This window comes from Simplicispira sp. 125 (genome assembly GCF_003096555.1).
Taxonomy (GTDB): domain Bacteria; phylum Pseudomonadota; class Gammaproteobacteria; order Burkholderiales; family Burkholderiaceae_C; genus Simplicispira.
In genome coordinates this window covers 2721676-2833893 of record NZ_QEKM01000001.1, presented here as the reverse complement: position 1 = coordinate 2833893, position 112218 = coordinate 2721676, and the positions used below count along the sequence as shown (strand labels likewise).

Here is a 112218-nt window from a genome sequence, read left to right as displayed (position 1 = left end):
ATGCCATGGTAGTCGGGTGAAATCACTTTCCTGAGAGAGCCCTCATGAAGATTCACGAATACCAAGGCAAGGAAATCTTGCGCAATTTTGGTGTGCCCGTTCCGCGCGGCATTCCCGCATTCACGGTGCAAGAAGCCGTCGAAGCAGCCCAGAAACTGGGCGGCCCCGTGTGGGTCGTCAAGGCCCAGATCCACGCCGGTGGCCGTGGCAAGGGCGGTGGCGTCAAGGTTGCCAAGACCATTGACGACGTCAAGCGCATCGCGGGCGAAATTTTGGGCATGCAGCTCAAGACGCACCAGACCGGCCCTGAAGGCCAGAAGGTCCGCCGCCTGTACATCGAAGACGGCGCCGACATCAAGAACGAGCTGTATGTGTCCCTGGTGACCGACCGCGCCACGCAGAAGGTGGCCCTGATCGCCTCGTCTGAGGGCGGCATGGACATTGAGGAAGTGGCCCACTCCACGCCCGAGAAGATCATCACCGAGATGATCGACCCGCTGACTGGCATCACCGCCGAGCAGAGCAAGAAGGTGGCGGCAGCCATCGGGTTGACCGGCGCTTCCATCGACCAGGCGGTAGACATCTTCGCCAAGATCTACAAGTGCTACATGGAGACCGACGCATCGCTGGTGGAAATCAACCCACTGAACTGCGACTCCAAGGGCAACCTGATGGCGCTGGACGCCAAGTTCAACTTTGACCCCAACGCGCTGTTCCGCCACCCAGAAATCGTGGCCTTCCGCGATCTGGACGAAGAAGATCCCGCCGAAGTCGAAGCCTCCAAGTTCGACCTGGCCTACATCAGTCTGGACGGCAACATCGGCTGCCTGGTGAACGGCGCAGGCCTGGCCATGGCGACCATGGACACCATCAAGCTCTTCGGCGGCGAGCCAGCCAACTTCCTGGATGTCGGCGGTGGCGCCACGGCCGAGAAGGTGACCGAGGCCTTCAAGATCATGCTGGCGAACAAGAACGTCAAGGGCATCCTGGTCAACATCTTCGGCGGCATCATGAAGTGCGACACCATCGCCACCGGCGTGATCACCGCCTGCAAGGCCGTGAACCTGTCCGTGCCGCTGGTCGTGCGCATGAAGGGCACCAACGAAGAGCTGGGCAAGAAGCTGCTGGCCGAGTCCGGCTTGCCCATCATCGCGGCCGACACCATGGCCGAAGCCGCGACGAAGATCGTCGCTGCCGTCAAGTAATGACCCGACCAGAACGCTAGGACACGCACATGTCGATTTACATCAACAAAGACACCAAGGTCATCACCCAGGGCATCACGGGCAAGACGGGCCAGTTCCATACCGAAAAGTGCCAGGAATACGCGAACGGCAAGAACTGCTTCGTGGCGGGCGTGAACCCCAAGAAGGCCGGTGAGTCAATCTTCAACATCCCGATCTACGCCTCCGTCAAGGAAGCCGCGAAGCAGACCGGCGCCACCGTGTCGGTGATCTATGTGCCGCCAGCAGGCGCCGCCGCCGCCATCTGGGAGGCTGTCGAAGCCGATCTGGATATGGCGATTTGCATCACCGAAGGCATTCCAGTGCGCGACATGCTCGAAGTGCGCAACAAGATGAAGGCCAAGGAAGCCGCCGGTGGCAAGAAGACGCTGCTGCTGGGCCCCAACTGCCCCGGCATCATCACGCCCGACGAAATCAAGATCGGCATCATGCCCGGCCACATCCACCGCAAGGGCCGCATCGGCGTGGTCTCGCGTTCGGGCACGCTGACGTACGAAGCCGTGGCCATGCTGACCGAAGTGGGTCTGGGCCAGTCCACCGCCGTGGGCATTGGTGGTGACCCCATCAATGGCCTCAAGCACATCGACGTGATGCGCGCCTTCAACGACGATCCTGATACCGACGCTGTCATCATGATTGGCGAAATCGGCGGCCCCGACGAAGCCGAGGCCGCCCTCTGGTGCAAGGCCAACATGAAGAAGCCTATCGTTGGCTTCATCGCTGGTGTGACCGCCCCTCCCGGCAAGCGCATGGGCCATGCCGGTGCACTGATCTCCGGCGGCGCCGACACCGCCGATGCCAAGCTCGCCATCATGGAAGAGTCGGGCTTCATCATCACGCGCAACCCGTCTGAACTGGGCAAGCTGCTCAAGGCACAACTCAAGTGAGCCTGGGCGCAATGCGCCTCACCCGTTAAAAACGCCAGTGGTTTCGGCCACTGGCGTTTTTTGTCTTGAGTGACAAAAATGGCATTTTGTGTCTTGATGGGAGCGCAATAACCCGCGCAGCGATGCAAATGGGTTCCAGCGGCCAACCAGGGGCCCGGCGCAATTCTTGCTTGCAATGGATTCATCTATCAACAGAGGCACAGGCACAAGTGGGGCGTTTCACGAAGGGTCAGGACGGAGCAGGGTGGCATGGGGTGTTAGCCCTGGTGCTGGCACTGGCCATGGTGGCCCTGTATTTCGGTACCGACGCAGTGCAAAGCCTGGATCGCCGCCTCTACGATGCCGCCACATCCCGCGCGGCACAGGTGCCGCTTGATGAGATCGTGGTGGTTGCCATCGACGAGCCCAGCCTGGAGCGTATTGGTGCGTGGCCGTGGTCGCGTGCGGTGTACGCGCAATTGATCGATCGCTTGGCAGCCGCGGGTGCGAAAACCATCGTGCTGGCAATGCCGTTGGATACTGCGCAACCCGATCTTGCACTGCCGTATTTGCACAAAATTCGCAGCACGCTGCAATCTGCACCGCCAGAGGCGACCGCTTTGAAAGAGCAGTTGAGCCGCACGGTGGCGGAAGCCGAAGCCGCGTTGGACGCCGATGCACGTCTGGCGGCCAGTATGGGTCGTGCAGGCAATGTCTTGCTGCCGACCGACCTGGTGGCGGCGCCCGACGCGCAAGCGGCGGGTGGAACCTTGCCGCCCTACGTGCACCGCAGTGCCCTGCCTGATCCAGGGCGCCGAATGGCCCCGCCAGCCCGTGCAGGCGCCCAACCGCTAGCGATGTTCGGGCAGGCGGCAGCGGGTATCGGGTTCATGGCCATAGCAGCCCAGAGTGCGGATCACGTGGTCCGCGAGGCGCCCTTGTTGTGGGGCCTTGATGGTGCGGCAGTGCCTTCGCTGGCTTTGCTGACCGCCATGCACAGTCTGCATCTCGGGGCTGCGCAGATCGAAGTGCAGGAAGGCCATGCCCTGCGCATGGGTGGCTTGGGGGTGTCCCTCAGCGGCGCAGCCCTCATGCGCCCGCACATCTATCCTGGCACGCAAGACAAGCCGCCGTTTCCTGTGCTGTCGGTGCACACCGTGTTGAATGCGCCGCTGCCACCGGCCCAGTGGCAGGGCAAGATTGTTCTGGTCGGTCCTACAGCGCCTCGCATCCAACCCTTGCTGACCGTCCCGGGTGGAGCCCAGCTTACGCCCGTGGAGTTGCTGGCGCACCAGGTGTCCAGCATTCGGCAGGGGCATGTTTACACCGAGCCCACCTGGGGCGCCGCGCTCTTGTGGACGAGTGTGGTTGCGGCATTGCTTTGGGTGGCGCTGGGTTTGCCGCGCTGGGGCTTGCTGCAGGGTGTTGCGGTTTCGCTGGCCCTGGCGGCAGCCTTGCTGGCGCTGGAATGGGTATGGTTGCAGCAGCGGGGGCAATGGCTGCATCTGGTGTTGCCTGCCTTGGCGTTGCTGGTTGGGCTGGCGGCGCACATGGCGCGTAGCCGGTTGCCAGTGCGGGCTGCGTCAGGGGATACGCACCAGGATGGCCAGGAGCCGAACCGCATGATGGGCCTGGCCTTGCAGGGCCAGGGGCAACTGGACATGGCGTTTGAACGCCTGCGGCGCGTACCGCCGGGTCCTGAGCTGCAGGCCAATCTGGTGAACCTTGCACAGGACTTCGAGCAAAAGCACCAATACGTCAAGGCGCGTGCGGTGTACGAGCACATCCTGCGGCAGGACCGTAACCATGCGCAAGCCCGCAAGGGCCGCAAACGCGCCCGCCACTTGGCCGAGATAGCGGCCAATGCCGAAACCGCCAATGCCATGGAAGCGCCCGCAGGCGCCCTGCCCTCATTGCTGGGTCGCTACCAGGTCGAGAAAGAACTGGGGCGCGGTGCCATGGGCGTGGTCTACCAAGGGCGCGACCCCAAAATTGGCCGTGTGGTGGCCATCAAAACCCTTGCGCTGGACCAGGAGTTCGACGGCACTGCGCTGGTGGATGCGCGTGCACGCTTTTTCCGTGAAGCCGAGTCTGCCGGGCGGCTGCAGCACCAGAATATTGTCACCATCTACGATGCGGGAGACGAGCAGGGCCTGGCCTGGATCGCCATGGAACTGCTCAAAGGCCAGGATCTGGTCGGCGCCACGAAGCCGGGGCAACTTTTGCCTGTGCCGCAAGTGGTTTCCATCGTGGCGCGCGTGGCCGAGGCGCTGGACTATGCGCACCAGCAAAACGTAGTGCACCGTGACATCAAGCCCGCCAACATCATGTTTGATGCGGCTGCCAACGCGGTCAAGGTTTCAGACTTCGGCATTGCCCGCATCACCGACAGCAGCAAAACCCGCACGGGCCTTGTGCTCGGAACCCCCAGTTTCATGGCGCCTGAGCAATTGGCGGGAAACAAGGTTGATGGCCGCTGCGACTTGTATGCCTTGGGGGTGACCCTGTTTCAGTTGCTGACAGGCAGTCTGCCGCTGCGGGGCGATTCGATGAGTGCGCTGATGCACAACATTGCCCACCAGCCAGCGCCCGATATGCGCACGCTGCGCCCGGATTTGCCGACCGATCTGGCCAACGTCGTGGCATTGGCCTTGCGCAAAGACCCCCGGGAGCGCTACCAGACGGGGCGTCAATTTGCCGTTGATCTGCGCAATGTGGAAAACGCGCTTTTGCAAGCCGCCAACACTGCACCGGCGCAGCAGCCGCTCGTCTATGATGCGCGCAGCAATCAACAAGAGCACAACATGGCGGCTTTTCAAGAAACTGTATTGGATATTCCTGCTGCGCGGGCCCCTGTTTCTGCTTCCGAGCCAGGTGTGCAATGACGTCGGCCACGATGGGGTACGAGTTTTTCGCACGGACAGACCCTGGCCGGGTGCGCGCCAACAATGAAGACGCTGTTGCGATCGATCCACAGGCCCAACTGGCCTTGCTGGCCGATGGCATGGGGGGCTACAACGCGGGCGAAGTAGCCAGCGGCATGGCGACGACCTTCATCCGTACCGAACTGGCGCGCTGGTTGGGCGAGGCGGGCGCGCATCTCAAGGCATTTGACCTGCGCCGTGCCATAGAGATCTGCGTAGGCAATGCCAACCAGGCCATTCTGGGTGCGGCCGAGGCCAATCCGCAATATGCGGGTATGGGCACCACACTGGTGGTGGGTGTTTTCCAGGGCCGCCGCCTGGTGTTGGGGCATATCGGCGATTCGCGTTGCTACCGCCTGCGTGCAGGTCTGCTGGAGCAGATCACGCGGGACCATTCCTGGCTGCAGGAGCAGGTTGACGCTGGGCTGATCACGGCGCAGCAGGCTGCGCTGTCGTCCAGCCGCAATCTGGTGACACGGGCGCTGGGGGTCGAAGACGATGTGCTCATCGAAGTCAACGAATTCAAGGTAGAGCCGCAGGACCTGTATCTGATGTGTTCCGATGGCCTGAGCGAAATGGTGTCTCACGAGGAGCTAACCACGCTGGCGTCCGCTGCCCTGCCGCTGGAGGACAAGGCACGTCGCCTCATCGACGCGGCCAATGCCAATGGTGGCCGCGACAACATCAGCGTGGTGCTGGTGCAGGCGGGGGCCCCCGAAAGCAAGCGGAGCTTCATGTCACGGCTCATGCGTACCGCCTAGTGCCCATCCATTTATTTCAAATGCAAAACAAAAGCAGGAGTTGGTCATGCCCAAAATGATCGTTTCGATCGACGGTGTTGTCATCAAAGAGGTGGAGCTCAGCAAGGAGCGCACCATGCTCGGGCGCCGCCCCTACAACGACATCGTGATCGACAACCTCGCGGTCAGCGGTGAGCATGTTGCCTTCCACATGAACGAGCAAGGGGTCGAGGCCGAGGACCTGGGCAGCACCAATGGCACCTACGTGAATGGCAAGGCGGTCAAGCGCCAGGCCCTGCGCAACGGTGACACCGTGGAAGTGGGCAAGTACAAAATCCGCTTCCTCCATGAAGACGAAAGCAACGGCTTCGAAAAAACCATGCTTTTCAAACCAGGCATGGTGCCGCCCCCGATTCCACCCCGTCCCGCACCGGCCCCTGCGGCTGCAGCCGCGCCTGTGACGGCCGTCATCCGTGTGCTCTCGGGCGCTGCAGCCGGACGTGAGGTGGCCTTGACCAAAGTCGTCACCACCATTGGCAAGCCGGGTGTGGCGGTGGCATCCATTACGCGGCGCCACCAGGGCTTCGTGCTGGCCCATGTGGAGGGGCCGGACAATCCCATGCTCAACGGTGCGCGCATCGGCAATACCCCTGTGCCTTTGCACGCTGGCGACCGGCTGGAGTTGGCCGGTACGGAAATGCAGTTCATGCAAGACTGACGGCGCAGGGCCGTAGCGCCAGGCACCGCCATGCGCAGCCCAGGTTTGGCAGGCAGGCTCGTCGCCGTTTTGCGCAGGCGTTGGCTGCGCATGGCCGTGGTGGCTTTGCCGTTGGTGCTGGCCTTGCTGCACGCCACCGGGGTATTGCGAGTACCAATGTTCGAGCGCCTGGATCACCTGATCTACGATGCCCGGCTGCGCGCTACCATGCCGCGCACCATGGACGATCGCATCGTCATCGTGGATATTGACGAAACCAGCCTGGCCCGGGTAGGGCAATGGCCCTGGGGGCGGGACAAGCTGGCGCGCTTTTCCCAAGAACTTCTGGGCCGTCAGCAGGCCGCCGTAGTCGGCTTTGATGTCGTGTTCGCCGAGCCGGACGGTAGTTCGGGCCTGGCCAGCCTGCAGCGTCTGGCCGCGGGGCCGCTGCGCAAGCAGCAGGACTTTGTCGTGGCACTGGCGCAATTGGCACCTGCGCTGGATTTTGACGCCCGGTTTGCTGCCACCCTGCAGGGTCAGAACGTTGTTCTGGGCTATTACTTCACCAGTGACCGGGATGGCCGATCGCATGGCGCACTGCCAGCGCCCGCGCTGACCGCCGCGCAGCTCCAAGGCAAGCGCCTGCAGTCCACGGCGTGGACAGGATATGGCAGCAACATTGCGCCACTGGCGCAAGCGGCACCAACAGCCGGTTTTTTTAACGCCATGACCGACGATGACGGCGTGGTCCGGGCTCTTCCCCTGCTGGCCCAATACCAGGGGCAATATTACGAATCCCTGGCGCTGGCGGTGTTCCGCATGTTGCTGGGCATGCCCACCATCCGTCCAGGCTATGCGCCGGGCTATGAAGATGCCGCCGTGCCCTTTGTGCAGGGCATTGAACTGCACCAGGACGGACGATCCCTGCTGCTGCCAACGGATCGGCAGCTTGCTGCACTGGTGCCCTACCGGGGGCCGGGTGGCCCCCGTGGTGGATCGTTCCGCTATGTCGCTGCGGCCGATATTCTGGAAGGCCTCCTCCCCGCCGCCAGCCTGCAGGGGCAGATCGTTCTGGTGGGTACCACCGCCCCGGGCTTGCAGGATCTGCGCGCCACGCCCGTGGGCGGCGCCTACCCGGGGGTGGAAACCCACGCCAACATGATTGCGGGTTTCCTCGATGGGCGAAACCCGGTGCAGCCCGATTACGCCATCGGGTTTGATGTGCTGCAGATCGCCTGTGCCGGGATGCTGCTTGCCGTGGCCCTGCCCCTGTTGGGTGCGGGTGCGACGGTCGGGGTGAGCCTGGGGTTGTTTGCGGGGCTGACGGGGCTCAATCTTTGGCTGTACCAGGTGCACAGCCTGACCATGCCTTTGGCGGCCGTGCTGGCCCTGGTGCTGCTGGCATTTGCGCTGAACATGAGCTACGGGTATTTTGTGGAAGGCCGCGCCAAGCGCGGGCTGGCGCACCTGTTTGGCACCTATGTTCCGCCCGAGCTGGTGGACGAGATGGTGCTGGAGCCCGCGCGCTACAGCATGCAGGCCGCCAACCGCGAACTCACGGTCATGTTTTGCGACATGCGCGGTTTTACCGCCATGTCCGAGCGCATGGAGCCCGTGCAGCTGCAAGCCTTGCTCAATGAGATATTTTCACGCCTGACCCAGGTCATCCGCCAGCAGCGCGGCACCATCGACAAATACATGGGTGATTGTGTGATGGCTTTCTGGGGGGCTCCCGTGGCAACGCCGGAGCACGCCACATTGGCCGTGCGCGCAGCATTGGGCATGGCGCAGGCCGTGCATGCCCTCAATGTTGAGCACCGTGCGCGCGGCCTGCCCGAAATCGGCATCGGTATCGGGCTCAACACCGGGCCTATGTGCGTGGGCGACATGGGCTCAGACATCCGCCGCAGCTACACCGTGATCGGTGATGCCGTCAACCTGGGCTCCCGCCTGGAAGGCCTGTGCAAAGTGTATGGCGTGGAAATCGTCGCCAGCGAAAGCACCCGTGCGCAGGTACAAGGTTTTGCATGGCAGGAGCTGGACCGCGTGCGCGTCAAAGGCAAGGAGCAGGCCGTGGCCATCTACCGCCCGGTGGCTGAAGCGGGCACGCTGGACGCCGACCCGCAAAATGCCCTGGACCGCTGGCACGAGTGGCTGGCCGCCTTTCGTGCACAAGACTGGCCCCGGTGCGACAGCCTTTGGCCTGGACTGGTGGCTGCCCACGCACAAAGAGCTTTGCTGGAGTTTTACAGCCAGCGCCTGCAGGCCCTGCGGGTGTTACCCTACAACCCCGCGTGGGACGGATCGACCCATTTCGACACCAAGTAATTCCATTTTTAAACCATCCGTGTCGTTGTTGCTTCGCCTTGCCGTGCTACAGCACTGTCTGCGGCTTCGCGCCTAGACATGAATGATTTGGAAACAGAATAAAGGCCGCAGCAACCATGAAAGTCCGCGTGCTGGGCTGCTCCGGGGCGATTGCCCGGGACTGCCGCACCACCTCATTTCTGATCGATGGACGCATCCTCATCGATGCAGGGACAGGCGTGGGCGACCTCACCCTGGACGAAATGCAGGCCATCGACCATGTTTTTCTCACACACTCGCACCTGGACCATATCGCCGCACTGCCGCTGATGCTGGACGCCATATCGTCCCGCCGCAGTAGCCCCGTGCAGGTGCACGCCTTGCAGGAGACCATCGCCGCACTGCAGGCCCATGTGTTCAACAACGTGATCTGGCCGGACTTCAGCCGTATTCCCAGTGATGCCGCTCCTTTTCTGCAATACCAGGCACTGGCCGCAGGGCAAACGCTGGAAGTGGCAGGCACCCGGCTAGAGGTGCTGCCCGCCTGCCATGCCGTCCCCGCCGTAGGCTACGCGGTACAAGGGCCTCACGACTGGTGGGTGTTTAGCGGCGACACGGGCCGCAACCCCGCCTTCTGGCAGCGCATCAACCAGCTGCCCGTGGCCATGTTGGTCATCGAAACTGCCTTCAGCAACCGCGAGAGCGCCCTGGCAGAGCGCGCCCAGCACCTTGCCCCCCAAACCCTGGCGCTGGAACTGGCCCAACTCGACCCGGCCCGGTCGTTCCCCATCTACATCACCCATACCAAACCGTCAGAGACCGCGCTCATCATGGAGGAGATTCGCCGCTTTGATGCGCGCACCCCGCATGGGTTTGCTGCGCCGCATGACATTCGGTGGCTGCAAGCGGGGGATGTGCTGGATGTGTAAGAAAAGATGCGGTTGGTGACAGATGTGAGAGACAAAAATGTCAGTCGAAGTATGGGGGCGTGTGATTTGTTGCGAAACGGGCCGTTGCGCAATGAAAGCCGCACTCATGGGTGCAAGAATGTAACGACAGGTTGTTTGGCACAGAACATGCTTGTATAGCACCGAACCTGAAGAATACGTCTGCAGGTTTTCATTTGCACTTGACTCCGAGGAGAAATATATGAAACGTAATCTGCAACAAGGTTTTACCCTGATTGAATTGATGATCGTTGTGGCGATTATCGGTATCTTGGCTGCTGTGGCACTGCCTGCGTACCAGGACTACACCATTCGCGCCAAGGTTTCTGAAATCATTTTGGCCGGCTCTGCCTGCCGTACCAGCATCACGGAAACCGTGCAATCCACCGTGGGTACGACACTGCCTCTCGCCAACACATGGGGTTGCGAAATCAGTTCTGGTAGCGGTACCAAATATGTTGATAAGATGGAAACTGATTCCGCCGGCAAGGTGTTGATCACGGCTTCTGCCGCGAGTGACTTGAAAGATGCTGCTGGCAAGGTTGTTTCGCTGGTGCCTATGAAGACACAGGCCTTGGCTTTGGCAAATGGTGACGTGAACACCACCATCTGGGGCTGGCGTTGTGGTCTGGCTGGTGACGGCACCACCATGACCCTCAAGTACCTGCCTGGCTCGTGCCGCGGTCAGATCTAATTGCCTAGAGCAATCTAAAAAGACCCTTCGGGGTCTTTTTTTATGGAAGAAAGGAAGCGAAGTTGACACGGGAATTAAAAAGCATCATGGCATTGATGGGGTTGATCGCGATGTCATTGTCATGGTTGATTCCCAACAAAGCGTACCCCTGGCTGCCTGCTTGGAATGAAGGGTTGGCATTTGCGGCTATTTTAATGCTCTGGGTCGCTGCAGCAGCCCGTACATGGAAATATCCATCACTGCATTCTGGCATTGCGTGGCCTCTTATTGTATTTGTGGTGCTTGCCGTCAGTGTGGCATGGATACAGTATGGAACCGGCTTGCTGGTCTTTTCCGGTGATGCCTTCATGGTATCTCTCTATCTATCGATCTACCTTATTGCCATTCATGTCGGCTCATTCATGGCAAGGCAGGAAGAAAAAGAAGAGTGGATGACCGCACTTCTGTTTACGTTGGTTATGTCCGCGATTGCATCCATTGGTATAGCCCTTGTTCAGTGGACCCAGACATGGAGTTTGGCGGTTTTCTTTATGGAAAGTGATATGGGCGATCGCCCTGGTGCAAACCTGGGCCAGATAAATAACTTTAGTACTCTGTGTTTTATTGCTTTGTGTGCCTCATTGTGCTTGTATTCCAGAAGTAGATTGAATATTTATGTGATGCTACTGGCAGGATGTTTTCTGGCTTTTGGTATGGCAATCACGCAGTCGCGGACAGGCTGGTTGCAAATGGCATTTATTTTCGCTGTGCTGATTTTTCAGAAAAATGACAAAAATAGAAATGTATTTTTATTTGTGTTTGCCATATTTGTAACTTGGTACTTTGTAGTTCCTTTAATGGGAAGTAAAGCCTTTATTACAGCAGATCAGAATTTTCGCGACCTACCCATGCATGACGTGCGGATTACCATGTGGTCAGCACTGTTGGAGGCTGTTTCAATGTGGCCATGGTTTGGATATGGATGGTTGCAAACGGGGTGGGCACAGCAAGCTACTGCCGAAAGTGTGCCTATTCTTCGAACTTATATGAGTTACTCGCATAACTTCATACTGGATCTCATTGTCTGGAACGGATGGCCTCTTGCGATCATATTCGCCGGGTTGATCTGTCTCTGGTTTTTTAGGCACCTTGTCTACCGAGGTGGCAGCAGTGAGGTGTTTTTGTATTGTCTAGTAGCTGGGGTGTTTATTCATGGGCTCCTTGAATATCCACTATCTTACGCATATTTTTTAATGCCTGCTGGGTTGGTGATGGGCTATCTGGATGGCAAGCGCTCGATTTTTAAAGAGTATGGTTCAAAGTTGAAACTTCAGGTGCCATGGGTTATGGCGTCTGCTATTTTATACTTTGCGGTCTGTATAGACTATGTGAAATCCGTGTCTGTGGACGTGGCAGTGAGAATGCAGTCTGCACAAATTGGAAGGGATATCGGTCTTCCGGATGTTCGGCCCGAATTTCTTATACTAAGCCAGCTGAAGGCTATGTATGATGTTCGAGTTATGCATGACTATGAATACGAGAGTGATAAAAATATCTTATTAATGGCCAGGGTGGCTCGGCGTTATCCTTACTCACCAGCCTTGTACCAGTATGCTTTAGCAAGAGCAATGCGAGGTGAGTACGCGGCAGCTGAAAAGCAGTTGAGAGTCTTGTGTGGTATCTATTCCGAAGCGCACTGTAATACCATAGAAAAGCGTTGGGAAAATATGCAAAAAAAATATCCTGAATCTGTTGGATTGGTTGATTTTCCGAGTGGATTGTCTAAGGGGTTTGAGGAGGGTTTTGATGAAATCAAAAAATGATTCTCATATTGTGTAGTGATGATTTTTGATGTTATCGTTAGTGTTTTGTAAATGTACATCTGCAATAGATTATGACTGCAATACGATATTGGAAACAGCGACTTCGTGCCAGTGCTATTCATTTGGGCATCAGTTTGTGTGCTGCCACTATGGCGGCGGTGCTGGTTTTTTGGCTATGGTATCCCTATCCCTATAGGGAGATTTCCGGGGGCAGGTCGTTGTTTATACTTGTCGTAGCAGTGGATATCATTGTGGGGCCGCTGGTTACGTTGATTATTTTTAATAAGAATAAGCCTCGCCGTGAATTGGTATCGGACTTCATGATCATCGGAGCGTTGCAGGTACTCGCTCTCGGATATGGTTTGTGGACTGTCTTCGTGGCGCGGCCGGTCTATCTGGTTTATGAATATGATCGGTTGAGCGTAGTTCACGCTGTAGATATTAATGATGGAATTTTGTCGAAGGCGCCACCCTCTTTGCAAAAACTGCCTGTCACAGGCCCATCCTTGATTGCGCTCAGAAAATTCAAAAACGCCTCGGAGCAATTTGATGCCACGATGCAGGCGTTGGCTGGTATTCCATTGTCCGCACGCAGTGACCTGTGGCAGCCCTATGCAAGCCGCACTGGGGATGTTCTCAAAAGCGCTAGGCCCGTCAAGAATCTAAGGGAGCGTTTTGCCAGTCAAGCGGCATTGATTGATCAGGCTATTTCTGAAACAGGACGTTCCGTGGACAGTCTGCGATATCTGCCGATGGTGGATCGTGAAAAAGTTTGGACTGTTTTAATTGATGCCGAAAATGCGGAGCCGTTAGGTTATTTTCCTTTGGATTCATTTTGAGAAATTGGGTCGGACGGAAATCTCTAAAACCCCCGTCTCCCGACCGAGACCACCCCATCCAACGGGTTTTGTTGGAATAAAATTGGGGTCAGATTCCAATTAACTGGCTGTTGGTGGCACATTTGACCCGGTGCAGCCAAAAGCCTCCCATGACTTAAAAGTGCCCATCGCGCTTGGCACCGTAAGCTGACTATTCGCGTTCGTAGGCTGCTGAGATGGTCTGCTGGGCCAAGTTCGGTAGCTGCTGAGAATGGCCTTTCGCGATGAATTGTTTGACGCGGTTGTGCGAGAGTTGTTCGCCATTCTGAACGGCGAAGCGCACCAACAGCGCAAGGTCGTTTTCATTCATGTCGATCGCGTCGTTTACCGCCTTGTAGACGCGGTCGAACCGGGCCAGAAATTCGCTCTACCGCGCAGGTCTTTGTCGAGGGCTTCCTGTGCCATTTGCAGGCCAAATTCCGCGCAGGGCGTTGCGTCTCAATAGCGGATCTTCTGCAGCGCGAGCACCGCTGCCTGCGTCTCCAGGCCCTCGTGCTTGAGAGCGAACAGCAGATGCTCCAGTGGACTGCTGGTTACCGGCGCAACATGGCCAGGCACTTGCAAATAGTTCGTCATTGCGGTCACTTTGGTCGCGGGGAAGATGGCCGCAGGCCGAGCAAGAGGGAAGGCGCCGGTGGCAAGGCGTTCCCTCAGAATTCGTATCCAACGAGTGTTCCGGTCATTTTTCTACTTGGCAGAAGAAAATTTCAATTTCAAGGGTTTTCGACCAGAAATTTATACACCGACAACCTTGTGTTTGGTGGATTTCTCGGGATCAGAGGGTGACCAAATGCTCCGCGTGCGCGCCGGGCACGGCGCGCAGGTTCAACCGGGCATCAAAGCTGACGAAGCGGCACTGGTGGCGCACGGCCAGGCCCAGCAGATAGCTGACGGTAATTTGCCGATGACCCAGCAGGTGGGGCCAGTGCAGTTGATTGGCGTCGAGCAGGCTGTAGTCGTCGGCAAGAAAGGCGTGCGCAGGGTGTGCGGTAGCCTGTGCCAGGCGGCTGACGATTGCCGCCAACGGCAGGGCCTGGGGGTAGGCGGGCTGGGCCATGATGCGCAAGCAGCCGTTCTGCGTGAGTGGGCAGGAGGCCCAGCCGTGAGCAATCTCCTGCTGCAGCCACTGCGTGGCGCGGGCGTGGTACATGTGCGCCGCATCCAGCAGGGCGATCAGGACATTGACGTCGAGCAGGGCACGCATGGTCTAAATGCCGTCGGCATCGCGCAAGCGATTGATCAGTTCGTTGCTGACAACGACCCCGCGCGACCCGAAGGGCACGAACCCTGTGGCCGTGGCGGGCAGGTTGTTGATGGTTTGGGGTGCTGCACCTCCGGTCAGCGCCTGGCGCAACAAGCGCGAGATTACTTTGCCCAGACTCGTGTTTTCGGCGCGGGCGATTTCCTTGGCGGCAATCAAGATATCGTATTCAAGATCAATGGTGGTGCGCATGACATGCCTCCTGCATTCTCGTGGGAGTGATGTCATGATTCCAAATCATCATGATGCAATCGCATCATTGAAAACAAGGGTATCGTGGGTATCATCCGCCCACCTTGCGCCGTCCTCTCGTGTACCTTGCTTGCCTCACTGCCCCGCTGATGGCGCTGGCGGTTGCCTTCCCGTTTCTGTTTTCCTATACCCAGCCACCCTCTACCAACTTCTGGCCCTTGATGGCTGCCGGGCTGTGCGGTTGGGTGGTGGCGGTGGTGTGGAATGCACGCTCAGCAGGCCGCGTTAACACTGTGCGGGGCGGCTGGATGGATCGCTCCGAGATGGCCACCTGGCTTGGCGCGGGCCTGTTGCTGGCCGCCGTGCTGGCCAGTGCCATCGGCCTGCTGCAATATTTTGGCGCGGCCCCTGGGCTTGATCCCTGGGTGCATGCCTCCAAGCCCGGCCAGGCCATGGGCAATTTGCGGCAGCGCAACCAGCAGGCCACGCTGCTCAGCATGGGGCTGTGGGCTTTGCTGTGGGTGGTGGCGCAGACCGAGGCGCATTTGCGTGCGTCATCGGCGGGAGGGGGCTCGGCGCAGGCCGGGGAAGACTTGCATGGGGGCGGTCGGCCCTGGCCTCTGTGGCTGGTCGGGATTCTGACGGCCTGGGCGCTGGCCCTGCTGGCAGTGGGCAGTGCGGCCACGGCGTCGCGCACGGGGCTGGCGCAGTGGTGCGTGGTGGGGGCGCTTTTGGTGCTGTGGCGGGTGTCACTGGGGCGCCTGGCGGTGGGGCTGGCGCTGGTGGGTTTGGTTATTTATGGCGTGGCGGCCTGGTTGCTGCCCGAACTGCTGCTGCAATGGACCGGATTCCGGGCCGAAGGCTTGTTCGCACGCTTTGGTGATGCGCCGGGCTGCACCAGCCGCCGGGTTTTGTGGTCCAACGTGCTCTATTTGATCGCCCAGAAGCCCTGGCTGGGCTGGGGCTGGGGTGAGCTGGACTTTGCGCACTACAGTACCTTGTTCCCGGGTGAGCGCTTTTGTGTGTTGCTCGACAACGCGCACAACCTGCCACTGCATCTGGCGGTGGAGCTGGGCGTGCCTGCGGCGGTGCTGGCGTGCTCTGCCGTGCTGGCCTGGATATGGCGCGCGCGCCCCTGGCGTGAGACGGACCCGGCGCGGCAACTGGCCTGGGGCATTCTGGCGCTGGTGGGGCTGCACAGCATGCTGGAGTTTCCGCTGTGGTACGGGCCGTTCCAGCTGGTGACGGTGTTGGCCGTGCTGGTGTTGTGGCGCAGCCCGGCGCAGGGTCTGCCAACACAGAGGATGCTGAATTTTTGGAAAAATTGGCCTATAGCGTCCTATTTGAAAGCGCTGGCAGCTATTATTTTTATAGTGACGATGGTCTGGATGGGGTGGAGCTACCACCGCGTTAGCCAAGTTTTCAAACCGGTCGAGCAGCGCACGCCTTCGCTGCGCGAGGGCACGCTGGACAAGGTGTCCGGCACATGGCTGTTTTCGGATGCGGTGGATTTTGCGCGGCTGACGACCATGCCGGTGAACCGCGAAACAGCGGAAAGGGTGCACGCTTTGGCCACTTCGCTGCTGCACTATTCACCCGAGCCGCGCGTGATCGAGCCGCTGATCGAAAGCGCTGCCCTGCTGGGGCGCGATGACGAGGTGGCCTACCACCTGCAGCGTTTCCGCGCAGCCTACCCCAAGGACTACGCTCGCTGGACAAAACTGAACCGGGCTTTGGGCCCTTCCCATTCAGGGGGCAGCAGTCCTCCATGAAGTTTGCGGTGGTGGAGTTGTGGCAGGCTTGTCGAACGGGCCGCGCCGGGCTCTACCGGGCGTCACGGCGCCACAAAGCTCCCCGATTTGCCCCCGTGCTTTTCCAGCACCTGCACACCGTGGATGGACATGCCCCGGTCCACGGCCTTGCACATGTCGTAGATGGTGAGCAGGGCCACCTGCACGGCGGTGAGGGCCTCCATCTCCACGCCCGTTGGCCCCACGGTTTCTACGGTGGCGGTGCAGTAGATGCCTGTGGCACCCACCTGGTGGGCGCTGGCGGTATCAAAGTCCAGGGCGACGCGGGTGAGTGCCAGCGGGTGGCACAGCGGAATGAGGTCGCTGGTTTTCTTGGCCGCCTGGATGCCCGCAATGCGGGCGATGCCCAGCACGTCGCCCTTTTTGGCGGTGCCGGCCTCGATCAAGGCCAGGGTGGCGGGTAGCATTTCAATGCGCCCGCCTGCTATGGCGATGCGGTGTGTGGCGGCCTTGGCGGCGACGTCCACCATGTGGGCCTGGCCCTGGGCGTCGAAGTGGGTGAGTACGGTCATGGTGCTTACAGCAAGAAGGGTGCGGAAACTTTGGCGTGTCAGGGCATCATACGTTCATGGCAGACCCCGGCAGGCTTTGAACAAAGCGCCCTATTCCTTGGCGAAGATATATGAAAAATAGGCCTCTAGCGCTGACTGGTCGTGCGCTGATAGCTTCATTATTGGTAGCAACAGGGTCGCTGGCCGTGGCACCGGCTACGGCCCAGTCCAGCCTGCCCACGCTGGGCGACGGTGGTGACATCACGACCAGTGCCGAGCGGCGGTTGGGCGATGGCATCATCCGCCAGCTGTACCGCGACCCGGACTACATCGACGACCCGGTGCTCATGGAATATGTGCAGACGCTCTGGCAGGCGCTGCTGGCGGCGGCGCGTGAGCGGGGTGAGCTGTCGCCTGAACTGGACGAGCGTTTTGCCTGGGAGGTGTTGTTGGGGCGCGACCGCACGGTCAATGCCTTTGCGCTGCCCGGGGGCTATCTGGGCGTGCACCTGGGGCTTTTGGGTGTGGTGGGCAGTCGTGACGAACTGGCTTCTGTGCTGGCGCATGAACTGAGCCACGTCACCCAGCGCCACATTGCACGGCTGATCGCGCAGCAAAACCGCCAGACGCCGCTGATGATCGGCGCCATGATTCTGGGGGCCCTGGCCGCCAGCAAAAGCCCCAACGCGGCGCAGGCGCTGTCGATAGGTGGGCAGGCGCTGGTGGTGCAGAACCAGCTCAATTTTTCGCGGGACATGGAGCGCGAGGCCGACCGCGTAGGCTTTGGCCTGATGGCCCCCGCAGGCTTTGCGCCGCAGGGCTTTGTCGGCATGTTCGAGAAGCTCCAGCAGGCCAACCGCATCAATGACAACGGCTCCTGGCCCTACCTGCGCAGCCACCCGCTGACCACGCAGCGCGTGGCCGACATGCAGTCGCGCCTGCCCGCGGGCGGTGCCGCGCCGCCCGCCCCCACACTGGAGCATGGCATGCTGGCAGCCCGTGCCCGCGTGCTCTCGAATCCCGGTGTGGACGTGCTGCGCCAGTGGCAGGCCGAACCGCAGGGTGTGGGTTTCTCTGCGTTGCCTGCGGCGCGCCAAGCCGCCGTGCTGTATGCCGCCGTGCTCGCTGCCAGCCAGTTGCGTGAGCCTGCAGCCGCGCGGGCTCTGATGCCGCGCCTGCAGCAGTCCGTGCAGGGCAATGCCCCGGCCACACGCCAGGCGCGCCTGCTGGCGGCTGAGGTGGAACTGGCCGCAGGCGATGCGGTCCGCGCACTGGCCCTGGTGCCGATGGGGCCTGGCCGGCCCGAGTTGATGCTGCGCACGCAGGCCCTGCTGCGCAGCCCGATGGCAGCGCAGGGCGCGTCCGAACTGGCGGGGCAGCTACAGACTTGGGTGGCACTGCACCCGCGGGATGCGGGCGCATGGCAGTTGCTGGCCGGTGTGTTGCAGGCGCAGGGGCAGGTACTGCGCGCGGTGCGCGCCGAGGCCGAAGCCCATGCCGCCCGCTACGACTATGCGGCGGCAGTCGATCGCCTGCGGGCTGGGCAGGACCTGGCGCGCCAAAGCCGCACCGCAGCCGACCATGTCGAGGTGTCGATCATCGACACGCGGCTGCGTGCCGTCGAGTCACTTCTTCGCGAACAGACCGCCGAGCGCTGATTCGATCACGATGCCCAGCACCGAGTACAGCAGCGAGCCCAGCAGCGCCGCACCAAAGCCGCTGACGTGGAAACCATCGAGCACTCCGGCGGCGGCCCAGAACATCAGCGCGTTGATGACGAACAGGAACAGCCCGACGGTGACGATGGTGACCGGCAGTGTCAGCAGCACCAGTACCGGCCGCAGTACCGCGTTGAACAGGCCGATGACGAAAGCGGCAATCAGGGCCGAGGTAAAGCTCTGCACCTGCACACCGCTGTAGAGATAAGCCACCAACAGCAGCGCGCTGGCGCTGAGCAGCCATTTGGCAAGGAGTTTCATGCTGCCAGCATAGCGCAAGCCCCCGGGCGCACGCAAAAACGGGGGCCGAAGCCCCCGTGCATGGATGGAACCGGCGGTCAGTGGGCCGCAGGCTCGGGTTTGGCCTCTGCCGCATGGCGCGCGGCAATCCATTTGCCAAGGGCCAGCACCAGCAGTGCACCTGCAATGCCGGCGCTGTACTTGATCCAGTCGTTGGCCTGGTCGATCTTGAGCATCCAGGGCAGGGTGTCGGCGTTGGCCACGGCCGGGTCGGAGACGAGCATGGTGCCGGCAATCCAGCCCAGCAGCATGCCACCGACGGTGATGATGGCGGGGAAGCGGTCCATCAGCTTGATGACCAGCTGGCTGCCCCAGACGATGATCGGAATGCTGATCACCAGGCCAAAAATGACCAGAGGCATTTCGTGGTGGTCGGCTGCGCCCTGGGCGGCACCTGCAATCGCAATCACGTTGTCGATGCTCATCACCAGGTCGGCAATGATGATGGTCTTGATGGCGGCCAGCAGCTTGTCGCTGGCGTTGATGTTGCTGTGGTCGTCGTCGGGGTCCGGCGCCAGCAGTTTCACGCCAATCCACACCAGCAGCGCGGCGCCGACGAGTTTGAGGAAGGGAATGGCCAGCAGCGTGAGGGCAAAGTAGATCAGCACCACGCGCAGGATGATGGCGCCTGCGGTGCCCCACAGGATGCCCTTGGTGCGCTGGTGCGCCGGCAGCTTGCGACAGGCCAGCGCGATGACGACGGCATTGTCGCCACCGAGCAGGATGTCGATCATGATGATCTGACCGACGGCGACCCAGAATTCGGGGGTCATGAACTGTTCCATGGATTCTTTCGAGAGGCAGAGGTAGGCAGAACCCAGCGCGCAGCGCAATGCGGCGGCGGGTGAAGGTCTTGCCCGGCCGTGCTTCTTTGGGCACGACCCCGACAGGCCGGGTGCGTTGCACCGTGTTGACGACCTGCCGATTCCCGCTCTGCCATGCTGTGCGGGTTCAAGCTACTCCCCTTCGGCCGGAATTAGAGCACAAGCCTGATCAGCACGCAGCGCAGGGCCATAGCCCCTGGCGCGGCGCGCATGTGGGCGGCGCCACTATGATTCTTCCACCATGGCCGCCATCCACATCACCGACATCGAAGCCGCGATCAACCACTGGCGAGCGCAATCGCCCAGCCCCGATGGCGTAGTGCTGGCCCCGGCCGTGCAGGCCCTGGCCGAGGTGTATGCCGACCTGGCGTACCGCCACAGCACCGCCATCGACGAAGCACAGATGAGCGCCGCCGCCCTGGCTGCGTGGCTGGACTGGTATGCCACCACGCCCGATACCCCCTGCATCGCCATTTGCTCCACCAGCCAAGGCGATGATTGGTGCAAGGGCTGCGGGCGCAGCTTTGAAGAAGTGCAGCATTGGCCAGCGATGGGCCCGGTGCAAAAACGCGCCACCTGGCAGCGCATTCAGCACGAGGGCACGGCCTGGCGCTTCAACCGCTATGCTGAGCGTGCCCAGGAGAATTTGAATGAAAAAAGGCTCTGACGCTTTATGGATAAGCGGTAATAGCTATCAAATAAAGAGCAAGCAATGCGCCGTCTAATCCAGGCACCGAACATGGCCCTGGCCACCTTGTGGGCCGACCTGCTGTGCGAGGACGGTATGCCTGCCACGGTGCAGCGCCAGTATCTGGGCGCCGCCGCCGGGCACTTGCCGCCCGATGAATGCCTGCCCGAGATCTGGCTGCGCTACGACGAACACCTGGAGCGCGCCCAGACGCTGCTGGACGACCTGCGCAACCTGCCGCAGCGCCGCTGGGACTGCGGCTGTGGCGAAGTCGTGGAAGGCGGCTTTGAGCAGTGCTGGCGCTGCGGTGCGCCCATGCCGCGGTGAAAGGCGCCGACCCTTCCCTGTTGTTATTCCTTTTCCAAATCATTCGTGTCTAGGCGCGAAGCCTACGATCAGTGCTGTGGCACGACAAGGCGAAGCAACAACGACACGGGTGATTTAGAAATGGAATTACTTCCAGCGCACCGGCTCCACATGCACGCTGCCCTGCGTGCTGCTCAGCGTGATGGCGCCTTCCTGCACCGTGGCCTGCAGCTGCATGCTGCGCTCGGCCAGGCGGGCCAGCTCCTGCGAGGCTTCGGTGGGAATGCGCCAGACCTGCAGCTTGTCCAGGCGCGAGAGCTTGGTTTCAATGCCCTTCCACCAGATCTCGGACGCGTGGTTGAAGCAGTACACGATGACCGAGTCGGCCTTGCTGCAGGCTTTGGTGAGCGGCTTGTCCTCGGGCTGGCCCACCTCGATCCACACCCGCTTGCGCCCCGTGAAGTCGGTCAGCGAGGCGTCCGGGTCGTCCGGGTCGGACAGGCCCGCGCCAAACGCCAGCGTGCCATCGCCGTTGCACAGGTCATTGAGCTGGTGCGCCTGGATAGCAAGCGCGGCCAGCCGCACCATCATGCGCTCGTCGGTCTCGCTGGGGTGGCGGGCCAGCGTGAGCGCATGGTCGGCGTAGTAGCCGTGGTCGATGTCGGCGATCTGCAGATTCGCCTTGAAGATGGTGGATTTGATGGCCATGGGCTGTCAGTATAAAAATGATAGCTGCCAGCGCTTATTTGATAAGCGCTGGAGGCCAAAAAGGCTTGAAGAAACGGTCAGACCCGGCGCGCCAGCTCGGCGGCCTTGCCGACGTAGCTGGCGGGCGTCATCGCCAGCAGGCGGGCCTTTTCGGGCTCGGGGATGTCGAGCGAGCGGATCAGGCCGTGCAGCGCCTCGGCGGTCACCGTCTTGCCGCGTGTGACTTCCTTGAGCTTTTCGTAGGCGCCCTGCACACCGTAGCGGCGCATGACGGTCTGGATGGGCTCGGCCAGCACTTCCCACGAGGCGTCCAGGTCAGCGGCCAGGGCTTCCTCGTTGAGTTCGAGCTTGTTCAGGCCGGTCAGCAGCGAGGTGTAGGCCAGCGTGGCGTAGCCCAGGGCCACGCCGATGTTGCGCAGCACCGTGCTGTCGGTCAGGTCGCGCTGCCAGCGGCTCACCGGGAGCTTTTCCGACAGGTGGCGCAACAGCGCGTTGGCCAGGCCCAGGTTGCCTTCGGCGTTCTCGAAGTCGATCGGGTTGACCTTGTGCGGCATGGTGCTCGAACCAATTTCGCCAGCCTTCAGGCGCTGCTTGAAGTAGCCCAGGCTCACATAGCCCCAGATGTCGCGCGAGAGGTCGATCAGGATGGTGTTGGCGCGCGCCACGGCGTCGAACAGCTCGGCCATGTAGTCGTGCGGCTCGATCTGGATGCTGTAGGGCTGGAAGGTCAGGCCCAGGCCTTCGGGTTCGTGCGTCTCGATCACGCGGCGCGAGAAGGCCTCCCAGTCGAACTCGGGCCAGGCCGAGAGGTGGGCGTTGTAGTTGCCCACGGCGCCGTTCATCTTGCCCATGATCTTCACGGCGGCAATGCGATCGATGGCGCCGTGCAGGCGCATGAGCACGTTGGCCATTTCCTTGCCCACGGTGGTGGGGCTGGCCGTCTGGCCGTGCGTGCGGCTGAGCATGGGCACGTCGGCATGCAGATGGGCCATTTCGCGCAGCTTGAGCACGATGCGGTCCAGGCTGGGCAGCACCACCTGGTCGCGGCCGGCGCGCAGCTGCAGCGCGTGGCTGGTGTTGTTGATGTCTTCGCTGGTGCAGGCGAAGTGCACGAACTCGGCGGCTTTCTCCAGTTCGGGGCGTGCCTCGAACTTCGCTTTGATCCAGTACTCCACGGCCTTCACGTCGTGGTTGGTGGTTTTCTCGATGTCCTTGATGGCCTGGGTGTCGGCCTCCGAGAAGTTCTTCGCCAGGCCCTGCAGGTAGGCGCGGGCGCCGGGGGACAGGGGCTTGAATTCAGCAAAACCGGCGTCCGAGAGCGCGATGAACCAGGTCACCTCCACCTGCACACGGCGGTGCATGTAGCCGTGCTCGCTCATGATGGGGCGCAGCAGGGCCAGTTTGGGGGCGTAACGGCCGTCGAGCGGCGAAAGGGCGGTAATGGTGGACAGGCTCATGGCGCGGTATTGTAGGTCTCACACCTGTCAGGCAGGCGTGGGCGGGTGTCGATAGAATCAGCAGCCCGGCGCACCCACGGCGCCTGAGCCACGGAAGCACAAGCATGAAACTGATCGGATCCACCACCAGCCCCTACGTGCGCAAGGTGCGCGTTGTCATGGCGGAAAAGAAACTCGACTACCAGTTTCTGCAGGAAAACGTCTGGGCCGCAGACACCACCATTGCCGCCTCCAACCCGCTGGGCAAGGTGCCCTGCCTGGTGATGGAGGGCGCCGAGGCGGTGTTCGACTCGCGTGTGATCGTGGAATACCTTGACACCCTCTCGCCCGTGGGCAGGCTCATTCCCTCCACAGGCCGTGAGCGCGCCGAGGTCAAGACCTGGGAGGCGCTGGCCGACGGTATGCTGGACGCGGCCATCCTGGTGCGCCTGGAAAATACGTTTGAAGGGCGCTCGGAAAGCCAGCGCAGCCCCGCCTGGATCGAGCGCCAGATGGGCAAGGTGGACGCCAGCCTGAAGGCCATGGCCCAGGGCCTGGGCGACAAGCCGTTTTGCAGCGGCATCCATCTGAGCCTGTCCGACATCGCCGTGGGCTGCGCGCTGGGCTGGCTGTCGTTCCGCTTCCCCGAGATTGACTGGCGGGCCGAGCACCCGAACCTGGCCCGGCTGATGGACAAGCTGGCGCTGCGTCCGAGTTTTTCCGAGTCCCAGCCTGGTTAAACGCCGCTCGTTCGGCCTGCGTTATTCCATTTCTAAATCATCCGTGTCGTTGTTGCTTCGCCTTGCCGTGCTACAGCACTGTCTGCGGCTTCGCGCCTAGACACGAATGATTTGGAAACAGAATTAGCTGCGCGCGCGCCGCTTGAGCCAGCGCATCAGCGCGCCCAGCATGGGCAGTTTCTCGTACAGCTCTTCAGCGGCGTCCCAATAGTCGCGGTGCAGGGTGACCAGGCCCTGGTCGTCCAGCACCAGGTGCGTGGCGCCGCGCACCTTTTGTTCCACGCCCTGGTGGATATTGCGCATCGCAAAGCAAAAATCCCAGGTCAGAAAACACTGTGCGCCCTGCACCACCCGGCCTGTGACCACAAAGCGCGGCTGCTCCAGCGCCCCAAACATGTGCTGGAAGATGGCTTCGATGGCGGGCACGCCCTGCACTTCGTTGAACGGGTCCTTGAAGCGCGCGTCGGGGGCATACAGGCGGCCCAGTTCGGCCACGGTGGCGGGCTGCAGGTTTTCAAAGCATTCCACCAGCCGCGTGATGGCTTCTTCCGGGGGCAGGCAGGCAAGGGTCATCACAGTCCAGTAAAGCGGCGCACGGCCGCAAAGTACCACCGGTAGGGCAGCAGGCGCAGCAACTGCATGCCCCCGGTGAAGCGCCGGGGGAAGTGGATATTGAATGCACCGCGCTCCCAGCCGCGCAGCAGCGCGGCGGCGGCGGTGGCGGGCGTGATCAGGGCCGGCATGCGGAAATGGTTGCTTGCCGTGAGGGGCGTGTCCACAAAGCCGGGGTGCACCACGCTCACGCCCAGGCCCAGGTCGTGCAGGTCCAGGTACAGCGTTTCCGCCAGGTGCGTGAGCGCTGCCTTGGTGGGCCCATACGCCAGCCCCTTGGGCAGGCCGCGAAAACCCGCCACGCTGCTGACCAGGCTGATATGGCCGGGGCGCCCGGATGTGGCCGATGCCAGCAGGGCGGGCAGCACGGCATCGAGCAAGTGCAGCGCACCGGTGTAGTTCACGGCGGTGTGTTGCAGCATGGTGCCCAGGTCAAAACCGGTGGCGCGCATGTCCTGGTAGGTGCCGGCGCAATAGCACACCAGGTCCAGCGGGCCCTGCGCCAGCACCTGCGCGGCCGCAGCCTGCACCTGGGCCAACGCGGTCACATCGAGCGGCAACGCCTGGCTGCCGGGGTGCGCCACCACAAATGCGGCCAGCGTGCCGGGACTGCGCGCCGAGACGATGACCTGCGCGCCGCGTGCGTGCAGGGCCGCTGCCGTGGCCCGGCCAATGCCGCTGGATGCGCCGATCAGCCAGACCCTGCGGCCCTGCCAGTGGGTGATACGGGGGTTCAGGCTCATGGGCCGCGCCGGGTAAATGAGAGTGTGATCTCGCCCAGGTAGACGCCCCATTTGCTCATGCGGGCGCGGTTGAGCATGACGCGCTCGTCGATGAGGTACATCCAGTCGTCCAGCTCCACATGGAACACCCGGCCATCGACGGGCAGCGCCAGGGTGTAGCCCCAGCGAAAGGCGTTGCCCTGCGTCTGCCCGGTGGCCTGGCCCACCACATCGTCGGCGGTGCCGGTGTAGCGGCCATCGGCATGGCGCGTCAGGCGCCACACGCGGCGCTGTGTGCTGCCGTCCGAATAAGTAAAGGCCTCGTCCAGCACGCCCTGGTGGCCCTCCCAGTGGCATTGCATGAGCACGGTGAAGCGTTTGACGATCTGCCCGCTGCGGTCCTGAAAGATGCCGTGGGCGTCTATGGTGCCGTTGAAATAGCGGGCCAGGTCGAGCACGGGCTTTTCGGCTGCGTACCCGGCCAGGTTTTGGCTGGCACAGCCCGACAGCAGGGCGGGCGCCAGCACGGCGGCGGACAGGAGGGAGCGGCGTTGCAGGGTCATGGGGTTCTCCGGATCTGCGGGGCGGCAGGCGGGGCCGCCGGGGTGGATGGGCGCAGGATGAGCAAGTACAGGCCTGCCGCTGCCAGCAGCTTGAGCGTGCAGGGCAGCAGGGCGTAGGCCAGGCCCAGGGTGTGCAGCGCGGTGGGGTCGCGGGTGCCGGGCGTGTAGCCCAGCGCGTCCAGCAGCGGGAGCGCAAGGCCCGCCGCCAGGGCCAGGTTGAGCTTGGAGGCCAGGTTCCACCAACCAAAGTACACGCCTTCGTGGCGGTCGCGGTCGCCCTGCCGGGCCACCACGCCAGCCAGCAGGGCGCCGGGCAGGGCCAGGTCGGTGCCCAGCGCCACGCCGGAGAGCGCGCACACCGCCAGAAAAGGCAGGCCATCGCCCGCACCCAGGGCGGCGGCCCACAGAAACACCGCCACCGCCAGCAGCATGCCCGCCAGCCAGGTGCGCGCCAGCCCCCAGCGTGCCACGGCGCGCAACCACAGCGGAATGGACAGGGCGGCACAGACAAAGTAGCTGCCCAGGAACCAGGGCTCCTGCGCGGGCGGTGCCTGCAAGCGGTCCTGCACGAAGAACAGCACCAGTGTGGCGGGGATGGCGCTGGCAATGCCATTGATTAGGAAGACCGCCATCAGGCGGCGAAACGGCGCTTGCCGCCAGGGATGCCACAGCGCGGCGCGGGGCACGGGGGCCTGCAGTGCGGCGCTGGACGGCCGAGGTGCGCGGGTCCAGGCCCACCAGCCCAGCAGCAGGGCCGCGGCAAACACGCCGAGCATCACCGGCAGGCCCAGCAGAGCGGGCACCAACGAGGCCAGCACCACCCCCACCAGCGCAGCGCCTTCGCGCCAGGCCACGATGCGGCTGCGCTGCACTTCGTCGCCGCCCAGCCGCGCGCCCCAGGCCTGGTGTGCGATGCCCATCTGGCTGTACGCCAGGCTGGTGAGCACCAGCAGGCACAGCGCCCAGGCGGTCAGCGCAGGCACGCCCTGCACGGACGGGAAAAAAAGCCCCGCCAACCCCAGCCACAGCACCACCGCCGACACCGCCCCAGCGGCCAGCACAGCGCGGGCCGATCGCTGAAACAGGTGGTCGCTCCAGCGGCCGAGCAGGGGGTCGGTGGCGGCGTCCAGCAGCCGTGCGGCCAGCAGCACGGCGCCCACGGTGGCCAGCGGCATGCCGTATTCCCGCGCATAGTGGTTGGGCAGCAGCACATACAGCGGTAGCGCGGCAAAGGCCAGCGGCAGCCCCAGCAGGCCGTAGGCCAGGCCCTGGCGGGTGGTCAGGCGAGGGGTGGGCGTGCTCATGGGGCGGTGGCGGGCAGCGCCAGCAGGGCTTGGCGCAGTGCGGGCTCGGAGGTCTGGGGCGAGAGCCAGATGCCGAAGAACAGGCGGGCAAAGGCGGCATCGGGCACGGCACCGACCGCCTGCCCGTTTTTCTGGAACACCACGCCCTGGTCGGGCTGGTACAGGCCAGTGAGCCGGTCACCAGCCTGCACGTCGGGCAGCGCAGCCTGCAGCGCCTGCTGCCAGCGCTCGCCCTGGGCAGGGGGGAAGGGGCCCACGCGGCGCATTTCCTGGAGGGAACGCTGGGCGATGTCTTGCGCGCTGAAGCTGCGCAGGTAGGTCAGTTCCAGGGCCAGCGGGTGGGCCGCGTACTGCGCAGGCTGAAATGCAGGGTGCAGCCACAACCGGGCACGGTAGATCTCCAGGCCCCAAAAGCGCAGCAGGCCCTGGCCCGCGAGCCGGGTGCCGGGCAGCGGGCTGGCGGCATCCGCAGATTGAGCGGTTGCAGAATTTATAGAAAAAATGGCTGTAGCGCCCGTCAATAGGGCGTAAGCAGCTATTTTTTTGATAGTCATGGTTTGACCAGGGTGTATTGCACGACATCAATGTCACCCATGGTGAACGCCGCCTCGCAGTACGCCAGGTAAAACTCCCAGATGTGCATGAAGCGTTCGTCAAAGCCCTGCTGCAGGATCTGCGCGCGCTGCGCCAGAAAGCGCTCGCGCCAACGGCGCAGGGTTTCGGCGTAGTCCGCGCCAAAGGTAAATTCTTCTTGCACACGCAGGCCTGCGGCTTGCGCCTCGCGGCGGAATTCGCGCGGGCAGGGCAGGCAGCCGCCGGGAAAGATGTACTGCTGGATGAAGTCGGTCGAGCCGATGTAGCGCTCGAACAGGCGGTCGTCGATGACGATGCTCTGGATACAGGCGCGCCCGCCCGGCTTGAGCAGCCGGTGCACCGACTGGAAGTAGGTGGGCCAGTAGGCGCGGCCCACGGCTTCGACCATCTCGATGGAGCACACGGCGTCGTAGGGCCCATCGTTGATATCGCGGTAGTCCTGCAGGCGCAGGTCGGCCTGCGCGCTGGTGCCCAGGCGTTCCATGCGTGCACGGGCAAACGCCAGTTGCTCGGTCGAGAGCGTGACGCCCGTGATCGATGCGCCCATTTCAGCCGTTGCCATCTCGGCCAGTGCGCCCCAGCCGCAGCCGATCTCCAGCACCCGGTCGCCCGCCTGCACGCCGGCCTGCTCCAGCGCGCGGCGTACTTTGGCGTGCTGGGCGGTGCGCAGGTCGCCCGTGGGATCGCCCTGGAACCAGGCGGACGAGTAGTTCATCGTGTCGTCCAGCCAGAGCCGGTAGAACGCATTGCCCAGGTCGTAGTGCGCATGGATGTTTTTCTGGCTGCCCGCACGGGTGTTGCGGTGCAGCAGGTGGCGCACGCGGTACAGCAGGCGACCGGCCCAGCTGCCGTAGACCATGCTGTCGACCTGGTGGCGGTTGGCGATGAAGAGCGTGAGCAGGTCGGTCAGGTGCGGCGTGGTCCAGTCGCCTGCGATATAGCTCTCGGCAAAGCCGATGTCGCCCGAGCGCAGCGCGGCGCTGCAGACGTTCCAGTTGCGCAGCGTGATGGCCGCCGCCGGGCTGCCGCCGGGGCCAAAGTGGCGCAATGTGCCGTCGGGCAGCTGCAGGGTCAGCGCGCCCTGCTGCAGGCGCTGCAGCAGTTGCAGCACGGTGCGCGCAGCGGCGGGGATGCCCGCAGGCAGGTTGCGGAGGTCGGCGGTGGTGCTGTTCATGGCGGGGCTTCGGTAGCAGGAGAGATTCAGCGGGATACAGGGGCGGCGGGGGGGGCGGGCTTGCGGTGAAAGCCCACGCGCTTGAACCACAGCCGCAGCGCATGCCAGTGGATGCGGGCGACGATGGCCAGGGTCATGGCGGGGTAGCCCCACAAGGCGCGGCGCAGGGTGAGCGGCGTGATGGGTTCGAGCACGCCGCTGACGCTGGTTTGCAGCAGCAGGCCGTCTTCGTCGCCGTGGTCGATGCGCACCACGGTGCGCTCCTGGCCGGCGCTGTGCGTGCGCAGGAAGCGAAAATGGTAGTTCCCGCGCACCTCGCAAAACGGCGATACATGGAAGACCTTGTTCGCTTGCATCTCGACGCCATAGCGCGGGGCGTCCAGCAGGTAGCAGTGCCGCTCGCCAAAGGTGTTGTTGACCTCGACGACGATGGTGCGCAGGCTGCCGTCGGTGCGGTGGCAGTACCAGAAACTCACGGGCTTGAAGGTGTGGCCCCACATGCGCGGGTAGCAGTGCAGCCAGACCTGGCCCGTCGCGTCGTCAATGCCCTCGGCCTGCAGCAGGCCATCGAGCCAGGCCAGGGCGCCGCCTTGCGTGGGCGTGCGGCCATCGCCGTGGTCGGTGTCGTAAAAGCTCAGGGCACCGCGCCGGTTGATGGCCAGTGCCTGGGCTGCTTCGGGCAGGCTGCGCATGGGCAGCATGAGAAAGCAGGTGGGGTAGACAAAGGCATGGTGCCGGGGGCGCAGCCGGGTGTGGCGCACCTCGCCAAAACCGATCAACGGGCGGTCGGCCTTCATGCGGCCTCCGCCAGCGGTCCGGGCAGCGTGGCACGCAGCTGCTGGGCCGCAGCCAGGCCTGACTTGAGACCGTCTTCGTGGAAGCCGTAGCCTGTCCAGGCGCCGCAAAACCAGGTGTGCTGGCGCCCCTGGAGCAGGCCCACCAGGGGCTGGGCCCGGATGGCGGCCAGGTCGAACACCGGGTGGGCATAGTCGTAGCTGCCCAGCACCTGGGCTGGGTCGATGGCGCGCACCGGGTTCAGCGACACCACCACCGGCTGGCTGAACGGCAGCGGCTGCAGCTGGTTGAGCAGGTAGTGCAGGCACACCTGGGCCGAACCCTGGCCATCCTGCGGCGCACGCTCGTAGTTCCAGGCGGCCCAGGCGGCACGGCGTGTGGGCAGCACCGAGGTGTCGGTGTGCAGCACGGCGCGGTTGGGCTGGTAGCGGATGGCGCCCAGCACGGTCTTTTCCTGCAGTGTGGGGGTGGCCAGCAGCGCCAGGGCCTGGTCGGAATGGGTGGCGAGCACCAGGCGATCGAAATGCTCGGTGCGGCCATCGGTCACCACGCGCACACCGGCGGCGTCGCGTTCGATGCGGCGCACGGGGGTGTTCAGCCGGGCGTCGTCGATCCCCGCGACGATCTTGTCCACATAGCGGCGGGCGCCGCCCGTGACCGTCCACCACTGGGGCCGGTCGTTCACTTGCAGCAGGCCATGGTTGTGGCAAAAGCGCACCATGGTGGCCACCGGGAACTGGAGCATCTGGTCCGTAGGGCAGCTCCAGATGCAGCCCAGCATGGGCAGCAGGTACCAGTCGCGGAAGGCGGCGCCAAAACGGTGCGTTTCCAGGAACTCGCCCAGGGGCTGCATCAGTGCGGCGTCGTTGTGCTCCTGGGCCAGCCGGGTGGCCAGGGCGTTAAAGCGCAGCAGATCGGTCAGCATGCCCCAAAAGCGGGGGCTGGCCAGGTTGCTGCGCTGGGCAAAAACGGTGGACAGGCTGGTACCGCTCCACTCCAGCGGGCCGCCGCGCCGCGCACCTGGCACCTGCACCGAGAACGACATGTCGGAGCGCGAGGTTTCCACGCCCAGTTCCGCGAGCAGGCGGATGAGATGGGGGTAGGTGCGCTCGTTGAATACGAGGAAGCCCGTGTCCACGCCGTGGGTGGCAGGCCCGTGCGCTGTGGGCAGGGTCACGTCCACCGTGTGCGTGTGGCCGCCAAAATAGTGGCCTGCTTCAAAGAGCGTGGTATGCGCCTGGCCGCGCAGGGCATGCGCTGCCGCGAGACCGGCGATGCCGGAGCCGACGATGGCGACCCTCATGGGCGCCCCCCGAGGGCAGGGGTTGGGAAGAAAAAAGTTGCGAAGCGTCCCGAAACGAAGAAGAGAGGGAGGGAGGAGAAGCGCCTCGGGGTTTCAGTCGGCACACAAACGGCCAAAAGGCTTCGCAACACAGAAACAAAAGGGCATGTCTGACACCCTGGTGCTTCATAGAGTGGGGCGCGTTTCAGAAAGTTCCAGCCTCCGATGTGCAATTGATTGTGAAGATCGTGAGGTTTCATGGCTGGCCCCCTGGGGCAGGCCGCGCGAGCTGCTGTTCAATGGCGCGGACCACGCTGCGGCTGTCGGGGCTGGTCAGGCTGGAGTAGTTGTCCACCACCGTGCCGTCACGGCCGATCAGGTATTTGTGGAAGTTCCAGCGCGGCGCCTGCCCCGTCTGCTGGGCCAGTTGCTGGTACAAGGCGTTGGCTTGCGGCCCCTTCACGCTGCTTTTGGAAAACATGGGAAAGCGCACGCCAAAGGTGTTCTCGCAAAATGCGGCAATCTCTTGGTTGCTGCCGCTCTCTTGCGAAAAATCATTGGAGGGGAAGCCCAGCACCACCAGGCCCTTGCTTTGGTAGCGCGCATGCAGGGCTTCGAGCTCCTTGTACTGGCCCGTAAAGCCGCAGTAGCTGGCGGTATTCACCACCAGCAGCACCTTGCCGCGGTACTGGCACAGCGACTGCGGTTTTTCGTCCTGCAGCCGCAGAAAGCTGTGCTGCAACAGGACCGGGCAGGCATCATTGCTGGGGGTTTGCTGCGCCATGGCGGGCGTCACAGGCATCAGCAGCGCGCAGGCCAAGAGGGTCGGCAGAGCGGTGGAGTAGAAATATTTCATTAGACAATTCCTTGTTTGTCTAGGACAAGATAGAATTTAAGCACATTTTGTCTATGTGTGCTGGAGCCTCGTGAGTGACCTCGCAGGGTGTTGGGCAGGCATGGTGGAGAAACGTAAACCAATGGGCAATGCATGAATGAGGGCCAGGGCGACGCGGCGCAGTGCTATTCCATAGCAGCGGTCGAGCGCGATACCGGTTTGTCCAAGGACACTCTGCGGGTGTGGGAGCGCCGCTATGGCTTCCCGCAACCTGGGCGCGACGCGGCGGGCGATCGCAGCTACCCGGCCGAGCAGGTCGAGCGTTTGCGCACCATCTGCCGTCTGATGGATGCGGGCCACCGGCCTGGGCGCATCGTGGCGTTGGCCCCCGATGCCCTGCAGGCGCTGCTGCCCGTGGCGCCGTCCCCGGTGCCTGCGGGCGTGGCGCAGGTGGCGGGTGGCGGCACTGCCGTGGAGCCGTATCTGGTGCTGGTGGGCCAGCACGATGTGCAAGGCCTGCGTGGGCAACTGGGCCAGGCCCTGCTGCGCATGGGGCTCGAAGCTTTTGTTGTGGGCCTGGTGGCTCCCCTGACCACAGCGGTGGGCGAGGCCTGGATGCAGGGGCGGTTCCAGGTGTTCGAGGAACACCTGTACACCGAGTGCCTGACCGGTGTGCTGCGCCAGGCCATCGCCGGGGTGCCGCCTCCGGCGGGTGGCGCGTCACCCCGTGTGCTCCTCACCACGTTTGTGCAGGAAGCGCATGGTCTGGGCCTGCTCATGGCCGAGGCGCTGCTGGCGCTGGAGGGTTGCCAATGCCTCTCGCTGGGCCCCCAGACTCCGGTGGCCGAGATTGCCCGGGCGGCGCAGGCCGCACAGACCGATATCGTGGCGCTGAGTTTTTCTGCGTCCATGCCGGCGCCGGTGGCGCAGGCAGGCCTGCGGGAATTGCGCGGGCTGCTGCCGCCGCGGGTGGCCTTGTGGGCGGGGGGGCAGGCGCCTTTTCTACAGATGCGGGGACTGCCGGGGGTGCTGGCGCTGCCTGCGTTAGGAGCGGTGCATGCGCAGGTTGCCGGTTGGCGCCGTCAGACCATGGCGACCAGCCGGGCCACTTGAAGCTGTACGCGCACATCCTTGTGCGCCACCGGCCCGGTGATCTTGCATGACGGCTGCGCGGTGTTGCGCGGGATCATTTCTCCGGTGGGCATTCCCGAGCGGTTCATCACCACCGCCACGCGCGGTGTCGTGGCCGATGGCCCGCGTTTGAGCACGATGGCGATCTCTTGTGTGGCCAGGCGCACGAAGGCCCCCGGGGGATAGATGCCCAGGGCTTTGACCAGCGCGGCGCCTGCTTCGTCGACCTGTTGCTGCTCGTCGTAATAGCTGGCCTGCATGGCGGCCGTGACGGGCATGGGCAAGCGGCCCACGCGGGGCGCCAGGCGCGCCCCAAAAATATCGGCACGCTGGATCAGGCGGGCCATCTGCTGCGCCTCGGTCTTGTCGGCCATGGGGCCGGGCAGGCGGTGGTGGTGGTTGCGCACCGCTTCGAGCCATAGCGGGTCGGCCACGCCCAACTGGCGCAAGAGCGTCTCGGACCGGGCGGCGTGGCTTTCCACTGCGGCGATCTGCGCGGTGGTCAGGGGCTGGGCCTGCTGTGTCAGCTGGTCTTGCAGCTCGGTCATGGCCACGTTCATGCTCAGGGCGGCGCGGCCCAGCGTCAGGGTGTGGGCCTCGGGCCAGCGCAGCACTTCGCGCGCCGTCACCATGCACACGCAGGACACCAGCATGGCGTGTGTCGCGCTGTACAGGCGGGTTTCCTGGGCCGAGAGATAGACCAGTGCCAGCACGGTGGCGTCAGGCGACTGGGTGGTGTGGCGCGCCAGCTCCTCGTGCAGCGCTTGAAAGCGTGTGCCGAAATCGCCCGCCTGGGGGGCGCGCAGCAGCTGCGTGGCACGCTCCTGGAGTTCGGGCCAGTCGGCCGGGCCGGTGTCCGTCCGCTCGCGCGCCGCAGATTCGGCGGCGCTCATCTTCATGGTGGCAATCTCGCCAAGGTTGGTGTCGGCGATCAGCATTCTTTGCAGCCCCGCCAGGTAGGCGCGGTGGCTTTCCCCCGACTCGTCGGTATCGACATACAGTTGCACGCCCCGGGCCAGCAAGGTGTTCAGGTCCGCACGGTTGCGGATGATGAAACCTTTTTGCGCCAGCAAGGCCCCATCGGCGCCCCGCAGCACAAAGGGCAGCGGCTGACCAAAGTGGATGGAGTCAATGCTGAGCGGGACGAGGTTCATGGTGTGGCCGCATTATCGGATGGGGCCGCGCAGTGCAAAAGCGCGCAAACCCGGGGAATCAGGCGCTAATTTCATGGACACCTGATGTGCCGCAAGGTTCAGGGCTCTACGGGCGGCCGTCCCCGCAGGCGTCGGCCCAGGCGGCGGAATTTTTGTTCCAGGTCGTCCACCCCGGTGAACACGGCGGGAATCACCAGCAGGCTCAGGAAGGTGGAGGTGATCAGGCCCCCAATCACCGCCACCGCCATGGGCGAGCGAAAGCTCGGGTCGGCCGTGCCAATGCCCAGGGCGATAGGCAGCATGCCCGCGCCCATGGCCAGCGTGGTCATGATGATGGGCCGGGCGCGCTTATGGCAGGCGTCCATGAGCGCCTCGAACCGCGTGAGCCCGTGCTCGCGCCGCGCCAGGATGGCGTACTCGACCAGCAGGATGGAGTTCTTGGTGGCAATGCCCATGAGCATGATGAGCCCGATGAGCGAGGGCATCGAGAAGCTCTTTTGCGCAATCAAAAGGCCCACGAACGCGCCGCCCAGCGACAGCGGCAGCGCCGCCAGGATGGTGAACGGGTGCAGGAAGTCCTTGAACAGCAGCACCAGCACGATGTAGATGCACAGCACGCCCGTGAGCATGGCCAGGCCAAAGCTGGCGAACAGTTCGCCCATCACCTCGGCATCGCCCACCGTCGCCTGGCGCACGCCTGGGGGCAGGTTGCGCAGCGATGGCAAGGCCTCCACGGCTTGCGTGACATCACCCAGGGGCTGGCCCGACAGTTCGATCTCGAAGTTGACGTTGCGCGCGCGGTCGTAGCGGTCCACCACGGCGGGGCCGCCGCTGAATTCAAGCTGCGCCACCTGGCCCAGCATGACCGGGCCCTTGCTGCCCGGCACGGTCAGGCGTTCGAGCAGCGCCAGATCCTGGCGGGCGCCGTCCTGCAGCTTGACCACAATGGGAATCTGCCGCGATGCGAGGTTGAGCTTGGGCAGCGCCACATCGTAGTCGCCCACGGTGGCGATGCGCAGGGTCTCTGCGATGGCGCTGCTGGTGACGCCCAGGTCGGCGGCGCGGGCAAAGTCGGGGCGCACGGCGATCTCCGAGCGCACCAGGCTGGCCGTGGACGAGATGCTGCCCAGGCCGGGGATGGTGCGCAGGTCTTTTTCGACGGCCAGGGCGGCGCTGGTCAGGGTTTGGGGGTCATCGCCGGTGAGCACCAGGATGTATTTTTCGCCCGAACCGCCCAGGCCGACCTTGTAGCGCACGCCAGGCAAGGTCTCCAGTGCTGTGCGGATGTTCTGTTCGATGCCCTGCTTGCGGGGCCGCACGCCGCGTTCGGCCAATCGGATGGTGAGCGTGGCCTTGCGCGTTTCGGCCGAGCCGCTGGGCGCGAACGGGTCGCCGCCGGCCGAGCCGCCGCCGATGGTGGTGTAGATGCTTTGGATGTGTGCCACCTGCATGAGGCGCTGGCGTGCATCTTCGGAGACGGCGCGTGTCTGTGCCAGCGTGGCGCCGGGGGGCAGCTCCAGGTACACCTGGGTTTGCGAGTTGTCGTCGGGCGGAATAAAACCCTTGGGCAGCAGCGGAATGAGGGCCAGCGAGCCGATGAAGAAGGCCAGCGTGGCCCCGTAGGTGAGCCAGCGGTGGCGCACGCACCACGAGGCCCAGCGCAGGTACACGCCCATCCAGCGCGGGTCTTTGTGTTCGCCCACGATGGGCTTGAGGATGTAGGCCGCCATCATGGGCGTGAGCACGCGCGCCACCACCAGGCTGGCAAACACGGCGAGCGCGGCTGTCCAGCCGAACTGCTTGAAGAACTTGCCTGCGATCCCGCTCATGAAGGCGGTGGGCAGAAACACCGCGATCAGCGTGAAGGTGGTGGCAACCACGGCCAGGCCGATCTCATCGGCCGCTTCCATGGCGGCCTGGTAGGGCGACTTGCCCATGCGCAGGTGGCGCACGATGTTCTCCACCTCGACGATGGCGTCGTCCACCAGAATGCCCACCACCAGTGACAGCGCCAGCAAAGTGATCACGTTGATGGAGAAGCCCAGCAGGTACATGCCGATGAAGGCTGGAATGACCGACAGCGGCAGCGCCACCGCCGAGACAAAAGTGGCGCGCCAGTCGCGCAGAAACAGCCACACCACCAGCACCGCCAGCAGCGCACCTTCGTAGAGCAGGTGCATGGAGCCGTCGTATTCCTCCTGCACCGGCGCGACGAAGTTGAAGGCCTCGGTGATTTCCAGGCCGGGGTGCTGTGCGCGCAGCTCTGCCAGTGCGGCCTGCACGGCGGCGCCTACCTCGACCTCGCTCGCGCCCTTGCTGCGCGCTACTTCGAAGCCCACCACCGGCTGGCCGTCGAGCAGCGCCAGCGCGCGCGGCTCGGCAAAGGTGTCGCGCACCGTGGCGAGCTGGTCCAGGCGCACCGCGCGCCCGTCGGGCAGCGCCAGCGACAGGCCAGCCAGCTCCTGCGCCGACTGCACCGTGGCCAGGGTGCGCACGGGTTGCTCGCTGCCGCCCAGGTCGGTGCGCCCGCCGGCGCTTTCCTGCTGTACCTGGCGCAATTGGCGCGAAATGTCGGCCGCCGTGGCCGACAGCGCCTGCAGGCGCAGCGGGTCCAGGGCCACATGCACCTGCCGGTCCACGCCGCCCACGCGGCTGACCGCGCCCACGCCGCGCACGGTCAGCAGCTTCTTCGCCACGTCGTTATCGACGAACCAGGACAGGGCTTCGTCGTCCATGCGCGGCGATGCGATGGTGAAGGCCAGCACCGGCTGGGCAGCCAGGTCCATCTTGGTCACGATGGGGTCGCGCACGTCGCCCGGCAGGTCGCCGCGCACGCGCGCCACGGCCGAGCGCACATCGTCCAGCGCCTCTTGCGTGGGTTTTTCCAGCCGGAACTCGGCCGTGATGGTGGCGCCGCCGTCCTGCACCTTGGTGTAGATGTGCTTGAGACCCTGCAGCGTGGCGATGCTGTTCTCGATCTTGCGCGCCACATCGTTCTCCAACTGCGCGGGCGCTGCCCCGGGCAGCGCCACGGTGACGGAGATGGTGGGCAAGTCGATGTCGGGAAAGTTCTGCACCTTCATGGCGTTGAAGGACAGCAGGCCGCCAAAGGTCAGCAGCACAAACAGCATCAGCGCCGGGATGGGGTTCTTGATCGACCAGGTCGAGACATTCATGGAGAATGCTCCTCAAATAAGAGCTGCTTGCGCTTTGCTGGTAAGCGCTAGAGCCCTATTTTCTTTAAATTTTTCAAGACCGGATGTGGCCGCAGGCGCAGGGGACACGCGCACCAGGTCACCGTCATTGAGGAAACCGGCGCCACGCACCGCGATGGAGGCGTCGGCCTCCAGACCCGAAAGAATCTCCACCCGGTCGGCGATGCGGCGGCCGGTTTGCACCTTGCGTTGTTGCACGCGCTGCTGTGGCCCCAGCACGAAGACGTAGGAGAAGCCGTCGCGCACCACCAGGGCTTCCTGGGGGATGGTGAGCGCATCGGTGCTGCCCAGCGCAAATTCGCCGCGGGCAAACATGCCGGCGCGGAAATCCGTTTTGGCAGGCAGGTCCACATAGACCAGCGCATTGCGCGTTTGCGGGTCCACGGTGGGCGCCACCATGCGCACCGTGCCTTCGGTCGTTGCGCCGCTGGCCCCCGTGACGCGCGCTTTGGTTCCGGGCTGGATGCGCGCCAGCTCGGTGGAGGTCACTTCGGCACGCCATTCCAGGCGGCCCTGGCGCACCATGCGGAACAACTCGGTGCCCGCGCCCACGACTGCTCCTACGGTGGCAGTGCGGGCCGAGATGACGCCACTGTCGGGTGCGCGCACCTGGGTGTGCTGCAGGCGCAGTTGCTGCGTCTGCAGCAGGGCGCGCGCAGCTTCTACGCGGGCCTGGGCGGTTTGGCCGGCCGTGGTGAATTGCTGGATCTGCTGCTGGCTCAGTGCGCCCGTGGCCTGCAGCGACCGGGCGCGTTCGGCATTGGCGGCGGCTTCGGCGGCCACGGCCTGGGCTTCGAGCAGGCTGGCGCGCGCCTGGGCCAGCTCGGCCTGCACGACCTCGGGCGAGAAGCGGGCGAGCACCTGGCCCGCCTTGACCACGTCGCCCACGTTCACCAGCACCGCATCCAGGCGCAGGCCATTGCTCTGGGCGCCAATGCTGGCTTCCTGCCATGCGGCCACGTTGCCATTGGCGGCCAGGCGCAGCGGCACGGCGCCGCGCTGGGGTTGCGCAGTGCTGACTGTGAGCGCGGGGCGCGCTGCGGTCGCGGGGGCCTCGTCGGCAGCGCGCGATGTGCCGGTGTACAGCAGTGCAGCGGTGCAGCCCAGAACGAGGACGGCTGCCAGGGCCAGGGAGGCGGGAAACGGTTTCAGTGCGGGCATGGAAAAGCTCCGGTCATCCAGGGGTGAAATCAGGGTGGTCAGTGCATGCTGGCGCTGGCAGCGTGTGCGGTGGGGCCGTCCCAGCCACCGCCCGCAGCGCGGTACAGGGTGACCCAGGCGCCAGCGCGCTCGTGGGCCAGCAGCGCCAAAGACTGGTCGGCCGCTAGGGCGGTGCGGCGTGCGTCTTCGAGCTCCAGCAGGCTGGCCAGTCCGGCGCGCCAGCGTGCCTCGGTGGCGCGGAAGGCGGTGCGGTAGCCCTCGGCGGCGGCCTGGGCGCTGGCCGTGCGGCCCACGCTGGCGTCCAGCCGGACCAGGGCCTGCTCCACCTCGCTGACGGCCAGGCGCACGCGGGTGCGGTACAGGGCCACGGCTTCGTCATAGCGGGCACGGACGGCCTCTTCCTGCGCGGCGCGGCGGCCACCGTCGAGCAGCGGCAGGCTCAGGGCCAGCGGGCCGATGGACCAGGTGTTCAAGTCGGTCTGCAGCCCCTGCGTGCGCACATGGGCGGCACCAATGGTGCCGCTGAGCGCCAGGCGCGGGTAGCGCTGGGCCTGGGCCTGGCCCACGTCGGCGCTGGCAGCGGCCACCTCGCGTTCGGCGGCGTACACGTCGGGGCGCTGGCCAATCACCTGCGCGGGCAGCGTGGCAATGTGCAGCAGCGCATCGGACGGCGGCTGCAGCGGTGTGGGCGCCAGTTGGGGGCGCAGCGTGGCTTCGTCGCGGCCGGTTAGTGCCACCAGTGCCTTGAGTTCCAGCGCGCACTGCATGCGCTGCTGGGCGCTGCGCACCACGGCTTCGGCGGCGCTGGCCTGGGCCAGTTCGTGGGTCGCCGGGGCGGTGAAGCCCGCGCGTTCGCTCTGCTGCGACAGACGGGCGGTCTGCGTGCGCGAGCGCTCGTCGTCTTCGGCAATGGCCTGCTGCTGCAGGCAGGTGCGCAGGCCGCTGTACTGCAGCGCCACCTCGGCCGCCACGCTCACGCGAGCGGCATGCCATTGCGCCTGTGCACCTTGCAGCCGCTCGCTGGCGGCGCGCTCGGCAGCAGCATTTCCACCCCAAAGGTCGATTTCCCACTGTGCCTGCAGCCCCGTTTGGGCGGTGCTGGCCACGGCGCGGACCGATTCGTTAAAGCCCCGACTGGCGCTGGCCTGTGCGTCCACCGAGGGCGCCAACGCAGCGCGGCTGCCCGTCAGTGCGGCACGCGCCTGCACGATGCGCGACTGCGCCTGCGCAAGATCCGGGCTCAGTGTCTGCGCATCGCGTACCAGCTCCACCAGCAGCGGGTCGCCCCACTGTGCCCACCAGTCGCCCAGGGCCTGCACTGATCCCTGGTGCGGCAGCGGAGCCTGCCAGGCGGTGGGGGTGGGTGCATCCACCTGCGGCGGCGGCGCCTGGGTGGCGCAGGCAGCCAGCGCCAGAGGCAGGCAGGCTGCCCACCAGAGGCGGCGAAAGCGTGGGTCAGGCATGGGGAGGGACCTTTCGGGAATGGGGGGGGCGGGATGGCGGTGCGCGGCGGCGCTCGGCTTCGCTGTGCACCATGGCCAGGGCGTAGCCGGTCAGGCGCTGTGCCCAGGCAGAAAGGGCCTGCGGCCGCGTCAGCCGGGGCGCCACGGCGTGCAGCACGTCGTGCTGCGTCCACATCTGCATCACCAGCGCGGCAATGGAAAAGGTCAGGCGGTGCATGTCGTCGTCCACTCGGGCCACGCCCAGATGCTGGCACAGCAGGCGCAGCAGGGCCATGTGCGGGGTGCGGCATTCGCGCTCGATCAGCGCAGGCCACACATGCGTGGGGTCCAGCAGCTCGCGCATGTGCAGCCGCAGCGACTGGCGCATCAGGTCGTCGTGCCGCAGCGGCTCCAGGTAGCTTTCAAAGTAGCGCTGCAGTGCCGTCTCCAGCCCGATGCCCGGTTCGGCGAAGTAGGCAATCAGCTCCTGGCTGCTGCCCAGGGGCTCGTAGAACGTGGCGGTGTACAGGGCGGCCTTGTCCCCAAAGTGGTAGGCAATGGCGGCCACGTTGGCACCGGCTTCCTGGGCAATGGCGCGCACCGACGTGCGTGCATAGCCCTGCTGCGAAAACAGCTGCAGCGCTGCCAGCAACAGCCGCTCGCGCGTGGGCTCGCTGTCGCTGCGTGGGTTGCGTGGCGTGGATGCTCGGTCGGGTTCACGGACGGCCATGGGGCCGCATTAGAACACCAAATTCAAACAGTTGTTTGAAAGTGTTGTGTCAACCGACCAAAGTCGCGTTCACCATCGCAGCGACAGCGATGCCGACAGCGATGCCGGCCGCAATCTCCCATCGGGTGTGGCCCATGCGTTCACGCAAAATTTGGTGATCTGGCGCACCGGCTGCCATCTTGTTGATGGCTGTGGCGTGCTTCCCCACCTGCTGGCGCAAGCTGTTGGCGTCAAGCACCACGACAAAGGCCAAGGTAACGGCAACGCCGAAGGCAGGTGTTCCCATACCCTCTTTGAGGGCAATGAGCGCGGCCATGCTGCTGACGATCGCACTGTGGTTGCTGGGCAGTCCTCCGTAGCCAATCAAGCCGAATGCGAGCTTTTTTGCCTTGAAGCTGTTGATGATGAACTTGGAGGCTCCAGCGATGAGCCATGCAAGAAATGGGGTCAAAGCGTACGAGAAGTCCACGATCACCCCCGCACCGGCCAAAGCGCCCAACTGCAGGTGGCAATCCATATCAATATGGTGAGCAACAACTGCCAGTCCACGAACAATGCGTCCGTGGGCGACTCTCCCCCATCCAGCGCCTCGACCACGAACCAGTAGCGGAACAGGCCGAACAGCACCAACGGCACCGTGATCACCAACTCGGGCTTGGTGGACATCACAAACATGCTGTAGAAGAGCAGCGCCCCGGTTGCAGACATCTCGGCATAGCGATCCACCAGTGCGACAGTGTATTTTTCGAGGACCCTGCGACCCTCTGTGCCGCTTTGGCTGAGTTCCTGGCGCCGCTTGATGGCGGCCAGGTACAGTGCCAGACACAGGGTCGTGATGAACATCCATGAGGACACGGGAACCTCCAGGGCCATGGCTCCTGCGTAAACGCGCAGGACAAAACCGATGGCGATGGTGAAAATATCGACCACTGGCTGGTGCTTGAGAACGAAGGTGTACGCCAAGTTCAAAGCCCAATAGGCTGCGATGATCATCCCTACCTTGGGGGCCATAAACCAGCCCCATACCAGCACGGCGTAGAGAATTGCCAGTAGGATCAATGCGCTGGGCAGCGAGACGACGCCAGAAGCCAGGGGGCGTGTCTTGGATTTCTTGGGGTGGAGACGATCGCGCTCAATGTCGTGAAGATCATTGACGACATAAGCGGCCGATGACGCGATGCAAAACAACAGCATGGCCAGTAGTGCATGGCTGACAGCCCTTCCGTCCATGAAGGTACCTGAAAACATCAACGGAGCCAAAACAAAGCCGTTTTTAACCCACTGCTTTGGACGCATGAGCTGGATGAGGCCCATCATGTGCATGCGAGGTGAGTGGGTGGTTGCGGTACCATTCATTGATTTTTGAGCCTCGGCGGTGTCATCCAATGTTTGCCTTGTCTAAACTGGCAATTAACTATGCCATTTTTGCACTCATTGCAACCGCAGCAAACATCAGCGCTCAGGATCTGCTTATTCGTGCCTACAGTGGCGAGTTTTCCGTTATTGCCTCGGTGACACTTGGCACGGGAGTCGGGCTTGTCGTTAAGTACATTCTGGACAAGCGCTATATCTTTCGTTTCCAAGCACGCAGCGTTGGACATGACACTCGGATTTTCGCACTTTACACCGTCATGGGAATGGCTACGACCATGATTTTCTGGGGCTTTGAGTTTGGTTTCCATCATGTTTTTGAAACCAAAGAAATGCGTTACCTCGGTGGTGTGTTAGGTCTGGCAATCGGCTACTTGGCCAAATACCACCTCGACAAACGCTACGTTTTCCGGGCGGAGCCCGGATGAGGCCGGTGGGCTCGTGGGGACGCCTGAGTGCCGATCCCCACCACGTTGTAGGCCTTTCGGATCTGCACAGTGTCAAGGATGTGGTTGTTCAGGGGCCTCATCCAGGTGTGGCCCATGGCATGGGCCGCAGCTACGGTGACGTCTGCCTGAACCCAAGGGGCACACTCTGGGTCACGACTTCCCTCGATCATTTCATCGCTTTTGATAGCTGTACCGGGCGGCTCGTGTGCGAGGCGGGAGTTCTGCTAAGGGACATTCAGCGGCTGTTTATTCCCCGTGGCTGGATTCTTCCCGTCACTCCAGGCACCCAGTTGGTGACCGTGGGCGGTGCCATTGCGAACGACGTACACGGCAAGAATCACCATGTGTTGGGGTCATTTGGAGACCATGTCAAAAGTCTCACCATTGCACGCACTAACGGAGAAATCATCCAGTGTGGACCGGACGAGTGCCTAGAGTGGTTCAGCGCTACTGTGGGTGGGATCGGCCTCACAGGGGTGATCACACAGGCGGAGATCCAGTTGCGTCCCGTGAGTGGCCCATGGTTGGACACGGAGACCATTCCCTATGCTGGACTGGATGAGTTTTTTCGGCTTGCGGATGATTCTGAGGCAGCTTGGGAGCACACCGTGTCATGGATTGACTGTCTGGCTCCGGGCCGTGGTAGGGGCCTTTTCATGCGCGGCAATCACACCCGTGCTGAACACGGCCCGGCGCCCAAGGTGCGCAGTTTCGGTGTTCCTGTGGAACCCCCTGTTTCCATGGTCAATCAGCTGTCCTTGCGTCCCCTGAATGCAGCGTACTACCGCCTCCACCAGTGGAAAGCGGGGCATTTTGTCGCTCATCATGAGTCATTTTTCTACCCTCTCGACCATCTGCACGATTGGAATCGAATGTATGGTCCCAAGGGTTTTTTCCAGTACCAAAGTGTGGTGCCACGCGATGTGGGGCAAGACGCCATTCAGGCCATGCTGCGAGAGATATCCCGCTCAAGAGATGGCTCGTTTCTTGCCGTGCTGAAGACATTCGGCAACCGCCAGCCCTTGGGCATGCTGAGTTTCCCGCAACCCGGGGTGACACTTGCGCTGGACTTTCCGAACCGGGGGACGCGCACGCACAAGCTGTTCGAGCGTCTGGATGCTGTCGTCCGAGAAGCGAGGGGGCGTCTTTATCCGGCCAAAGATGCACGAATGCCCAGAGATCTCTTTGAGGCGGGCTATCCGCGCTTGACGGAATTCATTAAATACCGGGATCCGGGTATCAGTTCCGGATTTTCACGCCGCTTGCTGGGAAGTTGAATGCAAAACACCAAGAAAATTGTTATCGTTGGCGCCACATCTGCGATTGCTGAACGATGTGCCAGGCGTTGGCTAGAGCAAATGCCAATAGACCTGACATTGGTAGGCCGTGATGCCCGGCGCGTTGAACGGGTGGCGGTGGATCTCAGAGTTCGCAGTCCCCAATCCGAGATTCGGGTCATTCAGTCAGATTTTCTGGATCCTGTGGCCATAGACGCGATGGTCGGAGCGATTGCGAAATCGGGTCCCATTGATGTCGCACTGATAGCCCATGGGTCGCTGCCCGAACAAACCGAGTGTCAGACTGATCTTCTGTCTTGTCGCGAAGCACTGGAAATCAACGGTGTGTCGCCAGTTCTCTTTGCAGAGGCATTCGCCAAGGAAATGGAGAAGGCCAAATGTGGCACCTTGGCATTGATTGGGTCTGTGGCAGGAGACCGAGGGCGGAAATCCAACTATGTGTATGGCGCCGCCAAGGGGATGATCGCGCGTTATGCCCAAGGGCTGCAGCACCGTTTTTCAGGGACAGGTGTCAAGGTGGTGTTGGTAAAGCCTGGCCCGACCGACACCCCCATGACCGCTCACCTCAAGGCAAAGGGAGCCAGGCTGGCGATGGTTGACGATGTTGCAAAGGAGATTGTCGATGCGGTCATGGCGGGAAGGCCAGTGCTTTATACCCCAAAAAAATGGGCAATCATTATGAAAATAATCCAGCACATACCTTATAAAATATTCAACAAGCTTGATATATAGTGCCGCAATATTTTGATGGGTGAGAGTTTTGTGCTTGAATGATAAGAGGCATTAAGTGAAAAGTATTTCGTTCTTCATTGAAATCAAGGCGTGACCTGATATTTATAGCCGCCTTATGTATTCAATACCTTCTCAGTGGTTTCGCTTGCCTTCCAAGCAAACCTGGCTTGGAGCCAGTGTATGGGCTGTCATTGCGGTTGTTTTGTGGCTCAGTGAAGGGCCATCCATCAACACGGGGGACTGGGATCGCGTTACAGTACCTGCCGGATTTTTGGCGCCTGCCTGGGAGCCCATGCAAGCCCATTATCCGTTGGATGCTTCCGCGCAAATTGTCAATAATAGCAGCATGGGCGTATTACTCGGCGTCATTGGGTGGCTCATTCAGTGCGCCGGAAAAAATACACTGCTGACGGCGCCAATCTTGTTTATTTTGGCGTTAATAATGGTTCTGGGTATTTTTTTTCTCGCTCATCAAAAGCATGGATATGCTAATTTGCTGGTGTTGGGTGTATTTATTTTGGTTTTGCTGTGTTATGTAGTTTATCTTAAATCATTCTATGGTGAAGCGCTGGTTTTGGCTCTGGCGCCGATACTGTGTGTTGGCATAAGACATTTGGTGCTGGAAAACAAGATCTTGCTTTTCACATTGAGTGCGGTAGTTATTATTTACGCAAAGCAGCAAATGATTTTTGTTGTTCCTGTCATTTTGATGCTGTTGCTCAGAAATATGTGGCTGTATGGGGTTTCCAATTCAAGACTCTGGGTGTCCTTGCTTTGCATCATCTCAGTTTGCGCCATGCTTTTGGGCGCGCATCCTGAAAACAAGGCGCCAAATCAATACAACCGCTACTTCAACGGCGTGGGTTGGAGTCTTTTGCAATCTTCCAACTGGCCTGCCCAGCGGTTTGAAGAGCGGCATCCGTATTTCTACCAGCACCAGCAGCAGCTAAAAACTCTATTCCCTGCCACATTGCCGCATTACAACTACTTGGGAACTTCGTACTTGCCAACAGCCAGCACCTTGTTGGATGCAGCCAGGAGTCCAGAAGGCACCGAAGCGCAGAAGAAGCAGGCGCAGGACCTCTTTGATCAGCTTGTCGCACAGGGGCGTCCAGATGTCTATCTGTTGACCTTGGTGCAACACCCGGTGATTTTGTGGCAACTGGTAAAAAACACCTATCGGACCGTAGTGCGCTCCAACTATGCAGTCGACTACACCCGCTCAGGATTACACCTGACTCCAGCGGTTGCACAGGTTTTAGTCAACGCACAAACTCAGCTCGCTCGTGTGTTTGGCTGGATATTTGTTGTGACGCTCCTGCTCGCGCTGCTGTACCGCAGATCGCTGTTCTCCGCTGCTATTGTTGTATGGATGCTGCTCGCGCCATTGGCGGTGGTGGCGGGTGATGGTTACTTTGAGTTCGAAAAGCACATGACGGCATTTTTTGTTTTTTTGCCCTGTGCTTTGATGGCCGTCATATTGATCGCGTCCAAATCATCTCCTGTCTCACCTTCCGAAAACGGCCTCCCACAAGGCTAGTACTGCGGCTTGTTCCGCTTGCAGTTCCGCAAAGGGCCGTTGTGTAGGCGCTTCGTCCAGTCGGGCGCGGTGTTGCACGCGGCGCAGTTCGCGGTAGGCGCTGGCCGCCGCCTGACCCACGCCAGGAGGCAGCAGGCCCGCGGCTTCGGCGCGCTGCAGCAGGGCGATATTACCCAGGTTTTCCACCAGCTCCGGGTGCGCGCCCGACTGCGAGAGCACCAGGTACTGCAGGGCAAATTCAGCATCGACCATGCCGCCGGGGCTGTGCTTGATGTCGAACTGGCCTGTTGCTGCCGGGTGGGCGGCGCGCACTCGCTCGCGCATGGACTGGATTTCCAGGCGCAGCGCCGCCGGGTCGCGCGGGGCCGTGATGACGGCCTCGCGCACGGCATCAAAACGTGCGCGCAGGGAGGTTGCCGTGGTGGCACTCTGCGCACTGGGGGTTGGTTCGCGGCTGTCTAGCACGAAGCGCGCCCGCGTCATGGCCTGGTGTTCCCAGGTCCATGCGGTGTTGCTGCCGCGCTGCTGCTGGTAGTTGGCGTAGGCCTCGAAGCTGGTGACCAGCAGGCCCGAGTTACCGTTGGGGCGGAGCTGGGTGTCGATCTCGAACAGGTCGCCTTCGCCCGTTTTGACGGTGAGCCAGTTGATGAGCTTGCGCACGAAAGCCGCGTAGATCTCGGGGGCGCGCTCGTCGTCGTCGTCGAATACGAACACGATGTCCAGGTCGCTGCCGTAGCCCAGCTCTTTGCCGCCGAGCTTGCCGTAGGCAATGATGCCGAACTGCGGGGTCTCGCGGTGCCGGTTGCGCAGGCGGCTCCAGCACCACTGCGCGGTGACACGCAGCACGCTGTCGGCCAGCGCGCTCAGGTCGTCGGCCACTTGTTCGACGGTGATGCGGCCCTCCACATCGCGGGCCAGGGTGCGAAAGGTCTCGGCGTGGTGGGCCCGGCGCAGCAAATTGAGCAGGGTTTCGTCGTCATCTTCCTGGGTGGAGCGCAGTGAGGACAGGCGCAGGGCAAGGTCGCGCTCAAAGTCAGCGGCGACAAAGCGCTCGGACAGCAATGGGCTGCCCGCGAGTTCATCGATCACACCCGGGTGCTGCAGCAGGTAGCGAGCGGGCCAGCGGGCAGCGCCGAGCAGGTGCAAAAGTTGTTCGTGCACCGCAGGGCGTTCGAGCAGCAGTGACAGATAGCTTTCGCGGCGCAGCAGCGGCTCAAGCCAGTTCACCAGGCGTACCGCGGCTTCTTCGCTGGCGCGGCCTTCCTTCACCCATTGCGCTGTGCGTTGCACCAGGCGCAACAGGCGCATGCGGGCTTCGTCCCGCAGGGCGATCACGCGCGGGTGGGTGCGCCACTCGGCGACACGCTCGCGCAAGGTTTCGGGGAGCTGTTCGAGCAAGGCTTCCAGGTCCGGAGGGGTGGCGCCTCCCTTCTTGCCGCAGCCTCCGCTGTGGCATTGCTTTTTCTCGTTGCCGCCGAGCAGGGTGTCGAACTCCTGGGCCACCAGTTCGCGGTGGGTGTCAAGCTGGCAGAGAAAACTGCAACAGTCGGGGTAGCCCATGGTCTGGGCGATCCAGGCCAGGTCGTCGTCGCGCGTGGGCAGGATATGGGTTTGCTGGTCGTCCAGGTACTGGATGCGGTGCTCTACACGCCGCAAAAAGGTGTAGGCCTGGGCCAGCGCGGCGGCCGTCTCCCGGGGCATCAGCCCGGCGTTGACCAGCCGATCCAGGGCATCCAGGGTGGGGCGGCGGCGCAGCTCCGGGAATTGCCCGCCGCGCACCACTTGCAGCAGCTGCACGGTGAATTCGATCTCACGGATGCCCCCGCGCGAGAGTTTGACGTCGTTGGCGCGCTCGGGGTGGCCCGCGCTGCGCTTGGCGGCATGGTCGCGAATCTGCCGGTGCAGGGCGCGCAGGGCATCGAAAACGCTGTAGTCGAGGTAACGCCGGAACACAAAGGGCAGCACCACACCGCGCAGAGCCTGCACCGCCGGGCTGCCAATGCAGGCGCGCGGCGCCACGACACGGCTCTTGAGCCAGGCAAAGCGCTCCCATTCCCGCCCCTGCACCTGCAGGTATTCCTCCAGCGCGGCCAGCGATACCGCCGGAGGACCCGAGTTGCCGTTGGGGCGCAGCGCCAGGTCCATGCGGAACACGTTGCCGTGCTCGGTTGTGTCCCCGACGGTGCTGTAGATGATCCGCACCGCACGGGCAAAGTATTCGTGGTTGGAAATGCGCCCGCGCCCGTCGGGGGTGCCGCTGGTCTCGCCTTCGTTCTCGTAGACGTAAATGAGGTCGATGTCGCTCGACACGTTGAGTTCGCGCGCACCGAGCTTGCCCATGCCGATGATCCACAGTTCCACGGGCTGTCCGTCGGGCCCGCAGGGCGCGCCATGGCGGGTGTCGAGTTCCTCGCGGGCCCGCACGCATGCCTGGTCCAGGGCCAGTTCGGCCAGTTCAGTCACGGCGCGGGTGATGTCTTCGAGGGGGGCCTGGGCCTCGCAATCCAGACGCACCAGTCGTTCCATGACGATCTGGCGCAGGATGCGCAGGGCCGCCGGCAGCTCGTGGCCGCTTGCGCGCAAGGCCTGCAGCGTCTCTTGCATGCTGGTGAGTACGGGGGGGCCTGGAGGCAGCAGCGGCAGTTCGGCGCTGTAGCGGCGGTGCAGTCGCTGGAAGAAACGTGAATGGGCCGCCAGGCCGGGGGAGGTGCTGTCAGTCAGATCTGTGTGCATGGCCAGTGCGGCAGGCATCGCCGCATCTCATAGAACCCTGGGTTGCTTCGAACCCGTGCCATGGCCCCGGGTCATAATTCCTGCATCATCTTTGCCCGCCATGAACGAACCCTCCAACCACCCCACGCGCCTGCTGAAATTTATGGCAGTTTTTGCACGGTGGTCGCTGGGTTTGCTGCTGGCGGCGGGTCTGGTGCTCTCGCTGGCGTGGGGGGCGATCCACGGTTGGATTGTGCCGCGAATCGGTGAGTACCGTGCGCAGATCCAGACGCAGGCCAGCCTGGCTTTAGGGGTACCCGTGCGGGTGGGTGCCATTTCGGCGCGCACCGAGGGCCTGATACCCACCATTGAGCTGGAAAACGTCGCTCTGCTGGACGCCGAGGGCCGCGAGGCCCTGCGACTGCCCCGCGTGGTTGTTGCGGTGTCGCCGCGCTCGCTCTGGAACTTCGGGTTCGAGCAGCTGTATATCGAACGCCCGGAACTGGATGTGCGCCGCACGGCCGACGGTCGCATTTTGTTGGCCGGGCTGGAGTTGTCGAACAGCAATCCGGACGATGGCGGTGCCGCGGCCGACTGGCTCTTTGCCCAGCCCGAACTGTTGATCCGCGGCGGCACGCTGCGCTGGACGGACGAGTTGCGCGGTGCGCCAGAGCTGGCGCTGGGCGATGTGGACATCGTGGCGCGCAATGGCAACTGGCGCCACAGCCTGCGCATTGACGCCACGCCGCCCGAGGCCTGGGGTGACCGCTTCTCCGTGGTTGGCTTGTTCCGCCAGCCACTGCTCACCACGCACGGCGGGCGCTGGCAGGAGTGGAGCGGGCAGCTGTATGCCCATTTTGCGCGGGTGGATGTTTCGCGCTTGCGCCACCACGCGGACATCGGCATCACCGTCAGCCAGGGGCGCGGTGCGGTGCGCAGCTGGGTCGATGTGGAGCGTGGCCAGTTGGTGGGGGGCGCGGCCGATGTGGCGCTGGCCGATGTCAACGCCACGCTGGGCGAAGGGCTGCAACCGCTGGTGCTGCCCATGGTGCAGGGGCGTGTGGGCGGGCGCAATCTTCCGGGCGGGGTGGAGTTTTTCACGCAGAAGCTGCAGTTCACCACCGAGGACGGTCTGCGCTGGCCGGGGGGCAATTTACGGGTGCGGCACAGCGTCGCCCGCAAGGGACAAAAAGCGCAGGGAGAATTTCAGGCGGATTTGCTGGACCTGGCGGCGCTGGCGCGCATCGCCGACCGCGTGCCGCTGGGCGATACCGTGCACAAGGCGCTGCGCACCTATGCGCCCCAGGGGCTGGTGGAGTCGGTGAACGCCCAATGGCAGGGTGACCCGACCGCACCGCAGACCTACCAGGCGCGCGGCCGGGTGTCGGGGCTGGCGCTGGCAGGGGCTCTGGACGCAGCGGTCAAAGGCCAGGCGCCCGCGATCGGCGTGCGCGGTGCCACGGTGGACTTCGATCTGACGCAGCAAGGCGGCAAGGCCAAGCTGGTGGTGGCCGATGGCGCGCTGGTGTTGCCCGGGGTGTTTGAAGAGCCGGTGGTGCCGCTGGACCGCCTGAGCAGCGCCGTGGCCTGGCAGATCGACGGTGAGCGCCTTGCCGTGCAGTTGACCGATACCCGGTTTGCCAATGCCGATGCGCAGGGCGAGGCGCGAGCCACCTGGCACACGAGCGATCCGGCGCGCTCTCGCGGGGGGGCGCGCTTTCCGGGGGTGCTGGATTTGAGCGGCACCTTGTCCCGCGCCGACGGCACCCGGGTGCACCGCTACCTGCCTTTGGCCATCCCGCCCGATGCGCGCCACTATGTGCGCGATGCGGTGGTGGAAGGCAAGGCCAGTGTGGTGAATTTCCGCGTCAAGGGAGATTTGCACGACATGCCGTTCAACGACCCCCGGCACGGCGAATTTCGCATTGCCGCGCGCGTGCAAGACGTGACTTATGCCTTTGTGCCACGCAGCCTGCAGCCTGCGGGCGAGTTGCCCTGGCCTGCGCTCACCCAGCTGGCGGGCGAGCTGGTGTTTGAGCGCTCGTCCATGCAGGTCAAGGGTGCGAGCAGCCGGTTTGCGGGCAGCGCCGGGTTGCAGGCCACCAAGGTGGAGGCGCAGATTCCCGATCTGTCGCACACCGTGGTCGCAGTGAGCGCCGATACCCGGGGCCCTCTGCCAGAGCTGCTGGCGCTCATGGCGTCGTCGCCGCTGGCGGCCATGACGGGCCATGCGCTGGACAAGGCCAGCGGCGCTGGTGCCGCCGACCTGCGCTTGCGCTTGAGCCTGCCCATCAGTGAACTCCACAAGTCGCGGGTGCAGGGCAGCCTGCAACTGGCGGGCAATGAGGTGCGCATCACGCCCGATACCCCTGCGCTGTCACGCGCCCGGGGTACCGTGCAGTTCAGCGAAACCGGGTTCACTCTGTCGGGCGTGCAGGCCCGTGCGCTCGGGGGTGATGTGCGCCTGGAAGGCAGCATGCGCGCGCTGCCTGCTGGGGCGTCGCCGTCCGAAGCACTCTTGCAGCTGCGCGCCCAGGGCACGGCATCGGCCGAGGGCTTGCGCCAGGCTCCGGAACTGGGCCTTCTGGCCCAGCTGGCCCGCAAGGCCACGGGCAGTGCGCCTTATACCTTTCAGTTTGCGCTGCGCCGGGGGGTGCCAGAGTTGCAGGTGAGCAGTACCCTGCAGGGCCTGGCCCTGGCCCTGCCGGCGCCCCTGGGCAAGCCTGCGGACAGCGCCATGCCGGTGCGCTTCGAGAACCAGCTCACGCGCGAATCTCTGGCGCCGGGCGCGGTGGCCGCGCGGACTGCGCCTTTGCAAGACAGCCTTGTGCTGGAAATGGGCGCAGTGGGATCTGTCAGCTATGTGCGCGACCTGGCCGGTGCTTCTCCGCGCGTGCTGCGCGGCGCCATCGCCATAGGGCTGGCGCCCCAAGAATCGGCCCCCATGCCTGAGCGGGGGGTGGTGGCCAACGTTCGCCTGGGTGATTTTGATGTCGATCTGTGGCAATCCCTGCTGACGGGCACGCCAACCCAGGGAACGGCTGTGCCAGTGTCTTCGGCATTGCCGGACTACCTGCCCACTGTACTGGCGGCGCGGGCGCGGGCGCTGACGGTGCAGGGCCGTACTTTGCACGATGTACTGGTGGGCGGATCGCGTGACGGATTGCTCTGGCGTGCCAACCTGGATGCGCAGGAACTCAATGGCTATGTCGAGTTCCGCCAGCCCAGCGGGCCCGAGGCCGCCGCCGGGCGTCTGTATGCACGCCTGGCCCGTCTGACCGTGCCGCAAAGCGCAGCCACCCAGGTCGAAGCCTTGCTGGACGCGCAGCCCGGGAGTCTGCCCTCCCTCGACATTGCGGTAGATGATTTCGAGCTGCGCGGGCGCAAGCTCGGGCGTCTGGAGATCGAGGCGCAGAACCGCGTGCTGGATGGATCGCAGCGTGAGTGGCGGCTGGGCAAGTTCAACCTGCTCACCCCCGAGGCGGTGTTTACGGCCAATGGCAACTGGGCTGCGCTCCAGGCCACGGCCGCTGCGCCCCCGGAGGCGCAGCGGCGCACGGTGCTCAATTTTCGTCTCGACATCCAGGATTCGGGCACATTGCTCGGGCGTTTTGGCATGGCCGATGTGGTGCGCCGTGGCAAAGGGCGCATGGAGGGGCAGGTGGCCTGGCGCGGTGCGCCCATCAATCCTGACTATGCCTCGATGACGGGGCAGATCAATCTCAACATTGAAGCGGGGCAGTTTCTCAAGGCCGACCCGGGCCTGGCCAAGCTGCTGGGTGTGCTCAGCCTGCAATCGTTGCCGCGGCGACTCACACTGGATTTCCGCGATGTCTTCAGCGAAGGCTTTGCTTTCGATTTCGTGCGCGGCGACTTGCGTATCGAGCAGGGCGTTGCCACCACCAACAATCTGCAGATGAAGGGCGTGAATGCCGCGGTGCTGATGGAAGGCCGGGCCGACATCGCCCGCGAAACCCAGGAATTGCACGTGGTGGTGGTGCCCGAGATCAATGCCATGACAGCCTCTCTCGTGGCCACAGCCATCAACCCCGTGATCGGCCTGGGAAGTTTCTTGGCCCAGGTCTTCCTGCGCGGTCCGCTCATCGAGGCTGCCACGCAGGAGTTTCGCGTGGATGGCACTTGGGCTGACCCGCAGGTGACCCGCATCCCCCGCCGCAGCCGCGCCGCCACAGTCGCGCCAGCAGCAGCAGCAGCAGCAGCAGCAGCAGCACCTGCGGCGGCGGCCAGTGCGCCGCAATCAGCACCGGCCCGCGCACCCCAACTCCCAGGAGACCCCCCATGAAAGTCGCTGCCCTGCAAATGGTCTCCGGCCCCCGGCGGGACGACAACCTGGCCGCCGCCCGCGCCCTGCTGGAGCAGGCGGCGCGGGAGGGCGCGGAGTTGGCCGTGCTGCCCGAATACTTTGGCGCCATGGGCGCGCGCGACACCGACAAGCTGGCGCTGCGCGAGCGGCCGGGCGATGGGGTCGTGCAGTCCTTCCTGGCGCAGGCCGCGCGCGACCTGGACTTGTGGATCGTGGGCGGCACCTTGCCCCTGGCCTGCCAGGACCCCGGACGGGTGCGCAACACTTCGCTGGTCTACGCCCCCGACGGCACCTGCGTGGCGCGCTACGACAAGATCCATCTGTTCCGCTTCGACAACGGCCAGGAGCGGTTCGACGAAGGCGCCACCATCGAGCCCGGGAGCGCGCCCGTGCAGTTCTTGCTGCCCAGCCGCAGCGGCCGCACCTGGCGCGTGGGCCTGAGCGTGTGCTACGACCTGCGCTTTCCCGAGCTGTACCGCCAGCATGCGCGGGCCGGCGCCGATCTGCTGCTGGTGCCCAGCGCCTTCACGCACACCACGGGCCAGGCCCACTGGGAGCTGCTGTTGCGCGCGCGCGCGGTGGAAAACCAGGCCTATGTGCTGGCCCCGGCCCAGGGAGGACCGCACGAGACCGGGCGGCGCACCTGGGGCCACAGCATGTTGGTAGACCCTTGGGGCGAGGTGCTGGGTGTGCTGCCGCAGGGGGAGGGCATAGTGGACGGTTGGCTCGATGCGCAGCGCCTGCAACAAGTGCGCACGCAGTTGCCGGCGCTGACCCATCGCGTGCTGTGAGCCCTTGCGTCAAGTGCGTGGGGGCCGTCAACGTTGGCTGAAAAAATGCAGCCCCGGGCGTTGGCGTCGGGGCTGCATTGTGGTGGTTTCAGCGGCACGTGGCCACTGGCGCTGATTTAACGCGGGCGTTCGCCGACAAAAATTTCCACGCGGCGGTTGCGTGCGCGCCCTTCAGCCGTGTTGTTGGAGGCGATGGGCTGGTACGAGCCTCGGCCTTCAATCTCGATGCGCGAACCGCTCACGCCGCGTGCGGTCAGGTAGTTGCGTGTGCTCGTGGCGCGGTCGACCGACAACGGGTTGTTGATAGCGTCGCTGCCGGTGCTGTCGGTGTGCCCGACGATTTGCACATCGGTGTTCTGGTTGTCGCGCAGGCTGGCGGCAAAGCGGTCCAGCACCGGGGCAAAGTTGCCCTTGATTTCGGCGCGGCCAGTGTCGAACGAGATATCACTGGGGATGTCCAGCTTGAGCTGGTTGTCTGCCGTCTGCGTCACGCCAATACCGGTGCCCTGCGTCGCTTGTTCCATCTCGCGCTTTTGTCTTTCCATGTTCTGTGACCAGATGTAGGTGCCCAGCGCACCCACGCCCGCGCCGACCACGGCACCCGTACCCGCGTGGCCACCGGTGGCGGAGCCAATCACCGCGCCGGCCAGCGCGCCGATGCCTGCGCCGGTGGCGGTGCGTCGCTGGGTGTCGGTCATGTCCATGTTGGCGCAGCCAGAAATCAGCAGTGCCGCAGCTGCAGCACCCAGAACGAGGTGTTTACGCATCAAAATACTCCTTGAGAATGGGCGGTCAGTGCAACCGGGTAGCCCCTGAATCGCATCTGGGCTCTTGCACTGGATTGTCTGTAAGGGATGGCCTGCCCCGTATCGGTGGACAAGACAAAGCCTTGTAGGACAGCGCCGCAAGCAGGGCCCTCCCGCCGGGGGGTTACGGGGGCGGTTGCGTTGTCTCGTCGTCCTGGGGGGGCTTGATTTCGCCACCCTTGCGCCCCGAAAACATGGTCCACCAGACGATCAGCACCAACGCCGCCAACGCCAACAGCGCTTCAAGCAAAATCAGACCCATGAAATTCGCACTCCTACGCTTTGCCGCAACAGCCTTGATTGTAGGAACGCTGGCTGCCTGCTCCACGCCACCGGCCCCAAGGCCGGGCGATATGGGCAGTGCACCCCGGCCCACAGTCCCCGCAGGCACGGCCTGGCCCGGCGATACCGGCCCGCTGCCGCCGCCTTTGGCGCAGCCCAAAAGCCGCTGGATACCGGTGCGCTGGGCAGAGTTGCCCGGGTTTTCCGAGGACGCGCTGCACGAGGCCTGGAACGCCTGGATCAAGGGTTGCGAGCGGCCCGCACCACCGTTCACCGCCTTGTGCGGTGACGTGCGTCGGCTCAGTATCGCGACGCCCGAGGAGCAGCGCGCCTGGATGGTCGCGCGCCTGCAGCCCTACCGGGTCGAGGCTTTCGATGGCAGTGCAGACGGCCTGCTCACCGCGTACTACGAACCTCTGATCGACGCCGCACGCCAGCCCGGCAACGGCTTTGCCGTGCCGCTGTACCGGCTGCCTGCCAGCTATGGTGCGCGCAAGCCCTGGTACACGCGCCAGCAAATCGACACCCTGCCCGAGGTCCAGGCGGCGTTGGCGGGTCGGGCCATTGCCTGGTTGAGCGATCCGGTCGATGCCATGGTGTTGCATATCCAGGGTTCGGGCCGCCTGCGCATCACCGAAGCCGATGGCTCGGTGCGCCTGGTGCGCGTGGCCTTTGCGGGGACCAACGATCAGCCGTACCAGAGCGTGGGCCGCTGGCTGCTGGACCAGGGCCTGACGCGCGACGCGACCTGGCCTGGGATCAAAGCCTGGATCGCCGCCAACCCGCAGCGGGTGAACGAGCTGCTGTGGAGCAACCCGCGCTACGTGTTTTTCCGCGAAGAGCCGCTGGACGCACTGGACGCCGGTTTTGGCCCACGTGGTGCGCAGGGCGTGGCGCTGACACCGGGCCGATCCATCGCCGTGGACCGTCTGAGCATTCCGTATGGCACGCCGGTGTGGCTGGCTTCGAGCGGCCCGCAGGTGCAATTGAACCGGCTGGTGCTGGCGCAGGACACGGGCAGCGCCATCCTGGGGGCGGTACGGGCCGACTACTTCACCGGCTGGGGCACTGAGGCGGGCGAACTCGCCGGGCGCCTCAAACAAGGTCTGCGGCTGTGGGCGCTCTGGCCACGGTAGTTTGAGTAAAAATGGCCTCTAACGCTTATGCAGTAAGCGTGAACAGCTATTAAAAAGAGAGTTTTCAGGTTGCTGCTTTGGTCAGGTGGGTGAGCGGCAACGCGCTGCTGGCCTTCACCTCGCCCAGCGAAAAGCTGGTGTGCATGTCTTTCACATTCGGCAGGTGCAAAAGTACGTCGCGCGCAAACTGCGAAAAGCTGTCGAGGTCGCGCGCCACCACCTGCAGCTCGAACGTGCCCGTGCCACTGATGTAGTGGCAGGACACCACCTCGGGGATCTGGCGGATCGCGTCTTCCATCGACCGCGTCAGGCCGCCGGTATTGCGATCCGCGTCCAGGCGCACAAAGGCCAGCACGCCCAGGCCAATCTTGTGGCGGTCGATTTCGGCGCGGTAGCCTTTGATGAAGCCTTCTTCTTCCAGCGCGCGCACGCGGCGCCAGCACGGGGCCGCCGACAGGCCGATACGCTGGGCCAGTTCCGCATTCGTCAGGCGCGCCTCTTTTTGCAGTTCGCCGAGGATGGCAAGGTCGAATTTGTCCAAAGTATTCAATTTATGGCCTTGAAAAGAAAGATTCTTTCTAAGAGTAGCTTGAATGCGGCATAGAACGCAAAGACATATCAGCGCTGGGGACATACACTCCTCTGCACACTAGAGTGGCCTCCCTAACCGGGCGCCAGGATCTGCCCCACCACCGCCCCACAAGGTGCGGAATACCAAAATGTCACTGGAGACAACGCCATGAACGCCCCTTTGCCCGAGCACATCCGCAAGGCCCTGGAAACCGTCACGCTCGACGACAACCCGCAACGCGGGTTGCGCCACAACTACGCAGCGAGCGGCGCAGCCGGGCGCAGTGTATTTGGCGTCGAGTGTGCTTGCGAAGGGGGTGCACTGTGAACGCTCCACTGCCTGAACACATCCGCAAAGCCCTGGAAACCGTCACGCTCGACGACAAATACACCCTGGGCGAAGGCCGTGCCTTCATGAGCGGCGTGCAGGCCCTGGTGCGCCTGCCCATGCTGCAGCGCCAGCGTGACGCCGTGGCCGGCCTGAACACGGCCGGGTTCATCAGCGGCTACAGGGGCAGCCCGCTGGGCACCTACGACCAGGCGCTGTGGGCCGCCAAGAAGCACCTGGCCGAGAACCACATCGTCTTCCAGCCCGGTGTGAACGAGGAGCTGGGTGCCACGGCCGTCTGGGGCACGCAGCAGCTCGACCTGTACCCACAAAGCAAAAAGTACGACGGCGTCTTCGGCATCTGGTACGGCAAAGGTCCTGGCGTGGACCGCTGCTCCGACGTGTTCAAGCACGCCAACATGGCCGGCACCGCCAAGCATGGCGGCGTGATCGCCATCGCCGGCGACGACCATATCAGCAAGAGCAGCACGGCGCCGCACCAGAGCGACCACATCTTCAAGGCCTGCGGCACGCCGGTGTTCTTCCCGAGCAATGTGCAGGACATCCTCGACATGGGCCTGCACGCTTTCGCCATGAGCCGTTTCTCGGGCGTATGGTCGGGCATGAAGACCATCCAGGAAGTGGTGGAGTCGTCCAGCAGCATCTCGGTGGACCCCGACCGCGTGCAGATCGTCCTGCCCGAAGACTTTGCCATGCCCCCGGGCGGCCTCCACATCCGCTGGCCCGATGCCCCGCTGGAACAGGAAGCGCGCCTGATGGATTACAAGTGGTACGCGGCCCTGGCCTACGTGCGTGCCAACAAGCTCAACTATAACGTCATCGAAGGCCCGCATGATCGCTTCGGCATCATCGCCAGCGGCAAGGCCTACAACGACACGCGCCAGGCGCTGGTCGATCTGGGCCTCGATGACGACACCTGCCGCAGCCTGGGCATCCGTGTGCACAAGGTCAACGTGGTGTGGCCGCTCGAAGCCACCATCACGCGCGATTTTGCCCAGGGCCTGCAGGAAATTCTGGTGGTGGAAGAAAAACGCCAGGTCATTGAATACCAGCTCAAGGAAGAGCTGTACAACTGGCGCGCCGATGTGCGTCCCAACGTGTTGGGCAAGTTCGACGAGGCCGAGGGTGAGAACGGCCAGTGTGGCGAATGGTCCATGCCCAACCCCAGCCAGAACTGGCTGCTGCGCGCCAAGGCCGACCTCACGCCGGCCATCATCGCCAAGGCGATTGCCAAGCGGCTGAAGAAGCTAGGCGTGTCCGACGACATCGTGGCCCGGATGGAGTCGCGCATCGCCACCATCGACGCCCGCGAGCGCGCCATGACCGAGCTGAAGGCAGACACCGGTGAGCGCGCACCCTGGTTTTGCAGCGGTTGCCCGCACAACACCAGCACCCGCGTACCCGAAGGCTCGCGCGCCGTGGCCGGTATTGGCTGCCACTATATGACGGTGTGGATGGACCGCAGTACCAGCACCTTCACGCAAATGGGCGGCGAGGGTGTGACCTGGGTGGGGCAGGCGCCGTTCACCAAGGACGCGCATGTGTTTGCCAACCTGGGCGATGGCACGTACTTCCACAGCGGTCTGTTGGCAATTCGTCAGAGCATTGCTGCCGGGGTGAACATTACCTACAAAATTTTGTACAACGACGCCGTGGCCATGACCGGTGGCCAGCAGGTGGGCGAGCGGCCCGAGGGGCACTCGGTGCTGCAGATCATGCACAGCGTCAAATCCGAAGGCGCCGTCAAAATCGTCATCGTCACCGACGAGCCGCAGAAGTACGCGGGCGTGGCGCTGGCCGACGGTGTCACGGTGCACCACCGCGACGAGCTGGACCGTATCCAGCGCGAACTGCGCGAGATCAAGGGCTGCAGCGTGCTGATCTACGACCAGACCTGCGCCACCGAAAAACGCCGCCGCCGCAAGCGCGGTTTGCTCGCCACGCCCGACAAAACGGTGGTCATCAACGAAGCCGTGTGCGAGGGCTGTGGCGATTGCTCGGTGAAATCAAACTGCCTGAGCGTGGAGCCGGTGGAAACCCCGTTCGGCCGCAAGCGGCGCATCAACCAGAGCACTTGCAACAAGGACTACTCGTGCGTCAACGGTTTTTGCCCCAGCTTTGTCACCATCGAAGGCGGCAAGCTCAAGAAACCCAAAAAGGAGAAGAAGGGAGACCTCTCCAGCCTGCCGCCGCTGCCCGAACCGGTGCTGCCGCAGGCCGACAGCGCCTGGGGCATTGTGGTGGGCGGCGTGGGCGGCACGGGCGTCATCACCATTGGCTCATTGCTGGGCATGGCCGCGCACCTGGACGGCAAGGGTGTGGTCACGCAGGATGCGGGTGGCCTGGCGCAAAAGGGCGGCGCCACCTGGAGCCATATCCAGATCGCCAATACCCCGGATGCCATCTTCACCACCAAGGTAGATACCGCCAAGGCCGACCTGGTGATCGGCTGCGACGCTATCGTGGCGGCCCACAAGTACACCCTGGCCGTCATGCAGCCGGGCCGTACCTTTGTGGCGCTCAACACCCATGGCACGCCCACGGCGGCGTTCGTCACCAACCCCGACTGGCAGTTCCCGGGCGGCAATTGCGAGAGCGCTGTGGTGGCCGCTGTGGGCGAGGCCCTGGTGGGGCGCTTTGACGCCGAACAGGTCGCTATGCAGCTGCTGGGCGACAGCATTTACACCAATCCCTTGCTGCTGGGCTTTGCCTGGCAAAAAGGCCGGGTGCCGCTGTCGCTGAGCGCACTGATGCGCGCCATGGAACTCAATGGTGTGCAGGTGGAGAACAACAAGGCCGCCTTTGAATGGGGTCGCCGCTGCGCGCATGATCTGGCGGCGGTGCAGTCTTTGTTCCAGGCAGCGCAGGTGATTGCCTTCGTCAAGAAGCCCACGCTGGCGGAAGTGGTGTCGCAGCGCGTCGAATTCCTTACCGGTTACCAGAGTGCGGCTTACGCAGCGCAATACCAGACCTTTGTCGAAAAGGTGCGGGCCGCCGAGTCGCGGCTGGGCACGGGAACGCGCCTGACCGAAGCCGTGGGCAAGTATCTTTTCAAACTCATGGCGTACAAGGACGAGTACGAAGTGGCGCGCCTGCACACCGACAAGGCGTTCACCGACCGCATTGCCAGCATGTTCGAGGGCGACTACAAGATTGTTCACCACATGGCGCCACCCCTGCTGGCCAAGCGCAATGACAAGGGCGAGTTGGTCAAGCAATCGTTTGGCCCCTGGATGCGCAAGGCCCTGGGGATGCTGTCACGCCTGAAGGGGCTGCGGGGCAGTGCGCTCGACGTCTTCGGTAAAACCGAAGAGCGCCGCATGGAGCGCGCATTGATCGTGCAGTACCGCGAATGCATTGAGGAGCTGATCGCCGGCCTGGCGCCTGAGCGCCTGAGCCTGGCGGTGGAGATTGCGCAGATTCCCGAACACATCCGGGGCTACGGCCATGTCAAGGAGCGCCACTTGACGACGGCACGCGCCCAATGGGACCGGCTGATGGCCCAATGGCGCAGTCCGGCGGAGCGTCTGGTGGCTTGAGCAGCGGCTGGCAATTTGACGCATTCGGTGAGATGCTCTTGTTTTGATAGCTTCCAGCGCTTGATGGGTAAGCGATGGAGGCTATTTTTGTTTATATATCTGAACAAACGCTTGTGTGTGAGGTACTAAAAAGAGCTCTTGGCAAGCGTGCGAGGTACCCGCATACAATGCCCGATTCCGCGCCGTGCGGGCGTCTCCCGCCTGCACGAGTCGTCGCGTGTCCCTATTGACCATCCATTCTGGAGTTCTTCCTGTGTTTATTTCTTCCGCTTTCGCCCAGACCGCTCCTGCCGCCGCCGCTGGTGGCAGTGACATCATGTCTTCGCTCACGGGCATGCTGCCTCTGGTGCTGATGTTCGTGGTGCTGTACTTCGTCATGATCCGCCCCCAGATGAAGCGCCAGAAAGAGCACCGCGCCATGATCGAAGCCATCGCCAAGGGCGACGAAGTGGTGATCGGTGGCGGTATTCTGGGCAAGGTTGCCCGCATGTCCGAGCAATACCTGCACATCGAGATTGCCTCGGGTGTGGAAGTGCAGGTGCAGCGCGCCGCCGTGGTGCAGGTGCTGCCCAAGGGCACCATCAAATAAACAAGACCCGTGAAACCGGGGGACGGCTGCATTGCAGTCTGTCCTGTCCCTGTCCTTGAGGTAAAAGTGCGATCATGAACCGTTATCCGGTCTGGAAGTACGCGATCCTGGTGATCGCGTTGCTGGTGGGGGTGCTCTACACCCTGCCCAATTTCTTTGGCGAAGCACCTGCGGTGCAGGTCTCTTCGGGCAAGGCCACCATCAAGGTGGATGCGGCGGTGCTGCAGCGCGTGGAAGAAGCGCTCAAGGCCGCTGGTCTCACGCCTGATTTCGTGAGCCTGGACGGCAGTTCGGTGCGCGCCCGCTTCGATACGCCCGATAACCAGCTCAAGGCCAAGGATGCCCTCCAGAAAGCGCTGATCCCCGATCCGCAGGACCCGGGCTATATCGTGGCGCTGAACCTGATTTCGCGCTCGCCGACCTGGTTGACGGCATTGCACGCGCAGCCCATGTACCTGGGGCTGGACTTGCGCGGTGGCGTGCACTTCATGCTGCAGGTCGACATGCAGGCCGCGCTGACGAAAAAGGCCGAATCCTATGCCGGTGATATCCGCAGCGCCCTGCGCGACAAGAATATCCGCCATGGTGGTATCAGCCGTGACGGACAGACCGTGGACATCAGGGTGCGCGATGAAGCCACGCGCACGGCGGCCAGGAACCTGATCGCAGACCAGTTCCCTGACCTGCAGCTCACGACCGTGCCGGACGGCTCCGAACTCAAGCTGCGCGCTACGATCAAGGTCGAGGCCATGCGCCGCGTTCAGGAACAGGCCCTCAAGCAGAACATCACCACGCTGCACAACCGCATCAACGAGCTGGGTGTGGCCGAACCTGTGATCCAGCAGCAAGGCCTGGATCGCATCGTCGTGCAGTTACCTGGCGTGCAGGACACCGCCAAGGCCAAGGATATTCTGGGCCGCACCGCCACGCTGGAAGTGCGCCTGGTGGACGAAGGCACCGAGGCCCGGGCCGCAGAGACCGGCCAGGGACCGGTGCCGTTTGGCTCCGAGCGTTATCTGGAGCGCAGCGGTCAGCCGGTAATCGTGAAAAAGCAGGTCATCCTGACCGGCGAAAACCTGACCGATGCGCAGCCTGGCTTTGATGGCCAGACACAAGAGCCTACGGTCAACCTCACGCTGGACGCCAAAGGCGCACGTATCTTCCGTGACGTGACGCGGGAGAACATCAACAAGCGCATGGCCATCATCCTGTTCGAGAAGGGCAAGGGCGAAGTCGTGACGGCGCCCGTGATCCGCTCCGAAATTGGTGGCGGCCGGGTGCAGATTTCGGGCCGCATGACCACCATGGAAGCCAACGATACGGCTTTGCTGCTGCGCGCCGGTTCGCTGGCTGCGCCCATGGAAATCATTGAAGAGTTCACCATTGGCCCGAGCCTGGGGGCAGACAACATTGAACGCGGTATCCACAGCGTGGTCTGGGGCATGTTGGCCGTGGCGGCCTTCATGTGCATGTACTACATGCTGTTTGGCGTTTTTTCGACCATTGCCCTGGGCGTCAACGTGTTGATGCTGCTGGCCGTGCTGTCGATGCTGCAAGCCACGCTGACACTGCCGGGCATTGCCGCCATGGCGCTGGCCATTGGTGTGGCGATTGACTCGAACGTGCTGATCAACGAGCGCATCCGTGAAGAACTGCGCGAGGGCGCGTCGCCGCAGATCGCTATCCACCACGGTTACGAGCGCGCCTGGGCCACCATTCTGGACTCCAACGTCACCACGCTGATCGTCGGTTTGGCCTTGCTGGCCTTTGGCTCAGGCCCAGTGCGCGGCTTTGCCGTGGTGCACTGCATCGGCATTTTGACCAGCATGTTCTCGGCCGTGTTCTTCTCGCGCGGCCTCGTCAACCTCTGGTACGGCGACAAGAAGAAGCTCAAGAGCCTGTCCATTGGACAGATCTGGAAGCCCGGGAACACCACCACGGCTTTGGCCCGTCCGGAATAAAGGAGGAAGACCATGGAATTCTTAGTTCCAGCATCACATGCGCTGTGCGCATATGAGCTTTCTCTGAAAATTCCAAAACAAGGATAAGAAAATGGAATTTTTCCGCATCAAAAAAGACATCCCTTTCATGAAGTACGCGTTGATTCTCAACGCGATCTCCTTCATTACCTTCGCCTTGGCAGTGTTCTTCCTGTTCTCGCGCGGCCTGCACCTGTCGGTGGAGTTCACCGGTGGTACGGTGATGGAGGTGGCCTACAGCCAGCCTGCAGAACTGGCCAAGGTGCGCGAAACGGTGACGGGTTTGGGCTACGCCGATGTGCAGGTGCAGAACTTTGGCAACTCGCGTGACGTGATGATTCGCCTGCCCGTGCAGAAAGGCGTGACTTCTGCGCAGCAAAGCGAGCAGGTGATCGCTGCCCTCAAAGCCGCCGATCCCGAAGCCACGCTACGTCGTACCGAGTTTGTCGGCCCGCAAGTGGGCGAAGAATTGGTGCATGGCGGCCTGATGGCACTGGGGATGGTGATATTGGGCATCGTCGTCTACTTGGGGCTGCGCTTCGAATGGAAGTTTGGTGTCGCTGCCATCATTGCCAACCTGCACGACGTGGTCATCATCCTGGGCTTCTTTGCGTTCTTTCAGTGGGAGTTTTCTCTCTCTGTTTTGGCCGCCGTGCTGGCGGTGCTGGGCTATTCAGTCAACGAGTCGGTGGTGATCTTTGACCGGATTCGGGAGGCTTTCCGGCGTTACCGGAAGATGACGACCCACGAGGTCATCGACCATGCCATCACCAGCACCATGAGCCGCACCATCATCACCCACGCTTCGACCGAGGCCATGGTGCTGTCCATGTTCTTCTTCGGTGGCCCCAGCCTGCACTATTTCGCACTGGCGTTGACCATCGGTATTTTGTTCGGCATCTACTCGTCGGTGTTCGTGGCAGCGGCTATTGCGATGTGGCTGGGTGTCAAGCGGGAAGATCTGGTCAAGACTACCCGCAAGGAAGGTGACCCCAACGATCCGAACGCTGGCGCAACGGTTTAGTCCATCAGCCTGCGTCTCAGATTAATATCGAACGATGCACACACCAACAACGCCTATCCACCCCCAGCGCAGGCTGGCGAAACAGGTGCGCGAGCGCATGGTGGAGGGGCTGTGTACCGGTCTGCCGGGCGTGGACAAGGCGCTCATGGAATTTCTCACCGCATTGATGTCCCAGACGGGGACGCAGCGTGAGATGCAGAACCGGCGCGATGCCTGGCAGATGTACCAGAAAAGCAGCGGCGGCTGGTTGCGGGGCGTCACCAACGCATGGCGCGCTGCACTGGATGGCGCGCCGGTTGCAACCACGTCGGGCAGACAGGATTACGACCTGTCCTTTGAACTGGTGGATGACAACGTCGTTGAGAACAAGATCCTCGCCTCACGCATGGCCCTGACCGTGATGGAGCAGGTCAGCAGTCACTTCGAACCCTTGCGGCTGCGTATCCAGTCGTTGGAAGGGGTGGATATGCCCTCCACCGACATCCTGCGCCCGGAAACCGTGGCGTTGAATATGGTGGAGAGTTGGGTCAAGGCAGGGTTACCCCGCGAGGACTTGCAAACCATTCTGGATCCGTTGCAGCGTGAACTTGCGACACTGATGCAGAAGGTTTACCAGGGGTGCAATGACTTTTTGCAAGCCCAGGGTATCCAGGCGCAGCAGGATTTGAGGGTGCGGGTGAACCGTTCGCCGACTTCAGGCGCCGGGGGGCTGCAAGCCGGGCCAGCGTCGCGCGCGCTGGAGCAATCGCAACAGGCGCACGCATCGATGCGTGGCATGGCGCACCCTTCGGGACGGAGTATGCCCTCGCACATGGCGCCTCCAGGATCGGCGTATGGCATGGCGCATGGCGCAGCAATGTCTGGCGGCATGACGCCGCTGGTCCGGGCACGCCAGCGGGCCTATGGCGTGGTGGGGCAATTGCGGCGTCTGCTGAGCACTTCTGGCACCGGTTTCGACATGGTCAATGCTCCGCCCGCCTCGGCCGCACTGGCGCATGCCCTGGCCGCCCATCGTGTGCAGGCAGAAACCTATTACAGCACCGTGGGCGGTGCCATGCCAGACTACAGTCCGGCCGCCGTGGTGCAACTGGCGGGTGTGGTGCGCAACCGCGCCACCGAGTTCAAGAAGAAGGCCGACACCGAGGGCGAAAAAGCCATCATTGAGGTGGTCGCGCTGATGTTTCAGAGTATTTTGTCGGAAGACCGCATTCCATCGGCCGTGCGCGTGTGGTTTGCGCGGCTGCAGGTGCCCGTGTTGCGCGTGGCGCTGGCTGAGCCTGAATTTTTCAGCAACCTGGGCCACCCGGCCCGCCAGCTTATTGATCGCATGGGCTCCTGTGCGTTGGGGTTCGATGCGGCGTCTATCTCGGGCAGCGCGCTCGAGGCGGAGATCAAACGCATCGTGCAGGTGATCGAGCAGTACCCCGAAACCGGGCGGCGGGTGTTCCAGCTGGTCTACGACGAGTTCGAGAAATTCCTGGCCAAGTTTCTTACTGAAAAACAGGCAACCTCGCGCCTGGTGAGTGTTGCACAGCAGGTCGAGCAGAAGGAAGCGCTGGCAATCAATTACACGATCGAGCTGCGCACCATGCTCAAGGATATGCCGGTGCGCGACGAGATTCGGGAGTTTTTGTTCAAAACCTGGGCCGAGGTGTTGGCCCTGTCGGCCGTGCGCGAAGGGCCGCAGCATGCCGACACGGTGGCGTTCAAGCGCACCGCAGCGGACTTGGTGTGGGCGGCCAGTGCAAAGCCCAATCGCAGTGAGCGTGCCCAGGTGATCCAGAGCCTGCCGGGGCTGCTGCAACGCCTGCGCCAGGGCTTGGCGCTGCTGGGCACGACGGGCGCCCCGCAGGATGCACAAATCAAGGCGCTAACAGATACATTGGCGGAGGCGTTCCTGTCCAAGACGGCGGCCATTCCGCTGGAGCATATCGAAGCTCTGGCCAAGCGCCTGGCGAACCTGGAGGAGTACATCGGCGATGCCGTCATGGGCGATATGCCGCTCGACGCCGACAGTATCGAAATGATGACCGGCATCGATGCCTCCTCCATCCATGTGGTGGCCGACAACGGTGCGCCGGTGGACGAGGCGATGGTGGCCTGGGCGCAGGAGTTGCAAGTGGGCAATTGGTTTACGCTGGATCACAACGGATCGAGCCGCCAGGTGCAATACGCATGGCACAGCGAGCGCAAACAGTTGCACCTGTTTGCCGCGACCAATGGCAGCAGCTTCCTGATCCAGTTGCGCCGTCTTGGCGCGTACCTGCAGGCCGGACTGCTGGTGGCGCGCGAGGAAGAAGGGCTTACCGTGCGTGCGACACGCGATGCCCTTGCCAAGCTCAACGCAAACCCTGAGCGCCTGCTGGGGTAGCCCCGCAACAGGCGAGGTTGCAAGCCGCTTGTCGGCTCAGGCCCGGCCCATACGCTGAAACAGACCGCCAGGAAGGCGTGATACAGCCCCTGCGAGCTCCATGTCCAAGAGTTGTACCTGCAAGGTGGCTGTGTCAAGCCCGGTGCGGGCCTGCAAGGCGTCCATACCGATGGGGTCAAACCCCATGGCGGTGAGCAGGGTATGGCACTCGGCACCAGGCTCCTCTGGGCAGGAGGTAGACTGCGGTGTCTCTGGCGGCCTTGCCACCTCCGCGGGCCATGGCAACTCTTCCAGCACATCCTGCGCCAGTTCCACCAGTTTGGCGCCCTGGCGGATGAGTGCATGGCAGCCCCGTGACTGGACCGAGTGGATGGATCCTGGAATGGCAAACACTTCACGGCCTTGCTCGCTGGCCAGACGGGCGGTGATCAGCGACCCTGATGCGGGCGCAGCTTCGACGACCAAGGTTCCCTGCGCAATACCGGAAATGATGCGGTTGCGCTTGGGGAAATTGGCCGCCAATGGTGGTGTGCCAAGCGGGTATTCACTCACCAGCAGCCCTCGCCTGGCGATTTTGCGGGCCAGATCGAGGTGCTGTCTGGGGTAGACGCGGTCCAGGCCGGTGCCCACCACGGCGATGGTGGCAGGCGTCGTGTCGTCCTCCGTGGCAGCGGTGAGCGCGCCTTCATGCGCGGCAGCGTCGATGCCCAGAGCGAGCCCCGACACAATCGTCAGTCCGGCGGCCCGCAGCGTGTGGGCGAATTGCCGGGCGTTTTCCTGTCCTTGTGGTGTCGGGTTGCGGCTTCCGACCATGGCCAGGCAGCGCATGTGTCGCAAAACAGAGGGCTGCAGAAAACGTGCGGGCCCCATGATGTACAGCATCAAAGGCGGATCTTCGGTCTGGAGCAGTGCCGGGGGATACAGTGGATCACCCAGAGGGGCAATGGCTCGTGCTGGAGCGTCGGGTTGATCGACTGCCTGGAGCCAGGTCCAGGTAGCGTCCAGCAAGGGCGCCCAGCCTGAAGGCGCTGTCTGCAACGCTTTGGCCTGTGCTGCGCTACAGCAAGTCTGCAGGGCCTGTGCCGATTGGTTAAAAATATTCGCAGGCAGGCCAAAGGCTGCCAGTAAACGCCGGGCAGACAGGTTTCCGACGCCCGGAGTCAAAGACAGCCGCAGCCATGCAGCGAGTTCGTCGCGATCCATGCCGAGGCTCGGTTTCTCTGGTCTGGGGCGATCAGACGATCGCCCTGGCTGCTACTTAGTCGGGGTTGACCAAGCGATCGCCTACGCGCACCGGAACATTGACATCCAGGATGAGCGCGTACGAGACGCGATTGAACGTGCGGAACACCATGGCCATGCCGTTGCGTTCGCTTGGGAGCTTGATATCGGTGCGCACGCCGTCGTTCACGTCACGGATGCGGTTGCCTTTGGTCATCAGGCTGAGCACATGGCCGACTTCGATGCCATCCTGCTCGCCCAGGTTGATGGCCACCACGTCGTTCTGTGCGGCATTGGCCATGGCTGAGCTGCCGTAGATCGACACCACGCGGGCATCCAGGTCGAGTTGTGGTGCGTGCGGGATGTAGCTGGTGAACATGCGAGGGGGGGCAGGCAACAGGCGGTCGCCCGTACGGATTTCTTCCTTGATGCCCGTGATGTCCAGGGACGCAGGCACGTACTCGGAAATCATGCCGCCCTTGCCGTTGGAGCTGTCCTCAAATGTTTCGCCTCGCACCAGCACCGCCTGGCCCAGGTACTGCGCTTCATAGCCGAGGATGTCGCCGGTCTGCGGGTCTTTCAGTGCGACAGCGTCGCGGAATACGCGGAACTGGCGTGGCTCACCCGGATCGGTGCGCAGTGGGTTGGCGGCGTCTCCCCGTGCATAGATGCGGTCACCGGTGCTCATCAGTACACGCTCTTCAAAGGTGCCCACAATGCGCGGCGCCTGCTTCAGGGTCTCCGCATCGACCACCAGAGGTTCGGCCAGGAAAGGTTCGATCAGGTGGGGTTTGAGGGTGGGCAGCGCCGTATCCGAAAGGCTGTCCGAGCGTGTGCGTGGAGACACGCGCACGGTTTCCGGCGCGCCGGACGCTGTGGTGCGCAGGCGGGCAACGCCGCCTGTCTTGTCCAAGTACAGAGTCTGGCCCGGGAAAATCAGGTGGGGATTGTGAATGGCCTGCAGGTTCATGCCCCACAGCTCTGGCCAGCGCCAGGGGCGTTTGAGGTACATGCCGGAGATTGCCCAGAGGGTGTCGCCACGCTTGACCACGTAGGTGTCGGGCGCATCGGGCGCGAGTTCGGTCAGTGGCACGCCCTGCTGTGCAACCTGCGCAGCAGTGCTGCGCTGGCTGGCCGTGATGGGTTGGCTCTGTGCCTGGGCCACGGAGGCGACCAAGGCTGCGCAGAGGAAAGCGACTGCGCCTGCTGTTGCCCGTCGCACACTGGTGATTGCCGCCATGTCGTTCCTGTTTTCTTGCATTGCTGAAGGCCCCCTCGCTGGCGCCGCTGTGCAACCCAGGGAGGGGCGCACGCGGCAAAATACATTACAAATCAACTGAGATTCTCTGCTCAAGCCCTTGATTCGGCAATGATTATTGGGTATGACTGCTGCGCAGACCCAAAAAAGTGGCGAAAATAGCGACATATTTCTAGCGTGCTCATGGCAATTCTTCCCATTCTTTGTTATCCCGATCCCCGTCTGCACCTTGTGGCAAAGCCCGTGCAGCAGGTGGATGACCGTGTCCGCCAGCTCGTCTCGGACATGTTGGAGACCATGTATGACGCCCATGGCATCGGTCTGGCGGCGACCCAGGTCGACGTCCATGAGCGGGTCGTTGTGATTGATGTGTCCGAGGAGCGTAATACGCCGCTGGTGTTGATCAACCCTGAAATTGTCTGGTACAGCCCGGAGAGGCACCGGGGCGACGAAGGTTGTTTGTCCGTGCCGGGCATTTACGACGGCGTAGAGCGCGCGGATGCGGTGCACGTACAGGCCTTGGATGCCCAGGGAGCGCTACGCACCATTGAGGCCAGCGATTTGCTCGCCGTCTGCATCCAGCATGAGCTCGATCATCTGCTGGGCAAGGTCTTCGTCGAATACTTGTCGCCGCTTAAACGCAATCGCATTAAATCCAAGATGCTCAAGCGCCAGCGCGAGGAGCGTGAATGATGCGCCGTCTTCTCGCAGGATGGGCAGCGCTGGTTTTAGCCCTGCTGGTGACCGCTTGTGCCACGTCCGGGGCCGTGCGCCTGGGTGCCACGGTCGATGAAGTCGTGGCTCGCCAAGGTGAACCCTTTGCCGCCTACCAGTTGGCCAAAGGCCAGCGTTTGCTGTACCGTCCGCAGCCCGGACAGGTGCAAAGCCTGGACTTCGATACCTCGGGGAAATTGATCAGCATGGAGTCGGTGCTCACGGAGCCGCGGCTAGGGGCCATCGCGGTGGGTCAGTGGCGCGCGGCCGATGTACAGCAGACTTTCGGCCCCCCCAACCGCCGCGCGGCGGACGGCGAGCAGGGCAGCGTCTGGACCTACTTTTTCGTGTCCTATGGCGTGCATCGGCGGGCGCGCATCTCCCTGGACGCTGCGGGCGTCGTGCAGCGGGTCGATTTTGCCGATGATCCGGCGGCCGACGAGCGTTACCGCTAGGTTGCAATGAACATTGTTTTCGCCGGTACGCCGGAGTTTGCCCGTGTTGCATTGCAGGCGCTGGTGCAGGCAGGCTTCAGTGTGCCCCTGGTGTTGACGCAACCAGATCGCCCCGCCGGGCGCGGGCTGAAGTTACAAGCGTCGCCGGTCAAGCAATATGCACTGGAGCAGGGCATCGCGGTCGAGCAGCCACGCAGCCTGCGTTTGGACGGCAAGTTTCCGGAGGATGCGGCGCGTGCCCAATCCGTTTTGGAGGCCGTCCGGGCGGATGTGATGGTGGTGGCCGCTTATGGCCTGATCTTGCCGCAGTGGGTACTGGATCTGCCAGCCCGAGGGTGCCTGAATATCCACGCCAGCCTTTTGCCGCGATGGCGTGGTGCCGCTCCCATCCACCGTGCCATCGAGGCGGGTGATGCGCAGACGGGCGTGACCATCATGCAAATGGACGCGGGCCTGGACACTGGTGACATGCTGCTGAGCGAGACCATGCCCATCTTGTCCACGGACACGACCGCTACCCTGCACGACCGGCTGGCCGAACAAGGCGGGCGCCTCATTGTCCAGGCGTTGGTGCAGATGCAAGGTGCCGACCTGCATCGCGTGCCGCAACCGGTCGAAGGCGTGACTTATGCCCACAAGATCGATAAGGCGGAGAGCAGCGTGGACTGGACGCAACCAGCCGAGGCGATTGGCCGTCACATTCGTGCGCTGACGCCATTTCCCGGCGCGAGCACGACCTTGGATGGTGAGCTCATTAAATTGGTTGATTATGAAATTGATAGCTTCCAGCGCTTGACAGATAAGCGTTGCGGCCAGATTTTATCTGTAAATTCTCAAGGTATCACGGTTGCCTGTGGTGAAGGTGCCCTGCGCTTGACGGTGCTGCAGCGCGCCGGCGGAAAACGTTTGGCAGCCGCCGATTTTGTGCGGGGATTTCCCTTGCTGCCGGGCATGGTGCTGGGCCCGTCTGCACAGACCGGGAGCGGCGGGTGACTTGGCGCGCGGTTGGCGTCACGGTGCGCCATCCGTCCTTTCGCCAGGGCGTGACCGACATGTTGGGCACGGGTGTAGGCGTGGGGGCCTGGGGTTTGGTGACGGGCGTTGCCATGGTCAAGAGTGGCATGTCGGTGCCGGTCGCGCTGCTGATGTCGATTCTGGTGTACGCCGGCAGCGCCCAGTTGGCGGTGCTCCCGCTGCTGGCCGTAGGTGCGCCGCTGTGGGTGGTGTGGCTGACCGCAGCCTGTGTCAATCTGCGTTTTGTCATTTTCAGCAGCATGTGGCGCAGCTACTTCCAGTATTTGCCTTTGCGCCAGCGGCTGGCCATCGGGTATTTCAGCGGAGACGTGATCTTCGTGGCCTTCATGAAGCGCTTTCCCGAACCCCGGCCCGTGCCCGAACAGGTGCCGTTTTTCTGGGGCGCGGCTTCCGTCAACTGGCTGGCCTGGCAAGTGCCATCGGTCGCGGGCATTGTGCTGGCCAATGCCATACCGCTTTCCTGGGGGCTGGGCTTTGCCGGGGTACTGGCCCTGTTGGGTGTGCTGTTGTCGTTGTTGTTCGATCGCGCCACCTGGCTGGCCACAGCGGTCGCCGGGACGGCGGCCGTGGCGGCTTTCGCTTTGCCACTCAAGCTCAACATCCTGGTGGCCATCGCCGCCGCCGTGGCTGCAGGCCTGCTGATGGAGGCCGTGGAGCAGCAACGCCAACGCAACAGAAAGATCCACGAAAACGCAGCTGAATCCTTGGAGTCCTCCGTCGACGGTGCGTCGCCTCCCCGAAGGGATGGGGCTGCATGAGCGCGGACACGATCCAGGCCTTGCTGGCCATTGCGGGACTGGCGCTGATTACGGTGCTGGCGCGCGCATTTTTCATGATCCCAGAGCGTGAAATTCCCATGCCAGACTGGCTGCGACGCGGCCTGAAATACGCGCCGCTGGCCGCACTCACGGCGGTGATCGCTCCAGAGATCTTCATGGCGCAGGGTGCACTGATCGGCACGTTGCAAGATGCACGCCTGCCGGCCGTGCTGTGCGCAACCGGCTACTACTTCTGGCGGCGCGGAATTCTGGGCACCATCGTCGTGGGTATGCTGGTCTATCTGCCGCTGCACATCGGGCTGGGCTGGTAGCCACCCTGCGCAGGTCGATGGGTTGGGATTGTGGGTGCCTACAATGGCCGCTTCGCCGCAGGAGTGGCCCGCTGACCTATTTGCCCCATGAACATTCTTCGCTTTTCCGATCTGTGCGCCCAAGGCCGAGTCCGTGGCCAGCGCGTTTTCATTCGTGCCGACCTGAACGTGCCGCTGGATGGCCAAGGCGCCATCACAGAGGACACGCGCATTCGCGCCTCGGTGCCCTGTATCCAGATGGCGCTGGACGCCGGTGCCGCCGTCATGGTGACCAGCCACCTGGGGCGCCCGACCGAAGGGGACTTCAAGCCCGAAGACTCCCTTGCACCGGTGGCCGCGCGCCTGGCAAGTCTGCTGGGGCGTGAGGTACCGTTGCTGCGCGACTGGGTCGACGGTGTGCAGGTTCAGCCGGGCCAGGTGGTATTGCTGGAAAACTGCCGCATTAATGTGGGTGAGAAAAAAAACGCCGAACCTCTGGCGCGCAAGTTGGCGGCCCTGTGCGACATCTTTGTGAATGACGCTTTTGGCACGGCCCACCGCGCCGAAGGCACAACCTACGGTATCGCCCAGTACGCGCCGATAGCCTGCGCAGGCCCGCTGCTGGCCGCCGAGATTGACGCCATTACCCAGGCGTTAGCGAAGCCCCGGCGCCCACTGGTGGCTATCGTGGCAGGCTCCAAGGTGTCCACCAAGCTCAGCATTCTGCAAAGCCTGTCCCGCAACGTCGATCAACTGATCGTGGGCGGCGGCATTGCCAATACCTTCATGCTCGCTGCAGGCCTGCCTATCGGCAAAAGCCTGGCTGAGCCCAGCCTGGTGGAGGAGGCCCGCGCAGTGATCTCGGCCATGAAGGCGCGTGGCGCCGAAGTGCCGATTCCTACCGATGTTGTCACGGCCAAGACCTTTGCAGCCGATGCGATCGCCGTCACCAAAGCTGCGGCCGATGTGGCCGAGGATGACCTGATCCTGGACATTGGCCCGGAGACGGCGCGCCGACTGGCCGCGCAACTCAAGTCGGCTGGCACGATTGTCTGGAATGGGCCCGTGGGCGTGTTTGAGTTCGCCGCTTTTGAAAATGGCACGCGCACCATTGCGAATGCCATTGCAGAATCCCCTGCATTCAGTATTGCCGGGGGCGGCGATACGCTGGCTGCCATTGCCAAATATGGTATCGAGAGCAAGGTGGGATATATCTCTACCGGAGGTGGCGCGTTTCTGGAAGTGCTGGAAGGTAAGACCTTGCCTGCGTTCGAAATTCTTGAAAAACGCGCTTCAAATTGAATCGGCTGATGCAGGGTGGGAAAACTGCAGACTGTGACAAAAACAACAAAGCGTCTGCACTCCGGCCTAGTTAGCGCATCTTTTTCTTGTTTTTGTTGAGGATAGCGCCCAAAATAATTTTCAGTCGTGCGGGTCAACATTTTGTGTTGCCGTGCCATTCAAATCCGTAGGAGGGAAATCATGGTGTTTTCAAAGGCAATCAGCCTGGCCGTGCTGGCTGGCGCTGTGGCAACTCTGGTGGGTTGCGCAACGAGGGCGCCCATTCCCCTCGCTGAGAATTTCGAGTTGACAGTGCAACCAAAGGTGCGCTCGGCCGGCCATTGGGAACTGGTGTCGCGTGATGTGGTGGCGCAAACCTTGGCCACCCTCGACAAGGCCGGTGTGGCTCCTGGCTCGCAGTTGCACGTGGCGCTGCCCGCCAACCCCAGTTCGTTCGATCTGGCATTCCGCGATTTCCTGATCACCAAACTGGTGCAAAGCGGTGCCCCGGTGCAGCAAATGCCCGGGCAGACGCTGGATGTGACCTACCATGCGCAGCTGGTGCGCCACAACAGTGAGCGTCCCCACTTCATTCCAGGTCAGTTCACGATGCTCGCAGCCGGCGTGATGGCCGCTTACGGTCTGCGCAACCACCATCTGGATGCGCAGTTGCTGGCCGCGCTGGGTCTCACGGCCGCTGCCGATTACGGCGCCAGCATCAATTCTGGTGGCCCGACCAACACGGAAATGATCCTCACCACCACCGTCACCCGGGGCGGTCAGTACATTGTTCGCAAGACAGACGTGTACTACCTCGAGAACGCAGACACGCCTTTGTTCATGCGTCCTTCGTACAAGAGCGTCAACATGAAGGTGGTCTCGCAATGAAATCGTATGCACTTTTGACCGTACTCGCCGGCGCGCTGCTGGCAGGCTGCGCCAGCAACACTGCACCGGTGCGTGTGGAGCCCACCTACCAGGAGGCTGCCAGCAACCTGTTCCTGCAAAGTAATGGTGAGGCCATCACCAAGCTTGTGGCTGGTTTCGATATGTCCACCCTGGGCAGCGGCCCTGTGCTGGTGGCTACGGTGGTGAATGTCAATGACATGAGCCGTTCCGCTCCTTTGGGCCGTACCTTGTCCGAGCAGTACGCATCGGTCATGGCGGGCAAGGGTTTCAATGTCAAGGAGATCAAGCTCCGTGGCGAAGTGTTCGTGAAGGAAGGCGCTGGCGAGTTGCTGCTGTCGCGTGAGATCAAGGACATTGCACGCAACCAGAACGCCTCACTGGTGCTCGTCGGCACCTACTCGGCGGCAGCCAATTTCACCTTTGTCAGCCTGAAGCTGGTGCGTACAGAAGACAGCCGCATCGTGCGCGGACATGACTACGCGCTGCCGAACGACCGCGATGTTCAGCGCCTCCTGCAGGTGCCACGCTAAATTTTCCTGGGCCCGTTCCGGGTTCTGAAAACTGCTCAAAAGGCCGTCGGATGACGGCCTTTTTCGTTGATGGTGCAATAGCCTGGCCGCTGCTGCAGTTCGTTGCGAGCATGTAACTGCTTCCATGTAAAAATTGAAACCTGATTACAAATTCGAAAGAGGCTTTCCATGACGTTGCGCCGTGCTACCAAGATTGTTGCCACCCTGGGTCCTGCGTCCAGTGACCTCGTCATCCTCGAAAAGATGATCAATGCAGGGGTCAACGTCGTGCGCTTGAATTTCAGCCATGGTACGGCCCAGGACCACATCGATCGGGCCCAAATGGTGCGCGAAGCGGCCCAGCGGGCCGGGCGTGAAGTGGCCATCATGGCCGACCTGCAGGGCCCCAAGATTCGGGTAGGCAAATTTGCAGAGGGGCGCGTGATGCTGGAGAGCGGCGCGTCCTTCGTGCTGGATGCTTCGCGCACCGAGCTGGGCGATCTGAGCGGTGTTGGCCTGGACTACAAGGAACTGCCGCGGGATACCCGGGTGGGAGACGTGCTTTTGCTCAACGATGGGCTGATCGTGCTTACCGTGGATGCAGTGCGCGGTGATGCCGTGCACACCACGGTGCGAATCGGTGGCGAGCTGTCGAACAACAAGGGTATCAACAAGCAGGGTGGTGGTTTGACAGCTCCCGCATTGACTGGCAAAGACATGGACGATATCCGTACTGCCATGAGTTTTCAGGCGGACTATGTGGCAGTGAGTTTTCCGAAGAATGCGACGGACATGGAGATGGCGCGCCAGTTGTGCAATGTTGCCGCAGCGCCCTACCGGCATAAGCCAGGTCTGATTGCCAAGATTGAACGTGCAGAAGCCATTCCAAGACTGGAAGAAATTCTGAAAGCCAGTGACGGCATCATGGTGGCCCGGGGCGACTTGGCGGTGGAAGTGGGCAATGCCGTCGTGCCCGCCTTGCAGAAGAAAATGATCCGCATGGCACGGGACATGGACAAGGTGGTCATTACTGCCACGCAGATGATGGAGAGCATGATCACCAACCCGGTGCCCACGCGGGCAGAAGTTAGCGATGTGGCCAATGCGGTACTTGATGGAACCGATGCGGTCATGCTCAGCGCCGAGACGGCGGCAGGAAAGTACCCGCTGGAAACCGTGCTGGAAATGGCCAAGATTTGTGCTGCTGCCGAATCAGCGGAAGATGCACAACTCGATGCCGATTTCTCGGGGCGTGCCTTCTCCAGCATCGACCAGTCCATTGCCATGGGAGCCTTGTTCACTGCCCACCACCTGGGGGCCAAGGCTATCGTTGCCATGACGGACAGTGGTTCTACGGCGCTCTGGATGAGTCGTCACCGTATCCATATTCCCATCTACGCACTCACGCCCAAGGTCGCCACGCAACGGCGCATGGCTTTGTTTCGCAACGTGCGCCCGCTGCTCATGGACACCAGCGCCGACCGGGATACGGCGCTTGAGCAGGCGGAGAGCCAACTCAAATTACGCAATATCGTCAGCAGCGGGGATGTCTACGCCATCACTTGTGGCGAGCCCATGGGGGCGCCAGGCGGAACCAATATGCTGAAAATTTGCCGAGCCATCTGAACTGGAGCGGCAGAAGTCGTACGGCAATCGCAGTACAGGCCACTCCGGTCACAGCGCCCGCCAGCACATCCGTTGGAAAGTGCAGGCCGAGGCACAAACGGCTCCAGGCGATGACTCCAGCATAGATCAGCCCGACCCACGCAACAGAGCGCCGACCGGTGTAGAAAAGGACTCCCGCCATGGCGAATGCCGCCGCTGTGTGCATGCTGGGGAAGCCGGGGCGATGCCCCTGTGGAGCCCATTGGAGACCAAGTCCGAACTCGGCCGGCCTTGGAAAAGGCACCGACAAGCGAATCCCCCGAACAACACACCAGGTGATGAGCAGCGCTGTCAGGCACAGTAGCAGCGTTCGTCCTGGGGAGAGCGTCGGACGCCGGAGAGAAACCGCCAGTAGAGCCAGCATGCCGATCGCTTCGCCCTGGGAGGCCGCACGTGCCATCCATATCACTGTCGCGGGTGTTTCAGGGTTTGCATTGAGTGCCTGAAAAAGGGCCAGATCAAGTGACAGCATCGAAGACCTTTCCGGCACTGGCAAGGTTCTGGTCTTCGGTTCTACGCCGTTGCAGGGCTTGGGCCACGATGTCGCACAGCCATCCTGTGGTCCAGCAAAGCCATCCCGTCCAGAGGGTATGACTGAGGAAGTGGGCTCCGCGAACTTGTTGTGCTCCGCCCAACGCCAAGCCTGCGGTCAAAGCGCATGCCAGCCAGATGCGTGCAGCACGCGGCTGGCGACGGCGCAGCGCGAAATAGCCGCCAATAAAAGCAAAGCCGGCCGAGGCGTGGCCTGCCGGAAAGCATTTGCCACCGCCGCCGTCCAGGGTGCCCAGTGCCCAGTGCGAGGCATAACGTGCCACACCGCCGAATTCGGTCAGATCCCAGGGGCAACTGGTGGTGCTTGCGTATTTCAAACCGGTCACCACGGCCAGCGATAGCAATGTGGTCAGGGCCAGTTGTACGCGCTCGGCACGCTCAGTGCGCCGCAAGAAACCCATGGGGCGCCAGATGAAAACCACGAGCGCGAGCACGATCAGCCACGCGAGTCGGCGCGGTCCCTCGTGCATGACTTGCACAAAGAACCAGTGGTCGCGCAATGGAAATCCGGTTGCTGATCCAAAAACATGGGCGAGTGCCCGATCCTGCCCCCAGGCGTCCCATGCAATCAGGCAGAACAATGCGGTGAAGGTCCACGCCAGCAGGCGGAAGTGGTCAGAGCGTGTAGCGGGTGCGGTCGTTGCGGCTTGGGGCATGGGGTGACGTTATCGCGCCACACTTAACCGCCCCTTAACTTTGATGCCGGCGCCATCAGGATGTCGCAGGCTGGTCTGTTCCTATCGGATGGCGCGCCAGTCACCGCCCAGCGAACGATGGATTGCGGCTGTGCGGGGAGAGGCGGCTAAAATCAAGAGTTACGAAGCGGTTACCAAGCGCTTCTCTTCTCAAACTTGAATGGACCTCACACCATGCCTCTCGTCTCGATGCGCGAATTGCTTGATCATGCTGCCAGCAATGGCTATGGCATTCCTGCCTTCAACGTCAACAACCTGGAGCAGGTCCAGGCCGTCATGGCTGCCGCCGATGAGGTGGGTGCCCCGGTGATTCTTCAGGCCAGTGCCGGTGCCCGCAAGTATGCTGGCGAGAGTTTCATCAAACATTTGATCCAGGCGGCTTGCGAAGCGTACCCGCATATTCCGCTGGTGATGCACCAGGACCATGGCACATCACCCGCCATCTGCCAGGGTGCGATCGATCTGGGTTTTGGCTCGGTGATGATGGACGGCTCGTTGATGGAGGACGGCAAGACCCCGTCGTCCTTTGACTACAACGTGGACGTGACGCGCAAGGTCGTCGCAATGGCGCACAAGGTGGGCGTCACGGTTGAAGGAGAGCTCGGCTGCCTGGGTTCGCTGGAAACCGGTGAGGCTGGCGAGGAAGACGGCGTGGGCGCAGTGGGCAAGCTTGACCATAGCCAGATGCTGACAGACCCTGAGGAAGCCGCTCTGTTCGTCAAGGCCACCCAGCTCGACGCGCTGGCCATTGCGATCGGCACCAGCCATGGCGCCTACAAATTCACGCGCAAGCCCACGGGCGACATCCTGGCGATCAGCCGCGTTCAGGCCATCAATGCCCGTATTCCCAATACCCATCTGGTGATGCACGGCAGCTCCAGCGTGCCGCAAGAACTGCTGGCAATCATCAACCAGTACGGCGGCAAGATGAAGGAGACCTACGGCGTGCCTGTCGAGGAAATCCAGAAGGCCATCCAGTTCGGTGTGCGCAAAATCAACATTGACACCGACATTCGCCTTGCCATGACGGGCGCGGTGCGCAAGTTCATGGCAGAGAACCCGGAAAAATTCGACGCCCGCGAGTGGCTCAAGCCCGCACGCGAGGCGGCCAAGGCCATTTGCAAACAGCGCTACATCGAGTTTGGCTGCGAGGGTCAGGGCGCGAAGATCAAGGGGGCGTCGCTGAGCGTCATGGCGCAAAAATACGCCGCGGGCGAATTGGCCCAGGTGGTCCGCTGAAACTTCTGCGCTTTCATCCAGTGCAAACCGGCAGCCCTCGTGCTGCCGGTTTTTGTATTGGGGGCTCTTCTCTACAGGAACATGTCCGTTACGCGATAGAACCTGAATATTCTTAATGTAAGCTCGCGGTCAGTTAACCCGTGCGAGCCGGGGCTGGGAGTGGAGCCTCTCCCGGCTCGGCCCATCGCGCATGCAAGCCGCCGGGGCGCTTGTGCAACGATTACGAAACTAGGAGGAGACCATCCATGCAAACAAGCCCAACACCACCGGTGCAGCGCATCGGCGTGCCCAGGGAAACCTTCCACGGCGAAAAGCGCGTAGCCACTGTGCCGGACGTGGTGGAAAAACTCGTCAAACTCGGCTTCAAGGTCGCCGTCGAATCCGGCGCGGGCGATGCGGCCCATTTCAGCGATGACACCTACCGCGCTGTCGGTGCCGAGGTGCTGCCCGATGCTAGCGCGCTGTGGGCCGCTTCGGACATCGTACTCAAGGTGCGCCCGCCGAGCAGTGACGAAGTGACGCTGATGCGTGAGGGCGGCACGCTGATTGGCTTTGTCTGGCCCGCGCAGAACCCCGAATTGATGCAGCAGCTCACGGCCAAGAAGGCCACGGTACTGGCCATTGACTGCCTGCCGCGCACGCTGAGCCGCGCACAGAAGATGGATGCACTGACATCGACCGCGGGTGTGAGCGGCTATCGTGCGGTCATCGAAGCGGCCAATGCCTTCGGTCGCTATTTCAACGGCCAGATCACGGCCGCAGGCAAGGTGCCCCCGGCCAAGGTGTTCATTGCCGGTGCGGGCGTTGCGGGCCTGGCAGCCATCGGTACGGCGGCCAGTCTGGGTGCCATCGTGCGCGCCAACGACACGCGCGCCGAGGTGGCCGACCAGGTCAAGTCGCTGGGCGGCGAGTTCGTCAAGGTCGACTATGAAGAAGACGGCGCGGGCGGTGGCGGCTATGCCAAGGTCATGAGCGAGGGCTTTCAGGCCGCGCAGCGCCAGATGTATGCGACCCAGGCCAAGGACGCGGACATCATCATTACCACGGCCCTGATCCCTGGCAAGCCCGCACCCAAGCTCATCACCGCCGAGATGGTGCAGTCGATGAAGCCCGGCAGCGTGATCGTGGACATGGCCGCCGAGCAGGGCGGCAACTGCGAGCTGACCGTGCCCGGTGAAGCCGTAGAGCGCCACGGCGTGACCATCATCGGCTACACCGACCTGGCTTCGCGCCTGGCCAAGCAGTCGTCCACGCTGTATGCCACCAACCTGCTGCGCCTGGTGGAGGAATTGTGCAAGGCCAAGGATGGCGTGGCGGTGGTCAACATGGAAGACGATGCCATCCGTGGCCTCACGGTCACCAAGGATGGCGCCATCACCTGGCCCGCACCCGCCTTGAAGCCTGTGGCCGTGCCCGCAGCGCCCGCCAAGCCGGCTGCAGCGGTGGTTGTGAAGGCCAAAGGTGGCCATGGGCAAAGCGCGGAGCCAGCCTCCGTCAAAAGTGCCGCGGCCTTGTTTGTCTTTGGCGCGCTGCTGTTTTGGCTGATTGGCGCCAACGCCCCGAAAGAATTCCTGGGCCACTTCACCGTGTTTGTGCTGGGGTGCTTTGTGGGCTACATGGTGGTGTGGAACGTCAAGCCCGCTTTGCACACCCCGTTGATGAGTGTGACCAACGCCATCAGCAGCATCATCGTCATTGGTGCATTGGTGCAAATCTCGCCCGTGGCAGCGGCGGTGAACCGGCCCAACGATGCCATTACCTGGCTGGCAGCGGCGGGGATTGTGCTCACTGCGATCAATATGTTTGGCGGCTTTGCCGTGACCCAGCGCATGCTGGCAATGTTCCGCAAATAAGAGAGGCGATGCATGTTCATCACAACTGAATTGGCAACAGTCGCCTACATTGGGGCGACGATTTTATTTATCTTGAGTCTGGGCGGCCTCTCCAACCAGGCTACCGCACTGCGCGGGAACCTCTACGGCATCGTGGGCATGACCCTGGCGGTGCTGGCCACCGTGTTTGGCCCCAGCGTCACTCTGGCCGGTATTCCGTGGATCATTGGCGCGGTGTTGGTGGGCGCCAGTATCGGCCTGTATGCAGCGCGCACGGTGAAGATGACGCAGATGCCCGAGCTGGTGGCCTTGATGCACAGCATGGTGGGTTTGGCGGCCATGCTGGTGGGTTTTGCCACCTTTGTGGATCCCAGCGCCTCGGCCGACCTGACGGGTGCGGCACACGCCATCCATGCGCTGGAAATCTACATTGGCATCTTCATTGGTGCCATCACGTTCTCCGGCTCTATCGTGGCGTTTGGCAAGCTGTCGGGCCGCATTGGCGGCAGTCCCATGCTGTTACCCGGACGCCATGTACTGAACCTGATTGCCCTGCTGGTGGTGGTCTACTTTGGCAGCGAGTTTTTGCACGCCGCCACGCCCGAGGCGGGCATGCTGCCGTTGATTGTGATGACGGTGGTTGCTCTGCTGTTTGGCGTGCACATGGTGATGGCCATTGGCGGTGCAGACATGCCGGTGGTGGTGTCCATGCTCAACAGCTACTCAGGCTGGGCGGCAGCGGCTACGGGCTTCATGCTGAGCAACGATTTGCTGATCGTCACCGGAGCGCTGGTGGGTTCCAGCGGTGCGATTTTGTCGTACATCATGTGCAACGCCATGAACCGCAGCTTCTTCAGCGTGATTGCCGGTGGCTTTGGCACCGTGGCCGCCGCCCCCAAAGGTGCCGGCGATGCGGCGCAGCCTGCGGGTGAGGTGGTACCGGTGAGCGCTGTGGAAACGGCGGAGCTGCTGCGCGAGGCCAAGAGTGTGGTCATTGTTCCGGGCTACGGTATGGCGGTGGCGCAGGCCCAGCACACCGTGTTCGAGATCACCAAGCATCTGCGTGAAAAAGGCGTGAATGTGCGGTTTGGCATTCATCCGGTGGCCGGGCGCATGCCGGGCCACATGAATGTGCTGCTGGCCGAGGCCAAGGTGCCCTACGACATCGTGATGGAGATGGACGAGATCAACGATGACTTCCCCGACACCGACGTCGTCATGGTCATCGGTGCCAATGACATCGTGAATCCCAGCGCGCTGGACGACCCATCGAGCCCCATCGCCGGCATGCCTGTACTTGAAGTGTGGAAGGCCAAGACCTCGATCGTGATGAAGCGCTCCATGGCCTCGGGCTATGCGGGCGTGGACAACCCGCTCTTCTACAAGGAAAACAACCGCATGCTGTTTGGCGACGCCAAGAAAATGCTCGATGAGGTGCTGGTCGCGCTCAAGAGCTGACAGGGCATAATTTCCGCGACAGAAAAGTACGATCTTGCGGAATTTCTGACGCGGTCAAAAATACGCGAAAAACATAACAGGAGACCTGGAGATGACCGACCGCATTTGGCTCAAGAGCTACCCGTCTGGCGTACCCGCTGACATTGACCCCGGGCAATATCCGTCCCTCGTGGCGCTGATGGAGGAGGCCTTCAGCAAGTATGCCGACCGCGTGGCCTACAGCTTCATGGGCAAGGAGATCACATACGGCCAGACCGATTCGCTGAGCAAGGCCTTTGCAGCCTACCTGCAGGGCCTGGGTCTGGCCCGGGGTGACCGCGTCGCCATCATGATGCCCAACGTGCCGCAGTACCCGGTGGCAGTGGCGGCCATCCTGCGGGCCGGGTTTGTAGTGGTGAACGTCAACCCCTTGTACACGCCGCGCGAGCTGGAACACCAGCTCAAGGACTCGGGCGCCAAGGCCATCGTCATCATCGAGAACTTTGCGACCACGCTGGAGCAGTGCATCACCCACACGCCCGTCAAGCATGTGGTGCTGTGTGCCATGGGCGACCAACTGGGCCTGCTCAAAGGTGCGCTGGTCAACTACGTGGTGCGCAACGTCAAGAAAATGGTGCCCGCCTATAACCTGCCAGGTGCTGTGCGCTTCAATGAGGCCGTTGCACAAGGCACGCGCGGCACGCTCAAAAAACCGGACATCAAGCCCGATGACATCGCCCTGTTGCAATACACCGGCGGCACCACCGGGGTGAGCAAGGGTGCAGTGCTGTTGCAGCGCAACATCATTGCCAACGTGCTGCAGTCCGAGGTGTGGAATGCGCCGGTGATGAAGTTGGTGCCGACCAACGAGCAGCCCACCAGCATCTGCGCGCTGCCGCTCTACCATATCTTCGCGTTCACGGTGAACATGATGCTGTCCATGCGCATGGGCGGCAAGACCTTGCTGATCCCCAATCCGCGTGATCTGCCCGCCGTGCTCAAGGAGTTGTCCAAGCAGCGTTTCCACAGTTTTCCCGCTGTGAACACCTTGTTCAACGGGCTGGCCAACCATCCGGACTTCAATACGGTCGACTGGAGCCACCTCAAGGTGTCGGTGGGTGGCGGCATGGCCGTGCAGGGCGCCGTGGCCAAGCTCTGGCTGGAGAAGACGGGCTGCCCCATCTGCGAGGGCTATGGCCTGTCGGAGACCAGTCCCTCGGCCACTTGCAACCCGGTCACGATCAAAGAGTTCTCCGGCACCATCGGTGTCCCCTTGCCCAGCACCTACCTGAAACTCTTGGACGACGATGGCCACGAGGTCACCACACTGGGACAGCCCGGCGAGATCGCCATCAAGGGCCCGCAGGTGATGGCTGGCTACTGGCAGCGCCCCGACGAGACCGCCAAGGTCATGACCGAAGACGGCTTCTTCAAGTCGGGCGATATCGGCATCATGGACGAGCGCGGCTACTTCAAGATCGTAGACCGCAAAAAGGACATGGTGCTGGTCAGCGGCTTCAACGTCTACCCCAACGAGGTGGAGGAAGTGGTGGCGGCCATGCCGGGCGTGATGGAATGTGCCGTGGTTGGCGTCCCCGACGAGAAGATGGGCGAAGCGGTGAAGCTGGTCATCGTCCGGAAAGACCCGGAGTTGACCGAAGCGCAGGTGCGCGAATTCTGCCGCGCCAACCTGACGGGCTACAAACAGCCCCGCGTGATCGAGTTCCGCGAAGACCTGCCCAAGACCCCTGTGGGCAAAATCCTTCGACGCGAGTTGCGCGACAAGAAGTGAGCCAAGGGGCCAGGGTCCCGGTGCGCCACAATCATGGAGCGGCTTTGGCCGCTTCTTGCATTTCCGGAGCCCCCATGACCACAGCCATCCTCAGCGCCCTTCCCGAAGAACAGTCCGGCCTTTTGGGCTATTTGGAGAAGCCCCAGAGGCTCGTGCATGCGGGCCGCACCTTCTGGCGGGGTGATCTCCATGGCAAGCCCGTGGTGCTGGCGCTCTCGGGCATTGGCAAAGTGGCAGCGGCAACCACGGCCGCCGCGCTGGTGGAGCGCTTTGGCGTGGCGCGCATTGTCTTCACCGGTGTGGCGGGTGGTGTGGGCGAAGGCGTGCGCGTGGGTGATGTGGTGGTGGCGCACGACTATGTGCAGCACGACATGGACGCTTCGCCCCTGTTCGAGCGCTGGCTGGTGCCGGGCTACGCGGGCGTGCGCCTGCCCTGCGATGCGGGGTTGTCTGCTCATCTTTCGAGAGCTGTCAGCGCTTGTCTGGTAGGCGCTGGAGCTGGTTTTTATATCCATTCAGACGGGATTCCTCCGCGCTTGCACCAGGGGCTGATGGCCAGCGGTGACCGCTTTGTGACCTGTGCCCAGGTGTCCCGTGCGCTGCGCGAACCGCTGGTGGCGGCTGGGCACGATGTGCTGGCGGTGGAGATGGAAGGCGCCGCCGTGGCCCAGGTGTGCCTGGACTATGCTGTGCCGTTTGCCGCTGTGCGCACCATCTCGGACCGGGCCGACGACGATGCCCATGTGGACTTCCCCGTGTTCATCCAGACTGTAGCCAGCCGCTATGCAGACCACATCGTCCGCAGTTTGCTGGAATCGCTATAAAAAAAGAAGCTGCTAACGCTTGTCAGTAGGGCGTTAGAGGCTAATTTTGCTTAAAACTATCCCTTGAGCCAGCCACGCTTTCTGAAATACCACATCGGCCCCAGCGCGCTGGCCACCATCAGCGTCAGCACGTAGGGGTAGCCCAGGCTCCAGTCGAGCTCGGGCATGTACTTGAAGTTCATGCCGTAGATGCTGGCAATCAAGGTAGGCGGCAGCAGGGCCACGCTGGCCACCGAAAAGATCTTGATGATCCTGTTCTGGTTGATGTTGATGAAACCGACCGTGGCATCCATCAAGAAGTTGATCTTGTCGAACAGGAAGGCGGTGTGGCTGTCGAGCGATTCGATGTCGCGCAGGATCTGCCGGGCTTCTTCGAACTGCTCGGCGTTGAGCATTTTGCTGCGCATCATGAAGCTGACGGCGCGGCGTGTGTCCATCACGTTGCGGCGGATGCGCCCGTTCAAGTCTTCCTGGCGTGCAATGGCGCCCAGCACCTCGCCCGCGCGTTCGTCGGTCACATCGCCCGATAGCACTTGGGTACTCACCTTTTCCAGGTCGTCGTAAATGCCTTCGAGTGTGTCGGCCGAGTATTCTGCGTCGGCGTCGAACAGTTTGAGCAGCACCTCGCGGGCGTCCTCGATGAGGCCCGGTGCGCGGCGTGCACGCAGGCGCAGCAGGCGAAAGACCGGCACGTCCTCGTCGTGGATCGAGAACAGCACACCCTTGCTTTTCAGGTTGGGATTGGTCAGGTTCAGAATGAAGGCCACGCGCACCGAGCGCGGCTTGTCGTGGTCGTCGATCAGGAAGTCGCTGCGGATGTGCAACTCGCCGTTGTCTTCTTCGTAAAAACGCGCCGACTCTTCGATGTCCTCGTCCATCGCATCTTCGGGAATGGACAGGCCGTAATACTGCGAGACCCAGCGTTTTTCGTTGATCGTCGGAGATTCCAGGTCCACCCAGATGGGCTGGAATTTGGACAGCTCTTCGAGCGACTCGATCTCTTCCTGAACGAGGCGCCCATTGGCAAGCGTGAAGATGTTGAGCATGGCTCACTCCCTGTGTATGGCGGCTGACAGCGGGGGCTTGGGTCGCTTTCAGCCCCGCCAATGGCCTGGGAGCTGAAAGCTATCGACTGGGATAGGCTTCCATGGAATGTTCTCCAAAATCTGAACCGGTGATTATCGCACCGCAGTGTGACGGTTGCATGCCGGGCACGGTCGATGCGCGGGCCGTCAAGCCGAAGTCGTTGGTGTTTGCGCCAGGCTGCGGGCAAGGCACAGATCGGCCCAGGCTCCGGGCTTGGCATGGGGGGCGCGCAGCAGGTACGGTGCATCGTAGGTCACGACAGCAGGAACCCCAGCCACCGAGTGGGCCTGGCCCCGCAACTGGCCCAGGGGGACACTGCGCTGCAGAACGGTGTGGGCTGCGCCCCGCCCCAGGAGCAACAGCACCGACGGGTGCAGGCGGGCGATGGCCTGGGCCAAGGCCTTGTCGGCAGGATCGGCATCGGCGGTGGCGGTGGCGGTGGCGGTGGCCGGTGGCGATAGTGCGCACAGGTATACGCGCGGATGCCGGTGCAATTGCAGGGCGTGCAGCATATTGCACAGCAGGCGGCCAGCATCCCCGGCGAAAGGGTCGTCGTGCGGCGAACCTTCGGTCACTACCAGCCAGCAGGCGCCCAGCGCGGACGGGGTGTGCTGCGGGTCTGCCCCAGGGAACAGCGCGCGCGGTGGGTGCAGCACCCACCCCAGAGAAGCGGGGGCGGGGTCTGGCGCGGCGGCGGCCGGTGCCTGCGGTGGGCGTGCCCGGGACTGCGCAGGGGGTGGCGGGCTTTCCTTTGCAGGCGGGGGCTGTGCCGCCACCACGGGCGAAGCCGCTGCGGCAGCGACCACGGGGGTGTCTGCTTGCGCGGGCCACCACACGCGGACCCCCATTTCCTGCAGCATGGCCCGCTGGCGAGCGTCGAGAGGCATGTTCATAGCGGACGGCTCATCACCACGGCATCTTCACGCTCGGTGGTGGTGGAAGGGTAGTAGCGCTTGCGTTCGCCCACGCGCCGGAAACCGTTGGCCTCATAGATGTGGCGTGCGCGCTGGTTGCTGACCCGCACCTCCAGCCACAGCCACTGGGCTCCCTGCCCACGCGACCACAGGGCGAGGGCGTCCAGCAGCACCTGCGCCCAGCCCTGGCGCTGGAAGGCGGGGGCAACGGTCAGGTTCAGCAAATGCACCTCATCCACGCCCAACATGCCGACGAAATAGCCCAGGATCTGCTCATCGCCCATCAGCAGCTGAATCTGGTAGTCACTGGCCATGGCGTCGATGAAATTGCCGCGCGTCCAGGGGTGGGGGTGGGCGCGTTGCTCCACGTCCAGCAAGGCGTCCAGCCGGGCCAGCGTCAGCGACTCGAAACGCGCGGGAGGCGTGTTGTGGGCGAAGGACAAGGCAGACGCACTCATGGCTTATGCCGGCGCTACCTGCGCCGCCTTGACCGCCGCACGCTCGACCGTGGTCTGGGCTACTTTGTCACGGATGTAGAGCGGCAGGGCCCCTGCAGCCTGCACGGCGTGGCCCGCCGCCAGCAGGCTGGGCGCCAGGCGCAGCAGGGCCGTGGCGGTAGGCAGGGCATGCACATGGTGCGCACCGGGGGCCAGTCGCTCGCCATAGGCGCCCTGGGCATTGCCCGCCACGGTCCAGCCGGGCGCAACCTGCACCCCTTCGGGGGCGCTCAGGCCCAGCGTGTCTCGGCTCTGCCATGCGCCTGCCTGCCATTGGTAGTGGGCCACATAGACCTCGTTCATGCGGGCGTCCAGCACCGCCACCACATCGCAGCAACCGTGCGCGTGGCGCGCCTGCTCGGCCACGGCGGCCAGGGTATCGATGGGCAGCACGGGAATACCGCGCCCTGCGTTGGCACCCCAGGCCAGCCCCTGTGCCACGGCGCAGGCGGTGCGCAGGCCGGTGAAAGAGCCCGGTCCGCGCCCGAAAACGAGTGCGTCGAGTTGCCCCAGGTCCAGATCGGCCTCGTCCAGCAGCTTGCGCACGCCCGCGATGAGGCTGATCGAAGCCTGGGCACCGCCCGGGCCGCTGTGTTCCCACACGCGATCGCCGCGCTGCACGGCGATGGACAGGGTCTCGGTACTGGTGTCGAAGGCAAGAAAATTCATGGAGCCGAAAAGGGAAGGCACGCCCCGGGCGCGCAACACCCCGCAGGATACCCGCACTCGATCGCGCCGCGAAGCGGGTGCGGGGAGAAGCATGCAGGGGTCAATTATCTGCGGACGGGGCGATAGACTTGCTGTATGAATCCTGTGCCCTGCCGCTGTTTGCTGCCGTACCTGCGGTCTTTGTGTGTGATGCTGGTGGCCGCTGCCGGATTGGCGGGAGCCCAGCCGCTGGCGGCGCCAACCCCCGGCCCTTTGCCGCCCGCAGTGGAGGCCGCTTTGGCCCGCGCGCGGCTGCCGCGCGATGCGCTGTCGGTGCTCGTGGTCGATGCCCAGGACAGCCGGGCGCCTGCGCGTCTGTCGTACCGTGCCCAGGTGCCGGTGAACCCGGCCTCGGTCATGAAGCTGGTGACTACCTACGCCGCACTGGACCAGCTGGGCCCGGCATACACCTGGAGTACGCCGGTGTATGTGGAGGGGGTGGTGCGGGGTGGCAGCCTCAAGGGCAATGTCTACATCCGGGGGCAGGGAGACCCCACATTGGTCATGGAGCGCCTGTGGTTGCTGCTGCGGCGCCTGCAAGGCCAGGGCATCCAGGTCATCGTAGGCGACATCGTTCTGGACCGCAGCGCCTTCGATCTGGCCGGGCACGATCCAGCGCTTTTCGATGGCGAGCCCCTGCGCCCCTACAATGCCGCGCCCGATGCGCTGCTGGTGAACTTCAAGTCGGTGGTGATGGGCTTTGTGCCCGATCCCGGCGCAGGGGTGGCGCACATCCAGTACGACCCGCCGCTGTCGGGCGTCCAGCGTCCGGAAAGCGTAGCTCTGGCCACTCCCGGTGCGGGCTGTGGTGACTGGCGCGGGGCGCTGCGTGCTGACCTGAGCGATCCGGTGCGTACCGTCTTCCAGGGCGCTTACCCTGCTGCCTGTGGCGAGCGTAGCTGGGCCGTCGCCTATGCCGACCCGCAGGCTTTTGCCGCCCGTGCTGTGGAAGGCATGTGGCGCACGCTGGGGGGCAAGCTCACCGGCAGTGTGCGTGACGGCAAGGTGCCTGCCGGGCTGCAGCCGGTCTTTAGCGCGACCTCGCCGGCGCTGGCCGAGGTGGTGCGGGACGTCAACAAGTTCAGCAACAACGTCATGGCCCAGCACGTCTTCCTGACGCCGGCGCTGCAAAAGAACGGTGTCGCCACCTGGGACGGTGCCCGCGAGGTACTGCGCCAATGGTGGCGGCAACGTTTTGGTACTGAGGGACAGCCCATCACCGACAACGGCGCTGGATTGAGCCGCGAGGCACGGATCAGCGCACAGGCACTGGGCCGCATGCTGCAGGCGGCATGGCAGTCGCCCGTGATGCCGGAGCTGGTGGCCTCCCTGCCGGTGGCCGGTATCGACGGCACCCTGCGGCGCAGCAAAAGCCGCACGGGTAGTGCACACCTCAAAACCGGCAGCTTGCGCGATGTGCTGGCCGTGGCTGGGTATGTGCATGCAGACGATGGACGCCGCTATGTGCTGGTGGCGATCGTCAACCATGCCCAGGCGGTGGCTGCACGGCCTGTGCTCGACGCTCTGATCGACTGGACGGCGGGCACTCCGTAGTGCCCCCTGTTTGCATGCTGATTCGGAGGCGCGCACGGTGATCGACTCCATCCGCGCCGCACGCGCTGCAGCGCCTTCGGTCGGGGCCAGACTGTCGGGCAAGGTGATGTCCACAGGCTATTCGCAGGGAGGACATGCCTCCATGGCGGCCCAGCGGGCGGCCGAGCGGGACCATGCTTCCGAATTCAACGTGGCGGCGGGGGCCCACCTGGCCGGGCCCTACAACCTGTCGGGATCGCTCAAGCTGCCCGATGCCATTGCCGACTTTCAGTTTTTCGTACCCTACCTGGTGGAAAGGCCCCTACCGATCCGGCTTCGGCGGCGTTTGCCGCCTACTACGGGAGTTACCACGGTACCTATGAGCCGCCGTTCTGCCATGCGCAGGCGCGTGCGCTGTTCGATGCGGTGAAATAAGCCGCACAACGGCCTTTTTCAGGCTTGCATCTGCCTGCCGTCGCCCACCACCGATTTGCACGCCGACGGTGGGCGGTGTGCCGTAGGTGCAAAACCACATCCGTACTTACCCGCTAAAATTTCCAGACGCCTCGCTGTAACATTTGCGACAAATAGAACGGGCGTTCTATTTTTCATTTTCAGGAGTGAAAAGCATGGGTTACCAGCGCAAGGCATTGTGGATTTCTCTGGCGGCAGCGTGGGTGCTGGCCGGTTGTGGCGGTGGCGGATCGGATACCGAGCCGGTGGCACCGGTCAAGACCATCAAGGTCATGGGTGACAGCCTGGCCGACAGCGGCACCTTCGGGCTCAAGTTCACCGTGCAAGGAGACGCACCTACGGGCGCTGGCTCCACGCCTATCTGGCCCGAGCGCATTGCCAGCAGCTACGGCACCACGCTGTGCCCGCGTTACGTGTTTACGGGCACCGCGTTCAACAACGCAAGCGGCTGCACCAACTATGCGGTGGGCGGCGGGCGTATCAACAACTTCACGGCACCGACATCGCCCGTATCGATCACCCAACAGATCAGTGACGCGGGCGCTGAAGGCTTTGCCGCCAGTGACCTGCTGCTGATCGACGGCGGCGGCAATGATGCAGCCGATCTGGTCGGCGCATACCTCTCAGCCTCCAAGGACGGTGGTGCCAGCTACAGCGCCGTACTCAAGACCCTGCTGCCGCCCGCTACGGTGGATGCAGCGCTGGCCGGTGGAGCCGCGGGAATGGCCCAGGTGGGGGGCGCCTACATGATGGCCTTGGCCGACAAGTTCCATGGCGCCATTGACACCAATGCACTGAACAAGGGCGCGATGCGCGTGGCCGTGCTGAACATGCCTGGCATCGACCAGACGCCGCGCCTGCAACAGTTGCTCGGTGGCATCGCTGCCACGGCAGGTGCTGCAACCAGTGCACAGGTGCAGGGGTTGGTGAAAGCCTGGGTCGAGGCATTCAACAAGCAGTTGGCTGCCCGCTTTGCCGGCAACAGCAAGGTGGTGGTGGTGGACTTCTACACCTCGCTGAACGACCAGGTCGCGAAACCCGAGCAATTTGGCCTGACCAATGCCAAGGGCACGGCTTGCCCGATCACCGGCGTGGGTGGCGATGGTTTGCCCACATACACCTTCCCCACCTGCACTGCCGCAGCGCTATCGGCCATGACGCCGCCAGTCGGCGCCACGGGTGGAGCTGACTGGTGGAAGACCTATGCCTTCTCCGATAGTTTCCACCCCACTCCTTATGGCCATCAGTTGCTGAGCCAGCTGGTTTCGCGTTCGCTGGCCCAGGCAGGCTGGCTGTAAATGTCGTTGCAAGGAACATCCATGAAAACCAACAAAACCATCGTCTGGATCGCCGGCGCCGCCCTGCTGGCTTGTGCTGGCATGGCACAGGCGCAAACCGTCGGTAGCTGGCTGGTGCGTGGCGGCGTGACGCATATTTCTCCCCAGGTCAGCAGTGGTGACCTGTCGGCCCCGAGCTTTACTGGCACCAAGGTCGATGTACTGGCAGACACGCAGCTGTCTGGCGGTATCACCTACATGGTCACCAACCATTGGGCCGTCGATGTGCCCCTGGCATTGCCCTTCAAGCACGATACCGTGGGCGCCGGAGCGATTGCGGGTGTCGGCAAGATCGGGGAGGTCAAGGCACTGCCCATCACCGTATTTGCGCAGTACCGCTTTTTGGAGGCTGACGCCAAGGTGCGCCCCTACGTGGGCCTGGGGCTGACCTATGCCAAGTTCTTCAAGGAACGCGGCACGGCGGCCTTGACCGGCCTGACCGGCGGGACCCCCGCAAACCCTACACTGCTCAGCGCAGAATCCAAGTTCGGTCTCACGCCGCAGATCGGCGTGAACATCGCCTTGAACGACCGCTGGTTCGTAGACCTTGCGTACTACAAGACCTTCGTCAAGACGCGCAACACGCTCTCGACCGGACAGCATATCGACGTCAAGCTCAACCCCAACACATTTACCGTCGGGATCGGCTATCGTTTTTGACCTTAAGGTCGGTTCGCACAACAAAAAACCGCCTTGGAGGCGGTTTTTTGTTGTGGCGGCCGGCCGGGCTTAGTCCGACAGCCTCCTAGGCGCGAAGCCGCAGACAGTGTTGCAGCACGGCAAGGCGAAGCAGCGGTTTAGAAAGTAAATTACCAGCGGGCGCGCAGCTTGTCGTAAGCGAAGGTGCCCAACTGGCGGTGCGCCGAGGGGCTCAGGTACACATTGTCGGCAAACACGTAGGAGTCTGCACTGGTGCCAGGCACCAGCGTGGACGCGGTGCACAGGGCCGAATTGACCTGGCCGACACCGATCCCAATGCCGTTGCCCGGATCGACGGAGGTGCAGGCAGCCTTCTGCGCATAAGAGAACGAAAAAGCCGCAGGCGTCGAGGTGAACACGTTCACGTAGTACGCCGTATCGATATACAGCACATGGGCGCCGAGGTCGTTGATGGCGATGAGCAGAGATTCGTTGAACCGGCTGCTGGCCTCGCTGAGCAGGGATTCTTGGCCGGTCGTCAGGCCCCAGGGGGTTTTGCTGAGGTCGTAGGTGCCGGACACCACCACATGGGGGGCGCCAGCTTTCACCAGGCGGAGGATCTGCGCCGCCAGATCCTTGCCGTTCTGGCGGGCCTGCGCTACATAGTCGGTGGCGCTCAAAGTGCCGGCGCGCACGGCAGCCATGCCAACGATGAGGTCGCTGATGCCGCCATTGAGCAGCACGATATCGTTGGCAGCAAAGGTTTTGCTGGCCAAAAAGCTGTCGATTTGCGCGGTAATCGTGGGAGTGCTGGCATCCCCTGCGGCATCGGGCTGGGCGGAAATGCGGGCATTGCCTTGCGCATAGCTCAGACCACCGGCGGACACCGGTGCCAGCGTCTTCTGGTAGTGGGATGCCACTTGCAGCGTCCAGTTGTTCACGGTGCCGTTATTCACCGTATAGCGGCTGCCTTTCTGGCCGACATCGCTGTAGGCGTCTCCAAACGCAATGAACCGATCGGGCGTGATCGCCGATTCGGTGGTACTGGAGCCGCAGGCCGCCAAAAGTACGGCCGACGCACATGCGGCGACCAGGGCGGTGCGGCGCATCCAATTTGCTGCCATGGTGTGTTCTCCAATCAGGGTTTGCTAGTGTAACGATCTGGCCGCGAGCCCATCAGGCAGCCGCAGCCCGCTGCAGTCGGTCGCGCACGCCTTCCCAGGGGGGCGTGTCGGGCGGGGTTTCGATCCAGATGAGGCGGGCGCCCGCATCGTCGAAGCTGCGCAGCACCGCAAACAGTTGTTGAGCGGTCGCTTCAGGGTCTTCGGGCATGCGGCGCAGCAGCACCTGGCGCGATGTGCTGCGCAGTGCTGCACGCGCATACACCGCCAGGTGTGCGGCATCGGCGCCCAACAAGTCCAGGCCCGTCTGCAGTGCTTTGGCATTCATCAGCCGCACCGTCGCCGTGGGCGCGTAATGCGCCTCCAGGGTGCCCGAGGCACGCGGTGTGAGCGTCGGCAGTTCATCCCGGGAAAGGGGGCGCAGGCCGCAGGCAGCTTCGATTTGTTCGCGGGTGATGGCACCAGGGCGCAGCAGCACGGGGACGCCCCGTGTGCAGTCGACGATGGTGCTTTCAATGCCCACGGTGCAGGGGCCTCCGTCCAGCACCAGCAGGGCTTCGCCCAGTTCGTCCTGCACATGCTGCGCGGTGGTGGGGCTGACGCGGCCAAAGCGGTTGGCGCTGGGTGCGGCCAGGCCCCACACGGGTGGGGCACCTGCTTCGTCGTGCGCAGCACACGCTGCCAGCAGCGCGTGGGCTACGGGGTGGGCGGGGCAGCGCAGGCCCACGCTGTCCTGTCCGCCCGTGGCCGCCGTGGCTGCGCCGGGCAGGCGCGGCAAAATTAACGTGAGCGGGCCGGGCCAGAAAGCATCCACCAGTGCCTGGGCAAAAGCGGGAACATCGCGTGCGAAATGCGTTATGCCGGTGGCGTGGGCCACATGGACGATGAGCGGGTGGTCGTTGGGGCGCCCCTTGGCCGCAAATATTTGCGCCACAGCAGCGTCGTTGGATGCGTCGGCCGCCAGGCCATAGACCGTTTCGGTGGGCAGACCAACAAGGCCGCCACTGCGCAAGGTGCGGGCCGCGCTGGCAATGGCAGAGGGCAGGTAGCCATCCAGAATCATGTGCGTCTTCAGAACGGGGCAATGCCCAGCAGCGCCGCTGCCTGCAAGGCCGTGGCGCGCGCCGCAGCGGCCGTGGGCGCGGTGATGTTCAGGTGCCCCATCTTGCGGCCGTGCTTGGCCAGGCTTTTGCCGTACAGGTGCAGGTGCGTGCCCGGCAGGGCCAGCACCTCGGCCCAAGGGGGTGTCTGGGCCGTGTCGCCGTGGGCAAACCACAGGTCGCCCAGCAGGTTCAGCATGACGGCGGCGCTGTGCTGGCGCGGCTGCACCAGCGGCAGGCCGGCCAGCGTGCGCACTTGCAGTTCAAACTGCGACACATCGCAGGCGTTCTGGCTGTAGTGGCCGCTGTTGTGCGGGCGCGGGGCGATCTCGTTGACGACCAGGCTGCTGTCCTGCAGCACAAAGAACTCCACGCACAGAACGCCGACATACTGCAGCTCTGTTGCTATTGATTTCGCAGCTTCTACCGCTTGACTGGTAAGCGCTGGAGGCATATTTTCTTCATAAACCTCGGTGACGGCGAGGATGCCGTCCCGGTGCAGGTTGCGCTGTACGGGCAAATGGACAATGTCGCCATCCTGCCCGCGCGCCACGATCACCGAGCATTCCAGCGCCAGCGGCAGCATTTTTTCGAGCACGCAGGGCACCTGGCCGACCGATGCCCATGCGGCGGCCAGTTCGGCGGCGGTTTGCACGCGCACCTGGCCCTTGCCGTCGTAGCCCATGCGGGCCGTTTTCAGAATCCCGGGAATGAGTGATGCCCCCACGCTCCCCACTGCGTGTGGTTCGCTGCCCCCCGAGGGGGCGCTCGCTTGCTTGGGGCGGCCCGGCGCGGCGCTCGTATCCGCCGACACGGCGGCCAGCTGTTCGGCTGTTTCGATCACCGCATAGGGCGCGCAGGGCACGCCGCAGCGCACGAAATGGGCCTTCTCCTGGGCGCGGTCCTGCGCCACGGCCACGGCACGCGCGGCGGGTGCCACAGGGCACTGCCCGGCCAGCGCGGCCAGCGAGACGGCGGGCACGTTCTCGAACTCGGTGGTCACCGCGTCGCACAGTGCGGCCAACTGGGCCAGGCCATCGGGATCTTCGTAGCCGGTCTGGATGTGGTGGTGGCTCACCAGCCCGGCCGGGCTGGTGGGGTCCTGGTCGAGCACGGCCGTGAAGTAGCCCATGGTCTGCGCGGCATGCACGAACATGCGGCCCAGCTGGCCGCCGCCCAGCACTCCGAGGGTGCTGCCGGGCGCAAGCGGGTGTATGGGGTGCGCGGTCATGCGGCGGGCGGCAAGGCCATGGCGCGTGCCGCTTCGGTTTGCGCAGTGCGAAAGGCCTCCAGGCGCTGGCGCAGTGCGGAGTCTTCATTGGCCAGCAATGCCACGGCAAACAGGGCCGCGTTGGCCGCCCCGGCGGTGCCGATGGCGAAGGTGGCCACCGGAATGCCCTTGGGCATCTGCACAATGCTGTGCAGCGAGTCCACCCCTTGCAGATGGCGGCTGGCCACGGGCACGCCCAGCACGGGCACGGTGGTTTTGGCGGCGATCATGCCCGGCAGGTGGGCGGCGCCGCCCGCACCGGCAATGATGGCCTTGAGGCCCCGGCCGCACGCGGCCTCGGCGTAGGCGAACATGTCGTCGGGCATGCGGTGGGCCGAGACCACGCGGGCCTCGTGCGCGATGCCGAATTGCTGGAGAATCTCCACTGCGTGCTGCATGGTGTCCCAGTCGCTGCTGGAACCCATGACCACACCGATCTGGATGGGTGTCATAGTGTGAGGGGCAAAGCGCCATACTGGGCCGCCTGCCGCGAGTGTGAACCCGTGATTTTACTTTTTGCAGCCCGCTGCTTGAAAGGGGCCATTGCCACATGATCGACATCACCGTAGAAAACTTTGAAGCCGAGGTCGTTGCCGCCTCCATGACTGTACCCGTGCTGGTGGACTTTTGGGCGCCCTGGTGCGGTCCCTGCAAGTCCCTCGGGCCCGTGCTGGAAAAGCTCGAAACCGAATATGCAGGCCGTTTCAAGCTCGCCAAGGTCGACTCTGACCAGGAGCAGCAGCTCGCCGCCATGTTCGGCATCCGCAGCATTCCCACCTGCGCGCTGCTGATGAACGGCCAGCCCGTCGATGGCTTCACGGGCGCGCTGCCCGAGGGCAAGGTGCGCGAATTCCTCGACAAGCATGTGCCCAGCGCCGAAGAAGCCCTGGCCGAAGAAGAGGAAGAGCAGGCGCTCGATGCGCTGGCCGAAGGCGACACCGATACCGCGCTGGAAAAGCTCCAGCACGCCGTCGCCACCGACCCGGCCAACGACGATGCGCGCTTTGACTACGTCAAGCTGCTGCTGCAGCTCGGACGGGACGACGACGCCAAGGTGGCCTTCGCCCCGGTGATCGCCAAGGCGCCCGGATCGCGCAAGCTGGGCGCCCTCAAGGTCTGGATGGATGCTCTTGATTTTGTAGCTGTTAACGATTTTGGGGCGGACGCTGGAGCCCAGTTTGATGCAAAAATCACCGCCAACAAGCGCGACTTCGAGGCCCGCTTTGGCCGTGCGCGCTGGCTCATGGTGCAGCAGCGCTGGCAGGACGCCATGGACGAGTTGTTGGAAATCTTGATGCGCGACAAGGCCTGGAGCGACGAGGCGGCACGCAAGGCCTATGTCGCCATCCTCGAAATCATCGAGCCGCCCAAGGTCAAGGTGGCCGACGGCCAGATCCCGCCCGAAGACCCCGTGGTGGCCACCTACCGCCGCCGCTTGTCCAGCGTGGTGCTGAGCTGAGTCGCGCCGTCCCGGTCAGGCGACCCGCTGGGGGCGCTGGCCGGGCTGTGCGTGCTGGCCCTCGGTCGCCAGCACGCGCGTGGCGTTGAGGCTGCGGATCGGGATGGACATGTCCTGTGGAATGCCGCCCGACAATTGCAACGCCATATAGCGCCCGCAGCACACCCGCAAAAAGGACGCAAAGTTGTCCACGCTGCCCCGTTCGGCCAGCAACTCATCGTGCAGCCGGGCGCACAGCTGCGGCACGCTCATGCCGTCGCGCGCGGCAATTTCTTCCAGCACCTGCCAGAACAGGTTCTCCAGCCGGATGCTGGTGGCCACACCATGCAGCCGCACCGAGCGGGCGCGGCAGGTGTAGAGAGTGGGGTCGGCGCTGATAAAGACCTGGCACATGGCGGGTATCTCCAGGGGGCAGAAGGCAAGCGCCATCTTGCGCGCTTGCCCAGGGGCGTGCAAGCGGGCAAGCCCGGGAGGGCTGGAGGGCTCGGCCTCTCAGTGTGTGATGCGCGTACCCAGCACGGCCAGAAACTGCGCAATCCAGTCCGGGTGTGCGGGCCAGGCCGGGGCGCTGACCAGGTTGCCGTCGGTGTGGGCCTTGTCCACGGCAATGTCGGCATACCGGCCACCGGCCAGCTCCACCTCGGCGCGGCAGGCCGGATAGGCCGAGCAGCTGCGCCCCTTGAGAACGCCCGCGCCCGCCAGCAATTGCGCGGCGTGGCAGATGGCAGCCACGGGCTTGTTGGCCTCGAAGAAGTGCTGCACCGCCGCGACGACCGCCGGATAGGTGCGCAGGTATTCGGGCCCGCGCCCGCCGGGCAGCACCAGTGCGTCGTAGTCCTGGGGTTTGACGTCGGCAAAGCTCGCGTTGAGGGTGAAGTTGTGCCCCGGCTTCTCGCTGTAGGTCTGGGCGCCCTCAAAGTCGTGGATCGCGGTCTTGATCTGCTCGCCCGCCTTCTTGTCGGGGCACACGGCGTGCACCTGGTGGCCTACGGCCAGTAGCGCCTGGAAGGGCACCATGGTCTCGTAGTCTTCGCAGTAGTCGCCACAGATCATCAAAATTTTTTTCCTGGCCATGCGTGTCTCCTGGGTTGTGAAAAGGCAGCACCCATTTTTCCGGCATATGCGCCGGGCGTGGTGTTAGCCGGTTACTACAACCAGGATTGAACGCAGTGCTGCTGCACTGCGATGGCAGATCAGCCCGTCAGCCGCTCCAGCGCTTCGCGGTACTTGGCGGCCGTCTTCTCGATCACGTCCTGCGGCAGGCGTGGGGCCGGGGCCGTTTTGTCCCAGGGCTTGTTGCTGCCCATCTTGGCCTGCTCCAGCCAGTCGCGCACGAACTGTTTGTCGTAGCTGGGCGGGTTCTCGCCGGCAGCCAGTGCGGCGGCGTAGCCTTCCACGGGCCAGTAGCGCGAGCTGTCGGGGGTGAGTACTTCGTCCATCAGCACCAGCGTGCCATCGGGCGCCAGGCCAAATTCGAATTTCGTGTCGGCAATGATCATTCCCTTGGCCAGGGCGATCGCGGCGGCCTCCTTGTAGATGGCGATGCTCAGGTCGCGGATCTTTGTTGCCAGCTCAGGGCCGATCATCTCCACCGTGCGCTCGAAGGTGATGTTCTCGTCATGCTCGCCCGCCGCAGCCTTGGCCGCCGGGGTGTAGATGGGCTCGGGCAGTTGGGCCGCGTTGGTCAGACCCGGGGGCAGCGGCACGCCGCAGACCGACTGGCTCTCCTGGTACTCCTTCCAGCCGCTGCCGGCCAGGTAACCGCGTACCACCGCTTCGACCGGAATGGGTTGCAGGCGCTGCACGAGCATGGAGCGGCCGCGCACCTGCGCCGCTTCTTCGGGGCTCACCACGCTTTCGGGATCTTCGCCCGTGAGGTGGTTGGGGCAGATGTGGCCGAGTTTGTCGAACCAGAACAGCGCCATCTGTGTCAGCAGTTCCCCCTTGCCCGGAATGGGCTCGCCCATGATCACGTCAAACGCCGAAAGGCGGTCGCTGGCCACCATCAGGATGCGGTCATCGCCCACAGCGTAGTTGTCGCGCACCTTGCCGCGTGCCAGCAGGGGCAGCGAAGCCAGGGCGGAGGTATGCAGGGCGGGAGAGCTGGGCTGGGTCATGGTGTGGGCGCGCGCGGGCGCAGCGAAATGGGATGTTCGGGGAGGGGTGGTTTTTGACGGGCCGCAGGTTGCGGCAGAACCCGATTTTAGGCGATGAGGGCGCCTTCATCGGATGGCGCTGGCCTTTGCTGGCGATCCGCGTAGCGGTCAACCGAGCCATTGTGCGCGCTTTTTAGGGCCTTGGCACCTGGCGAACCATAACCCGCCAAAGCAGGTCGGTATCGCATTGCTTTTGCCCCCGGCCAAGGGCATAGTGAAAGCACGGTTGTGGCGCGTGCCACGGGCCGAGCCGCCCTACAGGACGGCGTTCTTTCACCGAGTGACACAGGAGACTTGTATATGAATCTGACGATCAGCGGTCACCACCTCGAAGTAACCCCCGCCTTGCGCAGTTACGTCACCTCCAAGCTGGACCGGATCACCCGGCATTTCGACCAGGTGGTTGATGTGAAGGTGCTGCTGTCTGTGGAAAAGCAGAAGGAGAAGGAAAAACGCCAGCGTGCTGAGTGCAACATTCGCGTCAAGGGAAGCGACCTGTTTGCCGAAACCGCCCATGCCGACCTGTATGCCGCCGTGGATGAGCTGGTCGACAAGATGGACCGGCAGGTGGTGCGTCACAAGGATCGGCTCCAGGATCACCACTCCGATGCGCGTCGTCGTATGGTTGCATGACGGATCTGCCGTCTCGCCGGGCCCTCGCGTCCGGCTCCGGTCAACCGCCTGCAAAGGCGGTTTTTTGTGCGCCGTACACCATTTTTAAGGGCAGGAGCCAAGCGGTGCATAATCGGCCCCCTAAATTGCCATGAACCGTCTTTCCTCCATTTTGCCCGCAGCCCAAGTGCTCGTGAGCGTTGACGCCACCAGCAAAAAACGCGCTTTTGAAGAAGCCGGTCTGCTGTTTGAAAGCCTGCATGGCCTCTCGCGTGCGTTGATCACCGACAGCCTGTTTGCCCGTGAACGGCTGGGCTCCACCGGCCTGGGCCATGGCGTAGCCATTCCGCATGGTCGCATCAAGGGGCTCAAGGCACCGATGGCGGCGGTTTTCCAGCTCGCGCAGCCCATCGGTTTTGATGCGCCCGATGAGCAGCCCGTGGGCCTGCTCATCTTCCTACTGGTGCCTGAGGCGGCTACGCAGAAACACCTCGAGATTCTCTCGGAAATCGCAGAGCTTCTCAGCGACGGTGTGCTGCGCGAGAAGATCAAGGCCTGCACCGATGCCACCGAATTGCACGGCATGATCGCCGGCTGGCAATCCGCCCAGACGGCCTGAAAACGCTGGACGCTGCTGCGCTGCCGTGAAACCCAATGTTGTCAGTGCCGATGTCCTCTTCGAGGAATTTCGTGGCCACCTGAAATGGGAATGGATCGCTGGTTTGGGCGCCTCAGAGCGGCGCTTCGACGAAGTGGCGGTGCGCTCGGCCCGCTCAGGCGCCGACTTGGTGGGCTACCTCAACTACATCCATCCTTACCGCGCCCAAATTCTGGGGGAGCGGGAGATCACTTACCTCTCCAACGCCACGCCCGAAGATTGCCAGCGCCGTATTGCGCGCATCGTGACGCTTGAACCCCCGGTGCTGGTGCTGGCCGACGGCCAGACCGCCCCCGATGCGCTCATCTCCATGTGCGAGCGGGCACAGATTCCGATGTTTGCCACGACCGAATCGTCGGCTTTCGTGATCGATGTGCTGCGTGCCTTCTTGTCCAAGCATTTCGCCGACCGCACCACCATGCACGGCGTTTTCATGGACATCCTGGGCCTGGGGGTGATGATCACCGGTGAATCCGGCCTGGGCAAGAGTGAGCTCGGGTTGGAACTGATCTCGCGTGGCCAGGGCCTGGTGGCAGACGATGCGGTGGACCTGTTTCGCATCAACCAGACCACCATTGAGGGCAAGTGCCCCGACCTGCTGCAAAACCTGCTGGAAGTGCGCGGCATTGGCCTGTTGGACATTCGCGCCATCTTTGGCGAGACAGCGGTGCGTCGCAAGATGCGCCTCAAACTCATCGTGCACCTGGTGCGCAAGGAAACGTTGGAGCGGGAATACGAACGCCTGCCCTATGAGCCCCTGACCCAGGATGTACTGGGGGTACCAATTCTCAAGGTGGTGATTCAGGTGGTGGCAGGGCGCAACATCGCCGTGCTGGTGGAGGCTGCAGTGCGCAACACCATTCTCCAGCTGCGCGGTATCGATACCTACCAGGAATTCGTCGACCGGCACCGCCGCGCCATGGAGCAGGGCTGACCTTGCCCTTGCGGCCGTCGGTTTAGCGGTTGCTGCGGGTCTTGGCGCACTCGGCGCAATGTCCGTACAAGGCCATGGAGTGGTCTTTGACCACCCAGCCCTTGGCTTTGGCGACCATCTGCTGGCGCTTCTCGATTTCCGGATCGTAGAACTCTTCAACCTTGCCGCATGCGGTGCAGATGAAGTGGTCGTGGTGCTTGCCTTCATCCAATTCATACACGGCCTTGCCGCTTTCGAAATTGCTGCGGATCAAGATGCCCGCTTGCTCGAACTGTGTGAGCACCCGGTAGACAGTGGCCAGACCGATGTCGGAACGCTCCTCCAGCAGCACGCGGAATACATCTTCAGCCGTCATGTGGCGCTGCGCACCCTTCTGGAAGATTTCGAGAATCTTCAACCGGGGCAGGGTGGCCTTGAGTCCTGTGCTTTTGAGTTCGTCGATGTTCGTCATGGCAGATCCGTGGTGCGCCGCATACCAGGGCGATGGGCTCATGGGGGCGCCAGGGCCCGGAGGCCTGCCGCTACAATGGGCCGATCATATCCTCAAGCTTTTTGCCATGTCTGCCCTAGCCCATCGCAGTGCCCGTCTGGGGTTTTTCCTGTTGATCGGCGCCAGTCTGGCTGCCTGCGGCAGCTTTGACGGTGCCAGCAGTCGGCTGGTCAGCGTGGTCACGCCCTACCGTGTGGATGTCGTGCAGGGCAATTTTGTCTCGCGCGAGCAGGTTCAGGCCTTGCAGCCCGGCATGGGCCGCCAGCAGGTGCGCGACATTCTGGGCACCCCCCTGGTGACCAGCCTTTTCCATGCCGACCGCTGGGAGTACGTTTTTACGCTCAAGCGCCCTGGCGTGGATGCGCAAACGCGCAAGCTCACGGTGTTCTTCAAGGGTGATGCGCTGGAGCGCCATGAGGGCGACGAAATGCCGACGGAGAGTGAGTTTGTTGCGGGTCTGGACGCTCGCAAGGGCAAGCATGCCGTGCCCGTGCTGGAGGCGACCGAGGCGCAGTTGGCCAAATTCCCCGCGCCTGCGGCTGACAAGGCGGCGCCTGCCCCCGCTGAGCCCGCACCCGCCCGCCGCTACCCGCCGCTTGAATCCACCGCACGTTGAGTGCCCGGCGCCCATCGCAGCGCTGCACTCTGCAAATAAGGAACACCATGACCGGGATTTCTTCACCCGCCCGTCCCACCGCCGTATGCCGTGTTGCTGTGGCAGGGGCGTCTGGCCGCATGGGCCGCATGCTGATCGAGGCGTTGCGCGACAGCGATGATTGTGTTTTGGCAGGGGCGCTCGATGTCCCTTCCAGCCCAGCCATTGGCTCGGATGCCACCGCCTTTTTGGGAGTGGCCAGTGGCGTGCCGATCACAGCCGACCTGCGCATGGGGCTGGGCAATGCCGACGTGTTGATCGACTTCACGCGGCCCGAAGGCACGCTGGCCCATCTGGCCGTGTGCAGCGAGTTGGGGGTGAAGGCTGTCATTGGTACTACCGGGTTCACCGAGGCGCAAAAAACCGAGATCGCTGCCTATGCGCAGCGCACAGCCATTGTCATGGCGCCGAACATGAGCGTGGGTGTGAACGTCACGCTCAAGCTATTGGAAATGGCGGCCAAGGCCCTGGCAACAGGTTATGACATCGAGATCATCGAGGCGCACCACCGTCACAAGGTCGACGCGCCCTCGGGCACCGCGCTCAAGATGGGCGAGGTCATTGCCGATGCGCTCGGGCGTGACTTGAAGGACTGCGCCGTCTATGCCCGCGAGGGTGTCACGGGCGAGCGCGATCCGTCGAGCATTGGCTTTGCCACCATCCGGGGCGGCGACATTGTGGGCGACCACACCGTACTGTTTGCCGGCACGGGCGAGCGCATCGAAATCACCCATAAATCGTCCAGCCGTGCCACGTATGCACAGGGCAGCCTGCGCGCCGTGCGTTTCCTGTGCGGGCACAGCGTGGGCATGTTTGACATGTTCGACGTGCTGGGACTGCGCTGATACCGACCGCCATGGATTCCTTGCACTGGTGGCGCCAGGGAGACGCCGTGACACAGGCCACGGCGCTGCTGCTGCTGGCCATGTCCGTGGCCAGTTGGGTGGTGATTGTGTGGAAGCTGCTGTTCCTGCGCCGCGCCCGTGGCGACGTGGCGCGCTGCATGGCTGCTTTCTGGCAAGCCCCCTCGTTGGAGGTGGCGCAGCAAACCCTGGCTTCTTTGGACCGCGAAGCGCTGGTGCTGCCGATGGTTGCAGCGATCCATTCCATCACCGATGAGGCGCCCGCCCGCAGCCTGGGCGCGTTGGGCCCGAAGGCGCAGCAATTGACGCGCGTGCTGCGTGGGGCTTTGCATGGCGCATTGGCCCGGCTGCAGTTCGGCCAGGTGCTGCTGGCCACTGTAGGTTCCACCGCGCCCTTTGTCGGACTGCTGGGCACGGTATGGGGTATCTACCATGCGCTCACGGCCATTGCCGGGGCGGGGCAGATCAGCATCGACCGGGTGGCCGGCCCGGTGGGTGAAGCCCTGGTCATGACCGCCGCAGGGCTGGCTGTGGCCATCCCCGCCGTGCTGGCCTACAACTGGTTCGGCCGCATGATTGGGCACATTGAGGTCGACCTGGAAGGCTTTGCGCTGGATTTGCGCGACTGGCAGGCGCCTGCGCAACAGGGCGGCGCATGAGCACGCACTGCCGGAGGCCCTGCTGATGGCCTTTGGACGACTGGAGCGCAACGCTGCGCCGCAGCCCATGAGCGACATCAACATGACCCCGCTGGTCGATGTGATGCTGGTGCTGGTGGTGATCTTCATTCTGACCGCTCCGTTGCTGGCCAGCTCCATTCGGCTGGACCTGCCGCGTGCCGACGGCACCGTACCGGGTGCCGCACCCCAGGCCGTCACGCTGGTGGTCGACAAGGCCGGGCAGGTGTTCCTGGACGACCAGCCACTGACACAAGAGGCATTGGCGCAGCACCTGGCAGAAACAGCCGCCAGCCAACCCGATACCGAGGTGCAGCTGCGCGCCGATGCCGCTGTGCCTTATGGGCGGGTGGTTGAAATCATGGGCGCGGCGCATGCCGCAGGGCTGCAGCGCATTGGTTTCGTGGCCGACCCCGCGGCGGCTGCACCGTCGCCTTCGACACGCTGAACAAGCGCGGCGCTGCCAGCGCCTAAAATCCCGGCAACGCAGCGGTTTGCGGCTGCACCTTCTTATTTCCGGGCATCCATGCAAGACAAATACCAACACACTGAGGTCGAGCGCGCCGCGCAGGCGCACTGGACGGACGGCGACGCTTACCGCGTGACCGAAGACAGCAGCAAAAAGAAGTTCTACGCCTGCTCCATGCTGCCCTACCCCAGCGGCAAGCTGCACATGGGCCATGTGCGCAACTACACGATCAACGACATGCTCACGCGCTACCTGCGCATGAACGGCTACAACGTGCTGATGCCCATGGGTTGGGATGCGTTTGGCCTGCCGGCCGAGAACGCCGCGATGAAAAACAGCGTGCCACCGGCGCAGTGGACCTACGACAACATCGCCTACATGAAGAAGCAGATGCAGGCGATGGGCCTGGCCATCGACTGGAGCCGCGAGATTGCCACCTGCGACCCCACTTATTACAAGTGGAACCAGTGGCTTTTCTTGAAAATGCTGGAAAAAGGCATTGCCTACCGCAAGACCCAGACCGTGAACTGGGACCCAGTGGACATGACGGTGCTGGCCAACGAACAGGTCATTGACGGCAAGGGTTGGCGCACCGGCGCGCCAGTGGAAAAGCGCGAAATTCCCGGCTACTACCTGAAGATCACCGGTTACGCCGAAGAACTGCTGGCCAATGTGGCCGGTGACAAAATGCCCGGCTGGCCCGAGCGCGTCAAGCTCATGCAGGAGAACTGGATCGGCAAGAGTGAGGGCGTACGCTTCGCCTTCCCGCACACCATCCACGGCACGGATGGGGCGCTGATCGGCGGCGGCAAAATGTACGTGTTCACCACGCGCGCCGACACCATCATGGGCGTCACTTTCTGCGCCGTGGCGCCCGAGCACCCGCTCGCCACCCACGCAGCCAAGACCAACCCCGCGCTGGCTGCCTTCATCGAAGAATGCAAGAGCGGCGGCACCACCGAGGCCGAGCTCGCCACCCAAGAGAAGAAGGGCGTGCCCACGGGCCTGTTCGTCACCCACCCACTGACCGGCGAGCAGGTGGCCGTGTGGGTGGGCAACTATGTGCTCATGGGCTATGGCGACGGCGCCGTGATGGGTGTGCCTGCGCATGACGAGCGCGACTTTGCTTTTGCCCTCAAGTACGGCATCGACATCAAGCAGGTGGTGCTGGTCGATGGCGAGACTTTCGACTACCACCAGTGGAATGACTGGTACGCCGATAAGCAGCGCGGCGTCACCGTCAACTCCGGCAGCTTCAGTGGCCTGTCGTACAAGGACGCCGTGGCGGCCGTGGCCCATGCGCTGGGCGAAAAGGGCCTGGGCGAACTCAAGACCACCTGGCGCCTGCGCGACTGGGGCGTCTCGCGCCAGCGCTACTGGGGTACGCCCATCCCCATCATCCATTGCGACGAGCACGGCGCCGTGCCGGTGCCGGAAAAAGACCTGCCGGTGGTGCTGCCCACCGACTGCGTGCCCGACGGCTCGGGCAACCCGCTGCACAAGCATGAAGGCTTCCACGCCGGTGTCGTCTGCCCGGTCTGCGGCAAGGCCGCGCGGCGCGAGACCGACACCATGGACACTTTCGTCGACAGCTCGTGGTACTTCATGCGCTACTGCGACCCGAAGAACACCGAGGCCATGGTGGCCGAAGGTGCTGATTACTGGATGCCGATGGACCAGTACATCGGCGGCATCGAGCACGCCATCCTGCACCTGCTGTACGCGCGCTTCTGGACCAAGGTGATGCGCGACCTGGGGTTGGTCAAGGTCGATGAGCCCTTCACCAAACTGCTCACGCAGGGCATGGTGCTCAACCATATCTACAGTCGCCGCACCGACAAGGGTGGCAAGGAGTATTTCTGGCCGCACGACGTGGAGCATGTCCACGACGCGGCGGGCAAGGTCGTCGGTGCCCGGCTGGTCAACGCCGTGGGTGATTTGCCCGTGGGCACCGCCATCGACTACGAGGGCGTGGGCACCATGTCCAAGTCCAAGAACAATGGCGTGGACCCGCAGGACCTGATTGAAAAGTACGGCGCCGACACCGCTCGCCTGTACACCATGTTCACCTCGCCGCCCGAAGCCACGCTGGAATGGAACGATGCCGCCGTCGAAGGCAGCTACCGTTTCCTGCGCCGAGTCTGGAACTTCGGTTTCAAACTGGCTGCTATGGATGGTGTAGCTGCCAGCGCAAGTGTGGCGGGCGCTACAAGCCTAAAAGATGTAAATTTTGGCAAGGAGGCCAAGGCCCTGCGCCTGGAGATCCACACCGTGCTCAAGCAGGTGGACTACGACTACCAGCGCATGCAGTACAACACCGTGGTCTCGGGCGCGATGAAGATGATCAATGCGCTCGAAGACTTCAAGGCCCTGGATTGCGCGGGCGCACAGGTGGCACTGATCGAAGGCTTTGGCATTTTGCTGCGCTGCCTGTACCCGGCCACGCCGCACATCGCGCACGGCTTATGGAGCCAGCTGGGCTACGCACAGCACCTGGGCGATCTGCTCGACGCACCCTGGCCACAGGTGGCGCCCGATGCGCTGGTGCAGGACGAAATCGAACTGGTGTTGCAGGTCAATGGCAAGCTGCGCGGCGCCATCCAGGTGCCGGCACAGGCCGATAAGGCCGAGATCGAGCGCATTGCCGTGGCCAGCGAGGTCTTTGTGGCCCATGCGGGCGGCGCCGCTCCCAAGCGCGTGATCGTGGTGCCCGGGCGCCTGGTCAACGTGGTGGTATGAAGTGAAACGCCCCCCTGTGTCGCTGCGCTCCTTCCCCCCGCTCTCGCAGGGGGACGCCCCCAGTGCGGCGGGGCGGCCCTTGCACGGGGGCCGCTGGCCTGGGCCGCGCCTGTTTCATGCGTCGTGGGTGGCGCGTAGTGCAATGGGCCATCCTAGAGACAGCAGTTGACCGCTTTGTATCTCTTGCTAAGCCGCATGAAAGCTATCGTTGATGGCTTCGATGGTGTTCACCTGATGGGTGGGAGCGCTATGCACCCGTCAGCACTGCGCTCAGAGCGCTATGCGGCGTTGCTCCTCCTTGTGGGTAGGAGCCTGCCGCGTCGTCTCGCCTTGCCTGACACCCAGATCACGGCACCGGCGGGCACATCCAACTGCCGTTTCTAGGATCATTGATATGCAAAGACGCGCCCTTCTGACCCTCGTGCCCGCCGCCGTTCTGGCGGGTTGTGGCTTTCGCCTGCGAGGGGTGCCCGAGTTTGCGTTCGGCTCCCTTTTCATCGCCGCACCGCCAGCTTCGTCCCTGGCGTTGGAGCTGCAGCGCACGCTGGAAGGCGCAGGCGGGCCGCTCAAGGTGCTGCGCGACCCCGCTGCGCTGCCCACGGCCGAGGCCGTGCTGGATCTGTTGTCTGAGCAGCACGAGCGCGCCGTGGTAGGGCTCAATGCCTCCGGCCAGGTGCGCGAACTGCAGTTGCGTCTGCGCATCCGTTTTCGCCTGCGTACGCTGGATGGCACAGCCCTCATTCCCGACACCGAGCTGCTGCAGCAGCGCGATATCAGCTACAGCGAAACCATCGCACTGGCCAAGGAAGCCGAAGAGGCACTGTTGTACCGCAACATGCAGACCGACCTGGTGCAGCAACTGCTGCGCCGCCTCGCGGCCGTCAAACCTTAGTTTTTTGCAGACACGCGCATCAGCGTGCTCTTGCCAAACAGGGATTCCACCAAGTCCACCGCGAGTAAAGCGGTCTTGTTGCGCACATCCAGCGCGGGGTTGAGTTCGACGATGTCGAGCGAGGCCAGGCAGCCGCTGTCGGCAATCATCTCCATGCACAGCTGCGCCTCGCGGTAGGTCGGGCCGCCGGGCACCGTGGTGCCCACGCCGGGAGCGATGTCCGGGTCGAGAAAATCCACGTCAAAACTCACGTGCAAGTGGGTGTCGGCATCCAGGCCATCGAGCGCTTGCAGCATGGTCTGGCGCATGCCCACTTCGTCGATGAAGCGCATGTCAAACACCTCCAGCCCCTGTTCGTGCACAAAGCGCTTCTCGCCCGCGTCCACGCTGCGGATGCCGATTTGGCGGATCTGGTCGGGACGCAGTGCAGGCCCGCCGCCGGGCATGCGCGCCAGTTCGGTCAGTGCAGCCGGGCCAAACCCGCACAGGCAGGCTACGGGCATGCCATGCACGTTGCCGCTGGGAGTGAGCGCACTGGTGTTGAAGTCGGCATGGGCGTCCAGCCACAGCACGCGCAGCTTGCGGCCGGTGTCCACGCAATGGCGCGCCACGGCGCTGATGCTGCCCAGCCCCAGGCAGTGGTCGCCGCCCAGCAAAACGGGCAGGTGGCCCTGCTGCAGTGCGCCGCGCACCGCATCGAAAACAGCCTGGTTCCACAGCACCACTTCGTTCAAATGGCGGTAGCCATTGACCGGCGGTAACCAGGGGTTGGCCGGGCCGTTGAGGTTGCCGCGGTCCAGCACCTGCAGACCACGGCTTTCCAGCGCCGCCTGCAGTCCCGCCACGCGCAAGGCCTCAGGCCCCATGGAGGCACCGCGTGCGCCCGCGCCAATGTCGGTGGGCGCGCCAATCAGGCTGATGGGGGAGCGGGTGCGGGATGTGTCGGGGTTCATGCGGGCAGGGCCTCCGGATGGGCGGGGGTGGGGGCCTGGCGGGCCGCGCCGTGCAGCACGCCGAACAGGTCCTTGGGGTCTTGCATCTCTGGCACCAAATCAATGGGGGTCGCCAGGTGCGGGTATTGTTGCAGCAGCGCGTGCAGTGTGCGCAGGGCCGAGAAATCCTCCAGTGCAAAACCGACTGAATCAAAAACCGTCACCTCCTGCCCCGTGCGCCGACCTGGTGCTGTGCCGCGCAGCACGCGGGTGAACTCGGTCACGGCAAAGTCGGCGGGCAATTGCTGGATTTCGCCCTCGACGCGCGATTGGGGTTCGTACTCGACCACCACAAGGGCGTCGCTGCGGCGCAGGATGCCTTCGTGCAGTTCGGTCTTGCCAGGGCAGTCGCCACCCACGGCATTGAGGTGCATGCCCGCCTCGATCATCTCGGGCAGCAAGATGGTGGCGTTGCGCTTGTCGGCGGTGACCGTGGTCACGATGTCGCTGCCGCGCACGGCCTCCTGCACCGATGCGCAGCGCACGATCTGCAGGTCCGGCAGGTCCAGGCGCGTTAGGTTGCGTTCGAGTTTTGCGCTGGCTCCGGGGTCTGTGTCGAACAGGCGCAGTTGGCGGATGCCCTGCAGGTGATAGAAAGCCAGCGCCTGGAACTCGCTTTGCGCGCCATTGCCGATCAGCGCCATGGTGCGGCTGTCCTGCCGGGCCAGGTGGCGCGCGGCCAGCACCGACATGGCGGCGGTGCGCAGTGCGGTGGTCAGCGTGAGTTCGGACACCAGCAGCGGGTAGCCGGTGTCCACATCGGCCAGTACACCAAAGGCCGTGACGGTGAGCAAGCCCTCGGCCGTGTTCTTGGGGTGGCCGTTGACATACTTGAAGCAGTACAGGTGCCCGTCGCTGGTGGGCATGAGTTCGATCACTCCGACGGGGGAGTGAATGGCGTGCCGCGCCGATTTGTCGAACTGCTCCCAGCGCCGGTAGTCGCTGTCCATGGCCTCCACCAGTTGCTCCAAGAAATGTGCCAACCCGACGTGCTGCACCAGTTCGCGTACGCTGTTTACGCCCATGAAATTCACCATGATGGTCTCCTTATCTTGTGTATGCAGAGAATTCTCCGCAAGGGCGCGGCCAAAGAAAAGTGAGAAAATTGTGCAATTACTGCAGGATGCAATGCACTTTGCCAGTGAAAAATAGCGCTATGCGCAATCAAGGGCGCTGCTGAGGGGCCGAGTGCACTGGCCGCACCAGGGCGGGGCGATACACTGCCGCCCATGCAAGTCGCCCTGGCCCAACTGACCGCACAGCTGCAACGCGGCCTTGCGCCGCTGTATGTGCTGCATGGCGACGAAGCCCTGTTGCAGCAAGAGGCAGCGGATGCCATTCGCTCCGCCGCACGCGCCCAGGGCTACACCGAACGCAGCAGCTTCACCGTGGCGGGCGCGCATTTCGACTGGAGCGCGGTGCTGGCGGCGGGCGGCAGTCTGAGCCTGTTCGCCGACCGGCAGATCATCGAAATCCGCATCCCCTCGGGCAAGCCCGGCAAGGATGGCAGTGTGGCGCTGCAGCAGATCGCTGAAGGCGCGCGGGGCAACGACAGCACGCTCACCGTGGTGCAACTGCCCAGGCTCGACAAGGCGACCAAAACGGGCGCCTGGTTTGGCGCGCTCGACGCTGCGGGGGTGGCGGTGCAGATCGACCCCATCGAGCGCGGTGCGCTGCCGCAGTGGATTGCCCAGCGCCTGGGCGTGCAGGGCCAGCGCGTGGCGGCGGGAGAAGAGGGCCAGCGCACGCTGCAGTTTTTTGCCGACCGGGTGGAAGGCAACCTGCTGGCGGCGCACCAGGAGATCAGCAAGCTGGGCCTGCTGCATCCGCCGGGCGAGCTCTCGCAGGCGCAGGTGGAGGCGGCCGTGCTCAACGTAGCGCGCTACGACGTTTTCAAGCTCTCCGAGGCGGTGCTGGCGGGCCAGGTGCTGCGCGTGCAGCGCATGCTCGATGGCCTGGAAGCCGAGGGCGAAGCGCCGGTGCTGGTGCACTGGGCTCTGGCCGAGGATATTCGCGCCTTGAAGCGCGTGAAAGATGCCATGAACGCAGGCCGCCCCTTGCCCATGGCCCTGCGGGAAAACCGCATCTGGGGCACCAAGGAGCGCCTGTACGAACGCATCCTGCCGCGCGTGGGCGACGCCGCGTTGGCGCGCCTGCTGCAATCGGCCCACCTGGTGGACGGCATCGTCAAGGGCCTCAAGCAGCCCGACTGGCCGACGCAGCCCTGGCAGGCGTTGCAGCGGTTGGCAATGCAGCTGGGTAAAACCTGTCGCGGTTAGTGGGTGACACGCGCTGGTGTGAGTCGCCCGCGACCCATACAAGCTGCGCGGGCACAGGGCGAACTTATTTGCCGTCGCCCACGACAAACGTCACTTGCATGTTCACGCGATACGAGGTGATGCGGCCGTCTTCTACGGACACTTTCTGCTCCTTGATCCAGGCGCCGCGCACGTTTTTCACGCTGTCGCAGGCGCGGGCGATGCCCTGGTTGATGGCATCTTCAAAACTCTTGGCGCTGGTGGCGCTGACTTCAATGACCTTGGCTACGCTCATGGGAAATCTCCTGTAAAGGGATGGCAAAACAGCTTGCCAGTGAGCTTTCCATGCTAGTTCTGTGCCGCGATTCGTCTGTCAGCGGTGAACGCACCACGGCGTAGGAGGAGGCGCTGGGCGTGCGCCCAGGGTGAATAAGGCACCGGTTCTCGCCCGGCTTGTAGGGAAGGCGTGGGCCAGGCGTTGCGCGGGCGCTAACTGCGGCAGAATCCAGGCATGAACGCCCTCAACGTCTCCGAATACACCCAGACCCTCGGTTTGCAGGCAAAAGTGGCTTCAGCCCTTATGGCTAAAGCGCCAGCAGCTATCAAAAACAAAGCGCTGCGTGCGCTGGCGCGCTTGCTGCGCGAACAAACCCCGGCGCTGCAGCAGGACAACGCGCGTGACCTGGAGCGCGCCCGCGCCGCCGGCCTGGCCGAGCCCCTGGTGGACCGCCTCAAGCTCACACCCCAGGTGCTGGAGACCTGCGCCCAGGGCTGCGAGCAGTTGGCCGCCATGCCCGACATCATTGGCGAGATCATCGGCATGAAACAGCAGCCCAGCGGCATCCGCGTGGGCCAGATGCGCGTGCCGATTGGTGTGTTCGGCATGATTTTCGAGAGCCGTCCCAACGTCACCATCGAGGCGGCCAGCTTGTCGATCAAGAGTGGCAATGCCTGCATCCTGCGTGGCGGCTCCGAGGCGATCGACTCCAACAAGGCGCTGGCCCGGTTGGTGCAGCAGGCGCTGGCCGAGGCGGGTTTGCCGCAGGAT

At 63.4% G+C, this 112218-nt stretch carries 106 protein-coding genes (1 of these 106 only partly in view); 59 read left to right on the top strand and 47 right to left on the bottom strand.

Going from position 1 to position 112218, the window contains the following annotated elements; translation table 11 throughout:
* Positions 1–44: 44 nt before the first annotated feature.
* The 10 genes from sucC (at position 45) to tfpZ (ending at position 13060) form a co-directional block, all read left to right on the top strand.
* Positions 45–1205 (top strand): ADP-forming succinate--CoA ligase subunit beta, encoded by a 1161-nt coding sequence (gene sucC, locus C8D04_RS13230; protein ID WP_116005273.1) that lies wholly within the window; start codon positions 45–47, stop codon positions 1203–1205.
* 29 nt (positions 1206–1234) lie between these two features.
* Complete coding sequence (sucD, locus tag C8D04_RS13225; protein ID WP_116005272.1) at positions 1235–2131, top strand: succinate--CoA ligase subunit alpha; 897 nt, start codon at positions 1235–1237, stop codon at positions 2129–2131.
* Between the two features lie 254 nt (positions 2132–2385).
* Entirely contained in the window at positions 2386–4995 is a 2610-nt protein-coding gene (locus C8D04_RS13220; protein ID WP_233521176.1) for a serine/threonine-protein kinase, read from the top strand.
* An 11-nt stretch (positions 4996–5006) separates the two neighbouring features.
* The gene (locus C8D04_RS13215; RefSeq protein WP_116006186.1) at positions 5007–5795 is read left to right on the top strand and encodes a Stp1/IreP family PP2C-type Ser/Thr phosphatase; all 789 of its coding nucleotides are present in this window, start codon (positions 5007–5009) and stop codon (positions 5793–5795) included.
* Between the two features lie 46 nt (positions 5796–5841).
* The gene (locus C8D04_RS13210; RefSeq protein ID WP_116005271.1) at positions 5842–6492 is read left to right on the top strand and encodes an FHA domain-containing protein; all 651 of its coding nucleotides are present in this window, start codon (positions 5842–5844) and stop codon (positions 6490–6492) included.
* A 30-nt stretch (positions 6493–6522) separates the two neighbouring features.
* A complete protein-coding gene (locus C8D04_RS13205; RefSeq protein ID WP_233521175.1) occupies positions 6523–8799 on the top strand; it encodes an adenylate/guanylate cyclase domain-containing protein in 2277 nt (758 codons plus the stop codon).
* A gap of 116 nt (positions 8800–8915) precedes the next feature.
* Positions 8916–9707, top strand: a complete 792-nt coding sequence (locus tag C8D04_RS13200; RefSeq protein WP_116005269.1) for a 3',5'-cyclic-nucleotide phosphodiesterase — start codon at positions 8916–8918, stop codon at positions 9705–9707.
* 220 nt (positions 9708–9927) lie between these two features.
* Complete coding sequence (locus tag C8D04_RS13195; protein ID WP_116005268.1) at positions 9928–10419, top strand: pilin; 492 nt, start codon at positions 9928–9930, stop codon at positions 10417–10419.
* Between the two features lie 62 nt (positions 10420–10481).
* A complete protein-coding gene (locus C8D04_RS13190; RefSeq protein ID WP_116005267.1) occupies positions 10482–12221 on the top strand; it encodes a Wzy polymerase domain-containing protein in 1740 nt (579 codons plus the stop codon).
* 71 nt (positions 12222–12292) lie between these two features.
* On the top strand, positions 12293–13060 hold the full coding sequence (gene tfpZ, locus C8D04_RS13185; RefSeq protein ID WP_233521174.1) for a TfpX/TfpZ family type IV pilin accessory protein: 768 nt from the start codon (positions 12293–12295) through the stop codon (positions 13058–13060).
* A 190-nt stretch (positions 13061–13250) separates the two neighbouring features.
* On the opposite strand, the gene C8D04_RS18735 is transcribed toward tfpZ, so the two are convergent.
* The 4 genes from C8D04_RS18735 to C8D04_RS13175 form a co-directional block, all read right to left on the bottom strand.
* Positions 13251–13409 (bottom strand): hypothetical protein, encoded by a 159-nt coding sequence (locus C8D04_RS18735; RefSeq protein ID WP_158550313.1) that lies wholly within the window; start codon positions 13407–13409, stop codon positions 13251–13253.
* 128 nt (positions 13410–13537) lie between these two features.
* Complete coding sequence (locus tag C8D04_RS18730; protein WP_158550312.1) at positions 13538–13675, bottom strand: hypothetical protein; 138 nt, start codon at positions 13673–13675, stop codon at positions 13538–13540.
* 199 nt (positions 13676–13874) lie between these two features.
* Positions 13875–14303, bottom strand: a complete 429-nt coding sequence (locus C8D04_RS13180) for a TA system VapC family ribonuclease toxin (RefSeq protein ID WP_116005266.1) — start codon at positions 14301–14303, stop codon at positions 13875–13877.
* Between the two features lie 3 nt (positions 14304–14306).
* A complete protein-coding gene (locus C8D04_RS13175; RefSeq protein ID WP_116005265.1) occupies positions 14307–14552 on the bottom strand; it encodes a hypothetical protein in 246 nt (81 codons plus the stop codon).
* A 119-nt stretch (positions 14553–14671) separates the two neighbouring features.
* Between C8D04_RS13175 and C8D04_RS13170 the strand changes: the two genes are divergently transcribed.
* Entirely contained in the window at positions 14672–16324 is a 1653-nt protein-coding gene (locus C8D04_RS13170; protein WP_347708425.1) for a Wzy polymerase domain-containing protein, read from the top strand.
* Positions 16325–16386: 62 nt separating this feature from the next.
* Here C8D04_RS13170 and moaC read toward each other — a convergent pair whose 3' ends face one another.
* Positions 16387–16875, bottom strand: a complete 489-nt coding sequence (moaC, locus tag C8D04_RS13165) for a cyclic pyranopterin monophosphate synthase MoaC (protein WP_116005263.1) — start codon at positions 16873–16875, stop codon at positions 16387–16389.
* Between the two features lie 110 nt (positions 16876–16985).
* On the opposite strand from moaC, the gene C8D04_RS13160 reads away from it, so the two are divergent.
* Positions 16986–18512 (top strand): M48 family metalloprotease, encoded by a 1527-nt coding sequence (locus C8D04_RS13160; RefSeq protein WP_116005262.1) that lies wholly within the window; start codon positions 16986–16988, stop codon positions 18510–18512.
* Here the strand turns inward: C8D04_RS13160 and C8D04_RS13155 are convergent.
* Positions 18480–18833: a phage holin family protein gene (locus tag C8D04_RS13155; RefSeq protein ID WP_116006184.1), complete on the bottom strand. Its 354-nt coding sequence runs from the start codon at positions 18831–18833 to the stop codon at positions 18480–18482. The two genes, C8D04_RS13160 and C8D04_RS13155, sit on opposite strands and share 33 nt — an antisense overlap.
* Positions 18834–18910: 77 nt before the next feature.
* Positions 18911–19657 (bottom strand): TerC family protein, encoded by a 747-nt coding sequence (locus C8D04_RS13150; RefSeq protein WP_116006183.1) that lies wholly within the window; start codon positions 19655–19657, stop codon positions 18911–18913.
* 280 nt (positions 19658–19937) lie between these two features.
* Between C8D04_RS13150 and C8D04_RS13145 the strand changes: the two genes are divergently transcribed.
* A complete protein-coding gene (locus C8D04_RS13145; RefSeq protein ID WP_116005261.1) occupies positions 19938–20363 on the top strand; it encodes a DUF3717 domain-containing protein in 426 nt (141 codons plus the stop codon).
* Between the two features lie 45 nt (positions 20364–20408).
* Complete coding sequence (locus C8D04_RS13140) at positions 20409–20711, top strand: DUF2007 domain-containing protein (protein ID WP_116005260.1); 303 nt, start codon at positions 20409–20411, stop codon at positions 20709–20711.
* Between the two features lie 126 nt (positions 20712–20837).
* On the opposite strand, the gene C8D04_RS13135 is transcribed toward C8D04_RS13140, so the two are convergent.
* Entirely contained in the window at positions 20838–21398 is a 561-nt protein-coding gene (locus tag C8D04_RS13135; protein ID WP_116005259.1) for a YaeQ family protein, read from the bottom strand.
* A gap of 77 nt (positions 21399–21475) precedes the next feature.
* Positions 21476–22855: an adenylosuccinate lyase gene (purB, locus tag C8D04_RS13130; RefSeq protein ID WP_116005258.1), complete on the bottom strand. Its 1380-nt coding sequence runs from the start codon at positions 22853–22855 to the stop codon at positions 21476–21478.
* A gap of 104 nt (positions 22856–22959) precedes the next feature.
* Here purB and C8D04_RS13125 point away from each other — a divergent pair, with 104 nt between their 5' ends.
* The gene (locus C8D04_RS13125; RefSeq protein WP_116005257.1) at positions 22960–23574 is read left to right on the top strand and encodes a glutathione S-transferase C-terminal domain-containing protein; all 615 of its coding nucleotides are present in this window, start codon (positions 22960–22962) and stop codon (positions 23572–23574) included.
* 123 nt (positions 23575–23697) lie between these two features.
* Here C8D04_RS13125 and C8D04_RS13120 read toward each other — a convergent pair whose 3' ends face one another.
* The 9 genes from C8D04_RS13120 to C8D04_RS13080 all read right to left on the bottom strand — a co-directional run bounded on the left by C8D04_RS13120 (position 23698) and on the right by C8D04_RS13080 (position 31404).
* The gene (locus C8D04_RS13120; RefSeq protein WP_116005256.1) at positions 23698–24147 is read right to left on the bottom strand and encodes a nuclear transport factor 2 family protein; all 450 of its coding nucleotides are present in this window, start codon (positions 24145–24147) and stop codon (positions 23698–23700) included.
* Positions 24147–24929 carry an SDR family NAD(P)-dependent oxidoreductase gene (locus tag C8D04_RS13115; RefSeq protein ID WP_116005255.1) on the bottom strand — a complete coding sequence of 261 codons (783 nt, stop codon included), beginning with the start codon at positions 24927–24929 and terminating at the stop codon, positions 24147–24149. The genes C8D04_RS13120 and C8D04_RS13115 overlap by 1 nt, the downstream gene beginning before the upstream one ends.
* Complete coding sequence (locus tag C8D04_RS13110; RefSeq protein ID WP_116005254.1) at positions 24926–25471, bottom strand: DUF3833 domain-containing protein; 546 nt, start codon at positions 25469–25471, stop codon at positions 24926–24928. Before C8D04_RS13110 ends, C8D04_RS13115 begins: the two co-directional genes overlap by 4 nt.
* Positions 25468–26775, bottom strand: a complete 1308-nt coding sequence (locus C8D04_RS13105; protein ID WP_116005253.1) for an MFS transporter — start codon at positions 26773–26775, stop codon at positions 25468–25470. The genes C8D04_RS13110 and C8D04_RS13105 overlap by 4 nt, the downstream gene beginning before the upstream one ends.
* Complete coding sequence (locus C8D04_RS13100) at positions 26772–27329, bottom strand: chalcone isomerase family protein (RefSeq protein ID WP_116005252.1); 558 nt, start codon at positions 27327–27329, stop codon at positions 26772–26774. The genes C8D04_RS13105 and C8D04_RS13100 overlap by 4 nt, the downstream gene beginning before the upstream one ends.
* The gene (locus C8D04_RS13095; protein WP_116005251.1) at positions 27326–28543 is read right to left on the bottom strand and encodes a cyclopropane-fatty-acyl-phospholipid synthase family protein; all 1218 of its coding nucleotides are present in this window, start codon (positions 28541–28543) and stop codon (positions 27326–27328) included. The genes C8D04_RS13100 and C8D04_RS13095 overlap by 4 nt, the downstream gene beginning before the upstream one ends.
* Before the next feature lie 26 nt (positions 28544–28569).
* A complete protein-coding gene (locus tag C8D04_RS13090; protein ID WP_116005250.1) occupies positions 28570–29340 on the bottom strand; it encodes a DUF1365 domain-containing protein in 771 nt (256 codons plus the stop codon).
* Positions 29337–30641: an FAD-dependent oxidoreductase gene (locus C8D04_RS13085; protein ID WP_116005249.1), complete on the bottom strand. Its 1305-nt coding sequence runs from the start codon at positions 30639–30641 to the stop codon at positions 29337–29339. Before C8D04_RS13085 ends, C8D04_RS13090 begins: the two co-directional genes overlap by 4 nt.
* A 235-nt stretch (positions 30642–30876) precedes the next feature.
* A complete protein-coding gene (locus tag C8D04_RS13080; RefSeq protein WP_165829149.1) occupies positions 30877–31404 on the bottom strand; it encodes a glutathione peroxidase in 528 nt (175 codons plus the stop codon).
* 204 nt (positions 31405–31608) lie between these two features.
* Between C8D04_RS13080 and C8D04_RS13075 the strand changes: the two genes are divergently transcribed.
* A complete protein-coding gene (locus tag C8D04_RS13075; protein WP_116005247.1) occupies positions 31609–32568 on the top strand; it encodes a MerR family transcriptional regulator in 960 nt (319 codons plus the stop codon).
* Here the strand turns inward: C8D04_RS13075 and C8D04_RS13070 are convergent.
* The 7 genes from C8D04_RS13070 to C8D04_RS13040 form a co-directional block, all read right to left on the bottom strand.
* Positions 32538–33740, bottom strand: a complete 1203-nt coding sequence (locus C8D04_RS13070; RefSeq protein ID WP_116005246.1) for a phosphohydrolase — start codon at positions 33738–33740, stop codon at positions 32538–32540. The genes C8D04_RS13075 and C8D04_RS13070 overlap by 31 nt on opposite strands.
* Positions 33741–33838: 98 nt before the next feature.
* On the bottom strand, positions 33839–36916 hold the full coding sequence (locus tag C8D04_RS13065) for an efflux RND transporter permease subunit (protein ID WP_116005245.1): 3078 nt from the start codon (positions 36914–36916) through the stop codon (positions 33839–33841).
* A 12-nt stretch (positions 36917–36928) separates the two neighbouring features.
* A complete protein-coding gene (locus tag C8D04_RS13060) occupies positions 36929–38116 on the bottom strand; it encodes an efflux RND transporter periplasmic adaptor subunit (RefSeq protein WP_116005244.1) in 1188 nt (395 codons plus the stop codon).
* A 38-nt stretch (positions 38117–38154) separates the two neighbouring features.
* Positions 38155–39579, bottom strand: coding sequence for an efflux transporter outer membrane subunit (locus C8D04_RS13055; RefSeq protein WP_116005243.1), 1425 nt, complete (start codon positions 39577–39579; stop codon positions 38155–38157).
* Complete coding sequence (locus C8D04_RS13050; protein WP_116005242.1) at positions 39572–40288, bottom strand: TetR/AcrR family transcriptional regulator; 717 nt, start codon at positions 40286–40288, stop codon at positions 39572–39574. The genes C8D04_RS13055 and C8D04_RS13050 overlap by 8 nt, the downstream gene beginning before the upstream one ends.
* Before the next feature lie 49 nt (positions 40289–40337).
* Positions 40338–40757: a divergent PAP2 family protein gene (locus C8D04_RS13045; RefSeq protein WP_199563058.1), complete on the bottom strand. Its 420-nt coding sequence runs from the start codon at positions 40755–40757 to the stop codon at positions 40338–40340.
* Positions 40758–40759: 2 nt separating this feature from the next.
* On the bottom strand, positions 40760–41674 hold the full coding sequence (locus tag C8D04_RS13040; RefSeq protein WP_233521173.1) for a decaprenyl-phosphate phosphoribosyltransferase: 915 nt from the start codon (positions 41672–41674) through the stop codon (positions 40760–40762).
* On the opposite strand from C8D04_RS13040, the gene C8D04_RS13035 reads away from it, so the two are divergent.
* The 4 genes from C8D04_RS13035 (at position 41674) to C8D04_RS13020 (ending at position 45678) form a co-directional block, all read left to right on the top strand.
* Complete coding sequence (locus C8D04_RS13035; protein WP_116005239.1) at positions 41674–42087, top strand: GtrA family protein; 414 nt, start codon at positions 41674–41676, stop codon at positions 42085–42087. The genes C8D04_RS13040 and C8D04_RS13035 overlap by 1 nt on opposite strands.
* The gene (locus C8D04_RS13030; protein WP_116005238.1) at positions 42084–43385 is read left to right on the top strand and encodes an FAD-binding oxidoreductase; all 1302 of its coding nucleotides are present in this window, start codon (positions 42084–42086) and stop codon (positions 43383–43385) included. Before C8D04_RS13035 ends, C8D04_RS13030 begins: the two co-directional genes overlap by 4 nt.
* Positions 43386–44138, top strand: coding sequence for an SDR family NAD(P)-dependent oxidoreductase (locus C8D04_RS13025; protein ID WP_116005237.1), 753 nt, complete (start codon positions 43386–43388; stop codon positions 44136–44138).
* Positions 44139–44283: 145 nt separating this feature from the next.
* On the top strand, positions 44284–45678 hold the full coding sequence (locus C8D04_RS13020; RefSeq protein WP_133243637.1) for a hypothetical protein: 1395 nt from the start codon (positions 44284–44286) through the stop codon (positions 45676–45678).
* On the opposite strand, the gene glnE is transcribed toward C8D04_RS13020, so the two are convergent.
* Positions 45646–48429, bottom strand: a complete 2784-nt coding sequence (gene glnE / locus C8D04_RS13015; RefSeq protein ID WP_233521171.1) for a bifunctional [glutamate--ammonia ligase]-adenylyl-L-tyrosine phosphorylase/[glutamate--ammonia-ligase] adenylyltransferase — start codon at positions 48427–48429, stop codon at positions 45646–45648. The genes C8D04_RS13020 and glnE overlap by 33 nt on opposite strands.
* 82 nt (positions 48430–48511) lie before the next feature.
* On the opposite strand from glnE, the gene C8D04_RS13010 reads away from it, so the two are divergent.
* Together C8D04_RS13010 and C8D04_RS13005 are read left to right on the top strand one after the other, a co-directional pair.
* Entirely contained in the window at positions 48512–52693 is a 4182-nt protein-coding gene (locus tag C8D04_RS13010; RefSeq protein ID WP_116005235.1) for a YhdP family protein, read from the top strand.
* On the top strand, positions 52690–53505 hold the full coding sequence (locus C8D04_RS13005) for a carbon-nitrogen hydrolase family protein (RefSeq protein WP_116005234.1): 816 nt from the start codon (positions 52690–52692) through the stop codon (positions 53503–53505). Before C8D04_RS13010 ends, C8D04_RS13005 begins: the two co-directional genes overlap by 4 nt.
* Positions 53506–53621: 116 nt before the next feature.
* Here the strand turns inward: C8D04_RS13005 and C8D04_RS13000 are convergent, their stop codons facing one another.
* Complete coding sequence (locus C8D04_RS13000; protein WP_116005233.1) at positions 53622–54272, bottom strand: OmpA family protein; 651 nt, start codon at positions 54270–54272, stop codon at positions 53622–53624.
* Between the two features lie 163 nt (positions 54273–54435).
* Complete coding sequence (locus C8D04_RS18725; protein WP_165829132.1) at positions 54436–54573, bottom strand: hypothetical protein; 138 nt, start codon at positions 54571–54573, stop codon at positions 54436–54438.
* Here C8D04_RS18725 and C8D04_RS12995 point away from each other — a divergent pair.
* Positions 54572–55729 carry an MltA domain-containing protein gene (locus C8D04_RS12995; protein WP_233521170.1) on the top strand — a complete coding sequence of 386 codons (1158 nt, stop codon included), beginning with the start codon at positions 54572–54574 and terminating at the stop codon, positions 55727–55729. The genes C8D04_RS18725 and C8D04_RS12995 overlap by 2 nt on opposite strands.
* A gap of 64 nt (positions 55730–55793) precedes the next feature.
* Here the strand turns inward: C8D04_RS12995 and C8D04_RS12990 are convergent, their stop codons facing one another.
* Positions 55794–56279, bottom strand: a complete 486-nt coding sequence (locus C8D04_RS12990) for an Lrp/AsnC family transcriptional regulator (RefSeq protein ID WP_116005232.1) — start codon at positions 56277–56279, stop codon at positions 55794–55796.
* Positions 56280–56468: 189 nt separating this feature from the next.
* Here C8D04_RS12990 and C8D04_RS18720 point away from each other — a divergent pair, with 189 nt between their 5' ends.
* The 6 genes from C8D04_RS18720 to C8D04_RS12965 all read left to right on the top strand — a co-directional run bounded on the left by C8D04_RS18720 (position 56469) and on the right by C8D04_RS12965 (position 66150).
* Entirely contained in the window at positions 56469–56627 is a 159-nt protein-coding gene (locus C8D04_RS18720; protein WP_158550311.1) for a hypothetical protein, read from the top strand.
* A complete protein-coding gene (locus tag C8D04_RS12985) occupies positions 56624–60187 on the top strand; it encodes an indolepyruvate ferredoxin oxidoreductase family protein (RefSeq protein WP_116005231.1) in 3564 nt (1187 codons plus the stop codon). Before C8D04_RS18720 ends, C8D04_RS12985 begins: the two co-directional genes overlap by 4 nt.
* A 253-nt stretch (positions 60188–60440) precedes the next feature.
* Complete coding sequence (yajC, locus tag C8D04_RS12980; protein ID WP_116005230.1) at positions 60441–60776, top strand: preprotein translocase subunit YajC; 336 nt, start codon at positions 60441–60443, stop codon at positions 60774–60776.
* Between the two features lie 74 nt (positions 60777–60850).
* Positions 60851–62737 (top strand): protein translocase subunit SecD, encoded by a 1887-nt coding sequence (gene secD / locus C8D04_RS12975; RefSeq protein ID WP_116005229.1) that lies wholly within the window; start codon positions 60851–60853, stop codon positions 62735–62737.
* Between the two features lie 91 nt (positions 62738–62828).
* Positions 62829–63779: a protein translocase subunit SecF gene (gene secF / locus C8D04_RS12970; RefSeq protein ID WP_116005228.1), complete on the top strand. Its 951-nt coding sequence runs from the start codon at positions 62829–62831 to the stop codon at positions 63777–63779.
* Positions 63780–63813: 34 nt separating this feature from the next.
* Positions 63814–66150, top strand: coding sequence for a DUF1631 domain-containing protein (locus C8D04_RS12965; RefSeq protein WP_116005227.1), 2337 nt, complete (start codon positions 63814–63816; stop codon positions 66148–66150).
* 36 nt (positions 66151–66186) lie between these two features.
* Here the strand turns inward: C8D04_RS12965 and dprA are convergent, their stop codons facing one another.
* Complete coding sequence (dprA, locus tag C8D04_RS12960) at positions 66187–67353, bottom strand: DNA-processing protein DprA (RefSeq protein ID WP_116005226.1); 1167 nt, start codon at positions 67351–67353, stop codon at positions 66187–66189.
* Between the two features lie 55 nt (positions 67354–67408).
* Complete coding sequence (locus tag C8D04_RS12955) at positions 67409–68611, bottom strand: LysM peptidoglycan-binding domain-containing protein (RefSeq protein WP_116006180.1); 1203 nt, start codon at positions 68609–68611, stop codon at positions 67409–67411.
* A gap of 201 nt (positions 68612–68812) precedes the next feature.
* Between C8D04_RS12955 and def the strand changes: the two genes are divergently transcribed.
* The 9 genes from def (at position 68813) to pyk (ending at position 76227) form a co-directional block, all read left to right on the top strand.
* Positions 68813–69322: a peptide deformylase gene (def, locus tag C8D04_RS12950; protein ID WP_116005225.1), complete on the top strand. Its 510-nt coding sequence runs from the start codon at positions 68813–68815 to the stop codon at positions 69320–69322.
* Positions 69322–69798, top strand: coding sequence for a hypothetical protein (locus tag C8D04_RS12945; RefSeq protein WP_133243636.1), 477 nt, complete (start codon positions 69322–69324; stop codon positions 69796–69798). Before def ends, C8D04_RS12945 begins: the two co-directional genes overlap by 1 nt.
* Before the next feature lie 6 nt (positions 69799–69804).
* On the top strand, positions 69805–70791 hold the full coding sequence (gene fmt, locus C8D04_RS12940) for a methionyl-tRNA formyltransferase (RefSeq protein ID WP_116005223.1): 987 nt from the start codon (positions 69805–69807) through the stop codon (positions 70789–70791).
* A 59-nt stretch (positions 70792–70850) separates the two neighbouring features.
* Positions 70851–71591, top strand: coding sequence for an AzlC family ABC transporter permease (locus tag C8D04_RS12935; RefSeq protein WP_116006179.1), 741 nt, complete (start codon positions 70851–70853; stop codon positions 71589–71591).
* Positions 71588–71923 (top strand): AzlD domain-containing protein, encoded by a 336-nt coding sequence (locus C8D04_RS12930; protein WP_116005222.1) that lies wholly within the window; start codon positions 71588–71590, stop codon positions 71921–71923. The genes C8D04_RS12935 and C8D04_RS12930 overlap by 4 nt, the downstream gene beginning before the upstream one ends.
* Positions 71924–72010: 87 nt before the next feature.
* Entirely contained in the window at positions 72011–73204 is a 1194-nt protein-coding gene (locus tag C8D04_RS12925; protein ID WP_116005221.1) for a phosphoglycerate kinase, read from the top strand.
* Between the two features lie 180 nt (positions 73205–73384).
* Positions 73385–74071, top strand: a complete 687-nt coding sequence (locus C8D04_RS12920; RefSeq protein WP_116005220.1) for a hypothetical protein — start codon at positions 73385–73387, stop codon at positions 74069–74071.
* Complete coding sequence (locus C8D04_RS12915; RefSeq protein WP_116005219.1) at positions 74068–74622, top strand: FlgO family outer membrane protein; 555 nt, start codon at positions 74068–74070, stop codon at positions 74620–74622. The genes C8D04_RS12920 and C8D04_RS12915 overlap by 4 nt, the downstream gene beginning before the upstream one ends.
* Positions 74623–74790: 168 nt before the next feature.
* A complete protein-coding gene (pyk, locus tag C8D04_RS12910; RefSeq protein ID WP_116005218.1) occupies positions 74791–76227 on the top strand; it encodes a pyruvate kinase in 1437 nt (478 codons plus the stop codon).
* Positions 76228–76724: 497 nt separating this feature from the next.
* Here the strand turns inward: pyk and C8D04_RS12900 are convergent, their stop codons facing one another.
* Complete coding sequence (locus C8D04_RS12900) at positions 76725–77474, bottom strand: phosphatase PAP2 family protein (protein ID WP_116005216.1); 750 nt, start codon at positions 77472–77474, stop codon at positions 76725–76727.
* A gap of 213 nt (positions 77475–77687) precedes the next feature.
* Between C8D04_RS12900 and fba the strand changes: the two genes are divergently transcribed.
* From fba to C8D04_RS12875, 5 genes are all read left to right on the top strand, one after another.
* Positions 77688–78752, top strand: coding sequence for a class II fructose-bisphosphate aldolase (gene fba, locus C8D04_RS12895; protein WP_116005215.1), 1065 nt, complete (start codon positions 77688–77690; stop codon positions 78750–78752).
* A 245-nt stretch (positions 78753–78997) separates the two neighbouring features.
* The gene (locus C8D04_RS12890) at positions 78998–80605 is read left to right on the top strand and encodes a Re/Si-specific NAD(P)(+) transhydrogenase subunit alpha (RefSeq protein ID WP_116005214.1); all 1608 of its coding nucleotides are present in this window, start codon (positions 78998–79000) and stop codon (positions 80603–80605) included.
* Positions 80606–80623: 18 nt separating this feature from the next.
* The gene (gene pntB, locus C8D04_RS12885; protein ID WP_116006178.1) at positions 80624–82042 is read left to right on the top strand and encodes a Re/Si-specific NAD(P)(+) transhydrogenase subunit beta; all 1419 of its coding nucleotides are present in this window, start codon (positions 80624–80626) and stop codon (positions 82040–82042) included.
* A gap of 91 nt (positions 82043–82133) precedes the next feature.
* The gene (locus C8D04_RS12880) at positions 82134–83813 is read left to right on the top strand and encodes a long-chain-fatty-acid--CoA ligase (RefSeq protein ID WP_116005213.1); all 1680 of its coding nucleotides are present in this window, start codon (positions 82134–82136) and stop codon (positions 83811–83813) included.
* 74 nt (positions 83814–83887) lie between these two features.
* Positions 83888–84637, top strand: coding sequence for a 5'-methylthioadenosine/adenosylhomocysteine nucleosidase (locus tag C8D04_RS12875; RefSeq protein ID WP_116005212.1), 750 nt, complete (start codon positions 83888–83890; stop codon positions 84635–84637).
* 56 nt (positions 84638–84693) lie between these two features.
* Here C8D04_RS12875 and corA read toward each other — a convergent pair whose 3' ends face one another.
* The 4 genes from corA to tsaB form a co-directional block, all read right to left on the bottom strand.
* Positions 84694–85683, bottom strand: a complete 990-nt coding sequence (gene corA, locus C8D04_RS12870; protein ID WP_116005211.1) for a magnesium/cobalt transporter CorA — start codon at positions 85681–85683, stop codon at positions 84694–84696.
* A 186-nt stretch (positions 85684–85869) separates the two neighbouring features.
* Positions 85870–86616 (bottom strand): uracil-DNA glycosylase family protein, encoded by a 747-nt coding sequence (locus tag C8D04_RS12865; protein WP_116005210.1) that lies wholly within the window; start codon positions 86614–86616, stop codon positions 85870–85872.
* Positions 86613–87095 carry a ribosomal protein S18-alanine N-acetyltransferase gene (rimI, locus tag C8D04_RS12860; RefSeq protein WP_116005209.1) on the bottom strand — a complete coding sequence of 161 codons (483 nt, stop codon included), beginning with the start codon at positions 87093–87095 and terminating at the stop codon, positions 86613–86615. The genes C8D04_RS12865 and rimI overlap by 4 nt, the downstream gene beginning before the upstream one ends.
* 3 nt (positions 87096–87098) lie before the next feature.
* Positions 87099–87803, bottom strand: a complete 705-nt coding sequence (tsaB, locus tag C8D04_RS12855; RefSeq protein ID WP_116005208.1) for a tRNA (adenosine(37)-N6)-threonylcarbamoyltransferase complex dimerization subunit type 1 TsaB — start codon at positions 87801–87803, stop codon at positions 87099–87101.
* A 189-nt stretch (positions 87804–87992) separates the two neighbouring features.
* Between tsaB and dacB the strand changes: the two genes are divergently transcribed.
* The 4 genes from dacB to C8D04_RS12835 all read left to right on the top strand — a co-directional run bounded on the left by dacB (position 87993) and on the right by C8D04_RS12835 (position 91846).
* Positions 87993–89396, top strand: coding sequence for a D-alanyl-D-alanine carboxypeptidase/D-alanyl-D-alanine-endopeptidase (gene dacB, locus C8D04_RS12850; RefSeq protein WP_233521261.1), 1404 nt, complete (start codon positions 87993–87995; stop codon positions 89394–89396).
* Positions 89397–89406: 10 nt separating this feature from the next.
* Positions 89407–89805: a lipase family protein gene (locus C8D04_RS12845; protein WP_347708424.1), complete on the top strand. Its 399-nt coding sequence runs from the start codon at positions 89407–89409 to the stop codon at positions 89803–89805.
* Between the two features lie 199 nt (positions 89806–90004).
* Entirely contained in the window at positions 90005–91147 is a 1143-nt protein-coding gene (locus tag C8D04_RS12840; protein WP_116005206.1) for an SGNH/GDSL hydrolase family protein, read from the top strand.
* Positions 91148–91168: 21 nt separating this feature from the next.
* Positions 91169–91846 (top strand): OmpW family outer membrane protein, encoded by a 678-nt coding sequence (locus C8D04_RS12835; protein ID WP_233521169.1) that lies wholly within the window; start codon positions 91169–91171, stop codon positions 91844–91846.
* A 149-nt stretch (positions 91847–91995) separates the two neighbouring features.
* On the opposite strand, the gene C8D04_RS12830 is transcribed toward C8D04_RS12835, so the two are convergent.
* From C8D04_RS12830 to purE, 4 genes are read right to left on the bottom strand one after another with little or no spacing between them, the layout of a single operon-like run.
* Complete coding sequence (locus tag C8D04_RS12830; RefSeq protein ID WP_116005204.1) at positions 91996–92949, bottom strand: SGNH/GDSL hydrolase family protein; 954 nt, start codon at positions 92947–92949, stop codon at positions 91996–91998.
* A gap of 52 nt (positions 92950–93001) precedes the next feature.
* Complete coding sequence (locus C8D04_RS12825; protein ID WP_116005203.1) at positions 93002–94009, bottom strand: L-threonylcarbamoyladenylate synthase; 1008 nt, start codon at positions 94007–94009, stop codon at positions 93002–93004.
* A gap of 8 nt (positions 94010–94017) precedes the next feature.
* On the bottom strand, positions 94018–95277 hold the full coding sequence (locus C8D04_RS12820; RefSeq protein ID WP_116005202.1) for a 5-(carboxyamino)imidazole ribonucleotide synthase: 1260 nt from the start codon (positions 95275–95277) through the stop codon (positions 94018–94020).
* Positions 95274–95768: a 5-(carboxyamino)imidazole ribonucleotide mutase gene (gene purE / locus C8D04_RS12815; RefSeq protein ID WP_116005201.1), complete on the bottom strand. Its 495-nt coding sequence runs from the start codon at positions 95766–95768 to the stop codon at positions 95274–95276. Before purE ends, C8D04_RS12820 begins: the two co-directional genes overlap by 4 nt.
* Before the next feature lie 98 nt (positions 95769–95866).
* Here purE and trxA point away from each other — a divergent pair, with 98 nt between their 5' ends.
* The gene (trxA, locus tag C8D04_RS12810) at positions 95867–96775 is read left to right on the top strand and encodes a thioredoxin (RefSeq protein ID WP_116005200.1); all 909 of its coding nucleotides are present in this window, start codon (positions 95867–95869) and stop codon (positions 96773–96775) included.
* 15 nt (positions 96776–96790) lie between these two features.
* Here trxA and C8D04_RS12805 read toward each other — a convergent pair whose 3' ends face one another.
* The 3 genes from C8D04_RS12805 to C8D04_RS12795 form a co-directional block, all read right to left on the bottom strand.
* Entirely contained in the window at positions 96791–97168 is a 378-nt protein-coding gene (locus tag C8D04_RS12805) for a ribbon-helix-helix domain-containing protein (protein WP_116006177.1), read from the bottom strand.
* A gap of 99 nt (positions 97169–97267) precedes the next feature.
* Positions 97268–97849: a DJ-1/PfpI family protein gene (locus C8D04_RS12800; RefSeq protein ID WP_116005199.1), complete on the bottom strand. Its 582-nt coding sequence runs from the start codon at positions 97847–97849 to the stop codon at positions 97268–97270.
* Between the two features lie 119 nt (positions 97850–97968).
* Positions 97969–98892: a phosphoribosylaminoimidazolesuccinocarboxamide synthase gene (locus tag C8D04_RS12795; RefSeq protein WP_116005198.1), complete on the bottom strand. Its 924-nt coding sequence runs from the start codon at positions 98890–98892 to the stop codon at positions 97969–97971.
* 339 nt (positions 98893–99231) lie between these two features.
* Here C8D04_RS12795 and raiA point away from each other — a divergent pair, with 339 nt between their 5' ends.
* The 3 genes from raiA (at position 99232) to hprK (ending at position 101135) form a co-directional block, all read left to right on the top strand.
* A complete protein-coding gene (gene raiA, locus C8D04_RS12790; protein ID WP_116005197.1) occupies positions 99232–99564 on the top strand; it encodes a ribosome-associated translation inhibitor RaiA in 333 nt (110 codons plus the stop codon).
* Positions 99565–99694: 130 nt separating this feature from the next.
* Positions 99695–100162, top strand: a complete 468-nt coding sequence (locus C8D04_RS12785) for a PTS sugar transporter subunit IIA (RefSeq protein ID WP_116005196.1) — start codon at positions 99695–99697, stop codon at positions 100160–100162.
* A 25-nt stretch (positions 100163–100187) separates the two neighbouring features.
* On the top strand, positions 100188–101135 hold the full coding sequence (gene hprK / locus C8D04_RS12780) for an HPr(Ser) kinase/phosphatase (protein WP_116005195.1): 948 nt from the start codon (positions 100188–100190) through the stop codon (positions 101133–101135).
* A gap of 22 nt (positions 101136–101157) precedes the next feature.
* Here hprK and fur read toward each other — a convergent pair whose 3' ends face one another.
* Positions 101158–101586, bottom strand: coding sequence for a ferric iron uptake transcriptional regulator (fur, locus tag C8D04_RS12775; protein WP_116006176.1), 429 nt, complete (start codon positions 101584–101586; stop codon positions 101158–101160).
* Between the two features lie 106 nt (positions 101587–101692).
* Between fur and C8D04_RS12770 the strand changes: the two genes are divergently transcribed.
* The 6 genes from C8D04_RS12770 to lptE all read left to right on the top strand — a co-directional run bounded on the left by C8D04_RS12770 (position 101693) and on the right by lptE (position 107920).
* Positions 101693–102241, top strand: coding sequence for an outer membrane protein assembly factor BamE (locus C8D04_RS12770; RefSeq protein WP_116005194.1), 549 nt, complete (start codon positions 101693–101695; stop codon positions 102239–102241).
* Positions 102242–102288: 47 nt separating this feature from the next.
* Positions 102289–103125, top strand: coding sequence for a 4-hydroxy-tetrahydrodipicolinate reductase (dapB, locus tag C8D04_RS12765; protein WP_116005193.1), 837 nt, complete (start codon positions 102289–102291; stop codon positions 103123–103125).
* 11 nt (positions 103126–103136) lie between these two features.
* Complete coding sequence (locus tag C8D04_RS12760) at positions 103137–103802, top strand: MotA/TolQ/ExbB proton channel family protein (protein ID WP_116005192.1); 666 nt, start codon at positions 103137–103139, stop codon at positions 103800–103802.
* Between the two features lie 25 nt (positions 103803–103827).
* Positions 103828–104268: a biopolymer transporter ExbD gene (locus C8D04_RS12755; RefSeq protein ID WP_116005191.1), complete on the top strand. Its 441-nt coding sequence runs from the start codon at positions 103828–103830 to the stop codon at positions 104266–104268.
* A gap of 78 nt (positions 104269–104346) precedes the next feature.
* Entirely contained in the window at positions 104347–107028 is a 2682-nt protein-coding gene (gene leuS / locus C8D04_RS12750) for a leucine--tRNA ligase (RefSeq protein ID WP_116005190.1), read from the top strand.
* A gap of 394 nt (positions 107029–107422) precedes the next feature.
* Positions 107423–107920, top strand: a complete 498-nt coding sequence (gene lptE / locus C8D04_RS12745) for an LPS assembly lipoprotein LptE (RefSeq protein WP_116005189.1) — start codon at positions 107423–107425, stop codon at positions 107918–107920.
* Here lptE and rocF read toward each other — a convergent pair.
* Complete coding sequence (gene rocF / locus C8D04_RS12740) at positions 107917–108873, bottom strand: arginase (protein WP_116005188.1); 957 nt, start codon at positions 108871–108873, stop codon at positions 107917–107919. The two genes, lptE and rocF, sit on opposite strands and share 4 nt — an antisense overlap.
* A complete protein-coding gene (locus C8D04_RS12735; protein ID WP_116005187.1) occupies positions 108870–109949 on the bottom strand; it encodes an ornithine cyclodeaminase in 1080 nt (359 codons plus the stop codon). The genes rocF and C8D04_RS12735 overlap by 4 nt, the downstream gene beginning before the upstream one ends.
* A 192-nt stretch (positions 109950–110141) precedes the next feature.
* Between C8D04_RS12735 and holA the strand changes: the two genes are divergently transcribed.
* Positions 110142–111191: a DNA polymerase III subunit delta gene (gene holA / locus C8D04_RS12730; RefSeq protein WP_116005186.1), complete on the top strand. Its 1050-nt coding sequence runs from the start codon at positions 110142–110144 to the stop codon at positions 111189–111191.
* A 64-nt stretch (positions 111192–111255) separates the two neighbouring features.
* Here holA and C8D04_RS12725 read toward each other — a convergent pair whose 3' ends face one another.
* Entirely contained in the window at positions 111256–111465 is a 210-nt protein-coding gene (locus C8D04_RS12725; protein ID WP_116005185.1) for a dodecin family protein, read from the bottom strand.
* 216 nt (positions 111466–111681) lie between these two features.
* On the opposite strand from C8D04_RS12725, the gene C8D04_RS12720 reads away from it, so the two are divergent.
* Positions 111682–112218: the start of a glutamate-5-semialdehyde dehydrogenase gene (locus tag C8D04_RS12720; protein ID WP_116005184.1), read on the top strand. The gene runs 744 nt beyond the window's last position; only the first 537 of its 1281 coding nucleotides appear in the window; it begins with the start codon at positions 111682–111684; its stop codon lies beyond the right edge, outside the window.

Coding starts and splice junctions, on each gene's coding strand:
- sucC (WP_116005273.1), top strand. CDS start 45: ATGAAGATTCACGAATACCAAGGCAAGGAAATCTTGCGCAATTTTGGT.
- sucD (WP_116005272.1), top strand. CDS start 1,235: ATGTCGATTTACATCAACAAAGACACCAAGGTCATCACCCAGGGCATC.
- C8D04_RS13215 (WP_116006186.1), top strand. CDS start 5,007: ATGGGGTACGAGTTTTTCGCACGGACAGACCCTGGCCGGGTGCGCGCC.
- C8D04_RS13210 (WP_116005271.1), top strand. CDS start 5,842: ATGCCCAAAATGATCGTTTCGATCGACGGTGTTGTCATCAAAGAGGTG.
- C8D04_RS13205 (WP_233521175.1), top strand. CDS start 6,523: ATGCGCAGCCCAGGTTTGGCAGGCAGGCTCGTCGCCGTTTTGCGCAGG.
- C8D04_RS13200 (WP_116005269.1), top strand. CDS start 8,916: ATGAAAGTCCGCGTGCTGGGCTGCTCCGGGGCGATTGCCCGGGACTGC.
- C8D04_RS13195 (WP_116005268.1), top strand. CDS start 9,928: ATGAAACGTAATCTGCAACAAGGTTTTACCCTGATTGAATTGATGATC.
- tfpZ (WP_233521174.1), top strand. CDS start 12,293: ATGACTGCAATACGATATTGGAAACAGCGACTTCGTGCCAGTGCTATT.
- C8D04_RS18735 (WP_158550313.1), bottom strand. CDS start 13,409: ATGAATGAAAACGACCTTGCGCTGTTGGTGCGCTTCGCCGTTCAGAAT.
- C8D04_RS18730 (WP_158550312.1), bottom strand. CDS start 13,675: ATGACGAACTATTTGCAAGTGCCTGGCCATGTTGCGCCGGTAACCAGC.
- C8D04_RS13180 (WP_116005266.1), bottom strand. CDS start 14,303: ATGCGTGCCCTGCTCGACGTCAATGTCCTGATCGCCCTGCTGGATGCG.
- C8D04_RS13175 (WP_116005265.1), bottom strand. CDS start 14,552: ATGCGCACCACCATTGATCTTGAATACGATATCTTGATTGCCGCCAAG.
- moaC (WP_116005263.1), bottom strand. CDS start 16,875: ATGACCGTACTCACCCACTTCGACGCCCAGGGCCAGGCCCACATGGTG.
- C8D04_RS13160 (WP_116005262.1), top strand. CDS start 16,986: ATGAAAAATAGGCCTCTAGCGCTGACTGGTCGTGCGCTGATAGCTTCA.
- C8D04_RS13155 (WP_116006184.1), bottom strand. CDS start 18,833: ATGAAACTCCTTGCCAAATGGCTGCTCAGCGCCAGCGCGCTGCTGTTG.
- C8D04_RS13150 (WP_116006183.1), bottom strand. CDS start 19,657: ATGGAACAGTTCATGACCCCCGAATTCTGGGTCGCCGTCGGTCAGATC.
- C8D04_RS13145 (WP_116005261.1), top strand. CDS start 19,938: ATGGCCGCCATCCACATCACCGACATCGAAGCCGCGATCAACCACTGG.
- C8D04_RS13140 (WP_116005260.1), top strand. CDS start 20,409: ATGCGCCGTCTAATCCAGGCACCGAACATGGCCCTGGCCACCTTGTGG.
- C8D04_RS13135 (WP_116005259.1), bottom strand. CDS start 21,398: ATGGCCATCAAATCCACCATCTTCAAGGCGAATCTGCAGATCGCCGAC.
- purB (WP_116005258.1), bottom strand. CDS start 22,855: ATGAGCCTGTCCACCATTACCGCCCTTTCGCCGCTCGACGGCCGTTAC.
- C8D04_RS13125 (WP_116005257.1), top strand. CDS start 22,960: ATGAAACTGATCGGATCCACCACCAGCCCCTACGTGCGCAAGGTGCGC.
- C8D04_RS13120 (WP_116005256.1), bottom strand. CDS start 24,147: ATGACCCTTGCCTGCCTGCCCCCGGAAGAAGCCATCACGCGGCTGGTG.
- C8D04_RS13115 (WP_116005255.1), bottom strand. CDS start 24,929: ATGAGCCTGAACCCCCGTATCACCCACTGGCAGGGCCGCAGGGTCTGG.
- C8D04_RS13110 (WP_116005254.1), bottom strand. CDS start 25,471: ATGACCCTGCAACGCCGCTCCCTCCTGTCCGCCGCCGTGCTGGCGCCC.
- C8D04_RS13105 (WP_116005253.1), bottom strand. CDS start 26,775: ATGAGCACGCCCACCCCTCGCCTGACCACCCGCCAGGGCCTGGCCTAC.
- C8D04_RS13100 (WP_116005252.1), bottom strand. CDS start 27,329: ATGACTATCAAAAAAATAGCTGCTTACGCCCTATTGACGGGCGCTACA.
- C8D04_RS13095 (WP_116005251.1), bottom strand. CDS start 28,543: ATGAACAGCACCACCGCCGACCTCCGCAACCTGCCTGCGGGCATCCCC.
- C8D04_RS13090 (WP_116005250.1), bottom strand. CDS start 29,340: ATGAAGGCCGACCGCCCGTTGATCGGTTTTGGCGAGGTGCGCCACACC.
- C8D04_RS13085 (WP_116005249.1), bottom strand. CDS start 30,641: ATGAGGGTCGCCATCGTCGGCTCCGGCATCGCCGGTCTCGCGGCAGCG.
- C8D04_RS13080 (WP_165829149.1), bottom strand. CDS start 31,404: ATGGCGCAGCAAACCCCCAGCAATGATGCCTGCCCGGTCCTGTTGCAG.
- C8D04_RS13075 (WP_116005247.1), top strand. CDS start 31,609: ATGAATGAGGGCCAGGGCGACGCGGCGCAGTGCTATTCCATAGCAGCG.
- C8D04_RS13070 (WP_116005246.1), bottom strand. CDS start 33,740: ATGAACCTCGTCCCGCTCAGCATTGACTCCATCCACTTTGGTCAGCCG.
- C8D04_RS13065 (WP_116005245.1), bottom strand. CDS start 36,916: ATGAATGTCTCGACCTGGTCGATCAAGAACCCCATCCCGGCGCTGATG.
- C8D04_RS13060 (WP_116005244.1), bottom strand. CDS start 38,116: ATGCCCGCACTGAAACCGTTTCCCGCCTCCCTGGCCCTGGCAGCCGTC.
- C8D04_RS13055 (WP_116005243.1), bottom strand. CDS start 39,579: ATGCCTGACCCACGCTTTCGCCGCCTCTGGTGGGCAGCCTGCCTGCCT.
- C8D04_RS13050 (WP_116005242.1), bottom strand. CDS start 40,288: ATGGCCGTCCGTGAACCCGACCGAGCATCCACGCCACGCAACCCACGC.
- C8D04_RS13035 (WP_116005239.1), top strand. CDS start 41,674: ATGTTTGCCTTGTCTAAACTGGCAATTAACTATGCCATTTTTGCACTC.
- C8D04_RS13030 (WP_116005238.1), top strand. CDS start 42,084: ATGAGGCCGGTGGGCTCGTGGGGACGCCTGAGTGCCGATCCCCACCAC.
- C8D04_RS13025 (WP_116005237.1), top strand. CDS start 43,386: ATGCAAAACACCAAGAAAATTGTTATCGTTGGCGCCACATCTGCGATT.
- glnE (WP_233521171.1), bottom strand. CDS start 48,429: ATGCCTGCCGCACTGGCCATGCACACAGATCTGACTGACAGCACCTCC.
- C8D04_RS13010 (WP_116005235.1), top strand. CDS start 48,512: ATGAACGAACCCTCCAACCACCCCACGCGCCTGCTGAAATTTATGGCA.
- C8D04_RS13005 (WP_116005234.1), top strand. CDS start 52,690: ATGAAAGTCGCTGCCCTGCAAATGGTCTCCGGCCCCCGGCGGGACGAC.
- C8D04_RS13000 (WP_116005233.1), bottom strand. CDS start 54,272: ATGCGTAAACACCTCGTTCTGGGTGCTGCAGCTGCGGCACTGCTGATT.
- C8D04_RS12995 (WP_233521170.1), top strand. CDS start 54,572: ATGAAATTCGCACTCCTACGCTTTGCCGCAACAGCCTTGATTGTAGGA.
- C8D04_RS18725 (WP_165829132.1), bottom strand. CDS start 54,573: ATGGGTCTGATTTTGCTTGAAGCGCTGTTGGCGTTGGCGGCGTTGGTG.
- C8D04_RS18720 (WP_158550311.1), top strand. CDS start 56,469: ATGAACGCCCCTTTGCCCGAGCACATCCGCAAGGCCCTGGAAACCGTC.
- secD (WP_116005229.1), top strand. CDS start 60,851: ATGAACCGTTATCCGGTCTGGAAGTACGCGATCCTGGTGATCGCGTTG.
- secF (WP_116005228.1), top strand. CDS start 62,829: ATGGAATTTTTCCGCATCAAAAAAGACATCCCTTTCATGAAGTACGCG.
- C8D04_RS12965 (WP_116005227.1), top strand. CDS start 63,814: ATGCACACACCAACAACGCCTATCCACCCCCAGCGCAGGCTGGCGAAA.
- dprA (WP_116005226.1), bottom strand. CDS start 67,353: ATGGATCGCGACGAACTCGCTGCATGGCTGCGGCTGTCTTTGACTCCG.
- C8D04_RS12955 (WP_116006180.1), bottom strand. CDS start 68,611: ATGGCGGCAATCACCAGTGTGCGACGGGCAACAGCAGGCGCAGTCGCT.
- def (WP_116005225.1), top strand. CDS start 68,813: ATGGCAATTCTTCCCATTCTTTGTTATCCCGATCCCCGTCTGCACCTT.
- C8D04_RS12945 (WP_133243636.1), top strand. CDS start 69,322: ATGCGCCGTCTTCTCGCAGGATGGGCAGCGCTGGTTTTAGCCCTGCTG.
- fmt (WP_116005223.1), top strand. CDS start 69,805: ATGAACATTGTTTTCGCCGGTACGCCGGAGTTTGCCCGTGTTGCATTG.
- C8D04_RS12935 (WP_116006179.1), top strand. CDS start 70,851: ATGTTGGGCACGGGTGTAGGCGTGGGGGCCTGGGGTTTGGTGACGGGC.
- C8D04_RS12930 (WP_116005222.1), top strand. CDS start 71,588: ATGAGCGCGGACACGATCCAGGCCTTGCTGGCCATTGCGGGACTGGCG.
- C8D04_RS12925 (WP_116005221.1), top strand. CDS start 72,011: ATGAACATTCTTCGCTTTTCCGATCTGTGCGCCCAAGGCCGAGTCCGT.
- C8D04_RS12920 (WP_116005220.1), top strand. CDS start 73,385: ATGGTGTTTTCAAAGGCAATCAGCCTGGCCGTGCTGGCTGGCGCTGTG.
- C8D04_RS12915 (WP_116005219.1), top strand. CDS start 74,068: ATGAAATCGTATGCACTTTTGACCGTACTCGCCGGCGCGCTGCTGGCA.
- pyk (WP_116005218.1), top strand. CDS start 74,791: ATGACGTTGCGCCGTGCTACCAAGATTGTTGCCACCCTGGGTCCTGCG.
- C8D04_RS12900 (WP_116005216.1), bottom strand. CDS start 77,474: ATGCCCCAAGCCGCAACGACCGCACCCGCTACACGCTCTGACCACTTC.
- fba (WP_116005215.1), top strand. CDS start 77,688: ATGCCTCTCGTCTCGATGCGCGAATTGCTTGATCATGCTGCCAGCAAT.
- C8D04_RS12890 (WP_116005214.1), top strand. CDS start 78,998: ATGCAAACAAGCCCAACACCACCGGTGCAGCGCATCGGCGTGCCCAGG.
- C8D04_RS12880 (WP_116005213.1), top strand. CDS start 82,134: ATGACCGACCGCATTTGGCTCAAGAGCTACCCGTCTGGCGTACCCGCT.
- C8D04_RS12875 (WP_116005212.1), top strand. CDS start 83,888: ATGACCACAGCCATCCTCAGCGCCCTTCCCGAAGAACAGTCCGGCCTT.
- corA (WP_116005211.1), bottom strand. CDS start 85,683: ATGCTCAACATCTTCACGCTTGCCAATGGGCGCCTCGTTCAGGAAGAG.
- C8D04_RS12865 (WP_116005210.1), bottom strand. CDS start 86,616: ATGAACATGCCTCTCGACGCTCGCCAGCGGGCCATGCTGCAGGAAATG.
- rimI (WP_116005209.1), bottom strand. CDS start 87,095: ATGAGTGCGTCTGCCTTGTCCTTCGCCCACAACACGCCTCCCGCGCGT.
- tsaB (WP_116005208.1), bottom strand. CDS start 87,803: ATGAATTTTCTTGCCTTCGACACCAGTACCGAGACCCTGTCCATCGCC.
- dacB (WP_233521261.1), top strand. CDS start 87,993: ATGCTGGTGGCCGCTGCCGGATTGGCGGGAGCCCAGCCGCTGGCGGCG.
- C8D04_RS12840 (WP_116005206.1), top strand. CDS start 90,005: ATGGGTTACCAGCGCAAGGCATTGTGGATTTCTCTGGCGGCAGCGTGG.
- C8D04_RS12835 (WP_233521169.1), top strand. CDS start 91,169: ATGAAAACCAACAAAACCATCGTCTGGATCGCCGGCGCCGCCCTGCTG.
- C8D04_RS12830 (WP_116005204.1), bottom strand. CDS start 92,949: ATGGCAGCAAATTGGATGCGCCGCACCGCCCTGGTCGCCGCATGTGCG.
- C8D04_RS12825 (WP_116005203.1), bottom strand. CDS start 94,009: ATGATTCTGGATGGCTACCTGCCCTCTGCCATTGCCAGCGCGGCCCGC.
- C8D04_RS12820 (WP_116005202.1), bottom strand. CDS start 95,277: ATGACCGCGCACCCCATACACCCGCTTGCGCCCGGCAGCACCCTCGGA.
- purE (WP_116005201.1), bottom strand. CDS start 95,768: ATGACACCCATCCAGATCGGTGTGGTCATGGGTTCCAGCAGCGACTGG.
- trxA (WP_116005200.1), top strand. CDS start 95,867: ATGATCGACATCACCGTAGAAAACTTTGAAGCCGAGGTCGTTGCCGCC.
- C8D04_RS12805 (WP_116006177.1), bottom strand. CDS start 97,168: ATGTGCCAGGTCTTTATCAGCGCCGACCCCACTCTCTACACCTGCCGC.
- C8D04_RS12800 (WP_116005199.1), bottom strand. CDS start 97,849: ATGGCCAGGAAAAAAATTTTGATGATCTGTGGCGACTACTGCGAAGAC.
- C8D04_RS12795 (WP_116005198.1), bottom strand. CDS start 98,892: ATGACCCAGCCCAGCTCTCCCGCCCTGCATACCTCCGCCCTGGCTTCG.
- raiA (WP_116005197.1), top strand. CDS start 99,232: ATGAATCTGACGATCAGCGGTCACCACCTCGAAGTAACCCCCGCCTTG.
- C8D04_RS12785 (WP_116005196.1), top strand. CDS start 99,695: ATGAACCGTCTTTCCTCCATTTTGCCCGCAGCCCAAGTGCTCGTGAGC.
- fur (WP_116006176.1), bottom strand. CDS start 101,586: ATGACGAACATCGACGAACTCAAAAGCACAGGACTCAAGGCCACCCTG.
- C8D04_RS12770 (WP_116005194.1), top strand. CDS start 101,693: ATGTCTGCCCTAGCCCATCGCAGTGCCCGTCTGGGGTTTTTCCTGTTG.
- dapB (WP_116005193.1), top strand. CDS start 102,289: ATGACCGGGATTTCTTCACCCGCCCGTCCCACCGCCGTATGCCGTGTT.
- C8D04_RS12760 (WP_116005192.1), top strand. CDS start 103,137: ATGGATTCCTTGCACTGGTGGCGCCAGGGAGACGCCGTGACACAGGCC.
- C8D04_RS12755 (WP_116005191.1), top strand. CDS start 103,828: ATGGCCTTTGGACGACTGGAGCGCAACGCTGCGCCGCAGCCCATGAGC.
- leuS (WP_116005190.1), top strand. CDS start 104,347: ATGCAAGACAAATACCAACACACTGAGGTCGAGCGCGCCGCGCAGGCG.
- lptE (WP_116005189.1), top strand. CDS start 107,423: ATGCAAAGACGCGCCCTTCTGACCCTCGTGCCCGCCGCCGTTCTGGCG.
- rocF (WP_116005188.1), bottom strand. CDS start 108,873: ATGAACCCCGACACATCCCGCACCCGCTCCCCCATCAGCCTGATTGGC.
- C8D04_RS12735 (WP_116005187.1), bottom strand. CDS start 109,949: ATGGTGAATTTCATGGGCGTAAACAGCGTACGCGAACTGGTGCAGCAC.
- holA (WP_116005186.1), top strand. CDS start 110,142: ATGCAAGTCGCCCTGGCCCAACTGACCGCACAGCTGCAACGCGGCCTT.
- C8D04_RS12725 (WP_116005185.1), bottom strand. CDS start 111,465: ATGAGCGTAGCCAAGGTCATTGAAGTCAGCGCCACCAGCGCCAAGAGT.